Here is a 115,343-nt window from a genome sequence, read left to right as displayed (position 1 = left end):
CAGATGTATTTTCATCCCTAGAGCCTGCGCTTTATTTTGCGCTCGTCACATTTACCACGCTTGGTTACGGAGACATTATACTGGATGAGAACTGGCGCTTATTAGGTGGATTGACCGCAGTCAACGGACTGATAATTGTAGGGTTGAATACGGCCGTTCTTGTGGAATCAATCAATCAAATTCGTGCAGATCAGCTCGGAAAAGAGGATGCTTGAATACACGCTGGACAGTTTTATGTCTTATACCATCGGGATTTTAGTATTTTTCGTTGGTATGGCTTTAACAAATAAACTGCCAATTCTCCAAAAGTTTCATATTCCAGAGCCTGTGACGGGTGGGTTCTGTGCTGCATTAGTCATTTATGGAATTTATTTGTCGCAAGGGTGGGTGATTGAGTTTGATTTGTCGACGCGTGACCGTTTGCTTGTTTACTTCTTTACAGCCATTGGACTCAATGCCCGGTTTCAAGATTTACTGAGTGGGGGTAAGCCGCTTCTGGTCTTATTGGTTTTAACCATCGGGTTTATCGTATTTCAAAACCTCATTGGGTTATTTGGTGCGTTTCTTCTAGATTTACCAACGTATGTGAGTGTTATGGTTGGTTCTGCGTCTTTGATTGGCGGTCATGGAACAGCGATTGCTTGGGCACCTGATGTTCAAAAGCAGGGACTGGATAATGCGTTAGAAATCGGGATAGCAAGTGCAACATTGGGGCTTGTGATTGCGAGTTTAATCGGCGGACCAATCGCACGAGTCTTGATAGCAAGGTATCAACTTGAAGGGACAAAAGCAGAAAAACCCGTGGTTGGTATTGCCTATGAAAAAACCTCAACCGAGCAGATTAATCATCTAAATGTGATGGCTGTCTTATTGGTTTTACATGTTTGTATCATTGCAGGTTATCTGCTGAATGAATTATGCATCGAACTTGGTCTCAAGCTACCGCTTTATGTGACTTGCCTCCTGATGGGGATTATTTTTTCCAATACCGTACCATCGATTCTCCCTCGATTACCTTGGCCTGCACGATCAAGAGCACTGGCGGTTGTTTCTGATTTTTCACTGAGCCTTTTTCTCACCATGTCGCTCATGAGTATGCAGCTTTGGACGATTCAATCCCTCGCTGGTTCGCTCTTCACAATCTTGTTTCTACAGACGCTCGGCGCCATTCTTTATATTCTCTTTATTTTATTTCCACTGATGGGGAAAAATTACCAGTCGGCTGTTTTAAGCGCTGGCTTTGGCGGATTTGCACTGGGCGCAACACCAACTGCAATTGCGAATATGACAGCTGTGACAAAAGCACATAGTCCGGCACCAATGGCTTTCTTGATACTTCCTTTGGTGGCTGCATTTTTTGTGGATGTTGCGAATGCCTTCGTGATCCAGTTCTTCCTTTCACTGGGATGATGACATGATCCTTTACACGTGATTGACTATGCTATGTTCATGAAATCAAGTTTATTCATACATATCGCTTGTATTTTTCTCTGGTGTTCTATTCCACTTGCATCAAACGCCTATGGTCATGAGGGACTGGTGATCTCGACGACAAATTATTCCGATAAGTTATCCCGCTATGCGGCACTGATACAACAAGCTTATGCAAATATCGGGATAAAAGTGAGCGTGGAATACATGCCAGGTGAGCGCTCGATTCAATTTGCGAATCAGGGGAAGACCGATGGTGAATTGCTTCGTTTTGATATCGTGACGCAACATTATAAATTTTTAAGAAAAGTACCTGTTGCCATTCAGGTCATTTCAATCGATGCTTTCGGGAAACGGCAGCTTAAAGTCTCTGATTGGAAGAGTTTAAAGCCTTATTTGATTGGATATGTTCGTGGGCACAAGATCATTGAACGACAGCTAGAAGGGTATAAAACATCACCAGTCACGAATATCACGCAAGCTTATTCGCAGTTAGATAAAGGCTGGGTTGATATTGTGCTACACAATTCGATACAGTCGATGCAGATCATTCAACAAATGAACTTACAAGACAGAATTCATCGTCTGGCGGTTATTGTAGAGCAGCCGCTCTATCATTTTGTTCATCAAAAACATGAACATTTGATCCCAAAACTGACGGAACAATTCACCCAAATGAAAGAAGCAGGCGCGTTCGCAAATATAAAATAAAGCAAGTGTTTATAAAACACGGATTGCACCAAGAAAGCTAAAAACATCCTTCATCGTAAAGACCTCAGCAATAAACCCAAGAGAGATCACAAAAACCAACAAAGAAGCTGCAAAGCTAACATCGGAGCCATGTTCACGTAGCCAGCGTTCCAGCCAATTTGAATTGTGACGAAGTTGGGTCTTCTGACGTGTCCAGCTTTGTTTGTATAAATGATTCAGCACATATGCTTTGATAAGAGAGCCATAAATCTGATTAAAGTACATTAAAAAAGGCCATGAAAGATGGAAAGAACGACCAAGCAAGCTGAGTGCCATGGTCAGTGTATATCGAGTCAAAAGCACCCAAAAGAAAAAAACGAGAACCAGATGAAGGCCAAAATGAAAAGTCCCCATTAACGCAAGGACAATCCCAAATAATGATGTCCAGATACTGATGAGCTGATCGTGCAATACCCACCATGTGTAAGTTCCAAGGATGTGTCTTGGGATTTTTCGCCCTCGGGCGTTCGTGCGAAGCATATTACCAAACCAACGTCGCATCAGCATCGTCGCACCAACGAAGTAATTGGGGTAGGGGGGTTCTTCGATGGTGTGGATCATGGCATCCGGAATATAAAGCATATCCCAACCCTGACTTGCGGTATGATACCAAGTTGACTTGTCATCACCCGTGAGAAAGCGGAAACGCCCTAAACGCCAATGATCGATATAGTCGAATTCCACCCGATCAATAAAAGCCGGGTCACCGACGATTTCACCGCGGAACATCGACATACGCCCAGTAAGTGTTAACAGACGACGGCTCAGTGCCAAGGAAGCCATAAATTCGTGACGCTGAGCGAATCGTAAATTGTACCAATTCACATAAGTTTTTGTATTGAATTCCTCTCCAGTAAAAATATTTTCTTCATTGGTTGTCAGTGCGCCCAATCGTGGGTTCTGTTTAAAAAATCCAAAACATGCACGAGTACAACCGGGAAGCATGATGCTATCCCCATCAACCACGGCAACGACGCTTTTGTGTAAATCAACCGGTGTACTTGAAACCGCGCGAAATCCAGCGGCAAGACCATCTCGTTTGCCAGTCCCTGCAATACGGATCAGCCGCAAATGAATATGTGCCTCTGGTTTGAGACTAAAAAAGATTTGTTTGGCGAGGCGTTCATCACAGTTTTCGACAACAGAGGCAACAATCGTACAAGGGACACCGCAATTGATTGCTTCTTTCACAACTGAACGATAAACCTGAATCGATACACTGCTACTGATCCGGAAACTGGTCACCAAGAAAAACATATGATCGGGCAGGTATGATTCCAGATTTTTATTTTGCGCGCTACGAAGTTTTGGAAAGGTCCAATAGATATAAATGACAGCACGAACAAAATGTTGAAATGCCCATAAATAACGCCAGGCTGCAACAAATCCCATGAGGAAAATAAACTGTTTTGCTTCTGGGTCAAAATAAACTTCTGGGAGGCTCAAGGCGAATGCCATCAACAGAGAAAGATAAAAAACATGACTGAGAAAACTAATCAGCATGACTGCTATTCCACATAACGGTTATTCCACATGACAGGCTTCTTCCGGGTTAACTTGGATATCTTTGAGCCCTCGCCACTGGAAGACTTCATCTGGGGTGATTATCTGGTTGGCGCAAATTTCTTTTTGTGGCCAAGCCATGATTTTCAAGCCACTGTAATGATTTCCACGTAAATAGTTATGACGGATCTGATTATTGATTGCATCTTGTGGGGTATCACCACCAATCCGGATCCCCGCACCTTTTGATCCAATGACTAAATTGAATTGCACCAGATTTTGGCTGCTACGAATCGAAATGCCACCAGATGCGTCATCGAGGCTATTCAAACAGAGGTTATGTTCAATCCGATTGAGATTTGCGCCTTCCTTGATATCAATACATTCGCTTCCGAAGACACGAATTTGATTGTGATGCACCCAGTTATGCCCGGAAAAGTCGCGTTTTTCCCCTTTTTTCACCTGCTCAGGCGCTGTGCCAATATAAATCGCTTCGCCGTTTTTTTGGCCACGACCAAATCGGTAATCGTGCAGACCACAGTGCTCAATGTGGTTAAAACTGACTTCACTAAATGTCACACCGCTTTTCAGTCGAATGCATTCGCCAAGTGCGTTGCGAAGTTGTAACTGTGACAGGACAATCCCTTTGATACTGGTCTTTTTGGTGCCTTGCACGTAAATCAATTTATCGCGGTAATCCACAGCTTTTTTGCCTGAACGAAACTGCCCATCGATCGTGAAACCAGCTAAGCGAATGTAACTGTGTTTGATTTGAATGACGCGATTTTTTTGAAATCCGACAATCACCGCATCATGATTGCCGATGAGCGTGATTGGCTGCGTCTTTTTTCCACTGCGGATTGTTTGGATATCCTGATGATATGTTCCTGCTTGAATAGATAAAGTGTCACCAGGTTGTAACTGTTTGAATGCATATTTGAAGTGCTGCCATGCAGTTTCTGGCGTCAGTCCATCTGCTTTGTCATTGCCAGTGGGAGAAATAAAGTACCATTGTGCCTGCGCCACTTGTGTGAGGAGAAGACAAAGGTAAACGATGTACTTCATGACCAGCCGATACCTTCGTAATTCTCCATTTGATAATCATCGCATATGCGTACCAAATCGATAATATGTTGGTGGGAACCAACTTTTGCAATAACAGATTCAAAATCAGGATGCGCATGGCCGATGACAATCACATCGGCGGATTGGATCACTTCATCAAGGTCTTCACCTAACGTACTGACAAGTGGCCCCAGTTGTTCAGCAATAACTCCGTCCGGTGCTTTTAATAAACTCTGACGGACATTGCGATCGATAATGGCAAGCTCATAGTCACTTTGGTAAAGTCGCTTTGCTAGAGTTAACAAAGGGCTTTCTCTTAAGTCATCGCTAGAGGGCTTAAAGGCAACGCCAAGTAACGCTACTTTTTTTGGTTCGTGTGCAACAATCAGGTTATAGGCGCGTTGGATCTGATGAAGGTTGGTTCTTAAAATAGCATCGAGAACTGGGAGGCGGACACTATGTTCATTCGCTAGTGCTAATAATCCACGCAGATCTTTGGGCAGGCAAGAGCCACCAAATGCGAAGCCCGGCTTAAGGTAATATTCAGACAAATTCAATTTTCTATCATGACAAAATATTTCCATAACTTCATGGCCATCAATCCCAAGTGACTTACAGACGCGACCAATTTCGTTGGCGAAAGATACCTTGAGCGCATGCCAACTGTTATCTACGTATTTAACCATTTCGGATACTGTAATGCTGGTTTGTGTAATGGGCGCATCAATATCCTGATAGAGCGAACTTAAACGCTCGAATGCCTGGGAATGGTTGCACCCGATTAATGTTTCTGATGGATGCAAAAAGTCATCTAATGCGCTCCCTTCCCGCAGAAACTCTGGATTATGGGCATAAAAGAAACCTTCACCTTCTGTCTTGTCGCTAATGGCTTCAATCAAAGGAATGAATGAGGCTGAACCATGCCCGGGTGCAACAGTGCTGCGCATGACAATCAAATGTGTACTTTCTTTATCTCTCAAGCTTTGTGCGATTTGGGTCAACACATGACAGACATCTGTTGTATCGACAGCACCAGTTGACAGACTTGGGGTGCCGACACTAATCAGACTCATATCTGTATCTCGAATGGCTTTTTCCACTGATGTGGTAAATGATAAACGGCCGCTGTCGAGTTGTTCGCGAAGGGATTGTTGCAGGTTGGGTTCAACAAAATTTAATTTGGCGCTATTGAGTCCTTCAACTTTATGCAGAAATTTATCGACACCAATGACGGTATACCCCAGTTTGGCAAAACTCACTGCACTGACGACGCCAACATAGCCCATTCCAAAAATACTGATGATGGGTGTAGTCATCTGCTTACCCCTCACACGTGTTGATAAACTGGAGCAATTCCTTTTTTTTCTGGTGTAGTAATTCAATCTGCCCACGCGTTTCCAGATTTAATCGAAGGAGTGGTTCTGTATTTGAACCACGTAAATTAAACCGCCAATCGTCAAATTCCAGGCTCAATCCATCAAACCAGGATGTTTCTTTTGCTGTCACTGCATAGTGGTCATGTACTTTGGAGAGGACGGTTGGAAGATCACTGACTTTTAAATTGATTTCTCCAGAGACTGGATGTGCTTTCTGCATGTCTTGGTTGAGGGTTGATATTGGGACGATCTCGTTTTTTAATGTTTCGAGCATCAGTAACCAAGGCAGAATGCCACTATCGCAATAAAAGAAATCACGAAAGTAATGATGGCCACTGGCTTCTGCACCATACAATGCGTGATAGGTATGCATAGCTTGTTTGAAAAAGGCATGACCAGACTCACTTTGAACGGGTTGGCCATGATAGGTTTCTGTGGACTCCTTCATCAACCAGGTGAGTCTGGGATCGTGAATAATTGGTTGATTGGGCGTACGCTTTAGGAGTAATTGTGCCAGGAGAGAACTCACATAATAACTATCAAAGAAATGCCCTTTATCATCGAAGAAAAAACAACGATCAAAATCACCATCCCAAGCAACACCCAGATCAGCATTCGCTGTACACACGGCTTTTGATGTTTGGTGGTGGTTTTCCTTAAGCAGTGGATTGGGAACGCCATTTGGGAAAGTTGGATCGGGCTGTTGATTGATGAAAAAGAGCGTATAAGGTAAGTCTCGTGTTTGAAAGTAACTTTCAATGGCTTCAATCGTTGGCCCAGCTGCGCCATTTCCTGGATTGACGACGATACGTTTTGGACGTGCGTTTTCTAGATCGATGAGAAGAAATAAGTGATCTAAATAGGCTTTTTCGATGGATTCGAACCGACGTTTACCGGGTTGTGTGTTGGGTAGAAATCGGCTCGCCTCTGCGATCTCCTGTATCGCAGGGAAACCGTGTTCGGCGTATACAGGAACCGCATCATGACCAACAAACTTCATTCCGTTATCTTCTTTTGGATTATGACTCGCAGTGACTTCTATCCCACCATCTGCATTAAAATGGTTGACGGCAAAATAAACTTGTTCACTGCCGGAAAGCCCGATATCAATGACGTCTATACCTGCATCCTGTATCCCATTACTGGCTGCTTCTTTCAGGATTGGGGTACTCTCACGGCAATCGCCACCAATGACAATTGTTTTCCCCTGAGACCATTGAGCGAAAGCGCGGCTGACGCGATAAGCGACATCAGTATTGATTTGTGAGGGGTAATGACCCCGTAAATCATAAGCTTTAAAGCATTGGATTGGTTTTTTTACATCGCCCATACTGATCTTTTAACCGAATAATATCGTCTTCTTCCAAGTAGGAACCGGATTGCACTTCAATGAGTTCCAACGGGATCTTTCCTGGGTTCTCTAATGAATGAACCATACACACTGGAATAAACGTGGATTGATTTTCTGACAGGTAAAAGGTTTCTTCCCCGCGCATGACCTTGGCTGTGCCACTGACAATGACCCAATGTTCTGTCCGGTGGTGATGCATTTGTACAGATAGCTTCCCACCTGGGTTTACAATGATGTGTTTGACTTGAAAGCGCGCTCCGCGATCAATGTTGTCGTAGCTTCCCCAAGGTCGATAGACTTGACGGTGATGCTTCATTTCCTCCCGGTTCGTTTTGCGCAGTTGCTCAGTGATAATTTTCATTCCTTCACATTCAGATCTGGATGCAATCAATAAACTATCCGGCGTATCTACGACAACAAGATCGGAAACGCCTAGCGTGGTCACGAGCTTGTGCTCACTATGTAAATAACAGCCTGTCGTTTTGAGTGCGACAATATCGCCTTTGATGACATTATCCTGTTGGTCTTTCTTCTGCGCCTCCCAAAGTGATTGCCAGGAGCCTAAGTCATCCCAGCCGGAGCGCATGGGAACGAGGGTCAGGTTCGATGAATGCTCCATAATTTCTGTATCAATCGGGACATTGCGGCATTGGGAAAATACATGATCAAGACGAATGAAATCTAAATCGGAATAAGCGTTTTTGAACGCATTTTTACAACAGGCTAAAATATCTGGTGCAAGTTTCTCAAGCGCACTCAGCATGACACTTGCTTTGAACAAGAAGATCCCGCTATTCCAAAAGTAATTACCCTGCTTTAAATATTGTTCAGCTGTTTTTTTTGAAGGCTTTTCTTTGAAATCCTGAACAGCTGCTGGTGGTTTTTTTCCTTTAATTTTGACGTAACCAAACCCTGTATGAGGATGTGTCGGCGGGACACCAAAAAGTACGAAATGTCCTTTTTGTGCATAAGCAATGCCTTGCTCGATACTTTGCTGAAATTGATTGGCATCTTCGAGAAGATGGTCGGTTGGCAGAGAAAGGATCAAGGGATCAGCATCAATCGTCATTGCATGTAGACAGGCGACTGTAATGGCGGCTGTTGTATTTCTTCCTTCTGGTTCGAGAATGATCCCACTTGATGATTGTTCGATTTCGCGCAGTTGCTCAGCGACAATAAATCGGTGTTCCTGATTACAAATGATCAGTGGTTTGGTTTCTGCTTGAAAACGGTTTGCCGTGATTTGAAACAAACTCTCCTGCCCAAGCAGCGGCAAAAACTGCTTCGGTCTATCTTGACGCGAAAGGGGCCATAGCCTTGTCCCACAACCACCAGACAACAACACCGGGATCAGCATAGATGAACTTCGTAGACTTCAGTCTATTCAGTATAGCGAATGCCCCTATTTTTGTGGTCCAGTTCAATTCGACTAACCTTTATAGAGGTAGCTAACACAGTGAGTCGTAAGGGTTTTGACGGTACAAGTAAAGCACGAATCTGAGTATTATCGGCAACATGTTCGTTATCAGATCCCTGCGAAACTAGAAGTCCAGGGAGAGACTGTCGTATTACGGGATTGGTCGGTCTCGGGTGTCTCTGTGCTTCCAATGCCAGAAAAGATTGGCCGAATGAAACAATTCGAAGCTCGCCTTTCTTTTGACTTTCAAACCTTTATGTTCTCCGTCATGGTTGAGATTGAAACGGTCCGATTTGATGAAGAAAATCAAAAGTGGGCAGGACGCTTCGTCAATCTCTCCAAGCAGAATCTTTCTCTGATTCACTACATGATTGATGCATTTCTCTCTGGCGAAGTGGTACTGGTTGGAGATGTGTTATCCGTAGCAACCCGCGAGGGGTTTATTCAAAAGGACTTTTCTGATCGGTTGGAACCGAAAAGAAATTTTATTCAGGAAGTTTTTTTTCAGATCCGGCGGATGCTGGGATATGCATTTTTCCTCGGCATCATTTTTGGTTTGCTGTTTTTTGTGGCGAATACGCTATATGAGCGATTATTTGTCATTGAAAGTTTATCTGCGCGAGTCTTGGGTAATGTGACTGTATTGCGTGCACCGGATAATGGCTTTTTTCAAAATACGCTCAATGGTCAAAACACGATGATCAAAAAAGGGCAACTCATGGGCATTGTGAAGCTGGTGGGTGGCGGTGCCTCAAGTTTGGAGTCTCCCTGCACCTGTAAGGTACTGAATATCCTGGCGGAGAATGGTGTCTTTGTTGGCAAAGGGGAGCCGCTGTATTCCGTTTTGGGAGATAAATCGGTTTTACGAATTGAAGCACAGATTTCCTTTGAAGATGTTCGCAGGATCCGGGTCGGGAATGAAGCAGAGATCCGCTTGACGGACGGCTCTATCGTAAAAGGAAAAATCATAAAGATCCGTTCTAATACAAGAACAGAAGCGCTTCAAGCTGCGCCATTGCGGCACTTGGGGCTGCAGGCTCCGGAATATGCGACAGCGATTATCAAGCCTGAATCCATCATTGACATGAAGCACATTGATACGGTGGCCTATGTTCGGGTCTTCTCCTATTAATTCGCTATGGATGCTGTCGCTCATTTTTTCTTTCTGGAGTGTGGCTGACGAGTGGTCTAAATTCACGCCAGATAACTATCGACAGCAGATCCCAGACAAACGTGATGGTCAGCGGGTTGAGATCCATCAACTATCGACGTATTACAGCTTCAATTCCGCAAATTACTATGAGCTGATGAGCACGTTACGCCACGGTGGTGATCCACATTCTGGCGAAGTGATTTATCTAGGCCGAGGTCATTTTGATTTAAAGCAGCTTGCAACAAAACTTGAACGACCGGATATTTTATCGGAGGTCTCACCTGGTGTCTTCTTCTTGCGCAGGCCGATGTATTTATCGCCGATGACCACGCTGGTTTTGCAAGATGTTGAGTTACGCCTTTCAATTCCTGATGTCGCGTTTATTGCCTATCGGGGAGAACTCTTTGTCGATTCGAGTTTGATCACGAGTTGGGATCCAGAGCGTCGCGATTGGGGACCAAGAAAGCAGTATGAAAAAAAGGATGTGCTCAAATTTCGAGTTGGTCAGGCAAGGCCATATCTTCTTGGGATGCGTGGTTCAAAGAGTATCATGATCAGCTCAAAAATTTATGGCTTAGGATATCAAGGACAGTCATCAAGTTTTGGGTTGGCACTGTCAACCCGGGTACATGGGCGGGAGAATGACCCGCTCTCGCTTTATCATTTTTGGGAAGCACTCCCCGAACCAACAGGTGTGTTTGTCGGAAACTGGATTGAGCAGTGCTTCTTTGGATTTTTTACCAACCGGGCAAATCGCGTTTCATTGGTGGGTAACGTCTTTAAAGATAATGTGGTTTATAACTTTGACCCCCACGACTTTAGCAATCATCTACTGATTGCGCGGAATATTGCAGTCGGGGCGAAATTTTCACATGGCTTCATTATTTCTAGGGAAGTCGACCACAGCCGATTGATTGAAAATATGAGTCTAGCGAATGCGGGGGCAGGGATTATGCTCGATAGAAACAGTCGCCATACGCAGGTATATCGTAATCTGTCTTTTGCCAATGGCCATGATGGGATCTCGGTGTTGGAGAGCGATCAAAATGATATTCAAAACAATATCTCATTCGGAAATGGTAACAATGGGATCTTGATCCGAAACAGTGCTGGTATTCATGTCAGGAATAACATGCTGTGGCGCAATGGTCGCTTTGGTCTGGAAGCAAGTACACAAGACTTATCTCATCATTCGCATCGAGATCTCAAGCTAGATCCCTATCTGCAAATCACCAGATTGGAAGTGAAATACAACCGGATTGGCTACAATTTAGGTGCAGCGTTAACGAGTAAAGGCCGTGTTCAGATTTTTCTTCAAGAAAATGATTATTCAGGCTCTGGCTCTGCATTTTTTGGGGGGGATCTTGGCGCGTTGAAAAGTGATATTCTGGAACAAAAAACCAATGAAGGGCTGTGGTTTTGCCCGGGGAGCAAAGTATGCCTCGAAGCTTCTTCATCCTCTTCTCCTTAATCGGGATATTTTCGGCTGTTGCGGAAGTCCCGATCGAACATATTCGGATCAAACAAATTGAAGTGCTGCGCATGTTGGCAGATGAAGGCGTGGTGGCAGCAGAAAAAGAACTCACCCGTCGAGCCGTCGTTTATTATCGAAAGTCACCAGAGACATCGCCATTCAACCTCAAACAGCAATTGACGAAAACCGCTGCCATTGGGCATGAGTCTTCGCTGTATCGCTTAGCGCACTTGCTCCTTTCGACGCCAAATACCAGTGATAGTCAACAAAAAGAAGCGCTTATTCTTCTTAGCGAATCGGCACTACTCGGTTATGCAAAAGCCATCGTTGATATTCGTCATTTACCGGATATTTTGCCACTTCCTGATGATGTTTACGTTCAAGCGACAAATAACGCGAAACGGCGATTTCTCTCTGGACCATTAATCCAGTGTGAACGCATTCAAGTGACTTGTGTAAAGCAACCTTCTGAGCGTTGGCGAGAGCAGAAGATAAACGAGTTTGGCTCGCTTGCTGATTTTCAAAATTTTAAAACACTCATGCATTATTTCGAGGCAAAGATTACGCATTACTCTGGGTTTGATGAGGACCGACTCAATCGATTTTCGATGACAAGTGAACAAAAAAACGAAGCAAGTGAAGCCCGTTATCAGAATATTCGTCAGGCGAAAAGAGTTCAGGCTGATACAGAGTGGGAAGAGATCCGCTATCAAGATCGTCAGGCAAGAAAAGCGCAAGCAGCACTGAATTATTTAAAAGCTTATCAAACTGAAGACTGGGAAAAGTTTAAACCGCAGGTTATCCAACTTTTAGAACAGATTAATCGTCACCGAGATCCGGGGCAGCAGATCACACTCAAGTGGCTAGAAACACAATGGAAAAATAATTTATGAAGGATGGCTGTTGGCTGATCCGTTTGTGCTGGATTTTTGCCTTATTTGCTGGCGTAAACTCATGGGCAGGAGTGCAAGAGGATAAGCAGGAAGTGATCCCAGAAGAGGAAGCACCCAGTACAACGATTTATGAATTTTTTACAGGGGCGAGAACCTACTATTTTTCTGACCTGACAAGTGTGGATGATACCCATCCCAAAGTAGATGAAACCCTTGTGCACTTTGGGATGCGCTTAAATTATGTATTGGAAGAAAACTGGCTGCTGGATATGGATATGCGGGCTGTTTTTCTCAAACGACATTTATATATAGAGGGCTTGGAAGATTCGTTACTGTATTTTGATATTCGACGCCTTTTGCTTTTGGGTGAATATATTTTCGATTCGCCCTTTTGGTCATTGGAGCTGGGACGAAAGCGACTTCGAAACAATCGCGCCTGGCTCTACGACGATGACATGGATCAGGTTGAATTATTGTTCGATTCTACTTTGCTTGATTTACGTTTTGGGTTTGCCAAATGGTTGTGGGATGGACGTTTGGGGGCGGATATATCTGCTCGTGATCCGGACCAGACATTAGAAGCCAGCGGTACGCGCTATTGGTTTATTGAAGGTGAGTATCAGTGGTACAAATCTCATTTCTTCGAGTTACAGTTTGTCTATGAAGATTATAAAAACCCAAGATTAGCGCCCAGTAGCCGAACCAGTTCACCCGACCCCTTCGTTCGTCATTCTGAGCTGGGTTGGATTGTGGGAAGCAGTTATGGGGCACAACATCTTGGCTGGGGGGAACGACATTATTGGTTGGATACAGGATGGGTGTTTGGAAAACGCAATACGCTCACTTCAACATTGGATGGTCAGATAGGTGAGCAAATCTCTCAACGAATGCGCGGTGGCTGGGGGCTGAACGCAGGTGTGAAGGTTGTATATGACTCCGCGACAGAGGGTTTCGCATTTCTATATGCAACGTCTCAGGGCAGCAATGCAAATTCGCAATACGGTCACTTTTATGTTCAGCCTGTCATTGCTGGGAATAAGTCCAGTCTCTTAGGGCCTGTTCGCAGAAGGTATTATGGTGAATTACTTGCGCCAATGTTGAATAACCTCACCATCATGTCGGCGCACTGGGGATTTGCCATCTTAAATAGCTACTGGGCCGAAATGAGTTTCTATACTTATCAACAACGGCATCCGGATCCTTGGTTATTTACCTCCCGTTCTGCGTTTACGACGAATGGACGAAGTAGAGATATCGGTGATAGCTATGAAGTGAGCATAGGGGGCGAAGCTTGGCCGGAGATCCGGTTAAACTTTATTTTGGCTGCATGGATGGCTGGCCCGGCATTTCATGGGGTAGAGCGTCAACACGACGCTTATCGTGCTTCCATTCAATTTGAGATGAGATTGTGAGACGACAACAGATCTTGATTTGGCTAATATGCTTAAGTCTATTCTCCTGTGCGGATATACGCACCGCGCGCGATCACATCCAACAATTGGAATATCAAAAGGCCTATCGCCATTGGAGCATTCTGGCACAAAAAGGATTTGGAGAAGCAGAGTATGAGCTTGCAAAGCTCTATGCGACTGGGCGAATGGGTAAAGATAAAATCCGCCATGCATTGCACCATTATCGGCGTGCCCTTGAACTCGGTTATGCAAATGCAGCATATGGGCTTGGTCGATTTCTTCTTCGCTATGCAACGAGTGATGCAGAAAAGCAAGAAGCAGTAGCGCTGCTCCATCAAGCTGCTGATGAGGGGAATGTTGGGGCTTTTATGGCATTGGCGGAGCTTAAACTGGATGGCACCTGGATCCAGCAGGATATTTCTGGTGCGCTGGCGATGTTTCATCAATTGGATGAGCTCGGCAATCCAACGGCGAGTTATAAACTTGGTGTTTTGTATGAAAATGGATTACTAATTGATGCTAATCAGGTCACAGCCGTTTATTTTTATCGGCGTGCATTTGAACGGGAGCATTTATCTGCTGGGATCCGACTTGCGAAGATCCTCGAAGAAGGAAGAGAAGGAGTCCCGCAAAATCTAGATGAAGCAGAGTCTATTCTGAGAAAGCTCACGTTACAAGGCTATATTCCTGCAACATACCAACTTGCTGCGCTTTTAGAGCGAAAAGCAGGAAAAGCCAGTCCCGAAGTTGTGAAGTTCTATCAATTAGCGGCAAACAGTGGCTATACCCTCGCAAAACTCAGAATTGGCGATCTGTATCTGGAAGGGGAAGGGATGCCAGCAGATCCCGACAAAGCGATTGCTATCTTTTCCGAACTGTCAGAAGAGCAATATGGCCCAGCAACGGTGCGATTGGGGGATATTTACCGAGATGGCGAACATCGACCACTGGATTATACCCAAGCTTATGAGTACTACCAACTCGCTTGGCGACAAGGGTTTGAACGGGCTGAACTTCGCATGGCCAAACTGCTTGCTTGGGGACGAGGCGTCACGCGGGATACTGCTTCTGCAAAACAAATATTCTTAAAGTTTGCAGGCCTTGGAGACCCTTCTGCTGCATACGGTTATGCGCAAATGCTGGAAATTGAAGCGCCGCAAGGAAAATACCCGCGAGATGCTTTCAAATGGATGGAAAAGTCAGCCAAAGCCGATTATATCCCCGCCCAATTGCGCCTAAGTGAACTTTTGCTCGGTGGTCAAGGGACGCAGCCTGATGTAAGAAGAGCGTTAGAAATCTTAGAAAAACTCATCGAAACAGAATTGTCGGACGCTTCGATGCGCTTGGGAGATGTGTATCGTGATGGGTTTTTTGTTCCAGCAGATCATCCCAAAGCACTTGGATTTTACGAACAGTCCCTTGCTTGGGGAGATGAACGAGCCAAATTAAAACTTGCTGATTTATACGCCACTGGACAAGACGAGGTCAAGAATTTCGAAAAGGCAAAGACGATTTTTCAAGAATATTCTGACCAAGGAAATGTTGAAGCCACGTATAAGCTTGCTCGTTTGTTAGAGCAGCGGGGCGGCGATGGTGCGATTACGCCTCAAGTTGTGGAATGGTATCGGATTTCGAGTGATGGCGGTTATCCACCGGCCAGGGTGCGTTTTGCGGATTTAATGTTGGATGGCATTGGAGTCGAGCAGGATATTGCTGGTGCAATCCGTGTCTATCGAGAGCTGAGTGGGCGTGGGATGGGCGCAGCAACGTTTCGATTAGGTAAGTTAGAAGAATATGCTGTCATTGGAAAAGAAGACTACAACCAAGCGCTGAAGTACTACAACCAAGCGTATAGTGAAGGCTATGACTTAGCACAGATGCAAATCGCCAAGTTTTATTTTGAAGGAAAGGGCGTTGAAAAAAACTATCAAAAAGCACAAAAAATCTATACCCGATTAGCAAAGAATCGTTACGGAAAAGCCGCATTTATGCTCGGTAAGATGCACCATGAACTCCGAGAAGAATTGAGTACAGATTGGTTAACATTGGCTGCCACCTGGTATGAAAAAGCCGCAGTACTGGGATATATGGAAGCAAAGTATCGTTTGGCAATGTTACTGGATGAACAACTTGGTGAGCATTCGCCTCAATCAACGGCACTATTGTACGAAGCAGCGCAAGCAGGCCATGGTAAATCAATGTTGGAATTTGGCTTACGTCGGTTTACAGGGGCAGGCATCGCTGTTGAAAAAGCAGAAGGATTAGCCTACGTTCTGACAGCAGCAAGAATTCAAACCCGAAAAGCGCTGACACAAACACTCGCCTTGATGGAGCAGGTGGATGACATCGATCAGATAGAAAAGGCAATCAAACAATCAAATGAACTAAAGTCAGTCTTGTTTTTCTCAAGTGCAAAGAATTAAGTTTTTGTATTTAAAGATAATTTTCAGCATCCTTTCCAGTTTTCCATCTATTGATATCGTGAATATGACTGATAGTTTGTCCCCAAAAATAATCCATGATATGGTAAAAATACACCACTTTGGTGTTTTATTCCCCAATAACAAGGGACTGTTGATCTTGCAGAAATGCGCGTAGCTGTTAGCAGCGACATTGCTGAAAGGTAAACAGACCCAAAATAATGAATAGGTAATATTGTGAAGTTAAACCAAGTTTTTATTTATTTTTTCCTGCTTTTTTCTTTTCAAGTTCCAGCGTTCGCATCTACTCTCAAAGTTTTTTGTTATGACGAAAAACAAGATGATTGGGAGTGGCTCCGTAACGATGAAGGAGGCATTGTTGACTTTGAAGGGGTCACGAAACAAATGGTCATTCACTCACAAAGTGAATACTTTTATTTTGTCGATATATCACAGTCGTTATATCGCTACTTCCAGGATTCTTGTCCGCAAGGTTCGGTTCCACAGCCAGCAAATAGTCGTTTTTCCAGCTGGCGTGTCTTCCGTGTTCAGCTCCCTAATGGGCAATTTCGTATGGCAGAAGGTAAACGTTCCTACTACAGCCAAATCGATCATGTTTTTCTCCGATTTAGTGATGAGCGTCTTAAAAGAAGAATCAGACCGCTAGGCCCAGTTTTAGACCGTGTCACACAATTGGAAGGCGTATCCTATCAACTCCGTTATACAGGCAACGATGAGCTTGGTTTGATTGCACAAGATGTGCGGGAAATATTTCCGGATGCGGTGATTGAAGATGATCCTTCTGGTTATCTAAAAGTTGATTATCGCGCGATGATCCCGATACTGATCGAATCCATTAAAGAATTGGAAGAGCGCGTTAGAGCGTTAGAAAACTAGTCGTGAAAAGCGCGGCGATGGCCGCGCTAACTTCAATTAGTCCGAAAGGGATTTCAAACGATACATGAGATCCAATGCCTGACGAGGCGTGAGTTCATCAGGATCAATATCCTTCATGGCATCGACAAGTGGGTGTGGCTCTTCAGGAAGGGCCATCTCAAGCTGCGCAGCTTGGGTGAGATCAGGCTGCGGGTTGGACTGAGACTCTAATCGTTTGAGCTTTTGCTTCGCAGATTGGATCACAGGTTTTGGTACACCAGCGAGTTGAGCGACTTGTATCCCAAAGCTCTTACTCGCAGCCCCTTCTTCCACTGTATGCATAAAAGCAATCGTATCTCCATGTTCAACCGCATCCATATGGACGTTGCGAATGTGTTCGTGTTGCTCTGCCAATGCGGTTAACTCGAAGTAGTGGGTTGCAAACAAGGTGTGTGCTTGAATTTTCTCCGCGAGATAAGTCGCACATGCCCAGGCGAGGGACATTCCGTCATAAGTACTGGTTCCTCGACCGATTTCATCCATGAGCACAAGGCTGTTAGATGTGGCGTTATTGAGGATATTTGCGGTTTCTGTCATCTCAACCATGAATGTTGAGCGACCGGATGCTAAGTCGTCAGATGCACCGATCCGCGTGAAAATTCGGTCAACTGGCCCAATGACCGCCCGTTCAGCTGGGACAAAACTCCCAATATGTGCCATAAGCACGATCAGAGCAGTTTGACGCATATAGGTTGATTTTCCGCCCATATTGGGACCAGTAATGATCAACATACGTGATTTTTTGTGCATTGAAACCGGGTTTGGAATAAATGGCTCTTTTAACATATATTCCACAACAGGATGACGACCAGACTGGATGTTGATTTCCTGAGTGTCGGACAATGTCGGGCGTGCGTAGCTGAGTGACTCGGCTTTTTGAGCCAAATTACATAACACGTCGAGTTCGCATAGTGCATTGGATGAAGCTTGCAATGGTGCTAATTGTTCCAAAAAGACATCAAATAATGCTTCATAGAGCTTTTTTTCTAATGCGAGCGCTTTGCTTTGACTGCCAAGGACCTTGTCTTCGTATTCTTTTAATTCTGGAATAATATACCGCTCGTTATTCTTTAACGTTTGTCGACGAACATACTCCGGCGGAACCTGCTCGGAATAAGCACGGCTGATCTCAATGTAATAGCCGTGGACTTTATTAAAGCCAATTTTGAGCGTTGGGATCCCGGTTCTTTCTTTTTCGCGTTGTTCGATTTGAAGAAGGTAATCAGTTGCGCCGTCACTCAGTGCTCGCCATTCATCCAGCTCTGCATGGTAACCGGGTGCAATGACACCACCATCGCGAATGAGCACGGGTGGATTTTCAACAATGGCGCGCTCAAGCAAGTTATGTAACTCAGGGTAAGTCGTAATGCGTGCGCTTAAGTTTTGCAAATATGCAGCGGGAAGCTGCTGCATCAATGCTTGCAGCTCAGGTAATTGAGCAAATGCATGGCGCAGACGGGTAAAGTCTCTTGGACGAGCACTGCGCAGTGCTAATCGGGAGATGATCCGTTCAATATCACCGATTTGCTTTAATAAAGGCTGAATGTCTGCATAAACGCTGGTTTGAATCAAACTATCGATACAGTCGTAGCGCTCTTCCAGTTGTTGTTTTTCACGAATTGGTGTGTGGATCCAGCGTTGTAGCAAGCGACTGCCCATCGGCGTAGATGTATCGTCCAGCACCGCGCTGAGTGTGTTTTCATCACCACCGGATAAGTTTTGTGTGAGTTCCAGATTTTTGCGTGTTGCAGCATCGAGGATCACACAAGCACCGCTTTTCTCAAGGCCAATACGACGAATATGTGGCAGTGCAGTTCTTTGCGTATCTTTGACGTACTGCATCAAACAACCTGCGGCAGTGAGACCCTGATGCGCTTGATGCACTCCAAAACCGATTAAATCGCGTGTTTGGAATTGCTGGGTGAGCAGGCGTGTTGCAGTTTCGAGTTCAAACTCCCACTCAGGGCGACGCCGAAGACCTTTTCTTCCTTCAATCAATGTCATGTGAGAGAAGTTTTCCGGATAAAGAAGTTCTGCTGGATCAATGCGCTGAAGGGCCGCACTGACGGCTTCTTCATTTTCTAGCTCATTGATTAAGAAGCGCCCGCTGGCAATATCCAGATATGCGAAGCCGAAACCTTGTTTCGGAGCAGCAAAAATCGCAGCAATAAAGTTGTCTTTTTTCTCTTTGAGTAATGCTTCGTCGGTGATGGTTCCGGGTGTAACGATACGTACGACTTTCCGTTCGACCGGACCTTTACTTGTGGCAGGGTCACCAATTTGCTCGCAGATTGCGACGGATTCGCCCAATTGAACGAGTTTTGCTAAATAGTTTTCGACGGCATGATAAGGGACGCCAGCCATCGGTATAGCACTCCCGCCGGATTGGCCCCGTTTGGTGAGGGAGATATCTAGGAGCTGAGAGGCTTTTTGCGCATCTTCGAAAAATAACTCGTAAAAATCACCCATTCGGTAAAACAGAAGAATATTTGGGTGCTCAGCCTTAATGCGTAAAAATTGCTGCATCATGGGGGTGTGCGATTGGATCGCGGATTCGGAAAATCTATCTAAAGGCATTCTTTCGATCTTGTCAGCGCAAAAGCGCCATTATATCGAATTTCATGTTGAATGTGAGGCGGGGGAACGGGATCTTTTGGAAGATGATTGATTTCAAATTAAAAAGAAACAGAAACAAAAAAGCCTCGCGATTGCGAGGCTTTAGAATATGGTGCCCGGAGGCGGAATCGAACCACCGACACGAGGATTTTCAATCCTCTGCTCTACCGACTGAGCTATCCGGGCGTGCGGCGTATTAAACGGGTTTTCGGCCTTTAAGTCAATACTTTTTTTATCAGAAACTTTTATTTGCGCAGATAAACAACAGATTGCGCAAATTATGATTCAGGCGGCTTATATCCTTCGATTTCGACCTCTTTTCCTTCGAAGAGAAAGCCACTCATTTGTGTCTCTAGAAACTTACGATGTTCCGGATCCATCATATTGAGTTTGTGTTCATTGATCAGCATGGTCTGTTTTTTTTGCCATTCTGCCCAAGCTTCTTTTGAGATGTTGTCAAAAATCTTCTGGCCCAGCTCACCCGGGTAGAGTTGAAAATCCAGTCCTTCAGCTTCTTTTTGGAGAAACTGACAAAATATCGTTCTGCTCATCAGGTCTTCCTGTTTAGGGATACGTTTGATGTGACATTATAAAGAAGTTTCGTAGATTGAGATATAGTGCGTGTTTTGAGTTGGTATTTCAGGCACTATGTTGCGCAACAGGCTTAAAAGCATCAACTCTATTTTCAATATGGTCACAACTTTGTGAAAATGTTATTATCTGTTGGCAAATTTCAATAAAATCAGTGATTAAAAAGAAATCAGTTTAGAAGGAGCTAGCGTCGTATGATTTTGAAGCATGTTGCGTTTCGAACCCAAGGTGCTGGGATTGTCAGCATCGGTATCAAAGGCGTCAAACTCCCCTCTCGCGGCTACCTTGTCCCCACAAAAACATCGGCAGAAGCCGAACGTCAGATTTCCTTGATTTCGAAAGATCTCATCGGAGACCCTTGGAAGCGGGATGAATTTGCGAGTTTGCTAAAAGCGTCAGGTGTATCAGGATTTATCAGCCAGCTCGCTCGCAATCAACTTGAAATGCTGAAAACTCAACTTTTGGCAGACAAGCTCGTTTGTTTTCACGAGCATCCACCAAAGACAATGCCTTATCTTGGCAATGTCCGTGCGGCAGATAATGCTCCATCGGCACCGCCAAAGTCAACTAAACCTGTTGTATCACCCGCTGCGCCGGAACCAACATTCAACCCAAAACAATCGGTGAATGACACGCCTACACCACCAGCAATTGAAGATCAAGCGCTGCGTGCCGATCCAGTGTCGATGCTCACAGGTGAAGAGATCCTGACTTGTGTGGATATTGGAAAACGCAGTCCAATCCGTCATCCATGGCAGCGAATATACCGTTCTTCCAACGCACAGATGAATGTTGGTATGGGTTATGGATGGCGTCATGCCTGGCAAGTGTCTTTGATTGAGTGCGAAGAATCATTTCCTGAAGAAGGACAAGACGCAAAACGCTGGATGGTTTATACGGATGAGCAAGGCCGTGAGCATACTTTTGATTACTTAGAACCGAAACAAACCTGCTATCAGTCCAGCAGTGGTTTGACGCTGGAAGGGCAACAGTTTGGTGTGACACGTTCCTATGCCCTGATTTTCCCAGATAAAACCCGATATATTTTTAAAGCTGCATCAAAACGCTGGCGGCTTGTAGAAATTCATACCAACCCGCAATGGTGGGTGTTGAATTATGACGATACGGATCGCGTGATTGATATCTGTTGGCGTGGTCACCGAGGTGTCCAACTGATTTATCAAAGCGAAGGTTGGTTGAGTGCTGTGACACCCTACCAGATTGTTGAAAATGTTGCCGTTGCACAGGATGTGCCATTGGTTCAATATCGCTATGACAGTATCGGTCATTTAATTGGCGCAATTGATGCACAGGGTAGAGAAGAGCGTTATGACTACGATAATCAACATCGCCTGATCCGTCGAGAGCGAGCGGAAGATCTAGCCCACGACTTGTCTTGGCTAAATGGTCAATGTGTTGCACAACGAGGATCAGATGGTGTTTATGCCAGTCGGATGACATTTGATGCTGCAACGAATATCAGTACGTGTACGGACTCACGTGGATACACAGAAACGTTCGAGCATAACAAAAAAGGACAACTCGTCCGGTATACCAATGGAAATGGGCATACTTGGCACTATGGCTACACCCAAGCTGGCTGGCGCAGCCAAACTATGGATCCGTTAGGGCACTCGAAGTATTGGACATACAATGGTCAAGGCCAATGTTTAAGCTATATCAATGCACTGGGTCAAACGACTCGATATGATTATGACCGCTGGGGTCATTGTATTCGTACGCAGCGACCCGATGGACAATCCATTACGCGTATTCTTGATCTCGATGGCACACTTCGGGCTGAGCAATATCCAGACAACCAAGCTTGTCTGATTGAATACGATGGACTGAATTTACCGACCAAATACATCGATTTTGATCGCTCGCATATGACCCTCACCTGGGATCAACAATTGCAATTGCTGATGACAGATATCGCTGGCGTCAAAACACGTTATAGCTATCACAAGGATGGTCAGCTCAACGGGATTTTGGAGCCTTCTGGCCTTGGACACTTATTCCATCACAATAAGAAAGGCCAAGTAGAGCGAGTATTGCAAACAGACTTTGCGGCATATCAGGCAGCGAAAGATAAAGATACGGTGCCAACATCGGCGCATCATTATGTGTATGATAAAGCCGGGCGCTTAACCCAATATACGGCACCGGATGGCCGTATCGCATCCGCAACTTATACCTATGACACCTTGCCAGAAACGATCACGCGTCCGGATGGCAACACTTTGTTTTTCAATTATGATACCGAGCGCAACTTATTATCCTTGTCTCGCCATGATGGTATACAAGTCACATTTGCTTATGACGGCAATGAAAATATCACCCAAATGACAGGTTTGGACGGGCGAACGTTGGATTTCCAGTACGATCCTTGCGATCGCGTGACGCAAGTGACCGAAGGAGACCGCCAAGTTCAACTCACCTATGATCCGCTAGGCCGTTTAACCTCAAAGCGAGCGAGCAAGCCAGATAATGTTGTAGAGCGGACATTCACCTATAACACGATGGGTCAGATCACCCGGGCATTTAGTGCTGATGCACAGGTCCTTCAATTCTGGGACGAAGGGGGGAAGCTCAAGTACTCAGAGCAAAGCGGTGGGCATGCGCTCAAATACCAATATGATCGCTTTGGCCGACGCACTCACTTGCATCTACCAGATGGTCAAACGGTGTTGTATACCTACGACAAGCATTCGCGACTGGCCCAGATTTCGTTGGATGCGCAATCGATCTGTCAGTGGGAATACGACCAATCTGGCAATCCAAAGACCCTCATATTCGGACATGGCTGTCTGTTGCTGCAACAGTTCGATTTATTTGGTAGGCTGACGCGTCAGTCGTTATACGATACGCAGCAAACCGCATTACAATCGACGCAGTACACTTACGATAAAGCGGATCAATTGACCCAGAAAAAACAACAAGGCGTCATCGATTCAACGATTCAGTATTCTTATAATCAACGTCAGCAGTTGACCCAAGTGACAATGGGTACTCAGCAACATATTTATGATTGGGATACGTTCGGGAATCCACAATCGGCGAAGGTTGCTATACAGGGCGATCGCATTGTCTCAATTGCCAAGCAGGCATGTGGTTACGACAAACAAGGTAACCAAATACGCTCACTCGGGCAGAGTTATCAATTCGATGCGCTTAGTCAGTTAATCACAGTCAACACAGAGCAAGGCCAAACCCAATACACCTATGATGCCTTTGGGAGAAGGCAAACCAAACAGCAAGGTGAGCGTCTTACCCATTACCTATGGGATAAAGACCAACTCGTTGGTGAGTGCCAAGATGGACAATGGACTTGGTTCATCTATATGCCAGACTCTTTTGACCCGATTGCGATGGTCAAGGCTGGTATTGTGTATACCTATCAATTGGATCAACTCGGTACCCCACAGTTGTTGTTAGATCTCGAAGGGACGATTGTTTGGCAAAACCAAAGCGACGTCTATGGTTTGGCGGCAGCAAATGCATCCAACACCATTGAACAACCCCTGCGCTTTGCGGGTCAATACGCAGACGAAGAAACGGGTTTACATTACAACCGCTATCGCTATTACAGTCCAAAGCAGCAGCGTTTTATCAGCCCAGATCCCCTCGGGATTTTAGGGGGAATACACCCGTATCAATATGCTCCAAATCCAGTTAATTGGGTCGATCCACTTGGGTTGTTGTGTAAGGAAGGGTTGGAAAAGCTGGGGCAGATGCTGACAGCCTTGGAAAAAGATGGTTTAACACCTGAAATGCGAGAGAAAGTTTTGGAAGCTGCACAAGCAGGGTCTAATGTAAATTCTTCAGATGAGCAAACTAAGTCTCTAATTAAACGACGTAAACCAGGTGGAACAAATTTCCTGGTACATGAATATGATAAATTAGGACTCGATCCAGAAAATGGTACGGTTACAATGTACCGAAAAGTTGGGGATGATGTTTCACCTAAAGTGCTAACGATAAAAGAGTTTGCTGGAGGACATTTAGTAGATGGCTCTCTTGTTAACGAAGAATGGGCTTCAAATGGAGAATTGATAACTGCTGAAGATTCAATGAGAGACCCTGATGCTAAGCCTACTAAGTTTCACAAAAGAACAGTTGGTGAAGTTGATAATGCTAGGTCTGAGTTTTCTCAACCTAGAAAAGAATATGTTTCAAAATTTGCAAAAGATGCTTTAAATGATGAAAGCCATGAAGCTCATCTTTACTTCGGTAAAAAGGAACTTATGAAAATGGAAATTACAGGCCGTGTTCCAGAAGGATATAATGTACATCATAAAAAACCGATTTTTAGATGCCCGATTGAAGAAAACCCCAATAAGATAAGCAATCTACAGATGCTCCCTGATGAATTTCATAAAGATTATAACCGTGAGCTTCATTGGTATGAAGAAGGTAATTGCCCTTACGATGAGAATGGAAATGGACCAAATCTAAATAATTATAAAGGCTATTTTGAGGAAAACAATGAACGAAATTGATGACTTGATCTCTCAGGCGAAAGATAAAAAGAACTACCGATACAGAGAGGGTGGTACACCAGACTGTGAAATATTAGATGTTGAAAAAGTACTAAATGTTCAGCTACCGATGGATTATAAGTACTTTCTAAGCAAATATGGCTATATTCTTTGGTTTGGTGAATATGTTGTCGGGACCTCTGATCCAGAAGATCTTTTCGCAGAAGATGTTGATGTAATTAGAAGAACTCAATACTACAGAGCGTTCTATGATGAAGATCAACGATATCAATCAGTACCCGAAAATGGCGTTGTGGTTTCCCCTTATGATGGCGGTGGTTATTATCTTCTTTATACGGAAGGAACAGAAAATGCTGGTAAAGTTGGTTTATTCTTAACAGAAAACTGGGGTAAAGAAGTCCAACGGTTTCACTCCTTTGCTGATTTTGTATCTTTTCTGCTTAATGGAACTCCACAACCAGAGGGACTTCCATACTGGAAGTAAACCTTCCCTAAATAAGCGTTTTTTTAATTGGAAGGCGAAATCGCCTTCCAATAATTTATCCATGCTTTTGTAAAAACTTGCGAATTGGAGTCGGGAGTCCGAGGTCTTGCCATTCTTCTTTGCTAAACCATTGTTGGTTTGTGGCTTGTTGACCAAGGTTGCTGATTTGCCAGACGGTGGCATCCAGCTTGTAATGGGTGAAGGTGTGTTTAAACGTCCCTTTGGTGATGGTTTGTTTTTCCAGGTGTGCTGGGTCGATATGAATTTGTGGTAAGCACCACAGTGCACCCCAGATCCCGTCTTTGGCACGCTTTTCCAACAGAAGTTTGCCGTCTTGCTCAATCCATAAATAATGGCCTGGCTTGGTGGGGACGGTTTTCTTTGGTTTGGGTGTCGGGAGTTCGCTGACGCGGTTTGTTTGGTTTGCAATACAGACCTTGTTGAATGGACACTGCTCGCATGTGGGGTTTTTCGGCTTACAGATGGTTGCGCCCATATCCAACAAACCCTGCGCGAATGCGCGATTATCCTGTGTTGGCGTGAGCCGTTCGGAATAGGACCAAAGTAATTTATCAGTTGCAGAGGTTCCTGGTACGCCTTCAATCCCAAAGACACGGCAGAAAAATCGCTTTACATTCCCATCCACAATGGGACCACGTTTGTTATAGGCAAAGGAAACGATGGCACCTGCGGTATATCGGCCAACACCCGGGATTTCCAGCATTCCTTCGACATCCGTCGGAAAGCTACCACCACATTCATGGACGATATATTGGGCTGCTTTCCTTAAATTTCTGGCTCTAGAGTAATACCCCAGGCCTTGCCAAAGCGCCATCACATCATCTTCTTCGGCGGCCGCTAAGTCTTGAACGCTCGGATAAGCGTTCATCCAGCGTTCAAAGTAAGGGATCACAGTCGCCACTTGTGTTTGTTGCAACATGATCTCGGAAACAAGCACACGATAAGGTGTTGGATCTTGTTGCCAGGGAAGGTCGTGCCTGCCTTGCTGCTTTTGCCAATCGAGTAGAGTGTCTGCGAATGAGTCGATCTCAAACGGGAATGGTGTCATGAAATTATGTGCCCTTTATACCTTGTTGAAATGCGCCCCCGGCAGTGTATGGATCTTTCCCAAAATCGCAAGTATTTCCTTGGGAGGCCACGGTTGATATAATGCGCGACTATTTTTTGTAAGGCTGGTATTGAGGTAGGTAACGGGCATGTCCGAAGAGCGAAATGAATCCTTGGAGCAAGCAAAACGCGATGGAAAGTATATTCGTGAAATCAAGAGCTTTGTCAAACGTGAAGGGCGTTTAACCAAGGGCCAGGCAAGCGCATTGGAAAATCATTGGGCAACCATGGGCTTAAACCATGAAGATGGTTTGCTTGATTTTGGCCAGGTATTTGGCAACGACAACCCGGTTGTGCTGGAAATCGGCTTCGGTATGGGCAAATCTTTGGTGCAAATGGCCAAAGAAGCACCCGAGAAGAATTTTATCGGTATTGAAGTCCATCGCCCTGGTGTTGGTGCCTGCTTGATGGAGGCCCAAGAACATGGCGTCACAAATCTGCGTGTATATGAACATGACGCGGTTGAAGTCTTACGTGATTGCATCCCAGACAATGGGCTGCATACGGTGCAATTGTTCTTCCCTGATCCTTGGCATAAAAAACGTCACCATAAGCGACGAATTGTGCAACCTAAATTTGCTCAAGACATTGCACAAAAGTTGGCAACAGGCGGCTTTTTCCATATGGCGACAGATTGGGAAAACTACGCCGAGCACATGTTAGAAGTGATGTCTGCTGCACCGGGCTATACCAATACATCTGAGCAGGGTGATTATGTGCCTCGTCCGGATTCGCGCCCACTGACGAAGTTTGAAAACCGTGGTCAGCGCTTGGGGCATGGTGTTTGGGACTTGATTTTCCAGAAAAAATAATAACAAAGAGGAATGTGATGTTAACGAATGCAAATCAATTGCTTGAGCGAAACTTAGATGTGTTTGAACAGAAGAAACTGCTCGTTGTAAATTGCCCAGATGATGCAGGTATCGAGATGCTCATGCAAGAGACGAGTGCAGACATCACAGTGATTGCGCTAGATTGGCGATCATTTGAAGTCGCCAGTAAAACTTGTCAGCAAACCTTCTTCTCCCATCAGTTGCCAGCAGATTGCCCGTCCCATGATGCGATTTTGATATATTATCCAAAATCAAAGCAGGAATTTGAGTACATCTTCCATATGGCTGCTCCAGTCCTTCAAGAGAATGCAGATGTGTATGTGGTGGGTGACAATAAAGGGGGCGTCAAGTCTGCGCAAAAGCAATTGGCTGGTTATTGTGCATCGATAGGAAAAGTTGACGCTGCACGGCACTGTATTTTGTATCATGGTCAACTCACGGAAGCTGTACCTGAGTTTCGTGTGGAAGCCTGGTTCAAGCAATATGATGTATCGATAGGCGAACGTGCTTTGCAAGTCTATTCTCTGCCAGGCGTATTTAGTCATGGCGAATTAGACATCGCAACGCGATTATTGCTTGAGGAGCAGACAGATAAACCGAGAGGACGTGTGTTGGACTTTGGTTGTGGTGCTGGAGTGATCACCGCTTGGCTTGCAAGTCGTAATGAAAATGCGACAGTAGAAGCGATTGATGTTTCAGCCTTGGCACTTGCCTCGACAGAAAAAACCCTCAATGCCAATGAAGTGGACGCTAAAGTGTACCCTTCAAACGGTTGGTCACAAGTCAAAGGCGTTTTTAACGGTATTTATACGAACCCACCGTTCCATAAAGGCGTGAAGACAGACTATAACGTGACGGAGAGTTTTATTCGTGGCTGTAAAGCGCATTTAAAGTCGAAAGGGCAGCTTCATTTGGTTGCGAATAGCTTTTTAAAGTATCCACCGATTATTGAAGATACGATTGGTACCTGTCATATTGTAGCGAAAAATAAGGGATTTCAGCTCTATCGGGCGAGCTACTTCATGCGTTGACCTTTGCAAAAAAAGGCATAGACTTGTAAAAACATTCGACAACTTCTGAAAAAGCCATGAGACAACTCGCGGCAGTAATTTTACAAGTCTTTTCCTTTTCGGTTGCAGCCGCAATACCATCTCAATGTATCGAAGACCCCAAACGCCAAATCCCCTGTGAAAATTTAATTTTCAAATCCATTTTAAAAGATAACAAAACGAAACTGATTTGCTTTTGCAAAAGCGACTTTAAGGAGTTGTTTATCACCCCAGCCGATGAAACCGAAGCTGTTTTGCAGAAAATGAAATGGCGCGAAATCGAAAGCTCGCTGGGGATGTCGAAGGAAGAAATTCTAGCCTTGATGAACTAGGCTGGACCATACACCCATCATCTAACAATAGGAACAATGTATGATGTTTATGAAGTCTTTGAACCCTGTTCGGATCCTTTGGATCCTGACATTTTGTCTTTCGTGGTCACTCAGTGCCGCAGAAATCAAACCCGCACTTTGGAAGGTTGGAGAAGGCGAAAACGCCTCTTACCTGTTTGGCTCCGTTCATTTAGGCAAAGCGTCCTGGTATCCGTTACCAAAAAATATTCAAGACGCGTTTGTCAAGACAGATAAGCTGGTTGTGGAAGTGTTGGACAGTCCAAGTGATCAACAAAAAATGATGCAGGCGATGATGCAACCGCCTGGGAAAAAGCTATCTGATTTCTTTTCAAAAGATGGCTGGAAACAATTTTCTGCGTATATGCTCAAGCAGCAAATGCCGCCAGAGAAATTCCAGGGAATGAAGCCTTGGGGGGTGAGCATTATCTTAACCATGTCTACATATATGCGCTTGGGATATATGCCAAACGTTGGGGTGGATAAATTTATGTTGGATCAGGCTTTAAAGCATCGAAAAGAAACAATGGCACTGGAGTCATTTGACTTTCAGCTCGATTTATTACAAAAGATGATTGAAAACGAAAAAGATCTGCTTATGATGGTGACTTTCACGGATGAAGAGTATCGCGCACTGATGGAGGCATGGCCAAAAGGGGATATGGCAGCGATTGAACGTATATCGAAAGAGCAAATGAACGAAACGCAATTAGAAAACTTTTTATATTCTCGCAACAGAAATTGGTTGAAGCAACTCAAGCCGAAGATGCAAAAGAAAGAGAAACTGTTTGTTGTTGTTGGGGCTGCCCACATGATGGGAGACAATGGATTGCCTGCATTATTAAAGAAAGAAGGATTGAAGGTGACACGCCTACAATAATTGAATTTTCAATTCTTATGTCGAGCGTCCTCAATCAGGGCGCTCAATTTCACATCCTCATCGAGCCATTCTCCAACATATTCAGAAAATCTTTTATCGAGTTTTGCTTTTTCAAATGACATGAGCGCAGGTTCTAGAAAGATTTTTTCTTGCTGAACAAAATAAATTGCATTTTGTTGAAATGTACTTGCAAGTGATTGTGCAACGGCTTCGGTGCATTGAATTCCGGCACCAATTTCCTGATGGGTGAAGTCGGGCGAACAGCCAATTACCGGGGCAAACGGCACATTTTCATTGAAGAGTTGTTGATGAAATTTGAGTAGCCTTTGGTGGTTCTCGATATCACTTAACACGGCGCTTTTTGGGTTACAGGGTGTCACAATATAGAAAGATTGCCAGGATTGTACGGAGATTCCTGCACGAAAGGCTATATTTTTATATGTGGCTAACCAGTTTATATTCAGCGCTTTATTCCTTCTTCAACTCTGGGCAGCTTCAATATTTGCTATATTAATGAAATCCATTGCTTAACATCAAGCACGTTAAGTGAGCAGAGGAAGACACTGAATGCCTTCTCAGGCAAATACTGTATCAATTAAAAAAACACTGATGTGGATTGTCATGACGATTTCCGCCATGTCACTTCTGCTTTCTGTGATTGTGTCGACTTATATCAGTATCAAGAAGCAAAAAGAACAGCTGGTTGATAAGTTGGAGACCTATGCTGATATTATCGCCTTCAATGCAACAACCAGTATCCTTTTTGATGATCCTGAGACAGAAGAAAAGCGCCTGACAAGCTTTCAGGCTGCATCCATGATTGAGAATATTCATATCTATCGCATCGATGAGTTCACGAATGAGCTTTCATTTTTCGCGAGCTTTAATCAAGGTGGCGTTCCTCCTGTCCCTGCCAAGTTTTCTGCTGTTGAAAAGTTAGGAGAAGCAACCTTTCACAAGAACTACTTAGAAATGGTGAAAGTGATTGAGTTTGAAAAGAACACGGTGGGTTATGTGTATCTTCGTGGCTCGTTGAAGTCTCTGGATGATTATATTACGAATACCTTATTGATTGATGCCTGTGTTGGCCTGACGGCGCTCTCGCTAGCATTGATGATCACGCTGCGGCAACAGCGACGGCTGACACAGCCGCTCACCGAGTTTATTAATATTGTTCAACAGGTATCAAAAGATAAAGATTACTCCATCCGAACGCCAGATATCCCGATTAAGGAAATTAATATTCTGGGTAAAGCTTTTAATAATCTCCTAGAGCGTATTCAACAGCAGACGACACAACAGGAAGAAGCAGAACGTGAGTTTCGCCAGTTGAACCAAAACTTGGAAAGCAAAGTCAACCAAAGAACAGAAGCCCTCAAAGAAGCGAACCAGGAGCTCTTGGATACCCTTGAGCAGATGCATCAATATCAGAATCAACTTGTTGAAAATGAAAAAATGGCCTCACTTGGGCAAATGGTTGCGGGTGTTGCACATGAAGTGAATACGCCGATAGGTTTAGGGATCACCGCTTCGACCTTGTTGACGGATAGAACGGTCGAAATTCAGGAATTTATGGAGAATAAAAAACTGAGTGCTAGCCAATTGGCGAAGTATTTGGGCGATGCGTTGGAAAACTTGTCGATTATTTATCGAAACTTGAACCGGGCCGCAGAACTCATCAGCAGCTTTAAGCAGGTTGCAGTTGATCAGGTCACCGAAGATGCCAGAGAAATCCGGATTAAACATCTGGTGAGTGAAATTATTCTTTCTTTACAACCGCATTTGAAGAAAGTGAAGCATGAAATCGTCATTGACTGTGAAGAGAGCTTAAAAATAAACAGTCAGCCCGGCCCGATTAATCAAATTTTGATCAATTTGATCATGAATTCGATCATTCATGGATTCGAAGCGATGGATTATGGCGTGATCACAATTGCGATTTCTTGCTCAAATAACACCTGTAATATGAAATATCAGGATAATGGGAAGGGTGTTCCAGACTCCATAAAAAGTCGTATTTTTGATCCATTTGTCACGACGAAACGGGGGGTTGGTGGTTCAGGGTTGGGGATGCATCTTGTCTATAATTTGGTCACGCAAGCATTGGGTGGATCGATTTCTTTGGAAAGTGAAGAGGGACAAGGCGTGATATTCGATATTCATTTTCCTGTGTCAAACAGTACTGTAAAATAGCCGAAAACCTCAAACTCACATTTTGCTAAATTGGAAACAAAATCAGTTCAAAACAATTTTCAGTTTAGAAATTCAAGACAAACACAAAGTTAATTATTGTTCAAAATAAAAACAGTGTTTGTATGCAAAAAGATCAAAAAGCTCACAAATGAATCTAATAATTTGGTTTTATGTGACATATCTTGAACGAAGGGAAATAAACATGAAAACAGCTTTTAAAGGCCTTGTATGTGTTCCGATTCTCTATGGTTAAAGTCTCTTGTTATGCGATCATTTAGCCCCTATAATCCTAATAGTTTAAAAGCCCTTTAAGAAAAGGCGACATTTAGGTATCCACTTTGAAAAGGTTGATTTGAGAATGCAAACACCAGTTATTCTGATTGTAGAAGACGAGGATGTCACTCGTTTAAACCTTGTTAGTTTGTTCGAAGCAGAAGGATACCAAGTGCTAGAAGCAATTGATGGCGATGAAATGCATGAGCAGTTGTCGACTACGACGGTTGATCTTGTTGTCATGGACATCAATTTACCTGGTAAGAACGGGCTTATATTAGCTCGTGAACTCCGCCAAAAGGAAAACATTGCTCTTGTCTTCTTAACAGGACGAGATAATGATGTTGATCGTATTCTAGGATTAGAGATTGGTGCAGATGATTACATCACGAAACCTTTTAATCCAAGAGAATTAACGATTCGAGCACGTAACCTTCTGTCAAGAACAACGAACCAAGTAACCAAGGATGAGGAAGATGAAGATAGTGATGGAATTCTTCGATTTAATGGATGGCAGTTAGACGAGAATAGTCGTTGTTTATTGTCCCCCAAAGGCGAAAGCAGAAGGCTACCAAAGGGTGAGTATCGCGCATTACGCTTAATGCTTGATTCCCCAGGAAAAATTTTCTCACGCGAACAGTTAATTAAACATATGACTGGTCGTGAGCTTCGTCCAAACGATAGAACGGTCGACGTTACAATTCGTCGTATCCGTAAACATTTTGAGTCAGATGTTGATTCTCCCGAGTTGATCAGCACAATTCATGGTGAAGGTTATCGTTTTATTGGTAAATTAGATAAGTAATTGCTCCCAATTTACTAAAGAAGCGACTATCTGATGGTCCTAATTCGAGAGACGCGCAGCATCTGTTGCGCGTTTTCTTTTTGCATACCCAATTTTCTTTTTTACCAATCCATTCTTTTTATTGGCCACTCGATAAATTTCCGCTCTATATACTTCCAGAACTGTACATAAAATAAGTCCAACTCATACTTAAGAAGAATTCACCTTCGTCAAAACACGTCTATCATGGATCGTTTTAAATCAAAAGAACTGGAAAAAGCTTGACTGGAGCAATGGAGTAATTACTCTATTTGGTTCCTTATGCTTTTAAGTGGGTTAAAAATCTATTATTGATGAATATATTGATTTTATATTCATTCGGTGAAAGACTCAGAGGCTTGGGATTTTATCTCCATTAATGCTTGTATCAACGATAAGAATAAGAGAATTCGCATGGCAGTGACAGAACAACTACTTGAAGCGCTTAATTTAATGCTTACCGGGATGGGATTTGTATTTGTCTTCTTAATCTTACTGATCATTTGTATTAAAGCGCTGACAAAATTTGCCGTATCGATTGATACGCGCCGAGATGACCCAGTTCCGTCGATCACACCAGCCCCGCATGCTGTGAAGGCACAGCAACATGGTACACCACCAGAAGTTGTTGCAGCGATTAGCGCTGCAATCCATCAATATCGGAAACAACATAAATAACGAGGATTCAAAGATGGTAAAACCTTTGCAATTGACCGATGTCGTCTTGAGGGATGCTCACCAGTCGCTTCTGGCAACGCGTTTTCGTATCGAAGATATGTTGCCTATTGCCTCTAAACTTGATCAGGTTGGTTTTTGGTCTTTGGAATCTTGGGGTGGCGCAACGTTTGATGCGTGTATTCGCTACTTAGGTGAAGACCCTTGGGAGCGGATCCGTAAACTCAAAGCTGCGATGCCAAACACGAAACAGCAAATGCTGTTGAGAGGACAAAACTTGCTAGGTTATCGGCATTATGCGGATGATGTTGTCCAAAAATTTGTGGAAAGAGCACATACCAATGGGGTGGACATTTTTCGTATTTTTGATGCGATGAATGATGTGAGAAACCTTCAGACAGCCGTCAAGGCAACACTCGATGTTGGTGCGCATGCCCAAGGAACAATTTCATATACGGTGAGTCCTGTGCATACGATGGAAATCTGGCTGGATATGGCGCGTCAAATCGAAGATATGGGGTGTCACTCACTCTGTATCAAAGATATGGCAGGGCTTTTAAAGCCCTATGAAGCAGAAGAGTTGATCACACGATTAAAAGAAACCATCGATTTACCCATCACCATGCAGTGTCACGCGACAACAGGCTTAAGCATGGCGACTTATCAAAAGTCGATTGATGCCGGGATTGATATGCTCGACACTGCAATTTCGTCTATGAGTATGACTTACGGCCACTCACCAACAGAAACAATCGTCTCCATGCTGGAAGGCACGCAAAGAGATACAGGATTGGATCTCAATCTATTGGAAGAAATTGCGGCATATTTTCGTGGTGTTCGCAAAAAATATGCTCAATTTGAGGGCAGTTTGAAAGGGGTTGATGCGAGGATCCTGACGGCTCAGGTACCGGGTGGCATGCTGACCAACATGGAAAACCAACTGAAGGAACAGGGTGCTGCTGATAAATTGGATGCGGTGTTGGAGGAAATTCCTCATGTGCGTGAAGATCTTGGATTTATTCCTCTGGTTACGCCAACCTCCCAAATTGTTGGTACGCAAGCCGTTTTGAATGTCTTAACCGGTGAGCGCTACAAAACAATCACAAAAGAAACTGCAGGGGTTTTAAAAGGGGAGTATGGTGCAACCGCAGCCCCGGTCAATAAAGACCTACAAGCGCGTGTTCTTGAAGGTGCAGATCCAATTCAATGTCGACCAGCGGATGTCATTGAGCCGGAGATGAACGCGCTTGTAAGCGAAATAGAAAAATTGTCGAGCGAAAAAGGTTTCAAGCTCGCCTCAGATACCATCGATGATACATTGACCTATGCGCTATTCCCACAAATCGGTTTAAAGTTTTTGGAGAACCGCAATAATCCAAGCGCATTTGAGGCGGCACCTTCATCAGAGCAATCAAGTACGAAAGCAGAGTCTGCACCAGCACAATCATCGACTGGTGGTGTCGAAAATTATGTGGTTCAGGTTGATGGCAGAGTGTATGAAGTCACAGTCGCACCAAGTGGCGAGTTAAAGTCCGTGACGCCCGCTCGGGAAGAAAATATTCCTCAATCAGCATCTGTCTCTGGTGGTGAAACACTGAATGCACCACTTGCTGGAAACATTTTCAAAATCAATGTGAGTCCGAATCAACAAGTGTCGGAAGGTGATGTTGTGATCATCATGGAAGCGATGAAAATGGAAACAGAAGTACGCGCTGCGAAGTCAGGCACTGTGACACAAGTTCATGTGAAGGAAGGGGATGCGGTTGCATCAGGTGATCCTTTGCTGAGTTTGGCTTAAGGGGGGTGTGATGGAGAGTCTGTTCACTCTGTGGCAAAGCACAGGGCTTGCTAATTTTACACCTGGTCAGATTGTGATGATGCTGGTCGGTTGTGGGTTATTGTACTTAGCAATTGCCCGGAAGTTTGAGCCTTTGCTTTTATTGCCTATTGGATTTGGTGCGATTTTAACGAATATTCCGGTTGCTGGATTTTCTGAGGTCGGTGGTGTGTTGTATTACGTCTATAAAGTCGGTATTGATACAGGGGTTTTTCCCTTGCTCATTTTTATGGGTGTTGGTGCACTGACGGATTTTAGCGCATTGATTGCAAATCCAAGAATGCTTTTATTGGGTGCTGCTGCTCAGTTCGGTATCTTTGCGACTTTATTTGGTGCAATTCTGCTTAACTTTGTGCCTGGGTTTGAATTTAGCCTTAAAGATGCATCTGCAATTGCAATTATTGGTGGAGCTGATGGACCGACGGCGATTTTCCTTGCTTCTAAATTAGCACCTGATCTGCTTGGCGCGATTGCTGTTGCGGCTTATTCCTATATGGCATTGGTGCCAATTATTCAGCCGCCAATCATGAAATTACTCACGACGGAAGAAGAACGTAAAATCGAGATGGAACAGCTTCGTCCAGTGAGCACCACAGAAAAAATACTGTTTCCGCTTGCTGTACTGTTGATGACAATATTGTTCTTACCAGCCGCGACACCTCTAGTTGGTATGTTTTGCCTTGGAAACTTAATGCGAGAGTCAGGTGTTGTGGATCGTCTGAGTAAAACGGCTCAGAACGAGCTGATTAATATCGTGACGATTTTCCTTGGATTGGCTGTTGGCTCAAAGCTCAGTGCAGATAAGTTCTTAACGGTCGAAACATTGGGGATCTTAGGCCTTGGTGCGGTTGCTTTTGGTATCGGTACGGCTTCAGGCGTTCTCATGGCAAAAGCGATGTCTAAATTTGGCTCATCACAGATCAACCCGCTTGTTGGTGCTGCAGGGGTATCTGCGGTACCAATGGCGGCTCGAGTAGTCAATAAGGTTGGCTTGGAAGCAAATCCCCATAATTTTCTGCTTATGCATGCTATGGGGCCAAATGTTGCAGGTGTACTTGGTTCTGCGGTTGCTGCGGGTATCTTACTGGCATTGACTGGCGGATGATCTCGATTGCATTTTAGTTTAAAAGATAAACACGCATGTGAGCGTGTTTATCTTTTCACAAGATGATCGACAAGGTCATTTGGCCAACCCATGTCTCCTTGACTGTAATCACAGACCCCATCAGGAAAGACCTGTTTTAATTGTGCTGTAAAAGGGCGCATATCTATGTCACCGTAAAGGCGCTGTTCCAAGGCGCTTTCTATATCCATTCGGTGGCATTTGAATAGACTGCCCAACCAAGGCGCACCAGCTTGGATCCTTGGGGTCGCGTATTGAGGGTATTTCTTTAGACATTTTCCAGATGCGTGTTGATTCCAAGCACCATGCCAGACACCATCACCTTTCGCATAGGCATTTCCATCTTTTTCAAAGCATGTATCCACGGCATGCTCTGGTTTATGACCATCGAGCCATTGACTTAATGTTGTAAATGCCATGTCTGTCGGGTTAAAGCCTTGCTCAGCTACCCAAAGGATATGATTTTGATAATGTGGATCAAAGCGCATGATCCGCTTTCGGACTTCAAAAGAGGCTAGCATATGATGCATATCCAGTCTGTCTTCAAGATAATGCCGAACATCAATTGTAGGGATGGTGGCATGGCCTGTAAAAATGAGGCCATATCGGTAGGCTCGTTCAATAGATGATAACGATGCTTGTGTTCGTGCTGCACTATTCCCGGATCCTACAGCTGTTGTGTTGTGATTACTCCATAAAGACAACCATATGGGGAATTTAACAAATGGCAGTTTTGCGATTTCTTCCTGTTGCATCTCTGTTTGCGGTTTCCAGCCACCAATATGCTGGTTCAAATGCAAAAATTCTTGTGGAGAGAGCAGTCCTTTTTTTAAAGCTTCTAAGCCATATTGGACACCGACATTATCCCAGATAGCGTTTGCATTTCCTGATTCAGACTTGCCATAGACATAAGAGAGATCCTGCCAATGGCTCCATTCGACTTGTGAAACAATCTCTGGACTAAAGTAGGGTTTTAAGAACCCTTGTCTGGGGTTATTCACATAGGAAGATAAACCAAACCAGCCGTTAATACACTCAGTCGTGAGTTCTGGTAAAAATGGTTGTTTGCCCTGAATGAAGTGGTTAATCGGATGAAACCAACGAGAAGGATGCTGGATGGTTTCACTGGCATTCATCCCTTCGACAGCAATACGCAGCGGCTTATTTTGCCATTTCTTTCTATCTGGGGCTTTAAAGTCATAGTAGCTGTTGAGCAGGTCACAATCGAGCGCATAAATCACCTGTGAAACCATGTCTGGATAAGAATATTGGGTGATTGCGCCATCAATTAAGCCCGGTGCATTCTGTCCGAATAAATATTGGCTCAAGCCACCACCAGAACCACCTACACCGATTGTATAGATAGGTTCTCCATAAAGAGAAGTAAACTGCTTTTTCAACCGCCGTCCGGTGTCTTCTGCAAGAAGAATATTGTAGGTGTAGCTTGTTTTATTGACGCTGGAGCTGATAACCGCATAACCTTCTTTAAACTGCGTCAGACGTTTTTTCATGATCCGGTAGTGATGGGTTTTGCCTTGGCGGTATCCAATTCCAACACCGCCAAACAATTGATAAATTAATTTTTTATTCCATAACTTCTTGGCGTGACGATCGCCAATTTCAGAAGGTTGAATCGGCATGACAATGGTATAGGGGTAGCGATTGATGACACCGGTTTCAACACGGAAGTGAATATGAAACTGGTCGTGATTCGAGTTTTGGGTGACTGGGACAATTTCATCTTGATGGTCAATCGCGAAGTACTGGACTTTGGTCGGAACTAAACAATCTTTGGAATAACCAATGATTCGGTTTAGACGCTCACCATTTGTGTTTTCTGCATAGACTGGGACACCAAGGCCTTCTTGATTATCGACAATCGGTTGCCCTAGGCCTGAACGGATCGTCATACAATAAAAGGGATACTGAGGTGCACCTGCAAAATAAGGCGCAATTGGACCCACTTCACCGACTTCAATTGGGTATTCGAACGGATCTTCCGGGCGCTCGGTTTCACGGATATGGGTGGTTACTTGGAGAAAACTCTCTGTTTGAGACGATGCTGCTAATCCAATGACCGCAGGAGAGTCGGGTGTAGAAAATGGGCTTGAGCAGGTGGTCAGTGCAAATAGACATGAAATCCAAAAGGCTTGTTTTTTGAGCATCTGCCATCCCCTTTCCCCAATGTTACTACTTAAGTATAGAAAAAAGAGATATTGAGAGAAGGGTGAGCAAGGTAAAAAGTCGGACCTTGCTCGGCAAGTTATTAATAATAGGCGTCTTCTTTATGCGGAATTTGAGGGTCTTCAGTCACATCCTCTATTGGGTCCTCAAAGTGGTGGTTATCGCTGACGTCCGTCATATGCTGATGTCGGGTATCTGCCTGGATCCAAGCGACTTTTCCGGAACCTTTCTTACTATTGCATAACAGACCGATGTTGACATCTTGAATGTTCATGCGCATGCCTCCATTTCTTAGGTTCATGTTTACTCTATTCAGTTTAGCAAATGGACATCATGCGCCAAGCTGAATGAAGCGATAGATACGCTGGAATAGTAAATGAGTCAGCATGGAAAATAGTATCGTTAACTTTTCTGAGAAATTTTAACTCTTTGATGAGTTCTGGAACCTCGAAATCGTCGCCCAGATGAATGACTATCATTTAAAAATTGTGGAACTCAAAGGAGCTTTTGTTTGGCATGATCAAGAGGATACTGATGAAAAATTTATTGTTATCAAAGGGAAACTGACTATTGAATTGGAAAGCCGACCAACGGTTTATTGAGAACAATGAGAGATGTGTAGTGCCTAAAAAGTTGAGGCGATGACCAAGCTGATAATCGCCTCAAATGAATTAAAGTTTATGCAGTGCCTGCATTTCGAGTTTGGCAAAGCGTTTCACGGCCCAGTCAATATGCCAGCATATGACAATACCGAGGATAAAGGGGAGCCAGCCAGGCAATGTGATGAACCAAAATGCAATAACAAAACTAAATGTGATCGCCGATTTGATGAGTTTTGCTTTCAACGTAACAGGCTTTCCGTTGTGGGAAACCAAAATCTGTCGACTGAACCGTTTCCCGTATGTTCTACTCAAAGGTGATAACTCGCAGCTAGTGTGATAGAGCCAGAATGACAGTGCAAAGAGCCAGTAGCCATTGGTTTTCTCAAAACCAATACTCATGAGGCTAAACTCAAAAAATAGATAGATCCACCATGCAATAAATCCGTCAATCAGAAAGGTTGTCGTGATTGAAAGGAGTCCAGGTTTGCCATATTCTCCCTTCTCTTCGAATGTTTTCGTCCGCTCAATGATACCCATCACTTCTGCGAAATCTGCATCCGAATAGTAGGATTTGAGGAGCTTATCTTGTTGCCAACCGAAGATATTGTCCAAGTATTCAAATACGCTATAGGAAGCAAGCGCTCTGTCTCTTGCATCATCTTGGAATTGTTTTCTTTGATAATCTGTCAGGTACACCAGCATCACGATCGATGCAATTTGTTTATCTTGAATTGGACCTCTGAGGATCCGTTCAACAAGCTTTTTCCAATGGCGTACACCGTAAATTGCCAAGTTGCGGTTATAGATGAGCAACTTCACTTCTTTGGCTATCTCAGTATCTGCCACCTCTTCTAAGAGTGCCTTCAACCTAGCTTTGTTATCGTGTCCGTTGTGGTTATCTTGTTGCCAGTGTGGCTCAGAGGCTTTTAATATCTCTTTCACACCGGAAAGGGTGAGAACTTCCTGGATTTCTTGATGAGAAAAGTAGAGTTGCAGTTGGTTATCTTGCCACCATTCAAAATACTTCACGATCGATTCTAAAACAGGACGTTTAATGATGACTTTTTCGGCATCACCTCTTCGGATTTGCTTCTCATGATTGAGATAAGACAGTAAGAGTTCAAATGTAATGATAGAAGCTTGCTGCTTCTGTGTTGAAAAGTCCCGATCAATAGTTTGCTGAAAGTCACGCCATAAAAAGCGATCATTGACAGATTGCACTGAGCGGAACATCCACTCGATTCGTTGAATGAGTGGCTTAAGGTCGGGATTCTCAAAAAACTCATGCAGGCTATGATGAAGAATGACTTCCTCTTGGTGGTCCTCTTCCTCGGGTTGTGGTTCTGCAAATGAAGGAGCCTGACGCTGCTTGGCTCTTGGCTGCTCTTCTTGGGGGTGACTCGCATCCTGAAAAGCCTGAGCCACTCTTTCTTTGCGCTGAATTGGCGCAAGTGGCTCACTTTGTGGGGGCGTTTCTTCGCTACCGCCTTCATCGTCATCCACCACAGAGGCGGAGATGAGAGAATTTGTTTCTTCGGCCTCATGTACTTCTGGTGGTTGTTGACACCAGTTTTTCGCATGGTTGAGCGCGAATTCGTAAGCCTCTCGCAGTTGTTTGAAGCCTTCCGGATCCTGATCCGGGCGATGTTGCTTCAGCTTTTTTGCATAGGCGCGTTTGACTTCACGCTCTGTTGCAGCTGAGGTGATCTCTAAAAATTCCCAAGGGTTCTGATAAGACATGAGTAAGCCTCTATGACAACCAGTCAGAGTTTGAGATATATGAGATGCGCTCTTCAATCAATGCTTTTATCTCTTCTATTTTTGTTGGAATTTGTGATTCCAACGCACCTTCAAAGGCTTCAATCAAAGATGCAATATAGTGACGTTTATCTGAAAGTGACTGCTCATACAGACGTTCTAATCGAGCCATCAACGCTTTATTTTCCTGACTGTCGCGAGGATGGAACTTGAATTGTGCGAGACGCTCTAATGCGGCCTTTTTTTGTTCCGGAGTAAGGCTTCCAGGGGATTGTTCAAATAAAGCGGAGTACTTTTTACCAGTGTTTGCGACCTCGACATCAACTTCCAACAAGCCGTTCATATCATAGCTAAAGTGAACAATCATTTTGCATTCGTGTCTTTTTGCAGGTGGATAATGGACGTTCAATTCTCCAATATAAACGTTGTTTCGACAAAAACGGCTCTCGCCCTGATAGATCTTGATCAAAGACTGGTCCTGATCATCATGAATATTGTAATAGGTCTCTTCTCGGCTACATGGAAGAATGCTGTTTCGCTCAATAATTGGAGAGAAATAAGCGTTTTCACTATTGTTCTCGTTATAAATATTCGTTCCAAGCGTATACGGGCTGACATCAGTGAGTACAATCTCATCGAGTGCATTTGGAATTGAGACACTTTCTCCGTCTTTCCATATGCAGCAAGCACTATTTGTAGTTCCTAAATCAATTCCAATAATGCTCATGTTTTACTCCTCTTACATCAAAAAACGGGCAGCGTCGTGATTATATATAGGGTCAAATTTTAATCCAAGGTGAATAAAAGGATTTACTTGTACATGCAACCAAGGATCACTGACTGTTCTGCGCCAGTTACAGAAGGAATATTGCCTGGGATATCGTCGATATAGGCTTTTGCTAGCCAAGCAAAGGCCATTGCTTCAACATGCTCTGGTGGGATACCAAGTGTTTTGGTTGAATGAATACGTTGATGTGGCAGATGCTCCTGCAACATGCCACATAGGTAGCTGTTATATGTGCCACCGCCGCACAAATAGATTTCCTCGACATCATGTTGATTGACTGCATCGCGAATGCTTGAGACGGTCAGGAATAACAATGTCGCTTGGATATCTTTTGGTGTAACTGCTGATACAGCGGCTTCTTTTCTATGTTTTTCTAACCAGGAAAGCGTAAAATACTCTCTTCCGGTACTTTTTGGTGGAAGTTTTGCAAAATAGGCATCTTGAAGGAGTGACTGGAGTAAGGCTTGATTGCAAGTTCCTTCCCTTGCCCATTGGCCATCTCGATCATAGTTATCACCTAGGCCCGTTTTTATCCAAGCGTCCATGAGTGTATTCCCTGGGCCAGTATCATATCCAATTATGTCACTATCACTGCCTGGAAGTAGCGTTAGATTCGCAATACCACCAATATTGATAACGGCTCTTTTGACATCTTCCTTGGCAAATACGGCATGGTGGAACGCAGGGACCAGTGGTGCACCTTCACCATGGGCTGCAATATCTTTGGCGCGGAAATCACAGATGACTGGAATTTGCGAGAGGCATGCGAGATGGCTGCCATTCATGAGTTGATAAGAAAATGCAGGAGAGAGCTCTGGATGATGCCGAATTGTTTGTCCGTGACAGCCAATGGCTTGAATTTGTTCACTAGAGAGTGAAAGGTCTTTTAATAAGTGTGCAACTGCTTCTGCGTAGACTTGTGAGAGTTGAACCGCAGCCTGTCCAGCTCGGACAATTTCGTTGTCACCTGGAAGACAAAGTGCGTTGAGTTCTTTTGCTAAGGTTTTGGGAAAGGATTGAAAATAATGACCAAGGCATCGGATTTGATTGTCGGAGAAGTCTACGGCAACAGCATCAACGCCATCAATGCTGGTGCCGGACATGATTCCGATAAAGATGTTGCTCATGGCTGCATAGCCAACATCACTCTCTTATTACTATCTAATAATGCAATTTGTTTCTTGACGATAAGTTCGAAAGCTGCACGTTCTTTTTTGGCAATTGGCTGTGACTTCGGTAGTTTCACAGTGCGTGGGTTGCGGTGAACACCATTGACCAAAAACTCATAATGCAAGTGCGGCGCTTCAGCAAGACCTGTCATCCCAACATAGCCAATCACTTGACCTTGTTTAACACGTTGTCCTTTTTTGACGTTTGGGCGCTTTTTAAAGTGCAGATACTTTGTCTGGATATTGTTACCATGCTGGATAAATACATGGTATCCGTTGTATTTTGTGTAGCCAGAGCGAATGACTTTACCATTGCCTGACGCCAAAACGGGTGTACCTGAACGTGCACGATAATCAACACCATTGTGTGATTTCCAACGCTTTAGAATTGGGTGATAACGGCGGGGTTTGAAGTTCGAGCTGATGTACTTAAAGCTAACAGGTGCACGGAGGAAAGCTTTGCGCATGCTTCGCCCTTCTGGTGTATAAAACTCACCATCTGAGTGACGAATTGCCTGGAAGACTTCGCCTTGGTTGATGAACTCTGCGGCAAGAATGTCACCACGACCGACGTATTCACCATCAACGAAGTGTTTTTCATAAAGGATATTGAAGGAATCTCCTTTACGCAGATCCAATGCAAAGTCGATATCCCATCCGAAAATATTCGCGACAGTCATAATTTGTGCATCAGTCAAACCAGCTTTGCTGCCTGCACTCCAAAAACTAGATTGAATCGTTGAGCCAGCAAATTGAGTTTCTTTTTCAATTGTTTTTGACTCAATACGTGTCTCGAACGTGTCTCCAGCTTTAGAAATAATGAGCGTATCCAGTTTATTTTTTGGAACGCGAATGCCTTGAAATTCGTGCTTTTCGTTAAACAAAAAAGTGAGCTCATTCCCCGGCATAATCCGAGTCAGTGCACTTGAATCTTTATTCAAATTCACTAGACGGTGTAGTAATGCAGCAGACAGTTTGTTGCGTTTGAAGATTTTAGCGAGATTATCACCTTTTTGGACAACGACTCGCTTTTCAATGAGTTTTAGATCAATAGATTTTGTTACTGGCTTAGGAGAATCGGGTTGCTGGGATTGCTCCTGAAGTTGCTCAACAACAGGAACATCATAATGCTGCCCGACGACTAGTTGAGTCGGAGAGGCGGTACTACGAGAAGCATTTGCCTTCTCGGATGGGAGCAGCATGATGATGAAAACCAAGGAGAAAACGGCTAAGATAACCCAGCGATGAAGAACAGGTAATTTTGCCACAACGTCACGCATCATATTTAGGATCTTCGCTATTACATTTTCACTAAAAATCGGGTGAGGGTTCAGCATATAATGAATAACTATTTATTTCCAGCTTTTTATACTTTCAAAATGTAGCAGGAATGCAGTAAAATCGCTTTCTTTAGCCTCAAATTTTCACAAAATATTGCCCGGAGTTGTGGATGACCGATCTGGATAAAGCGTTTGCAGAGATCAAGCGTGGAACTGAAGAAATTTTGCTCGAAGAAGAGCTTATCGACAAACTAAAAACTGGAAAACCGCTTAAAATTAAGGCAGGATTTGATCCGACTGCCCCAGATATTCATGTCGGTCATACGGTGCTCATCAATAAATTAAAAACTTTTCAGGATTTAGGCCATGAAGTTATTTTCTTGATTGGTGACTTTACCGCAATGATTGGTGACCCAACCGGAAAAAGTGCAACACGTAAACCCTTGTCCCGTGAGGATGTGATCAGAAATGCAGAGACCTACAAAGAGCAGGTCTTTAAAATACTTGATCCAGAAAAAACCACGATTGCATACAACTCTGAGTGGATGGAAAAGCTTGGCAGTGCTGGAATGATCAAGTTAGCTGCTCGTCAGACAGTCGCGCGTATGCTTGAGCGAGATGATTTCAAAAAACGCTATGCAGGTGGCCAATCGATTGCAATTCATGAATTTCTTTACCCGCTAGTCCAAGGCTGGGACTCAGTTGCACTTCAGGCTGATGTTGAACTCGGAGGTACAGACCAACGTTTTAACCTGTTGATGGGGCGCGAGCTGCAAAAGGATGAAGGGCAACGTCCGCAGACAGTCCTGATGACACCATTGCTGGAAGGTTTAGATGGTGTGCAAAAGATGTCGAAGTCGCTGGGCAACTACATCGGTATTACGGATGCACCCAATGAGATGTTCGGTAAGATCATGTCGATTTCTGATGAATTGATGTGGCGTTACTTTGAGCTACTGAGTTTTCGACCGTTGGAAGAGATTGCTTCCTTTAAACAGGATGTAGAAAATGGGGCGAATCCACGGGACTTAAAAATTCTTTTGGCGAAAGAAATTATTGCGCGCTTCCATGAAGAAGCAGATGCAGAAGCTGCACATCAGGACTTTATTCAACGATTCCAGAAAAACGCAATCCCGGATGAAATGCCTGAGTTTACGATTGAGGCTGAAGAAGAGGGGATCGCAATTGGCTACCTGTTGAAGGAAGCGGGCTTAGTGTCCGGTACCGGTGAAGCAATTCGTATGATCAAGCAAGGTGCAGTGAAAATCAACGCAGAAGAAAAAGTCACAGATTCAAAACTGATGATTGAAAAAGGCAGCAATGCAGTTTACCAAGTGGGTAAGAGAAAATTTGCACGCGTACATGTGGCCTAAGGCATCATCACAAATGATGTTGGAGAGGCGGCCTGAGTGCCGCCTTTTTTATTGATATTCAGGAGAGAAAATGGCGACGATAGAAGACTTTTTAAAATTGGATATTCGTTCAGGCACGATTATTCATGCAGAGCTGAATACAAAAGCACGCTTACCTGCTTATATCCTGCACATTGACTTTGGAGAAGAAATAGGAATCAAAGGTAGCTCAGCTCAAATCACAGAAAATTATGACATCGACGATCTCATCGGGACACAGGTGACAGCGGTGATGAACTTTCCACCGCGTCGTGTTGCAGGTTTTAAGTCAGAAGTATTGGTACTTGCGATTGTTTGTGAAGAGAATGGGACGTTGTTGGTTCGACCCGATCAGACTGTAGCAAATGGGCAAAAGATGGCTTAATCATGGCTTAAAATAAAAAAGGCTCCCGAAGAAGCCTTTTATATGGATTGTCAGATCGTAATCTGAACGAAATATCAGTGTTGATTACGAACGTCTTCTGATTTGAAGCAATCCAAGTAAACCAGCAATCATGTAGAACAATGCACCACCACCATCGCTTGATGAAGCGTTATTTCTTCGAGGTGGAGTCGAAGTATTTGGTCCAAACCCTTTTCCTTTAATGCTCAGAATTGTTGTCGAGGTTGTGCTGCCAATTTTATTCGAAACTGTTAAATCAAGGCGTTGAACATCACCCAACTCTGTATATGGAATAAGGTAGAACAAGTCTTTGGATCTTCCGATCACTTTACCATCTAATTTCCATTCATAAGTTAACTTGCCATCTGCTGGATTGGTTGCATCGGCGGTCAGCTCAAGAAACGTAAAAGAATTCACCTCCATTGAACTAGGTAAAGCTGTTAACTTCGGAGTTTTCTTATCTAATATTTTGATTTCAAAATCTTTTGATGCTGTATAGCCATATTCAGTGGTTACCGTGAATCGATACTGGACTTTTACGTCTTTATCAATATTTGATGTATAGACTCTTAGCCGACTTGAATTTTCACCAGAAGTTTCAAGATCGATACTTTCCTTGTCCAAACGCTCCCACTTATAAGTATTTGAAAAACTTGATGAGAAGTAATCGTTAGATACTTCTGGTTCAATAAATAAGCTTTTTCTTTCGTTGACAGATAGTGACCCCTTATAAGTGATCGTTGGCGCTGATGGACATACAAACTTACCTGTTGTGTTGAGCCCAAGGTTCAGAGGTGTCACAGTGACAAGCTTTGTTTTTTCTTCAAGGAGCAGGTGCCAATCACCAGAAAAGTCTTGGCCATTCATTAAACTTGTTTTGATGCCCCTGAGGCGTAAACTTTTATTCTCTTTTGTTTTGATGAGAACATCTTTATACAGCTCTAATTTTTTCCCACTACTTGAGACTAGTGATAAATTCATCGTCGTGTCTTTATCACCAGGGTTTTTCATCAGCAGAACACCATCAAATTTCAGCCCATAAACTTCAGCACCTTTGTCTGCGTCTGTAAGTGTTTTAAAGTGAATTTTACCATCTTTGAGTGCACCATTTGCTTCACGAGTAACGGTGAGTCCTTGACCAATTCGAAGGTCGTAGTTTCTGGTTCCAGAAATGGTTTTTCCATTGATGAGACCAGAGTAAGTCATATCAATTGTGGCTTTTTCACCACAAGTAGCTGTGCGTAATACTTTGACTTGAAGCTCAGAGTCAGTCTTCTTTGAAGATAAGAAAGCAATATCACCTGCATCAAATTGTGCTTTGTTGACTTCAAAATTATCAGACGTTTTGATCACAACTTTTGCATCGGTCATATCATGCAAAGTGTTGTTAAAAATTGTTTGTGTGATTGGAACAGGCATATCCTGAATAAAAGCATTCTTTGAAGCTTTTGCAGTGAGATAAATTTCTTTCTTTAGTAACTTCAAAGTTTGGAAGTGAGCAAGAAAGTTCTTTGCATATGCTTCATCTGATCTTGTTTTTGCTGAGCGCAAAATCAATTTAGCGAATTCTAACTTCTGATCATCCTCTTTTAACTTTGCGACTGCTTCATTGATGATATTTGTGATGACAGTTTCATCCAGTCCATCAACTGTCATTTTTTTCGTTGCATCAGCAAGCATTAATTGTTTTTTCAGTGTATCAATGTGAGTGGCAGTTGCTTTTGCTTCTATCTTCATTGATGTTGGGCTGACCATACTCATCGTATTTTGTGCAAATGCGAACTGTGAGATGCTTGTAAGGCTGATTGCCGTGACTAAAATCGACTTTATCATAATAAGTAAAACCTACGTAAAAAGTGTGAAGATTAAAAATTGAACGGATTGTAATCATGTGTTAATGAACGTAAGCTGAATATGATTTTCTTTTTATAAAAGTCGGCGGGTTTTGCTCTCGTTGAGAATTATTTTTGAACTATTTTCACGGTGTAATTGCTAGCCAGGTAACTTCTGCACCGAGAAAAATACCTAAAATAACAAGCCATAAAATGGTCAGCACATCTACAATCGTTTTGGATTTTCTAATGTGGCGAAAGTCAGGCTCCTCACCACCATGCCAATTGGGGTAATCAATGCGACGTTGTTCATAATATCGTGGGCCACCTAAACGACAGCCAATTGCGCTAGCTGCAATACTCAGGAGAGTGCTTTCTTCTTTTTGAAATCGAAAACTCAGGTGAGTCACTCTATTCGAGATGGCCATCAACCCGCCCCACATGCGATAAGGGAACCAATGGAGCATGTGCATCATCAAGTGAATTGCAGAGCCAAAATAGATATTATTCGGCTTTTTACAGGTCCAGGTGTGATGTAACTCCAGCAGCAGTCGATATAAAAATGCCCCCACGCCGCCAAACAAAAGAAAAACAAATGTAGTTGTAAATAATGTTTGTGCACTGCGAAGCATCAACATTTCAGAAGTTGCTTTGGCAATGCCCATTGGGCTTAATGCATGGGTATCTCTTGCCAACCAGGGAGAAATAACATCTTTTGCGGCTTCTTTTTGATCTTTTTCAAGTAACTCTGCGGTTCTTCGCGCCGCGAGGCGAATGGGTCCCCATTGAAGAGAAATAAAAAGCAAAAGACCGTCAAATATTTCAGGAAAACTAAAGAAGAATCGGAAAAGCCAAATCAGGAGCACAAATGGGATGACAACCAAAGCAATGGCCAGCATGCCGGACAGTTTTTGCTGATAGGCCGAACGATTCGGATCTGGATTGACTTTTTGTGCGAGACGCGATGCAAGGAGATGAAAAAATGAAAATGGATGAATGTGCGCTGGCATGGGAAACCAGCGCTCGCAGATAAGACAAATTAGGATTGTACAAACAGGCCAGAACAAGCCCGATTGTTCTATCAAAGTGTCGTTCACAGAACCTTGTCTTTCATCTCTTTGATAAAGTTCAGTACAAGCTCAGATGAATTGATGGATGCCTTTTCTAAATACGCTTCAAATGAATCAGGTGACTCTTTGCCTGCGATATCCGATAAGGAACGAATGATCAAAAATGGGGTTTGCAACATATGCGCAGACTGAGCAATTGAAGCGCCTTCCATTTCAACGGCAAGCATATCAGGGAAATGGCCACGCGTTTTTTCGATCCGCTCTGGATCGCACATAAAGCTATCACCTGTTGCAATCAGGCCTGTTTTAATTTGTAAACCTTGTAAAGATTGAGCAGCTTTTTCTGCCGCAGTAATGAGTGTTTTGTGCGCTGTAAATGCAGCTGGCATTTTTGGAACTTGGCCCATTTCATATCCGAATGCAGTGACATCGACATCATGATGTTTGACTGCATCCCCAATGACAATATCGCCTACATGAAGCGCTGGATCAAACCCACCAGCAGAGCCTGTGTTAATCACACATGCTGGTGAGAAAGTCATGATCATTAATGTTGTTGCAACGGAAGATGCAACTTTACCAATACCTGACTGAACAAGAACGACTTCTTCGCCATCAATTTCCCCAGTGAAAAACTCAAAGTCTGAGATTTTAATGGTTTCTCGATTCACCATTTTGTCTTTTAGAATGGCGACTTCAGGCTCCATTGCGCCAATGATCCCGATTTTCATAAAGCAATCTGCTCTCTTGATTTTATTTGGCTGAAGTATACGCGTGCAACGCTAAGCTGACCAGCCCCGAAAATAGGGCTCGATCAGGATGTCAATAAAATGACGGCAGTGGCAACACTCTAAGTTTGAGCCAATGCGGTTGATTGGGCCTTCATCTGATTCTCAGATAAGACGGGAGTGGATGGCTTGGGTTTAATAATTCTCGGCTTGGCTTTCATTGAGCCTGTTTTACCAATCTTGAATTGAATACACTGGCGAATTTCATCCACTTTATAACCGGGGCGGACTTTGATACGAATATGAGGAAGACCTGCGGATTCCAGTGCGCCTGTAACAAACCAATCCTGACCTGCTTTATGACCTGATTTATCATTGTTGTTGACGAGATCAACAGCAGCAACAATATCCATGGAGTTTTTGTCACAAAGGACGAAGTCAATATATTTTGTATTTGCTTTGAGCATCGCTGCACGCTTTGCGCGAGAGGATGTGCCGTCTTTGATTTCAATGAGATCAGTGAGACGTACACGGCTCATGACTTTATAGTCTTTCCCCATGGCACGTTCAAGCATCGTCAGGAAAGATCGCTCAATACCGGTATACATATTGCTGCGTTTTGTGAAAGGGTATGGATTGCCATTATCCATGAAGCGGCTGACAATCACAGCGATCAGAACACATAACACGGTCAATAAAAAAATCACAAATTCCATACATCGACTCCAATCGGTGTTTTAAGTTACCAACGATTAAGCAAAATTGATGCCAGAAGGTTGTGCGGAAAATTGACAGGCTATTCTCAATATCTATCCCCATTATAAATGTGGATGATAGTCTATCTTAATGTATCAGGTTATAGTTGATTCGTTTAGAAATTTAGGGATTATGCTCATCAATTAAGGGGGAATGATATGACATCTCGCATTGGAGAATTAGAACTCACAGAAACACTCACCCCGGAAGCTTCTTCCATACTCACACCAGAAGCAGCTGAATTTCTGGTCGAACTGGTAAGAGAGTTTCGTCCTCGTTTACAAAGCTTATTATCACAACGTATTGAAAGGCAAAAGCGTTTTGATGAGGGCGCATTACCAGACTTTCTTCCAGAGACACAATCAATCCGTGAAGGAGATTGGCAAGTTGCACCACTTCCAGACGACTTAAAAGATCGTCGTGTAGAAATTACAGGCCCGGTTGATCGCAAGATGATCATTAATGCGCTCAATGCAGATGTGAAAGTCTTTATGGCTGATTTTGAAGATTCACAATCGCCTGTTTGGGAAAAAGTCATCCAAGGTCAAATCAATTTACGGGACGCAAACTTAGGCACTATCAGTTATACCGATCCCAAAAGTGGGAAGCACTATGCTTTGCAAGAAAACCCAGCACTATTGATTGCACGGGTGAGAGGGCTTCACCTTCCGGAAAAGCACTTAAAAGTTGATGGAGAGTCTGTCCCTGGCGCATTAGTTGATTTTGCATTGTATTTTTTCCATAACATAAAAGTTCGTCAGGAAAATGGCACTGGCGTTTATTATTATGTGCCAAAACTACAAGCGCATCAGGAAGCGAAGTGGTGGTCGGATGTTTTTCATTACACAGAGCAAAAGTTTCAGTTTTCAACGGGTACCATTCGTGCGACAGTGCTGATCGAAACGCTTCCTGCTGTATTCGAAATGGATGAAATTCTTCATGAGATGAAGTTCCATATCGCGGCACTCAACTGTGGGCGTTGGGATTATATTTTTAGTTATATTAAAACACTACGTGCACATTCAGATCGTGTTTTACCAGATCGTCAGATTGTGACAATGGATCAACCTTTCTTAAATGCATATAGCCGACTTCTCGTTAAAACTTGTCACCATCGTGGGGCTTTAGCAATGGGGGGCATGTCTGCATTTATTCCGAGCAAGAATGAACGCGAGAATCAAGTGATCTTAGAACGTGTTCGGGCTGATAAACTTCTGGAAGCGCAAAACGGTCATGATGGCACATGGGTGGCTCACCCCGGTTTAGCGGCTACGGTCAATGAAGTGTTTGATGAGTTCCTCGATAATATTCGCGTCAATCAACTGCATGTTAAACGGGAACGAGATCCGCAGATCACTCAGTCTGACTTGTTGGCACCATCGGGGGGGGATCGGACTGAGGTTGGTATGCGCAGTAATATCCGTGTTGCACTTCATTACATGGCTGCATGGATGTCAGGGAAAGGTTGTGTACCCATTTATGGCTTAATGGAAGATGCAGCTACTGCTGAAATCTCCAGAACATCCATTTGGCAATGGATCAAACATGGTAAAGATTTGGCGAACGGAAAGGTTGTGACAACGACGTTGTTTAATGACTTTCTTGAGCAAGAGTCAGCCGTTGTTTTGGAGGAAGTGGGTGAGGAACAATGGCAATCCCTCAATTACGATGCTGCCAAACAACTCCTTCAGCAGATTACGACAAATACATCTTTGGAAGATTTCTTAACAGTCCCTGCATACAAAGCACTTTAAGTGTCGACTGTCTTGCTTTAGTTTACTCAGGCCGCGATATGTTCCGCGGTTTGAGTGATCAGCTTTCTCAACCAAATATGACTGGCATCTTGATGCAGTAGAGGTGACCAGATCATTTTTAACTCCATCGTTGGAATTGCGAATGGCGGGTCAAGAATTTTGATTTGCTCATCAGTCTCATATAAACGTGCTGCACGATAAGGCAAGGTTGCAATCAGGTCCTGTTGTTTAGCTAGTTGCATTGCAACATGATAATTGCGGGTAAACACTTGGATATCACGTTGTTTTCCTAGATTTGCAAGTGCCTCATCGACCCAGCCAAGTTTCTGAATATCCGCCGGGTTCATGCCGACGCCGACACCAAACCCTGTTTTACTCACCCAGATATGTTTTCCTTTTAAGTAAGTATCAAGGTTGAAGTTCTCCAAGATAGGATGGCTGCTGCGAACGAGGCAGGCAAAGCTATCTCGCCAAAGTGTTTTTTGATGAAAGGACTGTGGTAATTCTTCAAAGCGATTAATTGCCATATCGACCTTGCCATTTTCAACATCATGGAAGGACACATCGGAAGGGGTCATGATGTCCAGGGTGGTATTTGGCGCTTGTTCGTGAAGAAGTTGAAGTAATGGTGGGATCAATGTTGATGCTGCATAGTCACTGGCCATGATACGAAAGACACGATGACTGCTATCGGGTTCAAATTCTTTATTCGGTTGCAGTGTTTCTTCCAGTGTGAGCAAAACGCCACGGATAATTGGCTTTAACTCTTTGGCTCTTTCTGTCGGCACCATCCCTTCGGATGTTCGTACAAGAATTGGGTCACTGAGCAAATCTCGTAATCGCTTTAAGCCATTGCTCATTGCGGGTTGCGTGATATTGAGCCGATTCGCTGCTCGAGTGACATTTTGTTCTCGAAGCAGTACGTCCAGATAAACAAGTAGGTTAAGGTCGATGTTATTTATATTCATAGGATTAATGCTGGACATCAAAATTATAAATTGGATGAATTATATCAGGCTTCCCTACACTTTGGAAAACCGCACGAAATATAAGGAAAGAAAGATGGCTGCATATAATTCAACAAATGAAATCAATCGTTTACAGACAGACTGGCTGGAAAACCCTCGCTGGAAGGGGATAAAAAGAACGTATACAGCTGAGGAAGTCATTCGTTTGCGAGGCTCCATAAAAATAGAGCATACATTGGCACAACGCGGAGCTGAGAAACTCTGGCAATTGGTCAGTGGAGGTGCGATAGAGAAATTTGGTAAGGAGTATGTAAATGCATTAGGAGCCTTGACGGGGGGACAGGCAGTGCAACAAGTCAAAGCTGGCTTACAGGCGATTTACCTTTCTGGTTGGCAGGTCGCGGCAGATAATAACTCTGCGATGTCGATGTATCCAGACCAATCTCTCTATCCCGTAGATTCCGTGCCGAAAGTGGTCGAACGGATCAACAATGCATTCTTACGCGCTGATCAAATCCAGTCTTCAAAAGGGATTGATCCTTCTCATCCTGATTTTATCGATTACTTTGCGCCGATTGTGGCAGATGCTGAAGCTGGATTTGGCGGCGTACTCAATGCGTATGAGCTGATGCAAGCGATGATCCGAGCAGGCGCAGCAGGTGTTCACTTTGAAGATCAGTTGGCTTCGGTAAAAAAATGCGGTCATATGGGCGGGAAGGTGCTTGTTCCAACGCAAGAAGCTGTGCAAAAGTTAATTTCAGCGCGTCTTGCAGCTGATGTGATGGGCACAGAAACGATTCTTGTTGCCAGAACAGATGCGAATGCTGCGGATTTGTTGACATCTGATATTGATGAATACGATCACCCATTTTGTATTGGTGAGCGGACTGCTGAAGGGTTTTATCGAACACGAGCGGGGATTGAACAGGCAATCTCACGTGGTTTGGCTTATGCACCGTATGCGGATTTACTCTGGTGTGAAACTGCGAAACCGGATTTGGACGAAGCGAAGCGATTTGCGGAAGCAGTTCGACGGGAGTTCCCGGAAAAACTACTTGCTTATAACTGTTCGCCTTCATTCAATTGGCGCAAGAATCTCGATGATCAGACGATTGCGAAATTCCAAAGAGAACTCGCTGCGATGGGGTATAAGTTCCAGTTCATTACGCTCGCGGGCGTCCATAACATGTGGTACAACATGTTCGATCTGGCCTACGATTATGCACGAAATGATATGACTGCCTATGTAAAGCTACAGGATGAAGAGTTCCAAAGTGCACAGCGTGGTTATACATTTGTCGCACATCAACAAGAAGTGGGAACGGGGTATTTTGATCAAGTCACGAATGTTATCCAGCAAGGAGAGTCCTCTGTCACTGCACTTGCAGGCTCTACAGAAGAAGAGCAATTTTAACGGCACCATACACATTGCCTAATTGCTTAAAACTACATGCGTTTGGATGGTGAACGCCGATAAAGCACGACGTTCACCGTTACTTCACTTCACCACGGATTTACTCAAATAAGTTATCTTTGTTAGAAATCGCTTCACGAACGACCGCATTAAATACTTCGACAATTTCTGGGTCAAAATGAGAGCCTTGAAGTTGATTGATTTCTGATACCGCAGAGAATAAAGTTTTACGTCGATGTTGCTGTTCAACCGCATGAGTTTGGGATAAAAACTTATCCAAGATGGCGATCATTTTAGAACCAATATGAATATTATCGCCTTCCAAATGATTGGGGTAGCCTGTACCGTCGAAGTTCTCCATATGTTGCTCAATCATTTTCGTCGCTTCAGCCCACTCAGGAAATAAATTCATCAATTTTAAAGTGGTGTCTAATGCTCGTTGTACTAACTGCTGCCTGTCACTTGTGTTCCCAGAAGCGTCAAAGAACTCGTGCGGGATAAACGCCATACCAAAATTATGCATGTAGACAGCGGCAAGGAGCTGCGTGTCATCACAGGGTTTATTGAGTTGAAGGTTCATCGCCAGTGCAAGTTTTGCCTGGCGGCGGCTGTGGGCGTGTTTGAAATGACCAAGCTTATCGATCAGACTGGCAAAGGTACTAAAGAGCTGGAAAATCTCAGGAGAATCGGACTCATCGTGCTCATGATCGACTTGTGGCGCTTCTTGACCGTTCATTTTTAAGCATTCAGCTTCAAAATTATCTGATGTGCACCTTTCTAAGTGAAGTAAGACGTTCACCCACTCACCAATATTATTCATGTCCACTTCTTGCTTTTTGCTGATGCTACACATGAAGTTATAAACATTTTCAACTGTATCCAATACGAGTGTTCCGAATGAGAGATTATAAGGAAGTTCTTTATCTCTCACTCTCCGCATAATGGACTCTAAATGATGAATAACGGGGACGAGTGGATCGAGGAAACAAACGTTTAAATTCCCTTTAAATGAGTGAAGATGACGAAAAATCTCGATAAATTTTTCATCAGATAAGCCAACTTGTTCAATGGATTCAACCATATCTTCAATTGTATCTTTGTTTTCCTCAATGGAAGCAAAGAAGTCAGTTAAAATCTCTTCATCGAGTGCCTGGAAATCTTCAAATACATTGTCACTCATGTGGTTGGCTCGAAAATGAACGATTTTTATTCAGTATATTCAGGATTTTCTATTTTTCCTCTTCAAAATCGAAGAAGAAAAAATACATTGGTTGTAAGAAAGAATTGCCACTGAATGAGAAATAAGAAAGTCGCTGGACTTGAATATCCATAAATATTGAAGAAAAATGCATCAAAACCCAATAGGAGTATGCATAAAATGATGGATGAAAAAATCATTGCAGGGATTTCTTACTCGATTGTGACGCCTGCGACTGAAGAAGAGTTTGCACAGTATTACCATTTTCGCTGGGAGCAGTTTCGCAAACCATGGGGTAAACCATTGGGCTCTGAGTGTGATGAATATGATGCTGTGAGTCATCATGTCATGATCCGAGATAACATCGGCCAGGTTGTCGCGATTGGACGTCTACACCACAATAGTATTGAAGAAGGACAGCTTTGTTTTATGGCAGTTAGCCGAAATAGTCGATATCAAGGCGTTGGAACTTTGTTGATTCGGCGTTTGGAAGAAATTGCTAAAGAACAGAGCGTTCAACATCTGGTGATCAATGCACGTGATTCATCTATTCCTTTCTATAAACGGTTTGGCTATGAGGAAATTGGTGAAGCACCGACATTATTTGGACAGCTAAAGCACCAACAAATGCGAAAAACACTCACAGAAACAGCGCGTATTCGCTTTCAACCTAAATGGTGTACTGAGCTTGAAAACGCATGGTACGAAACAATTCCTCTGTCGAAAGCCATGGGGATACGTGTCAAACAGTATACAGGTGACGAGTTTCAGACCTGCGCGGCATTTCCACCGAATATCAATTTACACGGCTCGATGTTTGCTGGCTCAATTTATTCTTTAGCAACTTTAACAGGCTGGGGGATGATCCACCTTCAATTGAGAGCTTTGGACTTGGGAGGCGAAATCGTTTTGGTGGATGCAAATATTCGTTATAAGCAGCCAATTCAAAGCAAGCCGAACGCACGTGTACAATGGAGTCCAGACTTGCAGAACCAGCTGGAAAAGTTAAAAGGAAAACAAAAGACATTGCTTAAACTTCAAGTCCAGATATTGGATGAGGAGAAGGTTTGTGCTCAGTTTGTGGGAACCTACGCGGTGATAAAGCCATAATGAAACCCTTTTCAAAGGTCTTTACATTGTCAGTCACTTTAGCGGCGTGACTGACAATACACTTTTTATGTTTTCGTCCTTAAAATCTATTTTCACCAAAGCCAATACTTATCAATACATACACTCATCAAAACATATATTCATCAAAACCAGTTTGAAAAAAGCTAACCCTGCTTGGGGTGTGTTACTTCGCCTTGATAGATAGGCTCACAATCTTTCACAAGGCCGGTTAACGTGTCGCCAATCTCTGCGAGGGGATTGAGGACCGTGCCTATCAGCGTATCTGTTATTGCACTTGCTGGTGCTGTAAATGGCCCGCTGAGGCGTTGCTCCAATACAGAGCATCCTTTGGGGTTGAGGAGGTGGACGGAAAATCCTGCAAATTCCTGTGCTTTGATATTTAAGCCACCTTGGAGTGCCATCCGATATTTATCGGTACTGAAGGCCGTCTGATTGAGTGTGGCTGAGCCATCTTTCATATGAATTTTTGAGGAAAGTTGTTTGAGTTCCGTCGTTCCTCCAGCGGTTAATGCACCTTTGCCGAGCTCGACAAACTGACTTGCGATGATGCCCACAGGTCCAGTTAACAAAAATCCACCAACATCCAGTAAGCTGGTTTGCTGACTCTCTTGATATCCCTGAATGATATTATTCAGATCAATATGATTGAGTTTCCAATCTTCGCCATGTATACCCAAGTCAACCGCTGACAGGCCTATATAATCATTCGGGTCATTCACAATGAGAGGAGTAAAAATCTCTCCTTTAACTTGCAAAATACCTTGTGTGATATGATCGCTATTTGAAAATTTTGGAATAATTTCTGCTAGGTCAAACTGGCTTTGAGAAATGTGTAATGTGAGTGGGATCTCAGGAGCATTCAGATCGATACTTCCTGCACCTGCCAGCTTACTGTTGCCTGCTTCAAAAGACATATTCTTCAATACAACTTGGCCAAGATGGGCCTGAAAATCAAAAGCCCCTTGCTGCATCGTTAAAGCGCCAATCGTCCCATCTGACCATTCCATGTGACCTTTGATTTGGAAATCTGCAGCTTTATCACCGACAAGAAGCTGATGATTCTTGATCACCTGAATATTTTCTGTTTGCCATTGCAATGCGTTGAGCTGGATCGGTTGCTCAGGAGAGCCTGCCTTCACAGTGATATTTTGACCGTTGCACTGGCCAATACTGAGTGCCGCGATGGGGAGTTGACTTGATTCAGTCTGTTCAGTTGATTTGTTGTTAGGTTTTTCCTGATTTTTCTGGAATTGATTTGTATCCAGTTGGAGATTTTGTAGCAGTACTTTTTGTAAGTGAACGCTGTTCCCTTTTAGAAGATCAATTTCCCCAGACACTTCAACAAGTCCATTGAATATGCTGGATTTCAAAGGCTCCAAAATGACTTTTCCAGCAGCAACTCGGATTCCGGCTTCAGTATTGGTTGCTTTGAGTTGAGGTGTATCCAGTTTTTCCAAAGAGAGCTGAAGCTCCGCGAAAACTTTCTCAAGAGAAAAACGGCCGTCTTGGATCAGGTCTATTTGTTTACCTTCCAGCTGAAAATTGACCGCTTCGATATAGCCATTGGGTGACTTTATGACGAGATTGACCGGCGCAATATTTGTGTTTGCCAAATGAAGCGCCTTGAGGCCAGAGTTTCTTGATTCTGATTCATTTGTCTTCGGGGACTTTTCTTTTGATGACTCTTTAGGATCCGTTGAGGTGTCCCAGTTGACCTCCACCTTTTGGATTTGTAAGTTTTCGATATTGGCCTCACGAAAAAGCATATCCCAAAAGGAGAAATTCACTTGGATAGAACCAATGTTTAACCTTTGGTTTTTATTCTTCTTATGCTGTACATGGAGGCCTTTGATTGTTAGCTTATTCGGTTGGTAGAGTACAAAGTCAATCTCGTCCATGGTGATATTGAATCCAGTATCTTTAGATAATGAACGGCTGATACTGCCTTGGAAAAAGTTTAAATTAAAGACAAAAAAGAGCGCAATGAAGAGGACGAGAAGGCCAAGTAAAGCTTGTTTGATGAATTTTTTGATTGTGTCGGATAGCATAAAAAAGGTCAGTGCACATTGTTGTTTCTTTGTATGATGGCAGAATTTGCAACAAATTAGCAAGATGGAAAAAAAGGGACATGATTGTCCCTCTTCATATGAATTGACCTTGTATAGACATCATGCTTACTAAAGGCCGGACAGTTCTTCTGTGACCAACAAGTGTGGTCAACAAGCTCTCTATCCGTTTATGTTTTAAATTGCATGAGAAGTGCATGTAACTCGTGCGAGGTTTCATGCATTTTCTTTGACTCAGTTTCAAGAGCTCGTGAGCGTTGTGTCGTATTCTCGACGTGATCCTGGATCGCATGGAGAGACTCATTGATTGACTCTGCAACGACACTTTGTTGTTCTGTTGCAACTGCAATCTGATGGTTCTGCTCTTTCACAGTTGTAATTGCTGCATTGATCGCCTGAAGTGATGATTGTACGTTTTGGGTCAGTTGAACGCCTTCATGTGTGAGTGTTTGGCCTTCTAACATGACTTCGGAAGCTTCTTTTGAGATACATCGAAGTTGCTCAATCATTTGACGGATATCATTTGTTGATTCTTGTGTCCTGCTGGCTAATTCTCTGACTTCACCAGCGACAACAGCAAAGCCACGGCCTTGTTCACCGGCTCTGGCTGCCTCAATTGCTGCATTGAGGGCGAGCAGATTTGTTTGATCAGCAATTGTGTTAATAACATCTACAACAGCACCAATATTCTCTGACTCTTTTTCTAATCCAGCAACGACTGTGGCTGCCTGCGCCATGGAACCCTCTAACTGGATCATCTGCTGCATTGCATTTTCTGAACGCACAAATCCGGATTGTGTTTGAGATTCGGCGTCATCTGCTGCATGACTGGCTTGATGTGCGTTCAATGATATCTCTTGAATCGTTGATGTCATTTCTGCGACAGCCGTGGTCACACTCTCCAACTGTGTCTTCTGGTCTTGAATTTCTCTAGAAGTAGCAGTGGAAAGTTGGTCGAGTGTGCCGGAAGATGAGGTGACTTTATGGGATTGCTCAGCAACGTGTATCAGAACTTGTCTTAGCTTTTGCACAAATTGATTAAAATATTCAGCGAGAGCGCCGACTTCATCTCGGGAATGAATATCGATACTTTGTGTTAAGTCGCCTTCCCCTTGGGCAACATTTCGCATTGCAGCACGGAGGTGGTGAATAGGCCGTGTGACCTTTCGTGTTCCCAATGTCATCACAGAGAGGAGAGCGATCACAATTGTGAATGAGGTGAGTATTGCGGCCCATGTTGCATCCCAGACTGGTTCATGGATCACCGATTGTGGTAATAGAAAAACCAGTTGCCAGTTCATTTCTGGAAATTCTTGTTGCAAGCGCTGTGTAAAAACCTGATAGGGAATGTCGTTGATAGACACAGTTGGACTTTGAGTCGATATGTTTTCACCTTTAGATATCTGATCGAAATTGAGTTTCTCAAAACCAGCCATGCCTTTTGTGTGTATCAGCTGATTCAATTGTCCATGTTTTTCTGCAAGCTGTACGCCTATTTCTTGTGGAAAGTGAACAATATTTTGATGCTGATCAACGAGGATGGTATAGCCATATCCTTGATATTGAATCCGATCAATTCGTTGTCCGATTTGATTGAGATCCAAATCAAGTCCGCCAATACCAATCAACTTCCCATAACGGTCTTTGACAGGCAACATCAGTGCGCTGGAAATAATCCCTGTCGTGAGATCAGGAGAGGGAGGTGCAAGTGTTGGATGTGTGTATTGGGTGGCTTCTTGATACCAGGCTCTTGTTCTCGCGTCGTAAGGAGACGCGTTTGGTGTATCTGGTGTTGGTTCGCCAGTGATCTCGTTTTCTCGAAAGTATTCTCCCGTCAATGCACTGGCAAAGAATGCAGATAAAATATTGGGATCTTGCTCAGATATTTTTACAAACGTAGCATTAATTGCTTGGTAGCCAGGCGAGGCATGGTAATCTTTTCCGCGTATATTTTGTTGCTGAAACCATGCCTGAAATTGTGGTGCTTTTAGGTAAGTTTGTGCGATTGCTGCGTATTGAGTAAAGTAACTTTTTACGCTTTCTGCTTCTGACTTCATCAGTGTTCGGACATCAAGGTCCACACGAACTCTGCTTTGAGAGGCAATCAATTGAATCAAAAAGAAAGCGCAGATGAGTAAAAGAATAGAGACAGTACCACCAACATTGATTAGAATTTTACGTCTTAAGGAGGATACGGCTTTCATCAAAGTGTCCCTGAGAATTTCGTTCAAAAATTCCATCAAACCATAGCTGATGAAGGATTGCAAACCTCAATAAAGTGTATCTTATTGAAATTATTGTATAAAAATTATGAAATCAATTTTAATTGTTGGTGGTGGCTGGTTAGGTCTTCCTTTAGGTGAAGATTTATCAGCACTTGGGTTTTCCGTCACAGTGACGAAAACAACGCAGGCGGGTGTAGAAAGTCTGCCTACTTCATTGAATGGGCTTCAGTTATGCCTTCCAAATGCGAGTTGTCACGTGAATTTATCTTCATTTGATGTCATCGTTGTTTGTATCCCACCTGGGCTGAAAAAGGAGCCGACAGGTACGCGCTACATTGAGAAATTAAAGGCGCTGTACCAACGATTACTTTCACAGAAAACGCATCTGATCTTCTGTAATTCAACGGGAATTTATGAAGGAATAGAAGGAGACTGTGATGAAATGACGACACTGCCATGCGGCTCACAAAAATCTTCAATACTCTATGAAGCAGAACAACTGACTCAAGCACAAAACTTTCTGAGGCTGACCATTCTCCGGTTGGGGGGCTTGGTTGGTGCTGACCGAGTTCCTGGGCGGTTTTTAGCAGGCAAGCGGGCACTCAAAGGTGCTGCACATCCGGTGAATCTGGTTCATCAGTATGATGTGATCCAGGCAATCATTCATTGTATACAAACGGAGCTTTCAGGGACATTTAACTTAGTGTCACCATTGAGATGTACTCGAAAATTGTTTTATACAAAATCAGCAATGTTACTGCAACTAGAGCCGCCGGAGTTTATGATGGCGGATACTTCTCTAGGGCGGCGTGTATCAGGTGATCGAATTACCATGACGGGTTTCAATTATACTTGCTGTACATTCGAGCAATTGATGGATTTTCAGCAGCAATGAAGGTTCTTCAAGGCCTGTAGGCACAAAATTTACCTTGAGTTTGATTTCGTATTTATTTTTCGGTTGGGTAAAATAATGCGGATCTGATCAAGGTACTCTTCTTTAATAATGGGCTATGCTCAAACAAGTGCGCCTAATTAATCATCGTATGAAGGAAAGTCACTATGAGCCAGCCCCCTATCATTGATGTAGACAGAGGGATACAACTTGCTGCGAACAGCCAAAGTCTTTATATCCAGTTATTGACTACTTTTGTGAATCAATATGAAGAGTCAGCGACACAATTGAGAGCGCACTTCCAAAATCAATCCTACCAAGATGCGCTACAGGTTGCTCATACCATGAAAGGTGTTGCTTCAACATTGGGGATCACTCAATTGGGAGAGACTGCAAAAGAAATGCAAAATGCGCTCAAGCAGGAAGAACCTCAAGTTGCGGAGTCATTGATGGATGATTATGAGAAGCAATTGATCCAAGCTTTAGCGGAAGCGAGAGTGTTGATTAGCTCCCAATCTTGATGTTTAAATTCCATCGTTTTTCATTCCAGTGTTTCATGTGGTTATCAATCGTTGAATTGAGGAGCGAATCTGCGATTTATTTTTAAACGAATCAATTCATAACCGGTATGATTTTTACTCATAAAAGATGGTGATAAAAGTAGCCATACAAATTTGTGATAGAAGCATTCTAAATTTATTATATAATCCTAAATCATTAATATCAGGTAGATTATCAGCGATTTATCATAACTTCATAAAGTTAATGATGAGTACTTTTGCCATCATGTCCCTGACCCAATTACCCCAAGTAAGAACAATAATTGAAGAATGGACGCAATACTCACAATATCCTGCCACCTTGGAGGATGGATTGTCTCGGTGATCGATTCATCCTCCTTGGCTTTTTTTCAATCGTTCATGATAACAGCCGTTTTAGGGTACCCTCAGTAAAAGCTCACTGTGATAGTTATCAACGAAATTATCGACTCTAGAAAAAGCAGTGTGCTTTCATTGCTAAGGGACTTCATGACTGAGGGCTTATGACCGATCAGTTTTGAACTTTTGTGTTGAGACTGCGAGTTGATTGGAGAGTTGACTGACTTGTTGGCTATATTCGTGTGTTGAAGCGGCTTTAGAAGCGTTTTGTTCGGAAATGGATAGTGCTTGTTCAATACTATCGTTAATTCGCTCTGCCAATTGGTGTTGTGTACCTGCTGATTCTGCGATTGTTTTTCCTGTCTTACTAATGAGTTTGACAGCATCTGTGATTGCAAGAATCGATTGATTGAGGACATGCGTTTGATCGGCACAATCCATTGCTGTTTTTTGACCTGCGCGGATCGCCTCTACTGCTTTAACGGTTTCTGTTTGTAGTGTTTGTATCATGGATTGGATTTCTGCCGTAGACTGTTGTGTTCTTGCCGCCAACGAGCGAACTTCATCAGCGACAACTGCAAAACCCCTTCCTTGTTCGCCTGCTCTGGCTGCTTCGATAGCAGCATTGAGTGCGAGTAAATTTGTTTGTTCCGCGATACCTCGAATGGTATCGAGAATACTACCAATATTTTCTGACTCCTCCTGAAGTGTACTCATGATCCCTGTTGCTTGTTTGAGTTGTTCGGTCAGTTGACCCGTTCTTTCTTTATTCTGTATGGCAATTTGTCCCATTTGCTCGCCTTCTTCTAATGCAGAAGACATTTGATCGACTGCAGCATGAGCCTGATCGTCAACAACTGTGGCTGAATCTTTCACTTGATGTGCGACTTCTGTCACATCAAAGAGTTGGGCTTTTTGCTGCTCCAGTTTATTTTGAATGCCGGAAACTTCCGTGGCTGAATATTCAGCATTTGAAACAAGTGCTTCAGCTTTTTTGGCAAGTGCCTGTATCAAGTGATGCAAATCATCCGTTACCTGATTGACATTGGTTGCGAGTTTACCAAATTCGTCTTCTCTGTTGATTTGCAGGTGTTGTGTCAGATCCCCCTTGGCAAGATTTTTAAGGACAGTGTTGATGGAGGCAAGAGGTCTGCTCATGGATATCACAGTCACAAATGCAATGAGTGCTGCAACAATGGTTAAAATCAGGGTCAGAATGACGTTCACCCACTGACCGCGTTCTATTGAATGCATCACAGCATCTTGTAACGAATGAAAATGTTGCTTGACCTTTTCTATCAATTTATCTAATGCGGTAACTGAAAGGCTGACAGCTTGTTCTGATGCTTTTAATTTTTTCCAAGAGTCATCTGTGCTTTTTAAGATTCTATCTTTGAGATCAACAATGTTATTTTCTGCTTCAAATTGCGATTTGAGCTGTTCATATTGTTTGATGAAGTCCCCCCAAATGGTTTGTGCTTGGGGGATATCTGTAATCAACCGACTTAAGAAATCTAAATTGTTTTTGAGGTCACCAAGTGCAAATTCTAAGCTGTCTTTTGCATCCGATAATGTTTGTTGTGATTGCGTTGTATAGATCTCTTTTGTGGTATTAAACAGAGCAAGAAATTGACCATCCAAGCGGCTGGCTGCACCAGAAATTAATTCTAATGTTTCTTGGTTCTCGCTGCTTTCCAGATAGGTTAGTTCGAGCAACAATGCTCCTGCTTCATCAATACCGCCTTCGAGTGCTTCATACATCTTGTCGAGGTCGACTTTTGTTTCAAAATATTGTTTGCGTGATCGGAACATGGCATCAACTGCTGTTCGATAATCATTGTAATGCTTTTGTGAATCAGTTAGAGCAGACGAAAATTCTGATGCTTGTGCAGAGGTCGTATTTTTGCTCGCTTCTTTGATGAGTGCATTGAGGTCTGAAAGAGCGCTTTCATAGTGTTGTTGTGCCTGCTGGAAGGTTGCTTGATTTGCCTGTAATTTTGAGAGTGTATCGTCATTAAATGCAATTGTGGTTAGCTTTGCCTGTTTGAGCAAAGCAATTTGCAGATGATTACTCGCTTGCTCGATGGGAAGTGCACTTTCTTCAATTTGTGTGGTTGCTTGCGCAATTTGATTCAAATTAAAGTTGACGCTGATACTCGACGCAATCAGAAAAATAATTATGAGCACAAAGCCAAAAATAACTTTCTGGGCGACGGTCAGCTTCATAAATTAATCAACCTGCCTTGGACATGCAATAAGGGGCGCATTGGACATCCCCTTTTTGATCTGGTTGATATTTATAGTAGGGGGCAAGCCCCTTTGGATCAAATTTGACCCACTTTTGCTGTTATCCCATTAGCCATTTCAAGCCGACAAAGGATGTCATGCTGAGTGCAATGACAAGCAGCGTATTCTTGAGCTTGAGACTTAAGATGATGGTGAGTATGCCCGCATAGAAAAATGGGTTATGGATCACATCAATCAGAGTTTCACTATGCTTCACCTGAAAAACAATCGGTACCCACATGGTTGTTAAGACTGCAGGTGCTGTGTATTTCAAAGCGGTTTGAACTTTTTTGCTTAACTGAATATCAATGACTTTCATGAAAAAGCTATATCGACAGAAAAAGGTAATTAAAGCCATCACAACAATCATGATCCAGACATTATTCATTTATAGCTTCCTCCTGATGCATCAAGTAGCCCACAAACATGCCAATCAGTGTTGCGATGATCATGGTTAAGTCTTGAAAAAGTGGCTCCAGAAATAAAACGGCTGCACCACTTGCGAGAACAGCACATGCTGTTGCGTGAGAGCGGATAGTCGGGATCACAAGTGCTAAAAATGTCGCAGCGACGGCAAACTCAAGGCCTAAGTTTTCTAGTCCCTGTATGTGTTGTCCCGCAAATATGCCTACACAGGTTGCAATATTCCAGAAAACGTAAAAAGAAAACCCGGAAAATAGAGAATAGGTAAGATTAAATTGAGCATGCTTTTCGAGATATGCTGTTGTGATGACAAACATTTCATCGGTGAGAAAAAATGCGAAAACACTTCGAGTAAACCACGGCATTTGCCGAACATGATCTCTCATCACAGCACTATAGAGTAAATGCCTGGAACAAATCACGGTTGTGGAAGAGTAGATGGTGATAAAGGGACTTCCATTTGCCAACAGGGTAAAGCTTGCAAGCTGCGCAGCACCTGCGAATACAAAAAGCGACATACATTGTGCTTGCCAGGGGGTGAGGCCGATATCTATTGCCAGTGAGCCACAGAGAACGCCCCATGGGAGGACTGCAATGGATAAAGGAAGCATATCCAAAAAGCCTTTCCACACAGTGTATTTTGCAGTGTGTGGATAAGGCTCAATCAATTGAGTTTGAGACACAACAAGACTCCAATCTCAGAAATAGAAAGGAGTAAGCGTAAAATTTTTCATTGATCGTTTATAGGAGAATATTGCTGTTTCTCATAAATTGCTTCGGTGTTGTACCGGTGGACTTCTTAAAATGCCGCGTAAGATGGCTTTGATCATGAAATCCACAATCAACAGCAACTTGAGCTGGTGATAAACCAGTTTTTAGAAGGCCTTTTGCCATTTTAAGGCGTGTTTGGATTTGAAATTGATGTGGTGTGAGTCCAAATGTCTTCTTAAATTGGCGTAAAAAATGATACTGGCTGAGATGGGCCATATTCGCAAGCTCTAAGAGGGATAATTCAGTTTGTGGATAAGAGAGGATATACTCCCTGACTCGCAAAAGTGTTGTTTGATTTTTCGAATAAGTCGTTGGGTAGTCTTGGTGTGTTGCCTGATATAATAAATCTGCAATCAATGCGTATAAAGCACTCTGTAATTGAAGTTGTGTTTCACCTTGTTCAATGAGAAAAAACAGCTGCTCTAATTGAAATGATAGGGATGGAATGGTGAGCACGGATTCTTGAAAGTAAGGTGTATAGTCTTTTCCTTGATAAATATCTTTTGAAATGTGTTGAAACATTTCAGGCAATGGATACAGTGCACGATAAGACCAGCCGTTTTCTGTTGCTTTTTCTCCATCATGTACATCATCAGCGTTGACTAAAATGATACTACCAGAAGGGGCGATATGATGATCGCCACTGCGATAAAATCGCTGTGCCCCCTTCTCGATAAGTCCGATTGTGTAGCCTTCATGTACATGCCTGGAGAAAGTTTGTGTCTCAAAGGAGGCATTGACCATTTCCATCCCGCCCAGGGCATCAATAAAATCATATTGTGCAAGATTTCCAGTCTTTTTCTGCATCATACTACAACTTCATCTTTATCAATGTGTTTGAAACCATTGGTATTGTTTGTATAAAAGAATGCCAGCCCAGATCATCGCAAGAATCATGATGATTGCACCAAAAAAATGGGAGCCTATTGCGATTCCTTGGTCGTATGCAATCAAACCGCTCTCCGTCAGGATGTACTCCCAGTCGTGAAAACCATAAGGAGAAGAGTGGCCGAAGTTCCCTCCCAATAAGGGCAACTGACCTGCACGAGCATCGTTAATATAAGGGGCGATGTCAATAAAGTTTTGTCCAAACCACCAAAGGCAGACGGTAGCGGAATGATTGTCTAAGTATTTAAAGGAGAATGTTGCAAGGCATAGGAATGGTATGAGGAGTTGACCTAAAGTCCCGCCGAGAGAAGTCATAAACTGACCAAAAGGACGAAATACGATATGTCCAGCTTCATGAAATGGAAGGTTGATGTTATGAAGAAATGAAGCACTCGCACCACCTTTACTTGGAGAATCAAGGATAAATGAAAACCCCCAAAGAACCATGATGACTAAGATCCCGATACGGATATAAAAAATCAAGGTATCATGGCTTTCGCCTGGATATAAAAACCGCTCCCACCAGTGTAGTGGTTCGTCATCGAATTCATTCTCCCACTCATCTTCTTCATCATTAGATTGCTGAGGGAAGTGCTGAAAGTACTTGGCGAAGTAGATCCCGCAAGATGGACATTTTTCGCTATGATCGGGTTGTTCAAACTGGCATTTAGGACACTTCATGATCGTTGTCTTCTAAAGATGATTCACTGAGAATTGTTTTTTGCCAAATGGCATGAGATTCAAATGCATAGATCCAAAGCAGAACATAGTAACCGTGGATCATAATTGATAACCCTAAATTTTCTAATAGTTCAGTCAATGTTGTTTGATTACTGACAAGTGCCATCCAATCATTATATTCATGGTAGAGGGTGTCAATGACATCAATCAAGAAGATCAACTTCCAAAAAAGTGGAACAGCAAAACGGATACCGAAGATATAACAGATCACACCCAAAAAGCCGATATATTGAATGCATAATGAAACATAGTCATAAGTAGTAAAAGCTTGAAACAGTGAACCAGAAAGTACGTCAGAAAGATCTAACGAAATTACGATCGCATATATTGGGAGAATATACGCAATCCAGATGAGCCGTATTGGTTTGAAGTCGGTGACTGAGAGCATCATGAATATTTCTTGTTTTCTGGACATGAGTATAAATGAGAAACTGTGCATGAGAAAGCACATATGAAAAGTGTGAGGTTGACGCAAAGTGGTTGACTTTTGATGAAAATCCTTCAGGCTGTAATCAATCAAAGGTATGGGGTTGACCATATCTCGACAAAAGGGTTTTTTGTCTATGCAACATCCAGATAAGTATGACTTTTCGGTCTTTATTGGTCGATTGCAACCGCCACATTTGGGGCATCTTTCTATCATCCGAGAAGGGCTAAAATGCGCTAATTTCGTGATTGTACTCCTCGGTTCCAGTCACCAACCCAGAACGACACGGAACCCGTTTACCTACGAAGAACGTGTGCAAATGCTGCGCTTAGGATTGACGGAAGAAGAGAATCAACGTGTTCTATTATCCCCACTCACCGATATACTTTACAATGATCAACAATGGGTCATGAATGTCCAACGCCTTGTTCAGAAACATGTTGTGCAACATCATACAGAAATTGCGACTGCAAAAATTGCGCTGATTGGGCACAGAAAAGATAGCAGTAGTTATTACCTCAAGCTTTTCCCCCAATGGTATAGCGTGGATGTGGCTGCATTCAAAACAAACCAGGAAAAAGTACTAAATAGCACGCAGATCCGACATGCACTTTTCGATCAAACACTGCCTTTTTCAAAGTCTGAGATCGCGACTTTTATTCCAGAACGAATCATCGAAAAAGTTCAGGCATTCCAACAAACACAAACGTATCAAGATTTGTATGTCGAGTTTGAACAGATCCAGAATTACCTCAAACAATGGAAAGACGTACCATATCCCCCCATATTCATCACAGTGGATGCCATTGTTGTTCAATCTGGGCATTTGCTCATGGTAAGACGGAAGCACTTTCCTGGGAAAGGGCAACTGGCATTGCCGGGAGGATTTATTCGCGATGATGAAACATTGGAAGAAGCCTGCTTGCGAGAACTCAAAGAAGAAACGCGTTTGAAGAAACCGTATCCAGTATTAAAGGGGGGTATTAAACACCAACGTGTATTTGACGCACCTCATCGCAGCACCTGTGGCCGAAGGATCACGCATGCATTCTTTATTGAATTGGCAGCAGATGAACAACTACCGTCAGTCAGAGGAGGAGATGATGCACAAAGAGCGACATGGATCCCGTTGTCCGAGTTAGATCCGCGAGAGGTTTTTGAAGATCATTACTTTATCATCCAAAACATGCTAGGCATCCATTAGCAGGAGGCTATTTTTCCGTCCCGCTGCGTTGTTGGTTGCTCACATAGTATGACTATGCTTCGCGCCCTCCGCCTTGTTGGACGAAAAAATCTCCGCCTGCTCACGCATGGATTGAGTTCAGAGTTGTTTTAGCTCGTGTCACTTTGCGACAAATCGAAGGTTAGGTTATTTAGAAATCGAGATGATAAACGTAGGCTTTACTTGTTTGTTGTTTTTAGGTACAAAGTGTTGCGATTTATTTTCGACAGTATTCAGCAATCGGGAGTCGATCCGGTTGTTTCGTTGTAAGCGGAGGGTTTCCGATGAAAACATCTATTATTCTCAATGCAGATAGCTATAAAGCGAGTCATTATCTGCAATACCCTGAGCACACAAGTGTGGTCAGTAGTTATATTGAACCCCGTGGTGGCAAGTTCGATAAGGTTCTATTTTTTGGATTGCAGGCTTTTTTAAAAGAATATCTCTGTCATCCAATCACTCAGGCTGATATTGATGAAGGCGAACAGGTCATCACAGCACATGGTTTGCCGTTTAACAGAGCTGGGTGGGAATATATTCTCGAACATCATGATGGCTATCTTCCTCTTGAAATCGAAGCGGTTCCGGAAGGGAGTTTAATTGACAACCATAATGTCCTCCTTCAAGTGAGAAATACAGACCCGAAGTGCTATTGGCTCACAAGCTATGTAGAAACAGCTTTGCTTCGTTCTATTTGGTATCCCTCAACGGTCGCAACTCAGAGTTTTCATATTCGGCAAGTGCTCCAAGACAATATGCGGGAAACATGTGCGACTCTCGATAAACTTCCCTTTATGCTGCATGATTTTGGCGCACGTGGTGCGACGACTTTCGAAGCAAGCTGTATTGGTGGTATGGCGCATTTGGTGTCTTTTCAAGGAACGGATACGATGTCTGCTTTAATGGCTGCTAGGCGATACTATTCAGCAGAAATGGCGGGCTATAGTGTACCAGCAGCGGAGCATAGTACCATTACAACCTGGGGAAAAGATGGTGAACGAGAAGCGTATGAAAATATGCTGCGCCAATTCTCAAAGCCAGGTGCACTTGTTTCTGTTGTATCAGATAGCTACGACCTCTGGTATGCCATCGATCAAATCTGGGGTAATGATTTAAAGCAAGCCATTCAAGAAAGTGGTGGAACATTGGTGATCCGTCCTGATAGTGGCGATCCTGTGACTGTCGTTCGTGAAACCATCCAACGTTTGATGGGTATTTTCGGCTATGAGTTAGTGAATGGTTACCGGGTATTACCTGAATGTATCCGAGTGATCCAAGGGGATGGCATTACTTACAACAGTATTCAGGCGATTCTTGACTCGATGAAGGAAGCACATTTAAGTGCTGATAATGTCGTTTTTGGTATGGGTGGCGCGCTTTTACAAAAGCTAGATCGTGACACACTTCAATGGGCGATGAAAGCATCGGCTGTTTGTGTCAATGGGATCTGGAGAGACGTTTATAAAGATCCGGTGACTGATCATGGTAAACGGAGTAAACGGGGTTTACTAGCTTTGATTGAAGATCCACACCAAGGCCACCGTACCATACGCAAGCAAGATTTAAATGATAGAGAAAATCTACTTCGAACCGTTTATCGAAATGGCCAATTGTTGATTGAGCACACTTTTGAAGCGATTCGAGAAAGAGCACTCAAGGAAAAAAATTAAGCATAGAGGGAGAAAAGCTCCCTTATGTAAATCTTTTGTATCATTGTCAATTTATTTCTTTATTGGTAGCATGCCACTATCTTTTGAGAAGGAATGCGTCCTGCTCGTATGTTTGATTTTATCAATGAGTTGTATATCTATTTTGCAATCCTATTGCTTCTGCTGCTCATCGAAAAAAAAGTCAGCTCACTCTTCGTCGTCTGCCTTGTTTTACTGGGCACAAGCGGCTTGATGGAAGTCACGCGTGAGCCACTCACAGTTTTTATCCTTCGGGATGTTTCCGCTTACCAATTCGTCTGGTATGTCGGATATAGCATGCTCAATGTGTGCGCTGTATTTTTAATGCTTCGATTACATCAGCACCTGAATTTAAAAGTCACTTACCCCTGTATCTTTACAGCACTGTGTTGCATATTCTCCATGCTATTGCAAATGGTGGAGTTATTGAATCAACTTTCATTCAAAAGTATGGTGTTTCAGGATGTATATCGGTTTATGATCCCCGCCATTGATGACGTTGTGATCTTGGGCTTAATGTTGTCAACGCTATATTCGCTATGGAAACTCGAGATGGAGAGAAGATCAATATGATTGTTGTTGCAGGACTCGCACTTTTTGGACTCACCTGGATTTCGTTTCGTTGGATCAAACAACTTTGTCAATTAAATACCAAGACACAACTTGTTCGTGAAGTGACGGCTAAACGGCATGAACAAGCCTATCAGCTTCTAATGGCAAAAGAAAACATTATGCGCTTGCCTGAGTCCAGACAAAAGGATTATATTCAAGAAGTTTGGTGCGATAAGCTTGCTGAATATCTTGAAGATTGCGATGCTGAAGTTCATCAACGTTCTAAATTGGAAAAAGAATCTCTTCTTCGTTCCTGTCAAACGAGACTTTCTCTGTAACTGTTTGAGAAGTAACCCTCTATCCTTAAAGCATAGAGGGCGATAAGATGTTCATCAGTATGCTTAACGAGAAAGCGACTCTGTGAGGTGAGGGCGCATTTCTTTCAACATGTTTTGGACAACTTTTGGACCACCCGCAACAATATTACCCGTCTTCTCAACGTTATCATTACCGATAAAATCAGTAATAAGGCCACCTGCTTCTTTCACTAGGAGAATCCCTGCTGCTGTATCCCATGGCTTCAATGCAATTTCCCAGAACCCATCATGGCGGCCAGCAGCAACGTATGCGAGATCGAGAGCAGCAGAGCCCGAGCGACGGATATCCGTGCTATGAACAAATAGTGCACCGAAGATATTCAGGTATGCTTCTGTATGGTGCTTACTACGATGGGGGAAACCTGTTGCTAAGAGAACACCAGAAAGCTCTTTCATATTACTTGTACGAATACGACGACCATTGAGTTGTGCACCTTGCCCACGGCTTGCCGCAAACAATTCGTTACGCATTGGGTCATAAACGACAGCGTGCTCAATTTTACCTTTGACTTTTAATGCGATAGAAACAGAAAAATGTGGAATGCCCTTGACGAAATTCGTCGTGCCGTCGAGCGGATCAATGATCCAAAGGTAATCACTTTCTGCAGAGCCTTGTTGACCGAACTCTTCGCCAACAAACCCATGATCTGGATAGGATTTTTTAATCGTTTCGATAATGGCAGTTTCTGCTTCTTTATCGATGTTGGTGACAATATCATTGTTACCTTTTTGGACCGCTTCAATTTTGTCAGGATGCTCAAAAGCGCGCGCGATCACGTTTCCTGCGTTACGTGCAGCACGTATCGCAATGTTCAGCATGGGATGCATACAGTATTACCTTTTTGAAAAAGAACTACAGATCACTTCGGTCAAATTCGAAGCGCGCAGTATTCTATCGGGTCTCACCAAAAAGTAAAGAGCTGGAATGAAAATTGTACAAAAAACTTCGAGTCTGGTGCGCAATTTTTCGTAACAGTTTCGTGCTGCCTATGGTATTATCTTGCGCCGTTCTTAGTAGGAAGTCAGGCATTATGTTGAATCAGATCCGAGTTGTTCTCGTCAATACATCGCACACAGGTAATATTGGCTCTGCGGCTAGAGCGATGAAGACCATGGGGTTAACTGAATTGTATCTCGTCGATCCAGTTGAAAAACCAGATGGGAAGGCCCACGCATTGGCGGCAGGAGCAACGGATATCGTCGCGAACGCAACAATTGTCGAAACGCTTGAAGATGCGATATCGGATTGTGGTTTAGTGGTTGGAACAAGTGCCCGATCTAGAACATTACCATGGCCAATGCTTGATCCAAGAGAATGTGGCCAAAAGATGATAAAGGAAGCGTCGCAGTACCCGGTTGCTTTAGTTTTTGGACGCGAGAATAGTGGACTCACGAACGAAGAACTTCAATTATGTCACTTTCATGTCTGTATTCCTGCAAATCCAGAATATAGTTCCTTGAATTTAGCCATGGCTGTCCAAACATTAGCTTATGAAGTGAGAATGGCTTATCTTGCCAGCCAAGAAGCTGAACAACAAGAAGCTGAAAAAGAACAATATCCTCGTGTTGATGATTTAGAGCGTTTTTACGTGCATCTTGAAGAAACGTTAAAAGAAACAGGTTTTATCATCAAACAGCACCCAGGTATTGTCATGACGAAACTGAGACGCTTGTTTAATCGTGCGCGTCCAGAAGAAACAGAATTGAATATTTTACGTGGGATCCTCGCCTCCATTCAGAAGCGTATCTCATAAGAGAGATCGATATGTTTAAATCAATGCGTGAAGATATTGCCAGTGTTTTTGACCGCGACCCGGCAGCAAGAAATACCTTTGAAGTATTCACAAATTATCCTGGTCTTCATGCAGTTTGGTTTCATCGTCTAAGCCATTGGTTTTGGCAACATCATTTAAAATGGCTCGCTCGATTTATATCGACAGTTTCACGCTGGTTGACGGGCGTTGAGATCCATCCAGGTGCGAAAATTGGTCGCCGATTTTTTATCGATCATGGTCATGGTGTTGTGATCGGTGAAACCGCGGAAATTGGCGATGACTGTACAATTTATCACGGTGTGACCTTAGGGGGCACTAGCTGGAAAGCAGGAAAACGCCATCCAACCCTTGGACAGGGCGTGGTGATTGGTGCGGGTGCAAAAGTGCTCGGACCATTACATATAGAAGATAATGTCAGAATTGGCTCCAATGCTGTTGTTTTGAAGGATATTCCGGAAGGTGCAACAGTGGTTGGTATCCCTGGACGAATTGTTGCGGGTGGTCCTGAAGAAAACCAAAAACGCGCCGAAATTGCGGAGAAATTTGGTTTTGATGCTTATGCAGTGAGTATGGATAACCCAGATCCAGTAGCGCAGGTGATTGGTCAAATGCTTGACCATATGCATTGCATTGATACGAAAGTTGGTGATATGTGTCAGGCGATTAACCAACTTGGCGGTGATGTCTGTCCGAAAGAATTACCTGATATCAAGATTGAAGATGAAGCTATCAAAGCAGCAGAAGAAAAAGCTGCAAAAGAAAGACACGAAGAGTTGATGGCTTTTGATCCGAAGATATAGCGATGTTGAAAGTGTGTTTATGTCGCTTAACACTAAGACATAAAATATCTGACTAAAATAGTATGATATATACTTGACTAAATTAGTCAGGTAAGTAGAATGATCAATAGTACCTCTTCATTGGAAATATCATCATGAAACTCACATCAAAGGGCCGTTATGCAGTGACAGCGATGCTTGATGTCGCGTTGCATCATGACACTGGGCCTGTTCCTCTTGCTGATATTTCTAAACGGCAGGGGATTTCTCTGTCTTATCTTGAGCAGCTATTTGCCAAGTTGCGAAAAAAAGGATTGGTAAAAAGTATTCGTGGTCCAGGTGGTGGATACCAACTGGCAGGTTTTCCGTCTGATATAGTTGTCGGACAGATTATTGCAGCGGTCAATGAATCGATTGATGCGACGCGATGTCAAGGAAAAGGAGATTGCCAAAATGGGGTGCAGTGCTTGACCCATACTTTGTGGAGTGATCTCAGCCATCGTATTGAAAATTTCTTGAATAGCATTTCGCTTGAAGAACTAATGCACAGGCAGGATGTTCAAGAGGTTTGTATAAGACAGGAACGCAACACAGCGATACATTCGCTTGAGCACGACAGTCAAATAGAAGTGAGCTGTCACCTATAACGCTGAAGCTTGTAGTACATAGGGTTTGATTTTTGCGGAGTTAGAGATGAAGTTACCAATTTATCTTGATTATGCAGCAACGGCGCCGGTCGATCCGCGCGTTGCTGAACTTATGGTTGAATGTTTAACGATGGAGGGGAACTTCGGGAACCCCGCATCGCGTTCACACCGCTTTGGCTGGCAGGCTGAAGAGGCTGTAGATGTTGCTCGTCACCAAATTGCTGAACTGATTAATGCCGACCCTCGAGAGATCGTTTTTACTTCAGGCGCGACAGAATCAAACAACCTTGCGATTAAAGGTGCTGCGAATTTCTACAGTAAAAAAGGTAAGCACATTATTACCGTCCGTACAGAGCATAAAGCTGTGTTGGATACATGTCGTGAGATGGAGCGCCAAGGTTTTGAAGTCACTTATCTTGATGTCGAAAGTGATGGCCTTGTGAGCATACAAACTCTCAAAGACAGCATTCGCGAAGATACTGTTCTTGTATCGATCATGCATGTCAATAACGAAATCGGTGTCGTACAGGATATTGCTGCGATTGGCGAACTATGTCGTGCGAATAAAATTATCTTCCATGTTGATGCGGCGCAAAGTGCAGGCAAAATCAAAATTGACTTACAAGAACTCAAAGTTGATTTGATGTCCTTCTCAGGCCACAAAGTGTATGGCCCGAAAGGTATCGGTGCACTATATGTTCGTCGTAAACCAAGAATTCGTCTTGAAGCACAAATGCACGGTGGTGGTCATGAGCGCGGTATGCGTTCTGGTACATTAGCGACGCATCAAATTGCAGGGATGGGGGAAGCATTCCGTATCGCAAAAGAAGACATGGACAAAGAACTAGAACGCATTACGATGTTAAGAAATCGTCTTTGGAACGGTATCAAAGACATTGAGCAGACCTTCGTCAATGGCTCACTCGAACATCACGTGCCAGGCATTTTAAATGTCAGCTTCAATTTTGTTGAGGGTGAGTCTTTGATCATGGCATTGAAAGATATCGCAGTTTCTTCTGGTTCAGCCTGTACTTCTGCAAGCTTGGAGCCATCCTACGTACTTCGTGCGCTAGGTTTGAATGATGAATTAGCACATAGCTCGATCCGTTTCAGTATTGGTCGTTTTACGACAGAAGAAGAAGTCGACTTTACGATCGATTTAGTGAAGCGTGCGATTGAACGTTTGAGAGACATGTCTCCGCTATGGGATATGTTTAAAGAAGGTGTAGACTTGGATAAGGTGGAGTGGGTGGCGCACTAAGCCACTCATCTGGGCAAAGAGGTATTCAATTATGGCATACAGCGAAAAAGTCATCGATCATTACGAAAATCCACGTAATGTAGGTTCATTTGACAAAAATGACCCAAGTGTTGCAACAGGCATGGTCGGCGCACCAGCGTGTGGTGACGTCATGAAGCTTCAATTAAAAATCAGCGATGAAGGCGTGATTGAAGATGCGAAGTTTAAAACCTATGGTTGTGGTTCTGCGATTGCTTCCAGTTCACTCGTTACTGAATGGGTGAAAGGGAAAACAATTGATGAAGCACAAACGATCAAGAACACTGCAATTGCAGAAGAACTCGCACTTCCTCCTGTAAAAATCCACTGCTCGATCTTGGCAGAAGACGCGATCAAAGCAGCGATAGAAGATTATAAAAGCAAGCAGTAATCCATAGGGGAAAGAGGTAATTTATGGCAATCACAATGACACAAGCAGCAGCAGATCGTGTGAAGAGTTTCTTGGTAAATCGAGGCAAAGGTGTCGGTTTACGTGTGGGTATCAAAACCACAGGCTGTTCTGGTTTAGCGTATGTGCTTGAGTTTGTTGATGAGCTGAACGAAGACGATGAGGTTTTCGATATCATGGATGTGAAAATTGTGGTTGACCAAAAAAGTCTAGTTTACATCGATGGCACAGAACTGGACTTTGTGAAACAGGGACTCAATGAAGGGTTTGAGTTTAATAACCCGAACGTCAAGGATGAATGTGGTTGTGGTGAGAGCTTTACGGTCTAAAGTGCTGTAGAGAGGACAACCATGACCTATTTCGAACTATTTCAATTACCTTATGGCTTTGCGGTTGATTTGGGCGCACTGACGATAACTTATCGTGACCTACAAAAGGCAGTGCACCCAGATAATTTTGCGAATGCGAGTTCCCATGAACAGCTGATGGCAGTGCAAAAAACTGCTGAGATCAATGACGCACTGGCAACGCTCAAGCACCCATTACGTCGTGCCGAATATATGTTGCACTTGATGGGTGTTGATATTCGGGCAGAGCAACAAACACTACAAGATCCTGCTTTTTTGATGGCACAAATGGAGCTTCGTGAAGCGCTGGATGATGCTCGGCATGCAGACGACCCTGATGCAGCACTTGCGACACTAACATCACAAACTCAGTCGGATATTGATCAGTATTTTAATGATTTGACGCCTATTTTAGATGCACAAGATCAAGCTAACGCAGAAAATGCGGCAGATTTTATTCGTAAGCTTAAGTTTTTATACAAATTTCTAGACGAAATTGAACGTCTGGAAGATGAACTTTTCAGTGACTAACTCCTATGGCATTACTTCAAATTGCTGAACCTGGACAAAGTGCAGCGCCCCATGAACATAAACTCGCAGCGGGCATAGACCTCGGTACGACAAATTCGTTGGTCGCGACAGTCCGCAGTGGTGAAGCAAAAACCTTGGTGGATCATGAAGCGCAAGATATGCTTCCTTCTGTTGTGCAGTATCAGCAGAATGGGGTGAATGTCGGCCGCTTGGCGAAACAATCCGCCACGCAAGACCCCCAAAATACGATTATCTCTGCAAAGCGTTTTTTAGGCAGAACACTCTCTGATATTCAGCATACATTCGGTCAACTTCCTTATACATTTAAAGAAAGCGATGGTGTGGTTTCCATGCAAACGGTTTCAGGAGAAGTCAATCCGATCCAGGTTTCTTCAGAAATATTAAAGACCCTTGGCAAACGCGCTGAAGATTCACTTGGTGGTGACCTTCAGGGGGTTGTGATCACTGTACCTGCATACTTTGATGACGCACAACGTCAAGGCACAAAAGATGCCGCGAAACTTGCAGGCCTTCATGTACTTCGTTTATTGAACGAACCAACAGCTGCTGCGATTGCGTATGGGCTTGACTCTGGCAACGAAGGCACGATTGTTGTGTACGATTTAGGTGGTGGAACATTCGATGTATCGGTTCTTCGTTTAAATCAGGGAGTCTTTGAAGTCTTAGCTACAGGTGGAGATACCGCACTGGGTGGCGACGACTTCGACCATACGCTTTTGGCTCGCTTTTGCGAACTTGCGGAACATCAGGAAGAACTTACACCCGAGCAAGTCAGATACTTGTTGGATCAAGCGCGTTATGTGAAAGAACAACTCAGCTCTCAGGATGTTGTGACTGTTTCACTGGAAACGACTGGATTTGCTTGGAAAGGCGAGTTCTCTCGTGCTGATTTTGACATATTAATTCAGCCACTTGTACAGCGTACTATTCGTACTTGCCGCCGAGTCTTAAAAGACGCAGACGTTAAAGCAGAAGAAGTACAGGAAGTCGTGATGGTTGGTGGCTCAACGCGTGTGCCACTTGTACGAGAAAAAGTTGCAGCTTTTTTCCAAAAAGAACCGTTAGTATCCATTGACCCAGACAAAGTAGTTGCAATCGGTGCTGCGATCCAGGCAGATATCCTGGTCGGAAATAAACCTGATAGTGAGATGCTGCTACTGGACGTTACGCCACTATCTCTAGGTTTAGAAACCATGGGGGGATTGGTAGAAAAAGTCATTCCCCGCAATACGACAATCCCTGTTGCACGTGCGCAAGAATTCACAACGTTCAAAGATGGTCAAACAGCTATGTCGATTCATGTGCTGCAAGGAGAACGTGAGTTAGTTGATGATTGTCGTTCACTGGCGCGATTTGCGTTAACAGATATTCCACCAATGGCTGCTGGTGCTGCACATATTCGTGTGACATTCCAAGTTGATGCCGACGGCCTGTTAAGTGTGACGGCTATGGAAAAGTCAACCAAGGTAGCAGCATCCATTCAAGTGAAACCATCCTATGGCTTATCGGATACGCAGGTTGCGGATATGATCCAATCTTCTATGCAACATGCGAAAGAAGATATCCAAGCAAGAATGCTGCGTGAGCAACAGGTTGAAGCGGATCGTGTCTTAGAATCCATCCAAAGTGCAGTGGATAGCGATGGTGAAAAGTTATTATCTCAAGAAGAATTGAATCAAATCTCCGAAACGATGCGGCAACTTGCCACAGCTCGTCAATCCGGTGATGTTGAGGAGATCAAAACTGCGATTGAGCGTGTCGATCAGGCAACATCAGAGTTTGCCCAGCGTCGTATGGATGACTCAATCAAGCAAGCGTTAACAGGTCAATCGGTAGACGAGGTGTAACATGCCGCAAATTATCTTCTTACCTCATGAAGAGCTTTGTCCAGAAGGGGCAGCTTTAGAAGCAAAAGAGGGCGAATCTGTCCTTGATGTCGCGCTAAAAAACGGGATCCATATCGAACATGCCTGCGAAAAATCCTGTGCATGTACCACTTGTCATGTTGTGATCCGTGAAGGATTCGATTCTTTAGAAGAAAGTGACGAATTGGAAGACGATATGCTCGACAAAGCGTGGGGCTTAGAGCCAGAATCGCGTTTGGGCTGTCAGGCTGTTGTTGCAGACGAAGATTTGGTGGTGGAGATCCCCAAATACACTGTCAACCAAGTGAGCGAAAATCACTAACCTTTCTTTATTGTCGCGTACTTTTCCCTAAAGTACGCTCTCTTTATGCCCTTATGCTCATACTCCTTATAGCGATATATTTTTTGTATAGCTATAAGTGTTTATGGCAATGGGTACTGTATTCAAAAGTAACCGTTCAAAAGCAGTTCGCTTGCTAGCAGGAGCTTGATTTCCTAAAAATCTGAAGCAAACTCGTATCAGAGTTCAAGGACAAGACTGAATTTTGACATCCGCTTGGGATACTTTTTTCTTCTCAAATGACTCAGTCAGCGATGGTTTTATAGAAGATTGTGGATCCTATGAATAAAAGAAAAGGCCAACTCCGAAGAATTGGCCTTCTAACTGACAGTTCTCTCGAACGGGTCAGTGCAGGAAGCATTGTTTATGTAACAATGCCGCATCAAAAGTTTTAAAAAACTTCAAATCTTTTCTAGTGTGTTCGATTAACAGATAGCTTTGCCAGTGTAATTAATGCTTGTTTTGCGTCAGAGTCAGGTAGAAAACTGAGCGCATCAATAGCTTTCTCTGCTTCTTCATTTGCTCTGGCCATTGTGTATTCAAGTGCTTCTGTTTGGTTTAATGCTTCCATTACGTCTTCAAGGCGATCACGGTGTCCACCTTCTTGAATACAGGTATAAATGAGTGCTTTTTGCGCCTCAGTGCCTCTTTGCATAGCATAAATAAGCGGCAGGGTTGGTTTACCTTCTGCGAGGTCATCCCCAACGTTTTTACCCATTTCTTCTGCTTCAGATGAGTAGTCCAATACATCGTCCACAAGTTGGAAAGCAGTACCAAGATAGCGGCCATAATCCTGCATAGCGAGTTCGACTTCTGGGCTTTCCTGATTGATGACCGCTGTAAGTTGAGTCGCAGCTTCGAATAACTTTGCGGTTTTGCTATAGATGACCTGCATATATTTGGCTTCGGTCGTCTCTGGATCGTTACAGTTCATCAACTGGAGGACTTCCCCTTCTGCAATTACATTGGTTGCATTGGAGAGGATCTGCATGATCTTCATTTCGTCCAGACTCACCATCATTTGGAAAGAACGTGTATATAAAAAGTCGCCCACAAGCACGCTGGCTTGGTTTCCAAAGATTGCATTTGCCGTATCCTGTCCACGTCTGAGCATCGACTCGTCGACGACATCATCATGTAACAGGGTTGCGGTGTGAATAAATTCAATGATAGCTGCGAGCGTAATATGCTTGTCGCCTTCATAACCCAAAGCGCGAGCTGCAAGGACGCAAAGCAGAGGACGCAATCGTTTACCGCCACTATTAATAATGTATAATCCGAGCTGCTGAATCAGCGCGACGTCGGATTGGACTTGGCTTGCGATCAACTGATTGACTGCTGCCATATCGTCAGCCGACAGAGATTTGATTTGCTCGAAATCCATGTTGTTGCCACGTGTATTACTGTTGGCACGGATTGTACATCCGAATGGCTACACTTCTCAAAGATTTTTTAATAAATCCTTTGCACGGAAATGACTAAAATCCAAACTAGAATAAAAAAACATCTTTTTGTAAATATGGCTTGCGGCGTATAGTGAATTCGCGTAAAATTCGCGGCCTGTTATCTAGAATTTTATCGCGCTATAGAGAGCGCGAAACGGAGTAAGCTAATGTATGCGGTATTCCAAAGTGGTGGTAAGCAACACCGCGTGACGGAAGGTCAAGTCCTTCGTCTTGAAAAATTAGATGTTGAAACGGGTGCAGCTGTAGAATTTGATAAAGTTCTTCTTGTTGCAAACGGCGAAAATATCAATATCGGCGCACCTTACGTTGAAGGCGGAAAGGTTGTTGCAGAAGTTGTGACTCACGGCCGTGGCAAGAAAGTAAAAATTGTCAAGTTCAAGCGTCGTAAGCATTCTCGTAAGCAGATGGGCCACCGTCAGTGGTTCACTGAAGTAAAAATTACTGGTATTAACGCTTAAGAGTAGGAGTAACTGACTTATGGCACATAAAAAAGCTGGTGGTAGTACTCGTAACGGACGTGATTCAGAAAGTAAACGTCTTGGCGTTAAGCGTTTTGGCGGTGAATCAGTTCTAGCTGGTAACATCATTGTTCGCCAACGTGGTACAAAATTCCACGCTGGTACAAACGTTGGTGTTGGCAAAGACCACACGTTATTTGCTCTTTCTGACGGCAAAATCAAATTTGAAGTCAAAGGCAAACACAATCGCAAGTTTGTGAGCGTGGAAGCAGAGTAATTCTATACTTTGAAAAAAACCCCGCTATTGTAGCGGGGTTTTTTTTTGCACAATTCATTGAGATTGTGAATGGGATGCTTTCCTCTGAAAACTCAGAGAAAGAAAGGAAGTGTAAAAGACGCTTCACAAGGCTAAAAAATAGGCGTAATCTGCATATAAAATGATTGAATGTCAGTCATTCCATATGCAGATTAAAGTTTCCACAGATTTGGAGTCGATGGAAAACAATGAAATTCGTAGATGAAGTTGAAATTCGTGTTGAAGCAGGTGATGGCGGTAATGGCTGTGTCAGCTTCCGCCGCGAGAAGTTTATCCCGAAAGGGGGACCTGATGGCGGTGATGGTGGCGATGGTGGTGATGTTTATCTTCAAGCTGATGACAATTTAAATACACTCATTGATTATCGTTTTGAACGTTTCCATAAAGCGCAACGTGGCGAAAATGGTAAAAGCCGTAACTGTACCGGTAAACGTGGTGAAGACTTGACATTAATGGTGCCAGTTGGAACACGTGTTGTGGATGTTGAAACCGATGAGTTTGTGGGCGATCTCACGAAAAAGGGCCAGAAGCTCCTTGTAGCAAAAGGTGGTTTCCATGGCTTGGGGAATACCCGATTCAAAAGTAGTACCAACCGTGCGCCGAGACAAAAAACAGAGGGAACCGCAGGTGATATCCGTAATTTGAAGCTTGAGCTTCTCCTGCTTGCTGACGTAGGTTTGCTCGGTATGCCAAATGCGGGTAAATCGACGTTTATTCGCTCCGTATCCGCGGCAAAACCACGTGTTGCAGATTATCCATTTACTACGCTAGTCCCTAACCTTGGTGTTGTGCGTCCAGAAAGCCATCGCTCATTCGTCATTGCAGATATTCCTGGTTTGATCGAGGGTGCAGCAGAAGGCGCGGGCCTTGGTATTCGATTCTTGAAGCACCTTGAGCGTTGTCGTGTTCTTCTACATATCATCGATGTGATGCCAATTGATGGTAGCGATCCGGTAGAGAATGCACAAAAGATCATGGCAGAGCTAGAGAAATACAGCCCAGCCTTGGCAGAAAAGCCACGCTGGATAGTTTTCAATAAAATCGACTTGATGCTTGAAGACGAAGCAAAAGTGCGTTGTGAAGAAATTGCGAAGGCGCTTGAATTCGATGGTCCATACTATCAAATTTCTGCTTTCAATAAGCTCAATACTGATCAGCTTGCCTGGGACTTACTGGAGTGCATTGAATCTTTACCTATTGAAGTTGAAGAAAAACCTGAAGAACAGGAAGAAGTCGAATTTAAATGGGATAACTACCACCAGTCAGTTCATGAAGAAATCGACGAAGATTTGGATGATGATGACTGGGATGATGACGACTATGATGTTGAAGTCATTTACCAGAAGTAATTAGTTTATCTATGGAAAAGCTCCGAACATTCGGAGCTTTTTTGTTTTTATCTCTTGTGAGAGGCGTTTGTGAAAATTTCTTTGATTGTTGCAATGGATGAAAATCGTGTGATTGGTTTGGACAACCAAATGCCTTGGCATTTGCCTGCCGATCTCAAGCACTTTAAATCGGTGACGATGGGTAAACCGATTGTGATGGGGCGGAAAACATTTGAGTCAATCGGTCGACCACTACCGGGGCGGGAAAATGTCGTTCTAACGAGAAGCCAGGACTATCAGCCTGAAGGCGTTACTGTTTGCCATTCAAAAGATGAGTTGCTGAGCCGTCTTCAATCGTATGAAGAAGTGATGATTATCGGAGGTGGCAATATTTATCAGCAGTTTTTACAAGAAGCTGAAACACTGTATTTAACACAAATTCATGCCAGCTTTAACGGAGATACGTTCTTTCCAGACTATACCGCTGTAGGTAACTGGGTCGTCAACGCACGTGAAGATTATGAGCGGGATGAAAAGAATACACATGACTATTCTTTCCTAGAATTGAGCAGAACCTTGTGATTGATGAGGATCTTTCGTCTTCAATTAGACCCCCATCTTATTTGGTGGGGGTTTATGGCTGATTCTTTAGGAAGTCCAGCCGCTTTAAAAGTCTTTTCTTATGCTTTTTCAAGTCGTCTATTTTATTTTCCGGAAGCAGGCTGCAAGATGCGATAATTGCGTTAAGCTCTGTTTCTACACGCTCTTGATGCTGTATTTGTTGGTTGTTGATCAGCAAGGCCATTTTTGCACATGCTTCCCAATAAGCACTTTCTGAACAATATGACATCTTGATCCCTTTTTATGATGATTTAGCAGAAGGGTACTTTTCTCTTTCTAGGTATGTGGTGATTTCCTTGAGCGCTTCTGTAAATCGATGTTCAACATGCCGCATGAGGCATTTTGCGAGTGAAATATCATGTTGATGAAGGCTCATTGGGATTTGATGTGCGACATCATGTGCTTCTCGCCGTTGTTGCTTTTTGATAAGCTGTGTGAGCGCTGTTTGTTTTGTTTCAAATGTCTTGATAAAGTGATATAAGACAAGAGAATAGGTGCCCAGCTCGCTAAAAACGTTCCTTGGCCCTTGCTGGGTGTCGCAAAAATCTACTAATGCCATCGTTCCCTCAGTTTGACCTATGAATAGTACTTTTAGTTTAGTTCTGTTTTCAGGTTCGAAAACAGAAAAGTACTAATATCTAATCTATTTTGGCATTCACTTGTATTTTCATGCTTTTATCTAGATTGTATGCAGTAAGTTGCTCCCCCCAAACACAACCGGTATCCAGGCCGATATAGTGCTTGGACAGAGTTTGCCCCATGATAGCAGCCCAGTGGCCGAAGAAGAGTCGTTGTGAGTCATCTTGAAGCTGTTCCCTGAGTTGAAACCAGGGGATGAGTCCAGACTCAATCCCGTCTTGCAATGTGCCTTTATTCTTCAACTCCAAAGCTCCGTTACTAAAACAAAAGCGCATTCTTGTAAAGCTATTAACGATAAAGCGAAGCCGGGCATGGTTTTTCAGGCTGTGTTGCCACTTATCTGGAGAATTGCCGTACATATTGTCAAGAAAGTTATCGAATAGAGCATCATTCTGGATCACGGCTTCCGCTTCTTTGGCATACTGTTCTGCTTCTTTCAATGTCCAGAGCGGATATATGCCAGCATGCGTGAGCACTGCACTGTGCTTTTTGATTTTCGTAAAAAGTGGTTGCTGGCGGAGCCAATCGCAATATTCAGGGAGTTTCTTTGATTTCAATAAAGGAGTGAGCTTATCTTTTGGGTTATTTTTAGATTTGCCAGCAGCTAATGCAAGTAAGTGAAGGTCGTGGTTCCCAAGTACAGTACGAACGCTTGATTTCATCCCATAAAGCAGTCTCATTACCGACTCGGAATCTTCACCTCTGGCAACCAGATCACCAGCACACCAGAGGGTATCATGTTTGGGAGAAAAATTTATTTTTTCAAGAAGATCACAAAGCGCAGCATAGCAGCCTTGAATATCTCCAATAATATAGTCAGCCATAGATTAATGTAATGTATTTGGCGGACAGAGTCGGAATACAGGGATATCTGTCTGGAAGGTACCTTGATCACTGTCGCGCATCAGGTAGTGACCTTCCATTGTGCCGAGCTGGCTTTCCAGCATGACACCACTTGTATAGGTATAGGTTTCATTCGGTGCGATATGCGGTTGCTTTCCGACGACGCCTTCACCTTGGACCTCTGTCACTTTCCCGGTTGAATCAGTGATCAGCCAATATCGGCTGATCAACTGTACCGTGTCTTCCCCATGATTGACTATCGTAATAGTGTATGAAAAAGCATATTGTGCCTCTTCAGGAGATGACTGAGCGGATATGTACTGGGTTTCTACCTGAATTTCAATACTCATTCTGTTTTATTTTGCTTTTCTTTTTCGTGTAAGTAATTGGCTAGACTAACAAATTGCGCAATGCTGACTTGCTCTGGGCGAATACCAAGGTCAAATCCAAGCTCGGTAAGTTCTTCAGGTGTTGCGATATTCTTAAAGCAATTTTTGATGGTTTTTCGGCGCATATTGAATGCTTCCAGACAAACACGATTCAGCCATTTGACTGAGGTTGCCTGGCGTTGTTCTGGTGATTTTGGGATTAACCGGACAACCGCAGATTCAACCTTTGGTGCTGGTTTAAATGCTCCAGGTGGCACATGGACCACAGGCATCGCATGGCAATAGTACTGAGTCATGACACTTAAACGGCCATAGGTTTTTGTGCCAGGACCTGCTGTCATTCGCTCGACGACTTCTTTTTGCAACATGAAATGCATATTGTCGATATCGTCTACGAATTCAAATAAGTGAAACATCAACGGTGTAGAGATGTTGTAGGGTAGGTTACCAAAAACTTTTAGTTTCTTTCCTTCCTGACAAAGCGAACGAAAGTCAAACTTCATCGCATCTGCTTCTACAACAGTCAGCTTAGACGACAAAAATGGATGTGTTTTTAAGCGTGCAGCAAGATCGCGATCGACTTCCACCACAGTCAAGTGATCCACGATTTCTGTCACAGGTTCAGTCAATGCTGCAAGCCCGGGACCTATTTCGACAAGATTGTCATCATTCGTCGGATTGATGGCACTGACGATTTGATGGATCACGATTGGATCGTGGAGGAAGTTCTGGCCAAAGCGTTTTCTTGCGCGGTGACCTAAATGCACTTTATCTGTCATGAATGTTTACTACTCGCTAATTCGATGGCCTGATTAATGGCGACTTCTAGACTACCTGGGTCGGCCTGGCCAGTTCCTGCCAAATCTAACGCGGTACCATGGTCAACCGAAGTTCGGATGAAAGGTAAACCTAGCGTGATATTGACGGCATTACCAAAACCTTTGTATTTTAACACAGGTAATCCCTGATCGTGATACATCGCAAGCACAACATCTGCCTGATTGAGATATTTGTCTTGAAACAACGTATCTGCTGGATATGGCCCATCGAGTTGCATCCCTTCAGCGCGAAGCTCATCAAGGACAGGATTGATCACTTCAATCTCTTCTTTACCAAGGTGTCCGCCTTCTCCTGCATGCGGATTGAGGCCACAGACCAAAATTTTTGGAGAAGAAATTTTAAACTTCACTTGCATATCTGCATGAAGGATTTCAATAATCTTACGCAGACGCTCTGGCGTGATGGCTTTTGCCACATAAGCTAGCGGGATATGCGTTGTTACAAGCGCAACACGCAGTCCTTCGGTAGCGAGCATCATCACAACATCGTTTGTGCCAGACTCCTGAGCGAAAAACTCTGTATGTCCCGAAAAAGAAATCCCAGATTGATTAATGATCCCTTTATGCACTGGCCCTGTGACAATTGCATCAAACTCACCGGACATATTCCCATTACAGGCTACGGACAAGGTGTTGAGTACATACCCAGCATTCGCTTCATCGAGTTGACCAGGGATGACTGGCTGAGCAAGTTCAAAGTCAGCGACGACCAATTGGCCTGCATTGCAAAGTAGCGCAGGTTTACCGGGTTGATAATCTAATATCTCAAGCGGTAAGCCAAGCTGAGCGGCTCTTTCTTTGAGAAGTTGTTTTGATGCACAGACAATCAACTGGGCCGGCCAGGTTGTTTGTGCAATCTGGATCAGAAGGTCGGGACCAATCCCGGCTGGCTCACCAGCAGTGATAGCAATTTTAGCGATCATTGAATTCAAATCTACTGCCCTATGATTTCGATATAAGCACGATCTTTCAATTCTTTTTGCCAACTTGCAAGTTCTTCCGAATATTTCCGGTTGAATAGAAGCTGGTATGCACGTTCACGCTTATGATCTGCGGTTGCATCCACTTTTCTTCTTTCCATCAGCTGAACAAGGTGCCAGCCGTGCATGGAGCGGAATGGTTGGCTGTATTCACCCATATTCAGTTGCGCTAATTGTTCTTTAAACGCAGGGACATAGACGCTAGGCGAACTCCAGCCTAGGTCACCTCCTTTACTTTTTGAGCCAGGATCTTCAGAGTATTCTTTTGCAAGTGTTAACCACTGAGTCGGATCTTTTTGCAGTTTTTCTCGGAATTCACCGAGCAGACTTTGTGCTTTTTTCTCACTTAAAATAATTGAAGGTTTAATCAAGATATGTCGGGAGTGAACTTCTTCGACTTCAACCGTCTGACGACCACGAATATCAAAAATCTTGAGGATGTGGAAACCTGCGCCAGAGCGTAATGGACCAATAATTTTTCCTTTTGTTTTGTCACGAACCTGCTCTGCAAACAGGGTTGGCATTTCGTTGATATTCATCCATCCCCAATCACCACCTTCGAGCGCTTTAGAACCGGATGATGAAGTAATCGCTAACTTTTTAAAGTCTTTACCTTCTTCAAGATACTTCAAAATCTTATTTGCTTTGTCTTCAGTCGCTTTCACTTCTTTATCAGAAACTTCTTCTGGAAGCGCAACTAAGATATGTCCAATTCGAAACTCTTCAGAGTTCCCCTTTTGCTTTTCCATTAATCGAAGCAAACTTTCAATTTCTTGTGGAGATACATAGACGCGGCGACGAAGTTGAATTTGTTGCAATTGGGAAATCGTGATTTCTTCACGAAGTTTTTCACGGTACTGAGCATAGTTAACCCCCTTTGAGACAAGGGAGAGTCGAAATTGTTCGACATTCTTATTTTGATTCCCAGCGATACGCTGAATTGCTTGGTCAAGCTGCATATCTGTAATTTTTAAACCAATTCGCTCTGCAAAATTGAGTTGCACTTCTTGTGAGATCAAACGATCAACAGCCTGAGTTCTGAGAACGCGATCCGGTGGTAGTGTTTGGCCAGATTCCAGAGACTTTCTTTTTACATCGTTTAAGATGCCTTCGACTTGACTTTCAAGCACAACACCTTTGTCGACGATGGCGACTACTTTATCAACCAGCTCTTTTGCGATGGCCGTTGAGGATGCCACAAACCCTGTGAGCAAAGGAATTAAAACAACATACTTTTTCATCGGAATTATTTACCTAGTAGATTTGGTTTTCTATAGCTGTAAATGCTCTTCTTAAATGTTTTGGTGACTGGATCAACAGAACGATTACCAAAGCCAACAAACTCAAACTCAATGGCAATCCGGGTTTCAAAATTTGGTTCCTGAGTTGTTGTTTGTACTGCCTGCGACACATGGTCTGGTATGGCATCAAGTATTGGGTCAATGTACCGTTGTGCGTACATCTTAATTGCCCAGCAACAACTTTGGTAATGTAACCCAAAATAGCTCTCAGTCGAACGGTCATTTTCCAGATCACGATAATAACTTGCGACAATTGACCAGCGTCGGGATATTGGCTGCGAGGCGCGGATCCCAGCTTGCTCAATCGTTTCATTCGCGACATTTTCGACGTAACGATGGGACAACTGAAATAGACGTTGCTCACCTTGAATATAATCGAAAGTAAAGTCGGATTCGACGAAGTTACTGTTGCTCACATCATATTGAAATTCACCTTCAAATGACCAATTTGGTGATAAGTGAAGTTTCAACTCGCCCGCTAAATCAGAGCGTTTACTATTCACATTCTTGGCATTTGTCTCTTTCTCTGTGCCAGTTGTTGGCGTTTCCAGATGGAAGATCTGACCAAGACTGATGTAAAAAAGTTCATTTGAGCGAGCATCAAAAAACGAGTTACTTGCACCGACGGTAAACTGGTTGGCTGATGAAACGCGATCAACGCTTGAAAAACGAGTATCACGGAATAGCCCGTGGAAGTTTTCTTGCAAACTCGTCGTATCGTATAAGTGAATCTGTTTTTGGTCTCGTTTAGGAACATAGAGATACTGAATCTTAGGTGAGAGTACCTGATGATCTGATAAACCCATCCAATGACTTTCTCGTTCAAAGTTGACTTGACCAAGAACTCGAAACTTCGGGAGAGTACGATTTACATTCCGTTTGACCTCATCCGTGGCATCTAATGCTGCAATTTGTTCATAGCTTGTATGCAGCAGACTACCTTCTGTTACCAGCTTATAAGCAGGCGCTTCGAGGGTATAGCTGACTTTCGGCGCAAGGTGCAAACGCCTTGCTGAAGTAATCAAGGGTGACTTTTTGTTTTCAAAAAAGGAAATTTCTGAGAACCACTCTAAGTCTAAACCGTAAAAATAATGCGGGTGTGTGGTAAATAGTTGAAGTTGTGGTAGTGCACGATATGAGTCTTCAAAATTTCCCAGCACTTCAAAGCTTTCTAGCCCGATACTGTGCCCCCAACGATCACCGTGGTAGCTTAATCTTGATCGCTGATTGAGTACAGCCTGATTTTGACCATGATAATTTGAGCCCAAATCAGATAAATAGGCATCGTCTGAGACATCAGAGTAATCGATCTCTGTACTCCAATTATTCCCATAGATCCCTCTATCTTGATAGTAAAATAATTGTCGTTGATCATCCTTCTTTGTATCATTCAAATAATCGAGACCAACTGTTCCTTCATTAGAATAGGTGAGGTAGCGGAACTGGCCACGAAATTGGTTGCCTCTACGTGTCAACAGTCGAGAGGCAAGTGTCATGTCATAGTCTGGACTCAGATTAAAGTAATATGGGACTTCAATATCTACCCCGTTAGATTCTGAGCTACTGATTTTGGGATATAAAAAACCACTACGTCGATCGTCATTCAATGGAAATGAAACGTATGGCCAGTAAAAAATTGGAGTATCCTCAACACGCAAGACTGCATGATAAGCCTCTCCAGTTGCTTCTTTTGAGGAAAGGTGAATACTACTTGCGTTTAATTCCCAGCTTTCATCACCTTCTGGGCAACTGGTAAAACTGGCACCTGTGAGCGTGAGGGAATTATCTGAGCCAAGATACAAATCTTCCGCTTTACCACGCCCGGGAACTTGATTAAAACGATAATTTGCTTTCCTTAAGTTTGCATCTTTTCGTGTGGTGCTTGCATCCAAGACTTCGCTGGAAATTGAAAGTTGCGGACTTTGAAAGCTGACATCCCCTTTTACGCTGAGTTGATTAGTTGCACGATTGAGCTCAGCACTTTGTGCCGTGACACTGGACTTTTCCATGTGGACACTCACATTGCCATCAAACTTGGCAATGTTGTCTTTCATATCGACAGTTTTCGATTCGATGACTAGGTTGTCTTCAGCCGCTGGATGAACTGCGGTTTCTTCAACGTCAATTGGGGCAAAACATTGAGAGACAAAATTATTTTCGGCTGCACGTGCGCGATCAATAATCCCTGTCTGAATTAAACAACCTGCTTTCATTAAACAAATAGTAAGATACCGGAGCTTCATTTCAATGGGTTTTATGGCCTTGTTAGCGATTCATTCTTTTTCTAGTGACGGCGTATCATAAATCAATTTTAATTGTTTAGCTATTTGGTTATATTGCGAGTCACAATCTGCATCCCAACTGAAAAATATGAAATTAGAAAGCCGTTACCTTCAAATAGTTCACTGGCTGGAACAATGCTTTCCCAATACAAACATTCAATTAGAGCCATTAACAGGGGACGCCAGTTTCCGGCGATACTACCGAGTCAAAGTATACGAAAAAAAATACATTTTATCGGATTGTCCACCGGATTCCGGTTCAATCAAGCCTTTTTGTGACATGAGTGAACAATATCAAGCATGTGAATTGAAAACACCAACGGTTTATCAGGCCGATCTGGAACTTGGTGTGATGCTACTTGAAGACTTTGGAAACGATCATTTAATTGATATACCAACTGCAAAACAAACTGCTTATGGTGAACAGGCGATTGATCTACTAGTCAAAGTGAGAATGCTATCTGAAAGTTCAACGCTCCAGCTACCTATTTATGATCACGATTTTGTTCAGCGAGAATTGGATATTTTTACGGAGTGGTGTGTTGGTGTTCATTGCGGTATCACATTATCGGAATCAGAACAGCAATTGTTTGATACAAGCTATCAAATTTTGATTGGCTCTGCTTTGGCCCAGCCGCAAGCGGGGATGCACCGGGATTATCACTCAAGAAATCTGATGGTTTTAGAGTGCGGCCAGTTAGGGGTGATTGATCATCAGGATAGTGTATGCGGCCCAGTCACTTATGACTGTGTTTCTCTGTTGAGGGATTGTTATCGCCGTTTATCGGATAATGAGATTGAATTACTTGCGAAAAGACATTATCTCCAATTGAAAAGAGAGATCCAGATGAAAAGCGAATCGCAAGATGATTCTGAGAAATTCACTTATGAAACATATATACAATGGCTGGATTTGATGGGCGTTCAACGTCATTTAAAAGCGGCGGGTATATTTTGCCGATTGTTCCATCGAGACAATAAACATGGCTATTTAGATGCATTGCCATTAACACTTACATATATTGTTGAAATTGGAATGAAATATCCTCAACTTCAACCATTGGCAAACTGGGTACAACAAAAAGTGGTGAATTCTCTATGCAAATCACAACAGCGATGATCCTGGCCGCTGGCCGTGGAGAAAGGATGCGTCCGTTGACTGATCACTGCCCGAAGCCATTATTAAAGGTCGGGCAACAGACGCTGCTTGAGCGACATATTTATCGCTTAGTTGAAGCTGGGATCCGTCGGATTGTGATTAATCATGCTTGGCTCGGTGAACAAATCGCTGATTTTGTAAAGACATTGTCATTTGACGGGGTTGAGTTACTTCTCTCTGATGAAGGTTGTTCTGCATTGGAAACCGCTGGAGGTATCCACAATGCACTTGGTCAACTCGGCTCAGCCCCTTTTTTACTTGTAAACGGTGATGTATGGAGTGCTTTTGACTTTCGTGATGTGAGCCTGCCAGACCCAAAAGTACATGGGCTGATTTATCTGGTTGAGAATCCACCACAACATCCAGAAGGGGACTTTGAATTAACAAAGGATGGTTGGGTATTGCCAAAAGGCGAGCACAACCTTACCTATGCCGGCATTGCAGTTTTGGATCCGTCCGTTTTCGAAGCTTTACCTGCGGGAAAACAAGGACTCGGGCCTTTGCTGAGAAAATGGAGTCAAGAACACAAGCTTCAGGGTAAGCATTTAAAAGCAGTGTGGTATGACATTGGAACACCTGAGCGTCTTGAGGCGATGAACCAGCGGTTGCTTAATCAAGAGGAGGGAGCATGTGGGGAAAAATTTTAGGTGCGTTATTTGGGTTCGCATTATTAAAAATACCTGGGCTTTTACTTGGGCTTTTACTTGGACATTGGCTCGATAAAGTCTATCAAACAGCGTATGAAAAAGTCGGCTATTTTGGTCATTTTATTCAGGCTGCAAAAGAAAAAGAAGCACTGTTTTTCTATACAACTTTTGCAGTCATGGGGCATATTGCAAAGTCGAATGGCCGGGTTTCTGAAGTTCATATTGTAGCGGCGACTGAGCTCATGCGTCGACTGAATTTATCTTCCACAGAAAAGAAAAAAGCACAGGATGCATTTTCAGAAGGAAAAGACCCTGACTTTCCTCTCAAAGATGCAATCGATACGTTTCGTACAGCCTTTTTGCCTTATCGGGAAATGACACAACTCTTTTTAGAATTACAGGTTCAGATTGCGTTATGTGACGGCGTATTGTCGTCCCAGGAAAAAATAGTTCTTGAAAAGCTCAGTCAATATTTGAAGTTACCTCAAGGAACCCTGGAACACATCATTGAACGATTCCAGGCGGAAGCAAACTACCAAAGACATAGAAGCAGCCCACAAACACGCAAAGACGATTTAAGTCATGCGTATCAATTACTGGGTGTGACTGAAAGTACACCCTGGAAAGATATCAAGAAGTCTTATCGAAGATTAATGTCTCAAAATCATCCGGATAAATTAATGGGTAAAGGTCTACCAGAAAGTATGCTCGAAGTTGCGAAACAGAAGACTCAGGATATCCAGCGTGCATATGATTTGTTGAAAGAAGTTCATGGATAAGTGTGATGTATTGAGGGGGAAACTCCCCCTTGATTAAAGCTTATAAGAAAAGCCGAAGTTGAGTGCTTGATAATCTTTTTGATAGTAAGCCGCTTCAAGGTGAACATAGACATCGCGATAAATCTTGGTTTCAATACCAAGTCCGACAGATACACTGGTGCGATTCCTTCTTTTTGTTATCAGCTTTTCCTGATCATCTTCATCTGGATGTTGTCGTTTTACAGACAAATTCGAAGCACCTGCAAGTCCATACAGGTTGACGGAATCCCCCAGCTGTATATCTTTTCTAAACAATAGGGAAATGACATGTTGTAGAGAGGCGGAGCCCATGACTTTCTCATAAGGCACTTCTTTTTCTTCTAAACCAACCACTATGTTTGCTTCAAAGGCAATATCTTTTTGGAGATAAGTACCGCTCTTGATGTATATATTCCCAAAATTCTCATCGATTTTTGGTGCTAATTCATCATCTTTATATTGTGATGACTGATATCCAATCGCGAGGTACTGCGTTTGTATGGTGGCCTGCGCCATCATGGGCAGTAGTAAGCTGAGTCCTATCATTGTTCCTTTCATTGATTCCTGTCTCATTGTTTTTACATCATAAATATGGGTTTTGTCCCCTTGCTCGGTATGTATGACGTCTGAGGGAGAGTAAGGTTCAAACGCTTCAGTAATTTACTGAAATATATATTAAAAAAAGATAAAACTTCATTGCGCTACGCAATAGCTGAGGCAACCTGTCAACCTTCGAAATAGAATATAGTCCCAGTGGAGTTTGAGGCAGCTTCAAGTTGAAGGATGTGGCAGCTCTTTGGGCCTTGTCTATGCTTAGAGAAGACTTTTTAAGCATTGGTTATCGTAGCCATGAAATTGCTCATTTCTGCACTTCTTTTACTCTTCGCTTGTATCACTGAGGCAAAAAAAATCGTGACATTGGACTCGCCAGAATATCCGCCCTATACCAGTGAGGAAATGGAAAGTGAAGGATTTATTACCCAAATCATTATTGAGACGTTTAAACAGGTTGGTTATGAAGCGCGTATTCAGTATTTTCCTTGGGCTCGGATTGTAAAACGGGTTGAAGAAGGAAAAGTGATGGGGGTTACGAATATTTGGCAGCGTGTTGAACGAATGAACTGGGTGATCTATTCCGATCCGATGCCAGGTAGTGAACTTGTCTTCTATAAATTAAAATCAAAAGACATCTCATTTAAGGGGAGTTACCGGAAGCTACGCTCTTATACCATTGGTACAGGGACTTCATATGCAAACCCGCCAGCTTTTGATGCAGTTAAAGATACGTTGAATGTGAAATTTAATTCAGAAGACATTAAAAACCTGAAAATGTTATCGGGTGGTCGACTCGACCTAGTCATTTTTGATAAATATCTCGCCGCATATCTGATGAAAAAGCACATGCCGGAAGCTCTTGAAAAACTAGATTTTATTAATTACCCGCTTTCTATTGAGCAAAGTCGGCTTGGGATTAGTAAAAAAACAGAAAATGCAAATCAAATCATTGTCGATTTTAATCGCGGCTTGGCACAATTGAAAAGAGAAGGCCGGGTGAGAGCGATTTTAAAAGCTCATAGTATGCCAGTTGCAAAAGATTAACTGGAGAAAAAACAAAGGACACGCATGTGCTTTTTAATTTTTTATGATGTTGGGATTGGTTCACTGCGACTTTTTGTTATAATCGCGCCCTTTCTAACCAATTCTCCAGGAATTCGCATCATATTGCGTTCCAGGAATAAAATACCGCTGAATCAGCGGAGGACGTATGAAATTTCCAGGCCAGCGAAAACATAAGCATTACTTCCCAGTTGACCAAAAACACCCATTAACCAACAAGATCTCGGAAGATGTTGTTTATAAACACCCGTATATCGTTGGAATTGATCAGATCCTGGTGGATATCACAGCACGCGTTGGTACAGAATTTATAGAAGATTTCGCTTTGGAAAAAGGAATGTCCCAAGTCATTGACAATGACAAGGCGGAAGCGCTTTACCAAGCGCTCATGGCAAATGGTTTGATTGAACACCAGTTTGCTGGTGGCACAGTGGGGAATACGTTACACAACTATTCCGTACTTGCTGATGATCGTTCTGTCTTACTTGGTGTCATGAGTGAAAATATTCAAATCGGTAGTTACGCTTATCGCTATCTTTGTAATACATCCAGCCGTGTTGATTTAGATCACTTGCAACCAGTCGCAGGTCCAGTCGGGCGTTGTTTCACGCTGATCACGGAAGAAGGTGAAAGAACATTTGCCATCAATGCAGGTTTAATGAATCGTCTCACCGAAGAATTTGTAGATGAAAACCTGATTAAGGATGCTTCAGCGCTCGTGATCAGTGCGTATCTCATGCGTGGCAGTGAAGAAGATACGATTGCTGAAGCAACCATGAAAGCGGTGAAGTATGCAAATGAAGTAGGTGTTCCTGTTGTTTTGACCCTCGGTACGAAATTCTTTATTGAACAGGACCCACAGTGGTGGCGAGATTTCATTAATGAACATGTGACGATCCTTGCGATGAATGAGGAAGAAGGTGAAGCACTGACTGGGGAATCTGAGACATTAATCGCTGCTGATAAAGCGTTGGAGTGGGTTGACTTAGTTCTCTGCACAGCAGGTCCTGTTGGCTTATATACCGCAGGTTATACGGATGATCAGTATAAGCGTGAAACAGAACATGCGTTATTGCCGACGCCAATTCCTGAATTTAACCGTTATGAATTTTCTCGTCCGATGCGTAAGGCGGACTGCGAAAACCCAATCAAGATCTATTCCCATATCGCACCATACATGGGTGGACCAGATGAAATTAAAAATACAAATGGTGCTGGTGATGGAGCGCTTTCGGCACTCCTGCATGATATTTCAGCGAATGTTTTCCATGCAGAGAATGTACCGGACTCGTCGAAACATCGACAACACGCTTTATCGTATTCCTCATTTTCTCAAATCTGTAAATATGCGAACCGTGTCAGTTATGAAGTTTTGGTTCAGCACTCACCACGTCTTTCTCGCGGATTACCAGAGCGAGAAGAGAATCTAGAAGAATCATATTGGGATCGGTAGGACTACTCCGATCTGACGATGATTTACATTGCTGTTAATTCAGTTTTGTAATAGGGTTGATGTTCTGAAAGGTGGAACCTTTCGGAACAGAAAACCTGTTTAAACGCATGATGTTTTTCAACCTGTCAACCTGGCAATGAAAAGCATAGGCTTACAATAACAACAATATATTGGTTGCTCGCAATGTTTTTCCAGGCAGTGGAAGGCTGATGTCGGCAAAATGACAAGTAACAAAATGAAGAAGGTTAAAAGTTTACCATGGCAGTAGCAAGAGGGGAATTTAGTTCCAAAATTGGCTTTATTCTAGCCGCAGCGGGGTCTGCAGTTGGACTCGGAAACATTTGGGGTTTTCCGACAAACACAGCAATGAACGGTGGAGCAGCATTCGTTTTTGTGTATTTGATCCTTGCTTTCTGTTTAGCTTATCCAGCGTTAATGGCTGAGCTGATTATTGGTCGCCATGCAAAATCGAATGCAGTTGCGGCTTTATCTGGAGAGAGTACTAAGGTGCCTGCTGCGAGGCCTTTCGGCTTCTTAGTTGGGATCACAGGGATTATCACCGCTATTTTAATTCTGAGCTTTTATGGCATTGTCGCGGGTTGGATGATTAGTTATATGATTGAACCAATCGCAAAAATGGCAGGTGCACCAAAAGCTGCTGAGTGGCTGACAGATACTTCGAGCACAGCACGAAATGTCTTCTTTACGGTTCTCTTTATGGTTGCCACTGTGTATATCATTATTGGTGGGGTGAAGAATGGGATCGAGAAATGGTCGACTCGTCTCATGCCGCTATTAATCGGTCTACTTGTTGTACTGATTATCTATGTAGCGATGCAAGATGGTGCTGCACAAGGATTTAAGAAATATCTATTACCTGATTTCTCTCGCGTCACAGATCCTGAGTTACTCGTTGATGCATTAGGGCAGGCATTTTTCTCGCTATCGCTTGGTGTTGGTACAATGCTGGTATATGGCTCGTATATTCAGAGAAACGAAAACCTTGTCAAACTAGGGACTATGGTGACGCTGATTGATGTTGGTATCGCATTTATTGCTGGTCTGTTGGTGATCCCTGCAATGTATGTTGCACAGGCACAAGGTGTTCAGATTTTTGCTGAAGATGGTGTGACGTTATTGAAAGAAGATACATTGATTTTCCAAGTGTTACCGCAGTTGTTTAATACAATGGGTGCGACTGGACTTGTAGTTGGATGTGCTTTCTTCTTCTTAATGAGCATTGCGGCATTGACGTCTTCTATTTCTTTGCTGGAAGTGCCTGTTGCATACGCAGTTGAGTCATTGAAGCAAGACCGTAAAAAGTCAACAATCGCCATTGGCAGCCTAATTTTAGCGGTCAGTATCGTGATTATTTTGAATTTCGGAATGCTATTTGGTTTTGTGATCACCTTAACAACTAAATATGCGCAACCATTGCTTGGTCTTTGCTTCTGTGTTTTTGCGGGTTGGTTATGGCACCGTAATGATATTTTGAATGAAGTAAAAGAAGGGCATCCAGATGCAGAAAATAGTTTGTTCTGGAAAATCTGGCCTTGGTATGTGAAGTTCCTTTGCCCGCTCTTTATTGCGGCATTCTTTGCAAAAAGTGTAATTTAATCACATTTTGGGAGTGCGAGCCGCACTCCCTGCAATATCCGGAATAAATCCAAACATCCCGTATCACGAATCCCACCGATGTTTACAAAAATTGATTACATCCCTAAAAAAGTAAACCACCCATAGACTTCTTTGAATAAACGCTCATTCTGAAACGCGTAATTGGTATAACCAAATAACTCTCGCTGGCGATATTGTGCTTTGTATTTTTTCTTCGTAAGATCTCGACGGAGGCTAAGTTCAGCTAGGACCTTCGCGTTATCATAGGATTGATAGATATCAAGGACGGGGATTTCATGCTCTGCGATGGCCTGTGCGAGTTGCTTTTGGCGGGTTGGGTCAGGCATGTATGCACTGAGCATGACCACGCCATCAATTTCCTGGATCTTATCCTCTTTAATTAATTCATTAATAAATGCGCCATTTGTTCCCTGTCCAATGAGGACAAAAAAACCAGGGTAAGTGAATGCTTTCTTCAGAGCGGCATCTATACGAACATACAGGCTGGTTTTATAAGTTGAGAGTTGTTCGTCTGTTAATGGGTAGCTCGATGGAGGGGGTAAGAACTGTACTTTTGATTCACCTTGTGGCGGCTTAACTTTGACATCAAGAACATGCAACGGATCAGGCACAGACAGTGTCATTGTTGTCCAGCCAATATGATTTAATGCAACCCGAAGATGTTGGATACCACGTGGCGAAGTTGCTGTCTGACTCCAGTCAGGAATAATAATCGCAGTGCCTTTCGGTTGACCTGTCATTTCTTCTCGTAATAATGCGAGAACAGTATCCCCACCTGCTTGTAGCTCGATGATTTCATCCCCATCTAAATACAACTTGATATCAGCTGTATTGATGCTTTCTTTTTGTTCGGGTGCTGTTGCGGGTGGCTGTGGTAATTCACACCAGATATAGAATGGGTAGAAGAGCAAAAAACAAAGTAGTTTCTTCATCAATTTAAGATATTTGTCCCCTTATCAGTCATAGTATAGTTGACCAGCGAAGGAGATTCGCAAGAAAATATTTGTGACTTCTGGTCAATTAATTCATTTAACTCACTGAATATAAATAATAATATAAAGTAAAAATTATTTTCACTTTTCTTTTAGGTTATTTTACTCGTCATTTTTATCCTGCTTTTCTAGCATTCATCGCCAGGGACAGAACGGTCTGGTTTTGAACCGATAAGGACGTCATCAACCTTCTCTTGAAGTGATGACATAGATATAGACAACATCATATTGGATGAATGGAAATTAAATGATGAAAAAATTAACTTTAATCTCAATTTTAATGGCTGGCGGATTTGCATCGAATGCAATGGCTGCATCTCATAAAGAATGTAATGTGAATGCAGATATAACAGTTGAAGGTTGTGCATGGGAACGTGAGGGCAACTGGGTCACGACGAATGCTGTGAAAACAGACTTACCAGAGCCGCCACATCAATTAGACGTGTACGTGTGTACTGATCTTTCCAATGTTCCTGGAAAGTTGGTTGATAATAAGTGCTGGGTTCCTTGGCATGGAAAAGAATATCGCCAAGACCAATTCTATGTACTCTCTGCAGATCCGGCACATACCTATTGGGAAAAAGTTACATCACGTGTCCACGATGATGCAGTAGACCCGAAAAATAAGCTGTTCTTTACAGGTCGTATGGATGGTCACCATCCAAACTACATTTGTGCGGTAAATGATGGAAGACCAGATCAAAAAGGGAAATCAATGATCGCAGGGAAGTTGGTTGGCGGGTTATGTTGGTATTCATGGGGTGGACATGAATATGCAGTCGATCCGGCGAACCCAAATGATAAACGTGAAGTGTTTGTTTTACGCTGGCGCGGTGATCAACAATAATTCGACTCTCTCCCACGTCTACCATGAAGCCATCTTGTTGTGGCTTCATGGATCTCCCCGATTGCGAATCAGCTAAATTCCTTATATAAAAATACTAATAAACCATTATTTTTATTGATCTAAATCAATAAAGCTTTTCATTAACAGCTTGCTTAAATAGAATGATTTCAAAATAACAAAAACAATAAAATTATTCATGAATTATTTACTGGCTTTGCAGCAAAATTCACGTACGACTCCCAAGTATCTACAACATTTATAAACCAAAATATAAACTTTAAAAACAATAGGCTATGCATGCTTTCGCTTGCGTGGTTAAAGGGTTATGACGAGAAACCATGAGTGAAGTTCAACAACAAATAACAACAAATGCATTTCATTTTTCAGAACATTTGAGCGGAAATGTGGATCCAAGAACTGGGGCGTATTGTGTTCAAATTCAACTTGGTCAGATCATCGGGAGTTTTCTTCAAGGACCTGAGCTTGCATTATCAATTCGGTACCACTTTTTATCTCATGAAAATTTCGGATTTGGACGGGGATGGATTTACAATTTATCACGCTATGATCGCCGTGCCAGACGTTTGTATCTGGGAAATGGCCAAAGCTACCATGTGCAGCCGTTTTATGATGTGGGGATCCTTGAAATGCCTTATGCCCGGCAAAAAGACTTCCAAGCACGTGCGGTCTCAGATGGTCGGATCCAAATCTGTTATAAAGATGGTTTGAAGGAGTTTCTTAATCCTGAAGGGATTATTGAGCGGCTAGAAAATCTAGATGGGCGCGCGTTGGTTTTTGAATATCATACTCCGAGTAGACGCGGTCGGATCAAGTCAATTTCTGATGGGCATGGACAATCGATCCAATTCGCTTATGATCGCCAAGGTGTACAGATCACTCAAAATGGCCGTTCCTGTTTATCTCTTCGTGTCAGCCATAATGAACTAAATCGAGTGACCCTTGCTGATCATTCGACTTACCAAATTGCGTACGAAAGCCATCAAGAGTTCCGAGTGATCAAACAACTAACCCATCCACTCGGAGCTTGCGAAGTCATGACGTATGATTCAGAAGGAATGCGTGCGCCAGATGGAAGCCCGAATGCAACGGTACCAGCAGTTTCTTATCGTCGCATTGATGGTGATGATTTGGAAACGCAGACACAACAATTCGTATATAGTCGAACCAATTATCTTGGATTTGCAGCAGGTGCACGTTATGTTCGCGGCAGGGACAATCTGTTTGAACGTGATTCGGATTACCAATATTCATCCACTGAGTATCGTGGCGTTTTGCAGATCACTCGGACTTATAATCGCTTTCATTTGCTTGTCAAAGAGGAAACATTTGATACAGAATCAGGACAAGTCATTGCCTTGCGAGAAGTGGCGTATGGTGCGGAAATTGAGAAGTCAATTGATGAACAACCCTCGACCTATGCACTGCCTGTCAAGGATAAAACCACATACAAGAATGAAAGTCACGAAAGAAGTGAAACGCATCAGTGGACCTATGATGCGCATGGAAACGTCCTGACATCAACAGACCCGTTTGGCATGGTCCACCAGTATGAGTACTATCCGGCACATGGTACGGATGGATGCCCGGCATCACCAAGTATGATCCCGTACTTCGTCAAAACGAAGAAAATTCTCCCATCACAAAAATACTTAAACCGAAAGGAAGTCGTGCTGACACACTCATACCAGTATCACGAGATGACATCAGTCACTGGAAAAGGTAAATACCCTCAGCTGAGCACGGAATTGGTCACAACGACGCAAGGGGAGACGATTTCTACCCGTAGCATCAAGTATCATCAGAATCGACATGACTCAGTGAGTCATGGCCGAATTCATGAAGAAACGCTTGCTGTTGGACAGCGGATGACCAAGGATACATATCAGTACGCTGCGCAAGGAGACGTTTTGAGTTGTCAGCTTCAATGTACGTTATCAGATGGTTTGTCCTATCAGGAAACCATTGAACGTCAGTTAAAAGACGGTGCTCGTACGAAATTGATAGATAGAAATCAAGTCGTTAGTCGGTTTGAATACGACTTACTTGGTCGTTGTACGCGAGAGATCACCCGTGCGGATTCAGATTACCAGCATATTCGAAGTCAGGCTTATTCAAATGAAAAATATTGGGAAGTTCAGGATGAACAAGGTAGAAAGGAAAAATATACAGTTGATGCGCTAGGAAGGGTGCTCAAGATAGAAAAAACAAACCAGTCCGGCGAGTTGGTCAAACATGAATGTCGCCAGTGGAATAAACTTGGTCAGCTCAGCCATAGAACATTATATGATACAAACGCAGCTGGTGATGAGATCCTCTTAAAAACACAATATGAATATGATGCCTGGGGGGAAGTGAAAAAAGAAATTTATCCTTCAGGATTGTCGATGATCATGGAGCGTGATAAAGCCAAAAACACTTGTCGTGAATACCTACTTGCAACGAATGGAGACACGGCAATGGAAACGATGAAGCAATTCGATGAGTTGGGCCACATTATTTTACAAGAAGCCCAAGGACAAACCAAAACAACGCGATTTGATGGACTCGCGCGTTTAATCGAAGAGCAGCCATCAGGTCAGCCAAAAACAATGTTTGAATACGACAGTTTAGGGCGCTGTGTCAAAGAATCTGTAGGGAATATACTGCATATCACACGGACATATGATCCAAATAGCCTTGACGAGTGGGTGCATAAAATCACGGTGAATCATCGCTGTGTTGGTGAACGAACTTTCGACGGCCTAGGACGCGTTGTGAAGGAGTCGATTCATGGCTGTTCTGAGACACAATATGAGTATGCGACGCTTTGGGGAACACCAACTGTGACGACTCAACCAGACGGTGGTGTTCTTGAAACTCGTTTAGAGAACACTTTGGGCGAAGTTTTGAGTCAAACGTCTTCTGATGGTGTCATTGAACAACAGTCAACTTATTCAAAACCGGATGGTTTATGCTCACAGATTAAAAATGGCCGTTCGGAGAGACGGTTTCAATTCAATCTAAATGGGAACATTGCAAAAGAGCAACAAGACGATTTTTCTTTTCATTATGAATACAGCCGCCAAGGTGAACCCTTAAAAACAATAGATTATTTCGGGCAACGAGAAAGATATTGTTATGATGCATTTGGTCGCTTGTCTCAAGTGATCCAGAGTGACCAAGAATTGGCGATCACTTATGATGCATTTGATCGAGTGAAAGAAGAAAAATTAAAAAACCGCTCAGAAGGAACCTGGATCCACCAATATGAATACGACAAGCATGCACGTGTCATAAAGAAAGTTTCCAAAAGTGCTGAGAAACTCATCTGTCAGCAGTCATATTCATACAATGCGCAGAATAAACTGTCGACAGCCACTACGATGAATGAACAAAACCAGCGCACATGCTCAACCTATCAATATGATGTACTGGGACGTTTGATCAGTTTTGCTGTATCAGGTCCACATGCACCATTGGATCAAGCGGGTTTACCGATTCAATCTCAAACTTTTCAGCTCAATCCCTTTGGAGATGTCACAAAGTGCATCACAACATCCTTAGACAATGGTGAAGAAAAGCAGGAAACCCTTCAGTATCAATACTCGAAGCAAAAATTTGGACAGCTGGAGTCGATTCTAAAAGGTAATGGTGAAAGAAAAACGCTCGCATATGATGAAAATGGCAATCTCATCCGAGATGAGGAAGGCCAAGTGTATCAATACAACATGTTGAATCAAATGACTGCTGTATTAGATGCGAATGAGCAAACGATTGCCCGTTACTTTTATGATGGTGCAGGATTGCAAATCGAAACCGAATATGCACAACAGTCCACGTTAAAACGCTTTTATGCACAGCATCAGCTCACGAATGAGCTTCAAGGTGGGTGGCATAGTCAATTATTACGTAGTAGTCAGGGTATTCTATCTCGAACCGTATCCAATGGTACTGCATCAAAATCCACAGTCATGATCACCGATCATCAGCACAGTCCTATCAGGGAAATTGAGAATCAACGTACCGATTCCTTGGCATATCAGCCTTATGGCAAAGTGTCAAAACCATAACGAATCAACAACAAATCACGAAAAAACGATAAAAGTCAGAAGGGGGAAAGTATGGCTGTTTGCAGGAGGATAAGTTGGGCCTCGCTGGCGGTCAAAGCTTTTCTTACGCTTTTTTGAACCCTTAGAACAATAAACTAAAAATTAAAACAATAACAACAGAATAAAGAGGTCATTTATGACAATTGGGACGCGAATAAACTGGGCTACGTTTGCAATTACCGCATGTATCATGGGGAGTGCATCAACAGCAGTATTGGCTGGGAGCCTTGACTCGTCACGGTACCAAATTAAAGATATTCGGGTAGAAACTGATTTGGGTCATGGGCAAGCATATTCTATTTTCGCGAATGGTAAAATGCAGGCAGCTGTCTATATCAAAGTGAAAGCGATAGATCCTAAAACACGAAAACCTGTCACGATTTCGCAAGATGAGTTGATCTCTGCAACTTATCTTTATGGTAAACAATCTGGATTGAATTTTGTTTACAATCAGAGCAGTAGTAATGATGGATATGACAATCAATGGTTTTACTCGGCAAAAGAGAATCAGTATCTACATACATTACCAATAGCAGGCCGTACAAGGCGATCTTCATCAAGCTCACCAAGTGCAGTCCGTCGAGATAGCCGACTGGGGAATGGTTGGACACAGTTAACGTATTGGGTGTCAACAACACAAACCCATTACAGCAAGCATATTTGCGTTGAGCTATCCATGAGCGAAGGCGACAACATCAACAGTTGTGACACACTACACGATGAGTATGCCACGATCAGTGCAACTGAACCATTAGAGTACAAAGCAAGTGACTTTGATTTTGACTTTCACTATCTCAAAAGTGAAGACACATGGTATGTGGGATATTGGCAACTGACCCCGAAGGATAACAATGTCAAGGTATATGGCCTAGAGTGGGACAACCCATTACAAGAAGCAACACATTCTTTTAGAGCGGTGGATTATTTTCGTCCTGGCGGTGGATTTCACTCAATTATCAATCGAGGTAGAGTAGCGAAATCTCTCGTCCTTTATCCCTATAAACCTTCTGTGCAGCGTCAAACTATCAAAGACTATGTTCGTATCTGGAACATCGAAGGAGAAGGTCGTGAAGATTACCACTTTGACCTCCCTCTATCGACTGACAATGTGAAATTTGTTCAAGGGAAGGGGACCTACGATGATTGGCGTCATTGCTCACGTGTTGGTTCTAGAAATATATGTAGCCGAATCAAACAAGATGGCCACTATGTGAATACCACCTCTGATGATTCCTATCGATATGATTTCCGTCAAAAGTTTCGTGTCTTTGATCAGTACGGAAACTCGGTTCACTTAAAACTGATTGATCACAACACAGATGACGATCTGGACTGGGATGATTTCGGTGTTCGTGATAATGAGTATTAATCATGGTGATTGATAAAAAACAAGCAGTTTATCAACGAACAACCGTTGAAAACAAACCAGATTTATCTCGCAGAAAGTTTCTCGTGAAATCATCCTGGCTGGCAACAGCGGGTGCTTTGATCAGTACCAGTATGCCAACGAGTGCTGCATTGTTCTCTTTGGCGGAAAATGGTACTCAAGGTATGTATATTTTTAAAAATCCACTCTGCTTTTCGGGTGCAGTGCAAGATCACGTCACGGGCTTGTATCACTTAGGAGAAGGCTATCGCGCATATCACCCGCGGCTCAAGCGTTTTCTCGAAATAGATAGTCTGAGTCCATTTAAGGAAGGTGGTGTCCATGGGTATCAATACTGCCTAGGCGATCCTGTGAATCTTGTTGATCCAACGGGCCATTTAAGTTGGCAGGCTGGTGTCGCAATTGGTCTTGGCATTCTTGCAGTACTGATTGGTGTCGTCACACTCGGATCAGGGATTGCAGCATCTGCGGGATTGATTTCTGGCGCGGTTGCTATGTCGACGGCAGCGGCAATCAAGGCCGGTTTAGTTGTAACAGCTGGTGTTACGGGGACGGTCAGTGGTGCTTTGGGAATTGCATCTGGAGCTGTATCTGGATCAAACCCGGAAGCTTCTGCGAATTTAGGCTACGCGGCACTAGCATTTGGTATCGCTTCCGCTGTGACTGGTATTGGCTCGCTGGTGGCTGGTGCTAGAGTGACGGCGGCCGCGCAAGCTTCCTTTCGAGGAAGTTTAAATCCAAGTCTGATGTCATCTGCTTCAGGATCGGGCCAAACAACATTAAGGGTAACATCAAGTGTTGCTCACTATCACCCGAAGTTTGTTGCGAGGACATTGAATCAAGCATTTAATGGGCAAATGCCCTTTCAGCGTATTGCCATCAGTGGCAAAGGGGGAGCAGCTCTATTTAAAGGCTCAACCTGGTTTTCGAATTCTTATGCACAGAATTTAGCAAACCAAACCGGAAAGCAGGTCATTGAATTAGCCAGGAATGGTCAAGCAGTTGCACCAAAATCAGGAGTAACTCGAGCCTTGCCAAGCTTAGTGAAAACATCTTCTTCGGTCGCAAGAAGTAATGTATGGAAACCAACACGTGCATTTGGTCCATCACGCGTCATGTATTCAAGCGCGATGATAGGCCGTGCTTTAATCGGTGAGTGATCTTTATTGAGACTTTTTTCATCTTGGAGAAGCAAGGCCACAGGGAAGTGGCCTTTTTAGAAGGTTCTTTTCAACAATTAAGATGTTTTTTGTGAACTGGTTTTGCTTTTTTGTTGTTTCAAAACCGTTTTTCCAGGTTTCACTGTATGCTTTTTCACTTCAGGTGAGGTTTTACTTGGTGATCTCACACTCATCCGTTTGATATTTTCTAGGCGTTTGACTGCGCGACCTACGTATTGGTTGAGATGGATCATTTGGTTGACCATCTGACCTGCTCGGTCGTCATCATCTCCCAGCTGCTGTTTTCGGCTATATCGTTCCTTAATTTCCTGCCAACGTTCCTGTTGAGCAGGTGTCATATCACCACGAATATCAGCAAGTTTGAGCAGATTCTCTTCTGTACCGGATGTCAGCGTTTGCGCTTCACCTTGATAATGATCCGTAATGAGTGTATTAAGCTCCTCATTGGTCATGACTGCTGACACTTTTTCTGTCAGTTTATTCATGTTCCGGTAAGAGCCTTGCAACTTAAACGGTGGTTCCACTCGGTATTCATCTGCAGTGGCAGAAGAAGCGATGTATTGTTGATTCACTTTGAGGACAGTCTTTTGGATCTTTAAGAGTTTCTCCAAAGTTGCGGTGATCTCATTCACTTCCGCAGCGGCATATGGATAAGATAAATCAGTAAGCGGGACATTTTCTCCTTGAGCCATTGCGATAAGGCGATAAAGATCGTTCAGATCGCGTGTTGACATTTGAGCAAGAACTGGACTTGATGTCAGCGAGTTTTCGATGAAGGACATTGCAAACGCATCGGCTTGATCGGAGAGCATATCCCCGAGATTATAAATATCAGCACGGTTTGCCAACATATCGGGTATCTTGAATACTTCGCCTGATTCGGTATAAGGGTTACCCGCCATGACAACCGCAAACTTCTTACTGCGCATGTCGTAGGTTTTGGTTTCGCCTTTCCACGAGCCTTCGATTCTTCGTGTGCCGTCACATAGTGAGATAAATTTTTGCAGAAACTCTGCGCTTGTGTGCTGAATATCATCGATATAAAGCAGGACATTGTTACCCATTTCTAGTGCTAGATTGAGCTTTTCTACCTCTCTTGCCGCATTTTGATCCGGCGCATCATTTGGGTCAAGTGAGGTGACTTCATGTCCAAGCGATGGACCATTGATTTTCATAAACACCAGACCAAGTTTATGGGCTACGTATTCAATTAAGGTCGTTTTACCATAACCAGGTGGAGAAATGAGAAGTAAAAGACCCATGAGGTCTGTTCTTTTGTTTTCTCCCACGGTACCCATTTGCTTCGCGAAGTTATCTCCAATGAGTGGCAAGTAGCTTTCGCTGATCAGTTTATTTCTGACAAATGAAGTCAGTGGTCTTGGCAAAAATTCAGATAATCGCAGCTTCTTCTTGGAAGACTCCAGCATTTCGGCACGTTTTGAAATAAATGACTCGTAGTTCGGTATCGTCTGTTGGTGATGCGTCTGGCATCGACTGATAAAGTCATCCAATACAAGCGTCAATTGACCATTCTCGATACGCTGATGATCGCCAAGTAAACCGTAAATGTCTGCAGCGGTTGCAAACTCAACAGGGGTGAGCTTAAAGCGAGAACTTTGTAGCACACATGCAATTGCAGCCGCTTCCACAGTAAATAATTCGCCTTTTTCATGTCGAGCCGCGTATGCCTCGAGCCACTGCTGGTGGTCGTCGAATGGGCTAGGTTGAGCATCCCAACCAAGGCTTCGGCGGAAGGTGATGTATTCATTGGTGAGTTCAAATGCATCTCGTGTCACAGCAAGGTTTAAGCTGGACTGGCCGAGGACATGAACCAGATACTCGCAGCTTTGAATATGCGAGCATCTCAGGCGAAGTTTGGTTTTACTCAGTAATTCCTGAACAAGTGAGTCAAACGCCCCGTTTGAGCCTAAATGCTCTCGCATGAGCAACGCATTCTTCGCTTTTGTGCGAAATTGTTGGTACGAGCTGTCGCTCAAGTTATCTAAGCACAGAAGGGCATTCACTCGCTCGGCCTGACCATAGCGCAAAAGGCCCGCTTGCTCAAAACAAGGCAACATCGCCTTTAAGATCAAATGGGCATCATGATCATGGACGCCTTTTACATAGCCTTCGCGATAGCGTGGTGCCGCATATTTCTGAATGATTGGCAGTAACGTTTCTGCTTCAGCAGCTTCATGCAATGTATGCATGGACAAGGATTCGTCTTCCTTTTGTGCGCTATTGAGCAAACTCCAGGCTAGGTATTCTGCACGGTAAACGTCAGGTGTTTCCGAAGAAACATCCATACGTGCCAAGTGTTGAAGTGCTAAGAAAGATGTGTCGGTGATTGGCTCGTAATATTCTGTGCCTGTAATATGTAGGCTCAATTCTTGGTGATGTTCGACTAAGGTTAAGTCCAAATCTTGTTGGTTGATGCTGAATTTATGCTTGCCCAACCGAAGCACCTTGCCGCCTTCTTCGACCATATCTTGATTATCGCGCAGAGCACGGAGTGACTGGTCTTGAACGGATTTGAGTTTTGCATCGAGTGCGTCGGCTTTGACACTGTCATCTAAATCCCGGATCGATTGGGAGAGCTGGTGGAGTTTCATCACCATATTGTCGGTTGCGAAGAAGCTATTGAGTGCGCCGACATCATCAAAGCGTGACACGCGTTTTTCAATACTCTTAAATGTGACTTCTGCGGCTTGGAATAGGTTTTGAACACGTCGCTGTTGGGCGGTGACCAGCTGCTCTTTGTGTCCTTCCAAAGTTGACTGAATTTCTTCCCGTTTTGTATAGATTTCTGCTAGAAAATCGTCGAAATCCGCAAAACGTGATTCAAGTTTTTCTAACTGACCGATGAGTTTTGCTTGCTGTTCGTCACATTTTTCTGGTGTTGTGGCTTGTTCTAACGCACTCGTCACAGATTGTGACAGTAACTTGAACTGTGAACTGAATTCTGCTTTTGCTTCATCGCCGCGTAATGTCTGAAATTTATTTTTGAGCCTTGCTGTCGTGGCATTAAGCATAGACGAAACTTCGGTCGTCAAGTCCAGGATCTTGGTCGCCTGAGTTGGATCATCCGTTTCGATTTCAGCAACTTCTTCGGTCACCAGTGAAAGCTCTGTTCTTAACTGCTCTGTTTGCTCTTTCAGTGCATTTAAGTCAGCGGTTCGCTCGAGAGATGCGAGTTTGTCTTCAATGGTTGCAATTGCTTGTTTATAAGGCTGATAAGCTTTTTCTTCTTGAAGCAGTACAAGCAATGCATCATTGAGGGCGTCTCGCTCGGTTGAGAGCGAGTCCAGCATTTGTGTCACTGGACCTTTCGGCATATAACGATGCTGGCGCAGCGCCATCACGTTGCCAACTTCAGTTTTAAGATCGGCAAGACAACCCAGGAGTGTATTCGCTTCTTCTTTTGAGGCAAGTTTGATTCTGGAAACTAGCTCTGTGACTTGTGCTTCTTGCTCAGCTAATGCCTTTTCTGCATGGCTTTGCAGCTGACGAACCTTCGCAAATTCATCAATGATCAAATCTGTCGTACCGACGAGATTGTCAACAGCCTCTCCCAAACCAAGCGCTTGTTCCTCGTGGAGCCAATGATATTGATCCAGCGTAGTTTGGCAGGTTTTGAGTAAGGTCTCATAAGCGGTTTGTGTCACTTCTTCTGTATTGGACAAATGATAAATTGATAAGAGTGACGACAAGGCGCGGACAAGCTCTGCATTCCCCAGATTGATAAAAAACGGATCGCCGCCTTCGGTGCTTCGATTGACATAATGCTCTGGAATGCAAAATGGCGTTTGCCAGATACGTAAAGGGTGAATCGTTGCGGCTTCTGCATTTTCTGAGACCCGAAACATCAACATTTGCCCATCCGGATACACACTATAGCCGTGGCTATGCATCGGTGGGGTAAAGGATTTTTCGATCAGGTTATAGGCATAAATGACGTAGGAGCCTTGTTCGATATCAAAAAAGATATACAAAATGTCCTCGCCATTGGGCGCAGACACTTTTTGAAAGAAGCGCAAACCTTCCCAGTGCTCATCGAACTGTTTGCTTTCACCGCCTGCAAGTGCAAATCCGTGCGAATAGAGTAGGCCGTGCTCTTCCGGAAGTGCTTTTGCGCTGATGCCAAGTGCATCCGCCCGGATCACTTTGAGCGTAATGGGATTATAGATGTAGTAGCGGTATTCTCGTTCTCGGTTTGGTAGAACTTTCAGTAGAAGTAAATCACCAAGCTCAGCATAGGCGATTGATGCATCTGAAATTGTCTGATAACTATCCTCAACAGACTCATCAAAGATACCTTGGCCTTCCTGGGTGTTATTTTCAACTTTAATCGTGAGGCTGCCGCCCGTGCATTCTACAAATAAGCGGTCTTTTATATTCACATGAGGGTGCTCGCCTTCAACATGATCGTCTCGGGTTGTGTCTATCCATTCAAAGTCATGTTGCTCCGATTGATCCAATGCAACTTGTCCATTGCCATCAATAAAATTGACGTCGTCATTCGTGATCTCAAAACGGAATACCTTTTGATCCTCTGGTCGCATCCCAATTTGGAATGCGAGGTAGAGCATATTCTCACGGCGGAAAATTTGGGACAGTCGTGTTTCTTTATAATAAGTGAATAACTCGCTTAGCTCATGCTTGAATTGTTCATGATCGAGAAACGAGCCTTCCAGCGGCACAGAGTCAATGCGAAATGTATTGTCACTTTGGTGAAGTGTATACAGGCCAAAAACATCTTGAAGGGAAGGCGTTGACTTTAAGCCAACATAGACCTGATAACCAAACAGGAGATGTCCTTTAACTTGCGCCATATCGACAGGAATCGAACGTGACTCGGTTTGCACATTTGCTTTACCGATGAGAGAGAACTTACTGCCGCCGAATGCTTCCTGACGCTTTTCGTTAAATGTATTGGCAAGGGACTTGAGTGTCGTCCCTTGCTGCGCTAATCGAGATTTTAAAACCTCATAAGAGCCGCCTTCACTGACGGCTTCATCAATTGCTTGTTGATTCTTTTCTTCAGTCACAGCAGTCATCCTAAAATGACACACCCTCTAAGGTAAGGGTGTGTGTTGATTAGTTGTCTTTTGGTGCGTCAACACGCGTCGCTAGGGCTTGTTGGAGGACTTCCATGAACTTCGAATTCCCCGAGTTCATGAGTGAAGCCAAAGCCATATTGTTGAGCACACCCGACTTCAGCGCTGGATTTTGAAGAATGTCTTTCAAATCATCAGGAAGACTGCGCTCGCCATTCATATAGTCTTTCACAAGCGGTGACAAGACTTCTGACTCTTTGAATCGGTGATCAAAACCAACCGTATTGATCATGGTATGACGAAGCTGTTCTAAGCCTTCACCACCGAACAGTTTGAGATCGGCTTCAGACAGTGCTTGAGCAAGCGCTTTTGCATTTTCTTGCTGAGCAGCGATACGAGCCATTTCCAAGTCTTTTTCTTGTTGTAGCTGCATGACCCATTTGTCGTGATCGCGCGTGTCTGTATCATGCATTTTGGTTGCTTCCAAACGAGCTTGTTGTGCTTCTGCATCTGCAATCCCTTTCGAACGGATGGCTTCCGCTTCTGCCTCAGCTTTGAGCTTGAGGTTCTCAGCTTCTGCTTCGCCCATTTCTTTCACAACACTTGCACGCTCACGTTCGACTTCAATTTCTGCAAGACCAACTGCGCCGATGCGTTCTTTTTCTGCTTGTGCAAGGACTTCCGTGGCTTGTGCTTCTTTCTCTTTCATGATGAATTCAGCTTCTGCTTGGCGTGTCTTCGCAGCCAAGTCGGCCTCTGCGATCCGAGTGCGAACTTCAATTTCGTTCTCGGCATCACGGTTTTTGATTTTGATGTCGGTGTCGTTTTCAATCAGCAGTTTATGCGCACGCTCTTTCGCTGCTTCTTTTTCTGCTCTGGATGTTGCAATGAGTTCGATTTGTTGTGCTTCTGCTTCCGCTTCTGCCTCTACTAGGCGAACCTTCTTGTTACGATTGACACGCTCATTCGCGCGTAAGTTTTCCGTCTCTTCTTCTTCGCGGGCGATTTTACGTTCGATTTCAACACGCTGAGAGCGAGTTTCTGCAACTGCTTTTTTGGACTCTTCAATGCTGGCTTCTTTTTCCATTTCCTTTTGTTCAACAAGGGTTGCTGTGCGAACACGCTCTGCTTCCACTGCACGTTCCAGTTCAGCTTGTTGCAGCGCAATTTGGCGCTGATTCGCGGTACGTGTGAGTTCAACTTCCATCTCAACACCTTCGCGTTTCTTAGCAACCTCTTCTTCAGTTTCCAGTTGTGCTAACTGAGTGACACGCTCATATTCCTGGCGTTTTTCTTCTGCAAGCGCATGCTCCTGTGCTTTGATGATTTCGACTTCACGATTCGTCCTTGCAATACTTTCCTTCTCTTGCTTATCAAGCTGGAGACGGTTGGCTTCTGCTTCGACGTTTTTCTTTTTGATTTGCGTCTCTTCATCTTGGCGGATCGCGTTTGTTTGGGTGTTTTTGACGGACGTGATTTCAGAGATTTTGCGGATCCCTTCCACATCCAATATGTTATTCGGATCGTGGGCGTCCAGTGCGGTTTGATCTACTTTATCAATCACCACATCATAAATCTTGAATCCATCCATTTCGCTACCAATGACTTTCACAACGGCATCTCGGAATGTTCTGCGATTCGTTAAAAGCTCTTCAAAGTCGAATTGTTTGACCGCTGTCTTGAGCGCTTCAGAGAATTTTGGCTGGAAATGCTCGCGCAGTCTTTCTGGATCAGAAGCGCCGTAGGCAGTAAATAATTTTGCAACACGGACAATGTCTTCTTCTTCGTGATTGACGCCGATATAAAAGTCGACTTTAAGGTCAGCGCGGATATTATCTTGGCAATGCAGGCCTTCGTATTCTTCGCCGACCTGATCTTTTCGACCGCTACGGATCACTGAGATTTTCTTTCTTGTAATATCCATGTGTTCAGCAGTATTGACGACGGGCCAAACGAATGTACCCGTTAAAGAGGCGCGTGTTCGGTCAACACCATTGACGATCAGTGCTTCACCCTCATTTCTTACTTTTTTATAGCGAGAGGTGAGAAATAGTAGTAGCACGACAGCAACAGCGACGCCGATCCCAACGAAAATCATGCTTGGTGATAAAGTCATGAAGTATTACTCCTTATTGTTTGAACTGTAGTGATGAGAAGATTTACTTCTCGTATGCATTGCCGAGTCAAGAGGGCTGTGCTGTAGCAGAGAGTCAACATCACTTCACCGAATATCGCTTTACCGACAACGCAAATTGTTAAATTTGGCGAATAAAAAGCCGGATCAATCTTTTTAGATTAACCTAAGTTTATTCAATTTGTGGGTTTCGTCGTCGCTTCAAACCTAAGCGACGCAATTTATAGTGAATTTAGTGCACTATATTTTCGACACTAGGTAACGATTCGAATCATCATTTTTTGCGATAATTGTGACTTCATCGCCGTATTCGAATTGAACGCCTGGCTCGCTGTACACATCAAGTTGAATTTCATTGCCATCTCTTGTGATGACAACTTCACCATGGGTTTCTGTCACGGTGGCGCTGCGAACCTGTGCATTCATCCCTTGAAAATCAATAGCAGCAAAGGATTGTGGACAAAGCAATGG

97 protein-coding genes and 1 tRNA gene (2 of these 98 cut by a window edge) are annotated in these 115,343 nt (G+C 43.4%); 53 read left to right on the top strand and 45 right to left on the bottom strand.

The window, feature by feature from the left end:
- The 3 genes in view from C505_RS0113005 to C505_RS0112995 are tightly spaced (at most 39 nt apart) and all read left to right on the top strand, a layout consistent with a single transcriptional unit that may run on beyond the window.
- Window positions 1–215, top strand: partial view of a potassium channel family protein gene (locus C505_RS0113005; protein WP_018693054.1) — the 3' end only. 226 nt of this gene lie to the left of the window's left edge; only the last 215 of its 441 coding nucleotides appear in the window; the start codon falls outside the window, past its left edge; its stop codon occupies window positions 213–215.
- Window positions 208–1,410, top strand: a complete 1,203-nt coding sequence (gene gltS, locus C505_RS0113000) for a sodium/glutamate symporter (RefSeq protein ID WP_018693053.1) — start codon at window positions 208–210, stop codon at window positions 1,408–1,410. Before C505_RS0113005 ends, gltS begins: the two co-directional genes overlap by 8 nt.
- Before the next feature lie 39 nt (window positions 1,411–1,449).
- Window positions 1,450–2,142 carry a periplasmic substrate-binding domain-containing protein gene (locus C505_RS0112995; protein WP_169337044.1) on the top strand — a complete coding sequence of 231 codons (693 nt, stop codon included), beginning with the start codon at window positions 1,450–1,452 and terminating at the stop codon, window positions 2,140–2,142.
- Between the two features lie 9 nt (window positions 2,143–2,151).
- Here the strand turns inward: C505_RS0112995 and C505_RS22345 are convergent, their stop codons facing one another.
- The 5 genes from C505_RS22345 to C505_RS0112970 are packed head-to-tail and all read right to left on the bottom strand — an operon-like array spanning window position 2,152 to window position 8,833.
- Window positions 2,152–3,684 carry a glycosyltransferase gene (locus C505_RS22345; protein WP_018693051.1) on the bottom strand — a complete coding sequence of 511 codons (1,533 nt, stop codon included), beginning with the start codon at window positions 3,682–3,684 and terminating at the stop codon, window positions 2,152–2,154.
- A gap of 21 nt (window positions 3,685–3,705) precedes the next feature.
- Window positions 3,706–4,749: a right-handed parallel beta-helix repeat-containing protein gene (locus C505_RS22340; RefSeq protein WP_018693050.1), complete on the bottom strand. Its 1,044-nt coding sequence runs from the start codon at window positions 4,747–4,749 to the stop codon at window positions 3,706–3,708.
- Window positions 4,746–6,065 (bottom strand): nucleotide sugar dehydrogenase, encoded by a 1,320-nt coding sequence (locus C505_RS22335; RefSeq protein ID WP_018693049.1) that lies wholly within the window; start codon window positions 6,063–6,065, stop codon window positions 4,746–4,748. The genes C505_RS22340 and C505_RS22335 overlap by 4 nt, the downstream gene beginning before the upstream one ends.
- A 4-nt stretch (window positions 6,066–6,069) precedes the next feature.
- Window positions 6,070–7,455, bottom strand: coding sequence for a phosphohexomutase domain-containing protein (locus C505_RS0112975; RefSeq protein ID WP_018693048.1), 1,386 nt, complete (start codon window positions 7,453–7,455; stop codon window positions 6,070–6,072).
- Window positions 7,421–8,833 carry a mannose-1-phosphate guanylyltransferase/mannose-6-phosphate isomerase gene (locus C505_RS0112970; RefSeq protein WP_018693047.1) on the bottom strand — a complete coding sequence of 471 codons (1,413 nt, stop codon included), beginning with the start codon at window positions 8,831–8,833 and terminating at the stop codon, window positions 7,421–7,423. Before C505_RS0112970 ends, C505_RS0112975 begins: the two co-directional genes overlap by 35 nt.
- 115 nt (window positions 8,834–8,948) lie before the next feature.
- On the opposite strand from C505_RS0112970, the gene C505_RS0112965 reads away from it, so the two are divergent.
- The 6 genes from C505_RS0112965 to C505_RS23740 all read left to right on the top strand — a co-directional run bounded on the left by C505_RS0112965 (window position 8,949) and on the right by C505_RS23740 (window position 17,142).
- Window positions 8,949–10,025 (top strand): HlyD family efflux transporter periplasmic adaptor subunit, encoded by a 1,077-nt coding sequence (locus C505_RS0112965; protein WP_018693046.1) that lies wholly within the window; start codon window positions 8,949–8,951, stop codon window positions 10,023–10,025.
- A 40-nt stretch (window positions 10,026–10,065) separates the two neighbouring features.
- Entirely contained in the window at window positions 10,066–11,517 is a 1,452-nt protein-coding gene (locus C505_RS0112960; protein WP_169337043.1) for a right-handed parallel beta-helix repeat-containing protein, read from the top strand.
- Window positions 11,484–12,413, top strand: a complete 930-nt coding sequence (locus C505_RS0112955; RefSeq protein ID WP_018693044.1) for a hypothetical protein — start codon at window positions 11,484–11,486, stop codon at window positions 12,411–12,413. Before C505_RS0112960 ends, C505_RS0112955 begins: the two co-directional genes overlap by 34 nt.
- A complete protein-coding gene (locus tag C505_RS0112950) occupies window positions 12,410–13,825 on the top strand; it encodes a hypothetical protein (RefSeq protein ID WP_018693043.1) in 1,416 nt (471 codons plus the stop codon). The genes C505_RS0112955 and C505_RS0112950 overlap by 4 nt, the downstream gene beginning before the upstream one ends.
- Entirely contained in the window at window positions 13,822–16,248 is a 2,427-nt protein-coding gene (locus tag C505_RS0112945; protein WP_018693042.1) for a tetratricopeptide repeat protein, read from the top strand. Before C505_RS0112950 ends, C505_RS0112945 begins: the two co-directional genes overlap by 4 nt.
- 234 nt (window positions 16,249–16,482) lie before the next feature.
- Window positions 16,483–17,142, top strand: a complete 660-nt coding sequence (locus C505_RS23740) for a tail fiber domain-containing protein (RefSeq protein WP_018693041.1) — start codon at window positions 16,483–16,485, stop codon at window positions 17,140–17,142.
- Between the two features lie 36 nt (window positions 17,143–17,178).
- Here the strand turns inward: C505_RS23740 and mutS are convergent, their stop codons facing one another.
- The 3 genes from mutS to C505_RS0112925 form a co-directional block, all read right to left on the bottom strand.
- Entirely contained in the window at window positions 17,179–19,758 is a 2,580-nt protein-coding gene (gene mutS / locus C505_RS0112935) for a DNA mismatch repair protein MutS (protein ID WP_040439902.1), read from the bottom strand.
- 149 nt (window positions 19,759–19,907) lie between these two features.
- Window positions 19,908–19,983 (bottom strand) — tRNA-Phe (locus tag C505_RS0112930).
- Between the two features lie 92 nt (window positions 19,984–20,075).
- Window positions 20,076–20,348 (bottom strand): oxidative damage protection protein, encoded by a 273-nt coding sequence (locus tag C505_RS0112925; RefSeq protein WP_018693038.1) that lies wholly within the window; start codon window positions 20,346–20,348, stop codon window positions 20,076–20,078.
- A 234-nt stretch (window positions 20,349–20,582) separates the two neighbouring features.
- Here C505_RS0112925 and C505_RS0112920 point away from each other — a divergent pair, with 234 nt between their 5' ends.
- Both C505_RS0112920 and C505_RS0112915 read left to right on the top strand, forming a co-directional pair.
- On the top strand, window positions 20,583–24,890 hold the full coding sequence (locus C505_RS0112920) for an RHS repeat-associated core domain-containing protein (protein WP_018693037.1): 4,308 nt from the start codon (window positions 20,583–20,585) through the stop codon (window positions 24,888–24,890).
- Complete coding sequence (locus tag C505_RS0112915) at window positions 24,877–25,374, top strand: SMI1/KNR4 family protein (RefSeq protein WP_018693036.1); 498 nt, start codon at window positions 24,877–24,879, stop codon at window positions 25,372–25,374. Before C505_RS0112920 ends, C505_RS0112915 begins: the two co-directional genes overlap by 14 nt.
- Window positions 25,375–25,429: 55 nt before the next feature.
- Here C505_RS0112915 and mutY read toward each other — a convergent pair whose 3' ends face one another.
- Entirely contained in the window at window positions 25,430–26,443 is a 1,014-nt protein-coding gene (gene mutY, locus C505_RS0112910) for an A/G-specific adenine glycosylase (RefSeq protein ID WP_018693035.1), read from the bottom strand.
- 148 nt (window positions 26,444–26,591) lie between these two features.
- Between mutY and trmB the strand changes: the two genes are divergently transcribed.
- The 3 genes from trmB to C505_RS0112890 all read left to right on the top strand — a co-directional run bounded on the left by trmB (window position 26,592) and on the right by C505_RS0112890 (window position 29,614).
- Window positions 26,592–27,314 (top strand): tRNA (guanosine(46)-N7)-methyltransferase TrmB, encoded by a 723-nt coding sequence (gene trmB, locus C505_RS0112905; protein WP_018693034.1) that lies wholly within the window; start codon window positions 26,592–26,594, stop codon window positions 27,312–27,314.
- A gap of 17 nt (window positions 27,315–27,331) precedes the next feature.
- Window positions 27,332–28,366: a methyltransferase gene (locus C505_RS0112900; RefSeq protein ID WP_018693033.1), complete on the top strand. Its 1,035-nt coding sequence runs from the start codon at window positions 27,332–27,334 to the stop codon at window positions 28,364–28,366.
- Between the two features lie 390 nt (window positions 28,367–28,756).
- On the top strand, window positions 28,757–29,614 hold the full coding sequence (locus C505_RS0112890; RefSeq protein ID WP_018693031.1) for a TraB/GumN family protein: 858 nt from the start codon (window positions 28,757–28,759) through the stop codon (window positions 29,612–29,614).
- Between the two features lie 8 nt (window positions 29,615–29,622).
- Here C505_RS0112890 and C505_RS23735 read toward each other — a convergent pair whose 3' ends face one another.
- Window positions 29,623–29,994, bottom strand: a complete 372-nt coding sequence (locus tag C505_RS23735; RefSeq protein ID WP_281167126.1) for a DUF3293 domain-containing protein — start codon at window positions 29,992–29,994, stop codon at window positions 29,623–29,625.
- Window positions 29,995–30,181: 187 nt separating this feature from the next.
- Between C505_RS23735 and C505_RS0112880 the strand changes: the two genes are divergently transcribed.
- The 5 genes from C505_RS0112880 to C505_RS0112860 all read left to right on the top strand — a co-directional run bounded on the left by C505_RS0112880 (window position 30,182) and on the right by C505_RS0112860 (window position 36,520).
- Window positions 30,182–31,807 (top strand): HAMP domain-containing sensor histidine kinase, encoded by a 1,626-nt coding sequence (locus C505_RS0112880; RefSeq protein WP_018693029.1) that lies wholly within the window; start codon window positions 30,182–30,184, stop codon window positions 31,805–31,807.
- 358 nt (window positions 31,808–32,165) lie between these two features.
- A complete protein-coding gene (gene arcA / locus C505_RS0112875; RefSeq protein ID WP_018693028.1) occupies window positions 32,166–32,885 on the top strand; it encodes a two-component system response regulator ArcA in 720 nt (239 codons plus the stop codon).
- A gap of 432 nt (window positions 32,886–33,317) precedes the next feature.
- Window positions 33,318–33,581 (top strand): OadG family protein, encoded by a 264-nt coding sequence (locus C505_RS0112870; RefSeq protein WP_018693027.1) that lies wholly within the window; start codon window positions 33,318–33,320, stop codon window positions 33,579–33,581.
- Window positions 33,582–33,594: 13 nt separating this feature from the next.
- The gene (oadA, locus tag C505_RS0112865) at window positions 33,595–35,376 is read left to right on the top strand and encodes a sodium-extruding oxaloacetate decarboxylase subunit alpha (protein ID WP_018693026.1); all 1,782 of its coding nucleotides are present in this window, start codon (window positions 33,595–33,597) and stop codon (window positions 35,374–35,376) included.
- A 10-nt stretch (window positions 35,377–35,386) separates the two neighbouring features.
- Complete coding sequence (locus tag C505_RS0112860; RefSeq protein WP_018693025.1) at window positions 35,387–36,520, top strand: sodium ion-translocating decarboxylase subunit beta; 1,134 nt, start codon at window positions 35,387–35,389, stop codon at window positions 36,518–36,520.
- Window positions 36,521–36,567: 47 nt separating this feature from the next.
- On the opposite strand, the gene C505_RS0112855 is transcribed toward C505_RS0112860, so the two are convergent.
- The 6 genes from C505_RS0112855 to C505_RS0112825 all read right to left on the bottom strand — a co-directional run bounded on the left by C505_RS0112855 (window position 36,568) and on the right by C505_RS0112825 (window position 44,321).
- Window positions 36,568–38,703: a DUF6351 family protein gene (locus tag C505_RS0112855; protein WP_018693024.1), complete on the bottom strand. Its 2,136-nt coding sequence runs from the start codon at window positions 38,701–38,703 to the stop codon at window positions 36,568–36,570.
- 101 nt (window positions 38,704–38,804) lie between these two features.
- A complete protein-coding gene (locus tag C505_RS0112850; RefSeq protein ID WP_026317943.1) occupies window positions 38,805–38,996 on the bottom strand; it encodes a hypothetical protein in 192 nt (63 codons plus the stop codon).
- Window positions 38,997–39,393: 397 nt separating this feature from the next.
- Window positions 39,394–41,064 (bottom strand): J domain-containing protein, encoded by a 1,671-nt coding sequence (locus tag C505_RS24670; protein WP_018693021.1) that lies wholly within the window; start codon window positions 41,062–41,064, stop codon window positions 39,394–39,396.
- A 10-nt stretch (window positions 41,065–41,074) separates the two neighbouring features.
- The gene (locus tag C505_RS22315) at window positions 41,075–41,809 is read right to left on the bottom strand and encodes an Hsp70 family protein (protein WP_018693020.1); all 735 of its coding nucleotides are present in this window, start codon (window positions 41,807–41,809) and stop codon (window positions 41,075–41,077) included.
- Window positions 41,810–41,892: 83 nt separating this feature from the next.
- Entirely contained in the window at window positions 41,893–42,996 is a 1,104-nt protein-coding gene (locus tag C505_RS0112830) for an anhydro-N-acetylmuramic acid kinase (RefSeq protein ID WP_018693019.1), read from the bottom strand.
- Complete coding sequence (locus C505_RS0112825) at window positions 42,993–44,321, bottom strand: OapA family protein (RefSeq protein ID WP_026317942.1); 1,329 nt, start codon at window positions 44,319–44,321, stop codon at window positions 42,993–42,995. Before C505_RS0112825 ends, C505_RS0112830 begins: the two co-directional genes overlap by 4 nt.
- A 167-nt stretch (window positions 44,322–44,488) precedes the next feature.
- Here C505_RS0112825 and tyrS point away from each other — a divergent pair, with 167 nt between their 5' ends.
- Window positions 44,489–45,691, top strand: coding sequence for a tyrosine--tRNA ligase (gene tyrS, locus C505_RS0112820; protein ID WP_018693017.1), 1,203 nt, complete (start codon window positions 44,489–44,491; stop codon window positions 45,689–45,691).
- A gap of 70 nt (window positions 45,692–45,761) precedes the next feature.
- Window positions 45,762–46,094, top strand: coding sequence for a tRNA-binding protein (locus C505_RS0112815; RefSeq protein WP_018693016.1), 333 nt, complete (start codon window positions 45,762–45,764; stop codon window positions 46,092–46,094).
- An 84-nt stretch (window positions 46,095–46,178) separates the two neighbouring features.
- Here the strand turns inward: C505_RS0112815 and C505_RS0112810 are convergent, their stop codons facing one another.
- The 4 genes from C505_RS0112810 to C505_RS0112795 form a co-directional block, all read right to left on the bottom strand.
- Window positions 46,179–47,945, bottom strand: coding sequence for a hypothetical protein (locus C505_RS0112810; RefSeq protein ID WP_018693015.1), 1,767 nt, complete (start codon window positions 47,943–47,945; stop codon window positions 46,179–46,181).
- Window positions 47,946–48,090: 145 nt separating this feature from the next.
- On the bottom strand, window positions 48,091–49,041 hold the full coding sequence (locus C505_RS0112805) for a cobalamin biosynthesis protein CobD/CbiB (RefSeq protein ID WP_157369020.1): 951 nt from the start codon (window positions 49,039–49,041) through the stop codon (window positions 48,091–48,093).
- Window positions 49,038–49,745, bottom strand: coding sequence for a 5'-methylthioadenosine/S-adenosylhomocysteine nucleosidase (gene mtnN, locus C505_RS0112800; protein WP_018693013.1), 708 nt, complete (start codon window positions 49,743–49,745; stop codon window positions 49,038–49,040). The genes C505_RS0112805 and mtnN overlap by 4 nt, the downstream gene beginning before the upstream one ends.
- 119 nt (window positions 49,746–49,864) lie before the next feature.
- A complete protein-coding gene (locus C505_RS0112795; RefSeq protein WP_018693012.1) occupies window positions 49,865–50,458 on the bottom strand; it encodes a DUF2726 domain-containing protein in 594 nt (197 codons plus the stop codon).
- Window positions 50,459–50,656: 198 nt separating this feature from the next.
- Here C505_RS0112795 and aceB point away from each other — a divergent pair, with 198 nt between their 5' ends.
- On the top strand, window positions 50,657–52,252 hold the full coding sequence (gene aceB / locus C505_RS0112790; protein ID WP_018693011.1) for a malate synthase A: 1,596 nt from the start codon (window positions 50,657–50,659) through the stop codon (window positions 52,250–52,252).
- 26 nt (window positions 52,253–52,278) lie between these two features.
- On the opposite strand, the gene C505_RS0112785 is transcribed toward aceB, so the two are convergent.
- Window positions 52,279–53,220, bottom strand: coding sequence for a LysR family transcriptional regulator (locus tag C505_RS0112785; RefSeq protein WP_026317941.1), 942 nt, complete (start codon window positions 53,218–53,220; stop codon window positions 52,279–52,281).
- Between the two features lie 94 nt (window positions 53,221–53,314).
- On the opposite strand from C505_RS0112785, the gene aceA reads away from it, so the two are divergent.
- On the top strand, window positions 53,315–54,634 hold the full coding sequence (gene aceA, locus C505_RS0112780) for an isocitrate lyase (RefSeq protein WP_018693009.1): 1,320 nt from the start codon (window positions 53,315–53,317) through the stop codon (window positions 54,632–54,634).
- Window positions 54,635–54,734: 100 nt separating this feature from the next.
- On the opposite strand, the gene C505_RS0112775 is transcribed toward aceA, so the two are convergent.
- On the bottom strand, window positions 54,735–55,814 hold the full coding sequence (locus C505_RS0112775; RefSeq protein ID WP_018693008.1) for an HD-GYP domain-containing protein: 1,080 nt from the start codon (window positions 55,812–55,814) through the stop codon (window positions 54,735–54,737).
- Window positions 55,815–56,012: 198 nt separating this feature from the next.
- On the opposite strand from C505_RS0112775, the gene C505_RS0112770 reads away from it, so the two are divergent.
- Window positions 56,013–56,942: a bifunctional GNAT family N-acetyltransferase/hotdog fold thioesterase gene (locus tag C505_RS0112770; protein WP_026317940.1), complete on the top strand. Its 930-nt coding sequence runs from the start codon at window positions 56,013–56,015 to the stop codon at window positions 56,940–56,942.
- 164 nt (window positions 56,943–57,106) lie between these two features.
- Here the strand turns inward: C505_RS0112770 and C505_RS0112765 are convergent, their stop codons facing one another.
- Together C505_RS0112765 and C505_RS0112760 are read right to left on the bottom strand one after the other, a co-directional pair.
- Entirely contained in the window at window positions 57,107–59,011 is a 1,905-nt protein-coding gene (locus C505_RS0112765) for an AsmA family protein (protein ID WP_018693006.1), read from the bottom strand.
- A gap of 188 nt (window positions 59,012–59,199) precedes the next feature.
- The gene (locus tag C505_RS0112760; protein WP_026317939.1) at window positions 59,200–61,233 is read right to left on the bottom strand and encodes a methyl-accepting chemotaxis protein; all 2,034 of its coding nucleotides are present in this window, start codon (window positions 61,231–61,233) and stop codon (window positions 59,200–59,202) included.
- A gap of 106 nt (window positions 61,234–61,339) precedes the next feature.
- Here C505_RS0112760 and C505_RS23730 point away from each other — a divergent pair, with 106 nt between their 5' ends.
- Together C505_RS23730 and C505_RS0112750 are read left to right on the top strand one after the other, a co-directional pair.
- Window positions 61,340–62,149: a Rossmann-fold NAD(P)-binding domain-containing protein gene (locus tag C505_RS23730; RefSeq protein ID WP_018693004.1), complete on the top strand. Its 810-nt coding sequence runs from the start codon at window positions 61,340–61,342 to the stop codon at window positions 62,147–62,149.
- A 164-nt stretch (window positions 62,150–62,313) separates the two neighbouring features.
- Complete coding sequence (locus C505_RS0112750; protein ID WP_018693003.1) at window positions 62,314–62,667, top strand: Hpt domain-containing protein; 354 nt, start codon at window positions 62,314–62,316, stop codon at window positions 62,665–62,667.
- Between the two features lie 519 nt (window positions 62,668–63,186).
- Here the strand turns inward: C505_RS0112750 and C505_RS0112745 are convergent.
- The 6 genes from C505_RS0112745 to C505_RS0112720 all read right to left on the bottom strand — a co-directional run bounded on the left by C505_RS0112745 (window position 63,187) and on the right by C505_RS0112720 (window position 68,524).
- Entirely contained in the window at window positions 63,187–65,250 is a 2,064-nt protein-coding gene (locus C505_RS0112745; RefSeq protein WP_018693002.1) for a HAMP domain-containing methyl-accepting chemotaxis protein, read from the bottom strand.
- A 121-nt stretch (window positions 65,251–65,371) separates the two neighbouring features.
- A complete protein-coding gene (locus C505_RS0112740; RefSeq protein WP_018693001.1) occupies window positions 65,372–65,698 on the bottom strand; it encodes an AzlD domain-containing protein in 327 nt (108 codons plus the stop codon).
- Entirely contained in the window at window positions 65,691–66,416 is a 726-nt protein-coding gene (locus tag C505_RS0112735; RefSeq protein WP_018693000.1) for an AzlC family ABC transporter permease, read from the bottom strand. The genes C505_RS0112740 and C505_RS0112735 overlap by 8 nt, the downstream gene beginning before the upstream one ends.
- A gap of 58 nt (window positions 66,417–66,474) precedes the next feature.
- Window positions 66,475–67,314 carry an AraC family transcriptional regulator gene (locus C505_RS0112730; RefSeq protein WP_018692999.1) on the bottom strand — a complete coding sequence of 280 codons (840 nt, stop codon included), beginning with the start codon at window positions 67,312–67,314 and terminating at the stop codon, window positions 66,475–66,477.
- An 18-nt stretch (window positions 67,315–67,332) separates the two neighbouring features.
- Window positions 67,333–68,073 carry a hypothetical protein gene (locus tag C505_RS0112725; protein ID WP_018692998.1) on the bottom strand — a complete coding sequence of 247 codons (741 nt, stop codon included), beginning with the start codon at window positions 68,071–68,073 and terminating at the stop codon, window positions 67,333–67,335.
- On the bottom strand, window positions 68,060–68,524 hold the full coding sequence (locus C505_RS0112720; RefSeq protein ID WP_018692997.1) for a hypothetical protein: 465 nt from the start codon (window positions 68,522–68,524) through the stop codon (window positions 68,060–68,062). The genes C505_RS0112725 and C505_RS0112720 overlap by 14 nt, the downstream gene beginning before the upstream one ends.
- Window positions 68,525–68,696: 172 nt before the next feature.
- On the opposite strand from C505_RS0112720, the gene C505_RS0112715 reads away from it, so the two are divergent.
- The 4 genes from C505_RS0112715 (at window position 68,697) to C505_RS0112700 (ending at window position 72,360) form a co-directional block, all read left to right on the top strand.
- Window positions 68,697–69,764, top strand: a complete 1,068-nt coding sequence (locus C505_RS0112715) for a bifunctional nicotinamide-nucleotide adenylyltransferase/Nudix hydroxylase (protein ID WP_018692996.1) — start codon at window positions 68,697–68,699, stop codon at window positions 69,762–69,764.
- Window positions 69,765–70,066: 302 nt separating this feature from the next.
- Window positions 70,067–71,452 carry a nicotinate phosphoribosyltransferase gene (locus C505_RS0112710; protein WP_018692995.1) on the top strand — a complete coding sequence of 462 codons (1,386 nt, stop codon included), beginning with the start codon at window positions 70,067–70,069 and terminating at the stop codon, window positions 71,450–71,452.
- A 93-nt stretch (window positions 71,453–71,545) separates the two neighbouring features.
- A complete protein-coding gene (locus C505_RS0112705) occupies window positions 71,546–72,043 on the top strand; it encodes a hypothetical protein (protein ID WP_018692994.1) in 498 nt (165 codons plus the stop codon).
- Window positions 72,040–72,360 carry a hypothetical protein gene (locus C505_RS0112700; protein ID WP_018692993.1) on the top strand — a complete coding sequence of 107 codons (321 nt, stop codon included), beginning with the start codon at window positions 72,040–72,042 and terminating at the stop codon, window positions 72,358–72,360. The genes C505_RS0112705 and C505_RS0112700 overlap by 4 nt, the downstream gene beginning before the upstream one ends.
- Window positions 72,361–72,423: 63 nt before the next feature.
- Here C505_RS0112700 and suhB read toward each other — a convergent pair whose 3' ends face one another.
- On the bottom strand, window positions 72,424–73,227 hold the full coding sequence (gene suhB, locus C505_RS0112695) for an inositol-1-monophosphatase (RefSeq protein WP_018692992.1): 804 nt from the start codon (window positions 73,225–73,227) through the stop codon (window positions 72,424–72,426).
- A 203-nt stretch (window positions 73,228–73,430) separates the two neighbouring features.
- Here suhB and trmJ point away from each other — a divergent pair, with 203 nt between their 5' ends.
- The 9 genes from trmJ (at window position 73,431) to fdx (ending at window position 80,374) form a co-directional block, all read left to right on the top strand.
- Window positions 73,431–74,153: a tRNA (cytosine(32)/uridine(32)-2'-O)-methyltransferase TrmJ gene (gene trmJ, locus C505_RS0112690; protein ID WP_018692991.1), complete on the top strand. Its 723-nt coding sequence runs from the start codon at window positions 73,431–73,433 to the stop codon at window positions 74,151–74,153.
- Between the two features lie 11 nt (window positions 74,154–74,164).
- Window positions 74,165–74,974 carry a serine O-acetyltransferase gene (cysE, locus tag C505_RS0112685; RefSeq protein WP_018692990.1) on the top strand — a complete coding sequence of 270 codons (810 nt, stop codon included), beginning with the start codon at window positions 74,165–74,167 and terminating at the stop codon, window positions 74,972–74,974.
- Between the two features lie 134 nt (window positions 74,975–75,108).
- The gene (gene iscR, locus C505_RS0112680; RefSeq protein ID WP_018692989.1) at window positions 75,109–75,600 is read left to right on the top strand and encodes a Fe-S cluster assembly transcriptional regulator IscR; all 492 of its coding nucleotides are present in this window, start codon (window positions 75,109–75,111) and stop codon (window positions 75,598–75,600) included.
- Between the two features lie 46 nt (window positions 75,601–75,646).
- Window positions 75,647–76,861: an IscS subfamily cysteine desulfurase gene (locus C505_RS0112675; RefSeq protein WP_026317935.1), complete on the top strand. Its 1,215-nt coding sequence runs from the start codon at window positions 75,647–75,649 to the stop codon at window positions 76,859–76,861.
- A 31-nt stretch (window positions 76,862–76,892) separates the two neighbouring features.
- A complete protein-coding gene (gene iscU, locus C505_RS0112670; RefSeq protein WP_018692987.1) occupies window positions 76,893–77,270 on the top strand; it encodes a Fe-S cluster assembly scaffold IscU in 378 nt (125 codons plus the stop codon).
- A gap of 23 nt (window positions 77,271–77,293) precedes the next feature.
- Window positions 77,294–77,617 carry an iron-sulfur cluster assembly protein IscA gene (gene iscA / locus C505_RS0112665; protein ID WP_018692986.1) on the top strand — a complete coding sequence of 108 codons (324 nt, stop codon included), beginning with the start codon at window positions 77,294–77,296 and terminating at the stop codon, window positions 77,615–77,617.
- 21 nt (window positions 77,618–77,638) lie between these two features.
- Complete coding sequence (gene hscB, locus C505_RS0112660) at window positions 77,639–78,166, top strand: co-chaperone HscB (RefSeq protein ID WP_018692985.1); 528 nt, start codon at window positions 77,639–77,641, stop codon at window positions 78,164–78,166.
- Between the two features lie 5 nt (window positions 78,167–78,171).
- Window positions 78,172–80,034 carry a Fe-S protein assembly chaperone HscA gene (hscA, locus tag C505_RS0112655; RefSeq protein ID WP_018692984.1) on the top strand — a complete coding sequence of 621 codons (1,863 nt, stop codon included), beginning with the start codon at window positions 78,172–78,174 and terminating at the stop codon, window positions 80,032–80,034.
- Between the two features lies 1 nt (window position 80,035).
- Window positions 80,036–80,374: an ISC system 2Fe-2S type ferredoxin gene (gene fdx / locus C505_RS0112650; RefSeq protein ID WP_018692983.1), complete on the top strand. Its 339-nt coding sequence runs from the start codon at window positions 80,036–80,038 to the stop codon at window positions 80,372–80,374.
- Between the two features lie 430 nt (window positions 80,375–80,804).
- Here the strand turns inward: fdx and ispB are convergent, their stop codons facing one another.
- Window positions 80,805–81,776 (bottom strand): octaprenyl diphosphate synthase, encoded by a 972-nt coding sequence (gene ispB, locus C505_RS0112645; protein WP_018692982.1) that lies wholly within the window; start codon window positions 81,774–81,776, stop codon window positions 80,805–80,807.
- A 228-nt stretch (window positions 81,777–82,004) separates the two neighbouring features.
- Between ispB and rplU the strand changes: the two genes are divergently transcribed.
- The 4 genes from rplU to folA all read left to right on the top strand — a co-directional run bounded on the left by rplU (window position 82,005) and on the right by folA (window position 84,542).
- Window positions 82,005–82,316, top strand: a complete 312-nt coding sequence (rplU, locus tag C505_RS0112640) for a 50S ribosomal protein L21 (RefSeq protein ID WP_018692981.1) — start codon at window positions 82,005–82,007, stop codon at window positions 82,314–82,316.
- 19 nt (window positions 82,317–82,335) lie between these two features.
- Window positions 82,336–82,593, top strand: a complete 258-nt coding sequence (gene rpmA, locus C505_RS0112635; protein WP_018692980.1) for a 50S ribosomal protein L27 — start codon at window positions 82,336–82,338, stop codon at window positions 82,591–82,593.
- Between the two features lie 227 nt (window positions 82,594–82,820).
- Entirely contained in the window at window positions 82,821–83,981 is a 1,161-nt protein-coding gene (cgtA, locus tag C505_RS0112630) for an Obg family GTPase CgtA (RefSeq protein WP_018692979.1), read from the top strand.
- 69 nt (window positions 83,982–84,050) lie between these two features.
- A complete protein-coding gene (gene folA / locus C505_RS0112625) occupies window positions 84,051–84,542 on the top strand; it encodes a type 3 dihydrofolate reductase (RefSeq protein ID WP_018692978.1) in 492 nt (163 codons plus the stop codon).
- Window positions 84,543–84,594: 52 nt separating this feature from the next.
- Here the strand turns inward: folA and C505_RS0112620 are convergent, their stop codons facing one another.
- From C505_RS0112620 to C505_RS22305, 8 genes are all read right to left on the bottom strand, one after another.
- Window positions 84,595–84,810 (bottom strand): hypothetical protein, encoded by a 216-nt coding sequence (locus C505_RS0112620; RefSeq protein ID WP_018692977.1) that lies wholly within the window; start codon window positions 84,808–84,810, stop codon window positions 84,595–84,597.
- Between the two features lie 12 nt (window positions 84,811–84,822).
- On the bottom strand, window positions 84,823–85,140 hold the full coding sequence (locus C505_RS0112615; protein WP_018692976.1) for a hypothetical protein: 318 nt from the start codon (window positions 85,138–85,140) through the stop codon (window positions 84,823–84,825).
- A gap of 79 nt (window positions 85,141–85,219) precedes the next feature.
- Window positions 85,220–86,044 carry a symmetrical bis(5'-nucleosyl)-tetraphosphatase gene (locus tag C505_RS0112610; protein WP_018692975.1) on the bottom strand — a complete coding sequence of 275 codons (825 nt, stop codon included), beginning with the start codon at window positions 86,042–86,044 and terminating at the stop codon, window positions 85,220–85,222.
- A gap of 3 nt (window positions 86,045–86,047) precedes the next feature.
- Window positions 86,048–86,413, bottom strand: a complete 366-nt coding sequence (gene apaG, locus C505_RS0112605; RefSeq protein WP_018692974.1) for a Co2+/Mg2+ efflux protein ApaG — start codon at window positions 86,411–86,413, stop codon at window positions 86,048–86,050.
- Window positions 86,410–87,231, bottom strand: a complete 822-nt coding sequence (rsmA, locus tag C505_RS0112600; RefSeq protein ID WP_018692973.1) for a 16S rRNA (adenine(1518)-N(6)/adenine(1519)-N(6))-dimethyltransferase RsmA — start codon at window positions 87,229–87,231, stop codon at window positions 86,410–86,412. Before rsmA ends, apaG begins: the two co-directional genes overlap by 4 nt.
- Complete coding sequence (gene pdxA, locus C505_RS0112595; protein WP_018692972.1) at window positions 87,228–88,214, bottom strand: 4-hydroxythreonine-4-phosphate dehydrogenase PdxA; 987 nt, start codon at window positions 88,212–88,214, stop codon at window positions 87,228–87,230. Before pdxA ends, rsmA begins: the two co-directional genes overlap by 4 nt.
- A gap of 11 nt (window positions 88,215–88,225) precedes the next feature.
- Complete coding sequence (surA, locus tag C505_RS0112590; protein ID WP_018692971.1) at window positions 88,226–89,512, bottom strand: peptidylprolyl isomerase SurA; 1,287 nt, start codon at window positions 89,510–89,512, stop codon at window positions 88,226–88,228.
- 5 nt (window positions 89,513–89,517) lie between these two features.
- A complete protein-coding gene (locus C505_RS22305; protein ID WP_083938341.1) occupies window positions 89,518–91,815 on the bottom strand; it encodes an LPS-assembly protein LptD in 2,298 nt (765 codons plus the stop codon).
- Between the two features lie 127 nt (window positions 91,816–91,942).
- Between C505_RS22305 and C505_RS0112580 the strand changes: the two genes are divergently transcribed.
- Genes C505_RS0112580 through djlA form a run of 3 tightly spaced genes read left to right on the top strand, consistent with a single transcriptional unit; the run spans window position 91,943 to window position 94,439 of the window.
- Complete coding sequence (locus C505_RS0112580; protein ID WP_018692969.1) at window positions 91,943–92,974, top strand: aminoglycoside phosphotransferase family protein; 1,032 nt, start codon at window positions 91,943–91,945, stop codon at window positions 92,972–92,974.
- A complete protein-coding gene (gene murU / locus C505_RS0112575; RefSeq protein WP_018692968.1) occupies window positions 92,953–93,660 on the top strand; it encodes an N-acetylmuramate alpha-1-phosphate uridylyltransferase MurU in 708 nt (235 codons plus the stop codon). Before C505_RS0112580 ends, murU begins: the two co-directional genes overlap by 22 nt.
- Window positions 93,642–94,439: a co-chaperone DjlA gene (gene djlA, locus C505_RS0112570; RefSeq protein WP_018692967.1), complete on the top strand. Its 798-nt coding sequence runs from the start codon at window positions 93,642–93,644 to the stop codon at window positions 94,437–94,439. The genes murU and djlA overlap by 19 nt, the downstream gene beginning before the upstream one ends.
- 33 nt (window positions 94,440–94,472) lie before the next feature.
- Here djlA and C505_RS0112565 read toward each other — a convergent pair whose 3' ends face one another.
- Window positions 94,473–95,030: an outer membrane beta-barrel protein gene (locus C505_RS0112565; RefSeq protein ID WP_083938340.1), complete on the bottom strand. Its 558-nt coding sequence runs from the start codon at window positions 95,028–95,030 to the stop codon at window positions 94,473–94,475.
- A gap of 276 nt (window positions 95,031–95,306) precedes the next feature.
- On the opposite strand from C505_RS0112565, the gene C505_RS0112560 reads away from it, so the two are divergent.
- From C505_RS0112560 to C505_RS0112550, 3 genes are all read left to right on the top strand, one after another.
- Complete coding sequence (locus C505_RS0112560; RefSeq protein ID WP_018692965.1) at window positions 95,307–96,056, top strand: substrate-binding periplasmic protein; 750 nt, start codon at window positions 95,307–95,309, stop codon at window positions 96,054–96,056.
- A gap of 166 nt (window positions 96,057–96,222) precedes the next feature.
- Window positions 96,223–97,527 carry an inosine/guanosine kinase gene (locus C505_RS0112555; RefSeq protein WP_018692964.1) on the top strand — a complete coding sequence of 435 codons (1,305 nt, stop codon included), beginning with the start codon at window positions 96,223–96,225 and terminating at the stop codon, window positions 97,525–97,527.
- 258 nt (window positions 97,528–97,785) lie between these two features.
- Window positions 97,786–99,144: a sodium-dependent transporter gene (locus C505_RS0112550; RefSeq protein WP_018692963.1), complete on the top strand. Its 1,359-nt coding sequence runs from the start codon at window positions 97,786–97,788 to the stop codon at window positions 99,142–99,144.
- A 95-nt stretch (window positions 99,145–99,239) separates the two neighbouring features.
- Here the strand turns inward: C505_RS0112550 and C505_RS0112545 are convergent, their stop codons facing one another.
- Window positions 99,240–100,097: a DUF3530 family protein gene (locus tag C505_RS0112545; RefSeq protein ID WP_018692962.1), complete on the bottom strand. Its 858-nt coding sequence runs from the start codon at window positions 100,095–100,097 to the stop codon at window positions 99,240–99,242.
- A gap of 310 nt (window positions 100,098–100,407) precedes the next feature.
- On the opposite strand from C505_RS0112545, the gene C505_RS0112540 reads away from it, so the two are divergent.
- The 4 genes from C505_RS0112540 (at window position 100,408) to C505_RS23725 (ending at window position 107,660) form a co-directional block, all read left to right on the top strand.
- Window positions 100,408–101,004 carry a hypothetical protein gene (locus C505_RS0112540; protein ID WP_211215079.1) on the top strand — a complete coding sequence of 199 codons (597 nt, stop codon included), beginning with the start codon at window positions 100,408–100,410 and terminating at the stop codon, window positions 101,002–101,004.
- Window positions 101,005–101,342: 338 nt separating this feature from the next.
- Complete coding sequence (locus C505_RS0112535; protein WP_018692960.1) at window positions 101,343–105,074, top strand: RHS repeat domain-containing protein; 3,732 nt, start codon at window positions 101,343–101,345, stop codon at window positions 105,072–105,074.
- 175 nt (window positions 105,075–105,249) lie between these two features.
- The gene (locus tag C505_RS0112530; protein ID WP_018692959.1) at window positions 105,250–106,482 is read left to right on the top strand and encodes a hypothetical protein; all 1,233 of its coding nucleotides are present in this window, start codon (window positions 105,250–105,252) and stop codon (window positions 106,480–106,482) included.
- A 2-nt stretch (window positions 106,483–106,484) separates the two neighbouring features.
- The gene (locus C505_RS23725; RefSeq protein WP_018692958.1) at window positions 106,485–107,660 is read left to right on the top strand and encodes an RHS repeat-associated core domain-containing protein; all 1,176 of its coding nucleotides are present in this window, start codon (window positions 106,485–106,487) and stop codon (window positions 107,658–107,660) included.
- Window positions 107,661–107,737: 77 nt separating this feature from the next.
- On the opposite strand, the gene C505_RS0112520 is transcribed toward C505_RS23725, so the two are convergent.
- The 3 genes from C505_RS0112520 to C505_RS0112510 all read right to left on the bottom strand — a co-directional run.
- Window positions 107,738–112,738, bottom strand: coding sequence for a DNA repair ATPase (locus tag C505_RS0112520; protein WP_018692957.1), 5,001 nt, complete (start codon window positions 112,736–112,738; stop codon window positions 107,738–107,740).
- A gap of 40 nt (window positions 112,739–112,778) precedes the next feature.
- Window positions 112,779–114,854: a flotillin family protein gene (locus tag C505_RS0112515; protein WP_018692956.1), complete on the bottom strand. Its 2,076-nt coding sequence runs from the start codon at window positions 114,852–114,854 to the stop codon at window positions 112,779–112,781.
- 258 nt (window positions 114,855–115,112) lie between these two features.
- Window positions 115,113–115,343: the final stretch of a hypothetical protein gene (locus C505_RS0112510; protein WP_018692955.1), read on the bottom strand. Its footprint extends 384 nt past the window's final position; only the last 231 of its 615 coding nucleotides appear in the window; its start codon lies beyond the right edge, outside the window; the stop codon is at window positions 115,113–115,115.

The organism is Algicola sagamiensis DSM 14643 (assembly GCF_000374485.1).
In the GTDB taxonomy this organism is placed as follows: Bacteria; Pseudomonadota; Gammaproteobacteria; order Enterobacterales; family Alteromonadaceae; genus Algicola; species Algicola sagamiensis.
This window is presented reverse-complemented; position numbering and strand designations above follow the sequence as displayed.

Coding starts and splice junctions, on each gene's coding strand:
- gltS (WP_018693053.1), top strand. CDS start 208: ATGCTTGAATACACGCTGGACAGTTTTATGTCTTATACCATCGGGATT.
- C505_RS0112995 (WP_169337044.1), top strand. CDS start 1,450: ATGAAATCAAGTTTATTCATACATATCGCTTGTATTTTTCTCTGGTGT.
- C505_RS22345 (WP_018693051.1), bottom strand. CDS start 3,684: ATGCTGATTAGTTTTCTCAGTCATGTTTTTTATCTTTCTCTGTTGATG.
- C505_RS22340 (WP_018693050.1), bottom strand. CDS start 4,749: ATGAAGTACATCGTTTACCTTTGTCTTCTCCTCACACAAGTGGCGCAG.
- C505_RS22335 (WP_018693049.1), bottom strand. CDS start 6,065: ATGACTACACCCATCATCAGTATTTTTGGAATGGGCTATGTTGGCGTC.
- C505_RS0112975 (WP_018693048.1), bottom strand. CDS start 7,455: ATGGGCGATGTAAAAAAACCAATCCAATGCTTTAAAGCTTATGATTTA.
- C505_RS0112970 (WP_018693047.1), bottom strand. CDS start 8,833: ATGCTGATCCCGGTGTTGTTGTCTGGTGGTTGTGGGACAAGGCTATGG.
- C505_RS0112955 (WP_018693044.1), top strand. CDS start 11,484: ATGCCTCGAAGCTTCTTCATCCTCTTCTCCTTAATCGGGATATTTTCG.
- C505_RS0112950 (WP_018693043.1), top strand. CDS start 12,410: ATGAAGGATGGCTGTTGGCTGATCCGTTTGTGCTGGATTTTTGCCTTA.
- mutS (WP_040439902.1), bottom strand. CDS start 19,758: ATGCCTTTAGATAGATTTTCCGAATCCGCGATCCAATCGCACACCCCC.
- C505_RS0112925 (WP_018693038.1), bottom strand. CDS start 20,348: ATGAGCAGAACGATATTTTGTCAGTTTCTCCAAAAAGAAGCTGAAGGA.
- C505_RS0112920 (WP_018693037.1), top strand. CDS start 20,583: ATGATTTTGAAGCATGTTGCGTTTCGAACCCAAGGTGCTGGGATTGTC.
- C505_RS0112915 (WP_018693036.1), top strand. CDS start 24,877: ATGAACGAAATTGATGACTTGATCTCTCAGGCGAAAGATAAAAAGAAC.
- mutY (WP_018693035.1), bottom strand. CDS start 26,443: ATGACACCATTCCCGTTTGAGATCGACTCATTCGCAGACACTCTACTC.
- trmB (WP_018693034.1), top strand. CDS start 26,592: ATGTCCGAAGAGCGAAATGAATCCTTGGAGCAAGCAAAACGCGATGGA.
- C505_RS0112900 (WP_018693033.1), top strand. CDS start 27,332: ATGTTAACGAATGCAAATCAATTGCTTGAGCGAAACTTAGATGTGTTT.
- C505_RS0112890 (WP_018693031.1), top strand. CDS start 28,757: ATGATGTTTATGAAGTCTTTGAACCCTGTTCGGATCCTTTGGATCCTG.
- C505_RS0112880 (WP_018693029.1), top strand. CDS start 30,182: ATGCCTTCTCAGGCAAATACTGTATCAATTAAAAAAACACTGATGTGG.
- arcA (WP_018693028.1), top strand. CDS start 32,166: ATGCAAACACCAGTTATTCTGATTGTAGAAGACGAGGATGTCACTCGT.
- C505_RS0112870 (WP_018693027.1), top strand. CDS start 33,318: ATGGCAGTGACAGAACAACTACTTGAAGCGCTTAATTTAATGCTTACC.
- oadA (WP_018693026.1), top strand. CDS start 33,595: ATGGTAAAACCTTTGCAATTGACCGATGTCGTCTTGAGGGATGCTCAC.
- C505_RS0112860 (WP_018693025.1), top strand. CDS start 35,387: ATGGAGAGTCTGTTCACTCTGTGGCAAAGCACAGGGCTTGCTAATTTT.
- C505_RS0112855 (WP_018693024.1), bottom strand. CDS start 38,703: ATGCTCAAAAAACAAGCCTTTTGGATTTCATGTCTATTTGCACTGACC.
- C505_RS0112850 (WP_026317943.1), bottom strand. CDS start 38,996: ATGAACATTCAAGATGTCAACATCGGTCTGTTATGCAATAGTAAGAAA.
- C505_RS24670 (WP_018693021.1), bottom strand. CDS start 41,064: ATGTCTTATCAGAACCCTTGGGAATTTTTAGAGATCACCTCAGCTGCA.
- C505_RS22315 (WP_018693020.1), bottom strand. CDS start 41,809: ATGAGCATTATTGGAATTGATTTAGGAACTACAAATAGTGCTTGCTGC.
- C505_RS0112830 (WP_018693019.1), bottom strand. CDS start 42,996: ATGAGCAACATCTTTATCGGAATCATGTCCGGCACCAGCATTGATGGC.
- C505_RS0112825 (WP_026317942.1), bottom strand. CDS start 44,321: ATGATGCGTGACGTTGTGGCAAAATTACCTGTTCTTCATCGCTGGGTT.
- tyrS (WP_018693017.1), top strand. CDS start 44,489: ATGACCGATCTGGATAAAGCGTTTGCAGAGATCAAGCGTGGAACTGAA.
- C505_RS0112815 (WP_018693016.1), top strand. CDS start 45,762: ATGGCGACGATAGAAGACTTTTTAAAATTGGATATTCGTTCAGGCACG.
- C505_RS0112810 (WP_018693015.1), bottom strand. CDS start 47,945: ATGATAAAGTCGATTTTAGTCACGGCAATCAGCCTTACAAGCATCTCA.
- mtnN (WP_018693013.1), bottom strand. CDS start 49,745: ATGAAAATCGGGATCATTGGCGCAATGGAGCCTGAAGTCGCCATTCTA.
- C505_RS0112795 (WP_018693012.1), bottom strand. CDS start 50,458: ATGGAATTTGTGATTTTTTTATTGACCGTGTTATGTGTTCTGATCGCT.
- aceB (WP_018693011.1), top strand. CDS start 50,657: ATGACATCTCGCATTGGAGAATTAGAACTCACAGAAACACTCACCCCG.
- C505_RS0112785 (WP_026317941.1), bottom strand. CDS start 53,220: ATGAATATAAATAACATCGACCTTAACCTACTTGTTTATCTGGACGTA.
- aceA (WP_018693009.1), top strand. CDS start 53,315: ATGGCTGCATATAATTCAACAAATGAAATCAATCGTTTACAGACAGAC.
- C505_RS0112775 (WP_018693008.1), bottom strand. CDS start 55,814: ATGAGTGACAATGTATTTGAAGATTTCCAGGCACTCGATGAAGAGATT.
- C505_RS0112770 (WP_026317940.1), top strand. CDS start 56,013: ATGATGGATGAAAAAATCATTGCAGGGATTTCTTACTCGATTGTGACG.
- C505_RS0112765 (WP_018693006.1), bottom strand. CDS start 59,011: ATGCTATCCGACACAATCAAAAAATTCATCAAACAAGCTTTACTTGGC.
- C505_RS0112760 (WP_026317939.1), bottom strand. CDS start 61,233: ATGAAAGCCGTATCCTCCTTAAGACGTAAAATTCTAATCAATGTTGGT.
- C505_RS23730 (WP_018693004.1), top strand. CDS start 61,340: ATGAAATCAATTTTAATTGTTGGTGGTGGCTGGTTAGGTCTTCCTTTA.
- C505_RS0112750 (WP_018693003.1), top strand. CDS start 62,314: ATGAGCCAGCCCCCTATCATTGATGTAGACAGAGGGATACAACTTGCT.
- C505_RS0112745 (WP_018693002.1), bottom strand. CDS start 65,250: ATGAAGCTGACCGTCGCCCAGAAAGTTATTTTTGGCTTTGTGCTCATA.
- C505_RS0112740 (WP_018693001.1), bottom strand. CDS start 65,698: ATGAATAATGTCTGGATCATGATTGTTGTGATGGCTTTAATTACCTTT.
- C505_RS0112730 (WP_018692999.1), bottom strand. CDS start 67,314: ATGATGCAGAAAAAGACTGGAAATCTTGCACAATATGATTTTATTGAT.
- C505_RS0112725 (WP_018692998.1), bottom strand. CDS start 68,073: ATGAAGTGTCCTAAATGCCAGTTTGAACAACCCGATCATAGCGAAAAA.
- C505_RS0112720 (WP_018692997.1), bottom strand. CDS start 68,524: ATGATGCTCTCAGTCACCGACTTCAAACCAATACGGCTCATCTGGATT.
- C505_RS0112715 (WP_018692996.1), top strand. CDS start 68,697: ATGCAACATCCAGATAAGTATGACTTTTCGGTCTTTATTGGTCGATTG.
- C505_RS0112710 (WP_018692995.1), top strand. CDS start 70,067: ATGAAAACATCTATTATTCTCAATGCAGATAGCTATAAAGCGAGTCAT.
- C505_RS0112705 (WP_018692994.1), top strand. CDS start 71,546: ATGCGTCCTGCTCGTATGTTTGATTTTATCAATGAGTTGTATATCTAT.
- C505_RS0112700 (WP_018692993.1), top strand. CDS start 72,040: ATGATTGTTGTTGCAGGACTCGCACTTTTTGGACTCACCTGGATTTCG.
- suhB (WP_018692992.1), bottom strand. CDS start 73,227: ATGCATCCCATGCTGAACATTGCGATACGTGCTGCACGTAACGCAGGA.
- trmJ (WP_018692991.1), top strand. CDS start 73,431: ATGTTGAATCAGATCCGAGTTGTTCTCGTCAATACATCGCACACAGGT.
- cysE (WP_018692990.1), top strand. CDS start 74,165: ATGTTTAAATCAATGCGTGAAGATATTGCCAGTGTTTTTGACCGCGAC.
- iscR (WP_018692989.1), top strand. CDS start 75,109: ATGAAACTCACATCAAAGGGCCGTTATGCAGTGACAGCGATGCTTGAT.
- C505_RS0112675 (WP_026317935.1), top strand. CDS start 75,647: ATGAAGTTACCAATTTATCTTGATTATGCAGCAACGGCGCCGGTCGAT.
- iscU (WP_018692987.1), top strand. CDS start 76,893: ATGGCATACAGCGAAAAAGTCATCGATCATTACGAAAATCCACGTAAT.
- iscA (WP_018692986.1), top strand. CDS start 77,294: ATGGCAATCACAATGACACAAGCAGCAGCAGATCGTGTGAAGAGTTTC.
- hscB (WP_018692985.1), top strand. CDS start 77,639: ATGACCTATTTCGAACTATTTCAATTACCTTATGGCTTTGCGGTTGAT.
- hscA (WP_018692984.1), top strand. CDS start 78,172: ATGGCATTACTTCAAATTGCTGAACCTGGACAAAGTGCAGCGCCCCAT.
- fdx (WP_018692983.1), top strand. CDS start 80,036: ATGCCGCAAATTATCTTCTTACCTCATGAAGAGCTTTGTCCAGAAGGG.
- ispB (WP_018692982.1), bottom strand. CDS start 81,776: ATGGATTTCGAGCAAATCAAATCTCTGTCGGCTGACGATATGGCAGCA.
- rplU (WP_018692981.1), top strand. CDS start 82,005: ATGTATGCGGTATTCCAAAGTGGTGGTAAGCAACACCGCGTGACGGAA.
- rpmA (WP_018692980.1), top strand. CDS start 82,336: ATGGCACATAAAAAAGCTGGTGGTAGTACTCGTAACGGACGTGATTCA.
- cgtA (WP_018692979.1), top strand. CDS start 82,821: ATGAAATTCGTAGATGAAGTTGAAATTCGTGTTGAAGCAGGTGATGGC.
- C505_RS0112620 (WP_018692977.1), bottom strand. CDS start 84,810: ATGTCATATTGTTCAGAAAGTGCTTATTGGGAAGCATGTGCAAAAATG.
- C505_RS0112615 (WP_018692976.1), bottom strand. CDS start 85,140: ATGGCATTAGTAGATTTTTGCGACACCCAGCAAGGGCCAAGGAACGTT.
- C505_RS0112610 (WP_018692975.1), bottom strand. CDS start 86,044: ATGGCTGACTATATTATTGGAGATATTCAAGGCTGCTATGCTGCGCTT.
- apaG (WP_018692974.1), bottom strand. CDS start 86,413: ATGAGTATTGAAATTCAGGTAGAAACCCAGTACATATCCGCTCAGTCA.
- rsmA (WP_018692973.1), bottom strand. CDS start 87,231: ATGACAGATAAAGTGCATTTAGGTCACCGCGCAAGAAAACGCTTTGGC.
- pdxA (WP_018692972.1), bottom strand. CDS start 88,214: ATGATCGCTAAAATTGCTATCACTGCTGGTGAGCCAGCCGGGATTGGT.
- surA (WP_018692971.1), bottom strand. CDS start 89,512: ATGAAAAAGTATGTTGTTTTAATTCCTTTGCTCACAGGGTTTGTGGCA.
- C505_RS22305 (WP_083938341.1), bottom strand. CDS start 91,815: ATGAAGCTCCGGTATCTTACTATTTGTTTAATGAAAGCAGGTTGTTTA.
- C505_RS0112580 (WP_018692969.1), top strand. CDS start 91,943: ATGAAATTAGAAAGCCGTTACCTTCAAATAGTTCACTGGCTGGAACAA.
- murU (WP_018692968.1), top strand. CDS start 92,953: ATGCAAATCACAACAGCGATGATCCTGGCCGCTGGCCGTGGAGAAAGG.
- djlA (WP_018692967.1), top strand. CDS start 93,642: ATGTGGGGAAAAATTTTAGGTGCGTTATTTGGGTTCGCATTATTAAAA.
- C505_RS0112565 (WP_083938340.1), bottom strand. CDS start 95,030: ATGAGACAGGAATCAATGAAAGGAACAATGATAGGACTCAGCTTACTA.
- C505_RS0112560 (WP_018692965.1), top strand. CDS start 95,307: ATGAAATTGCTCATTTCTGCACTTCTTTTACTCTTCGCTTGTATCACT.
- C505_RS0112555 (WP_018692964.1), top strand. CDS start 96,223: ATGAAATTTCCAGGCCAGCGAAAACATAAGCATTACTTCCCAGTTGAC.
- C505_RS0112550 (WP_018692963.1), top strand. CDS start 97,786: ATGGCAGTAGCAAGAGGGGAATTTAGTTCCAAAATTGGCTTTATTCTA.
- C505_RS0112545 (WP_018692962.1), bottom strand. CDS start 100,097: ATGAAGAAACTACTTTGTTTTTTGCTCTTCTACCCATTCTATATCTGG.
- C505_RS0112540 (WP_211215079.1), top strand. CDS start 100,408: ATGAAAAAATTAACTTTAATCTCAATTTTAATGGCTGGCGGATTTGCA.
- C505_RS0112535 (WP_018692960.1), top strand. CDS start 101,343: ATGAGTGAAGTTCAACAACAAATAACAACAAATGCATTTCATTTTTCA.
- C505_RS0112530 (WP_018692959.1), top strand. CDS start 105,250: ATGACAATTGGGACGCGAATAAACTGGGCTACGTTTGCAATTACCGCA.
- C505_RS23725 (WP_018692958.1), top strand. CDS start 106,485: ATGGTGATTGATAAAAAACAAGCAGTTTATCAACGAACAACCGTTGAA.
- C505_RS0112520 (WP_018692957.1), bottom strand. CDS start 112,738: ATGACTGCTGTGACTGAAGAAAAGAATCAACAAGCAATTGATGAAGCC.
- C505_RS0112515 (WP_018692956.1), bottom strand. CDS start 114,854: ATGACTTTATCACCAAGCATGATTTTCGTTGGGATCGGCGTCGCTGTT.